This window comes from Bradyrhizobium diversitatis, assembly GCF_016031635.1.
Classification (GTDB): domain Bacteria; phylum Pseudomonadota; class Alphaproteobacteria; order Rhizobiales; family Xanthobacteraceae; genus Bradyrhizobium; species Bradyrhizobium diversitatis.
The window spans coordinates 1-115343 of sequence record NZ_JACEGD010000017.1 but is presented as its reverse complement, the minus strand read 5'-3'; the positions used below and the strand labels follow the sequence as shown (position 1 = coordinate 115343).

Sequence of the window (115343 nt, the reverse complement as noted above, 5' to 3'; positions counted from 1 at the left end):
GCTTCAGTCGGAGGACGCGATCGCCTTATACTCTTGCCAGAAGACGACCTTCATAGCGTCCTTGAGCTTCCGAAGCTCCAACCCCTCGTAAGCATCGGGCTTAAGCAATCCTGCGACAATCGAGCCATATCGTGATGCACGCTCGTACTCGATGGCGGCGCTTTTCCGCGTGATATCGCTCGGCGACTTCTTAACCCGGCAGCTTTTGTCGACGTCAATGTAGATCGCGTCTTGTTTTTCTCTGTCCCGCTCACCGACAGCGACCGCAAGCACATCCGGCTCATATTCGTTATCATCGAAGAAATTGCCGCGTCGGATCATTTCAAAATAGAGAATATTGAGAGCGCTGCTGATACGCGACGGGAAACGGTCCCCGAGATCGTATTCTGCCCTAAGCTTGGCTTGGAGTTCCTCGATGGTCTCCCAGTCCGGACTGACGTACTCCATGACGATCGCGAGCAAATGCTTGCAAGCATGGCTTCTCATGATGCGCAACAGGTCCGTATCCCACGGCAGAAGCTCTTCACGCACCATGTAAAGAAGGAAAGCCTTTGCGTACTCCTCCTGCGCCAGCATGCAGATGGCAAGGCGGCCACCGCCCCGTTCTTGGAATTCGAGCATCACCGCGTCGTCCATCAAGCGCGATGCATTTGCGAGGCACACATTGATCGTGGCTTCCACGTCCGACTTGCGAGGAGGTTTCAAGAGTTTTGCCTTCCGCATTCGTCACACCTCCGACCCATAAGCCGGGCCAGCTATTGCTTCTCACGATACGTTGGGCTTCCAGCATCGTCGCACAGAACCTAAGCAGATCAACTTGCAGCGCGGCGTTTCAGAATGCAAGGCACCCCGGCAAGCGGGCATCGCCTCCATCACGCAGCTCGCACCCTGACCAGCGGAGCGACGTAGCTCAGGACCTCATGGCGCTGCCCATCTTGGAAGAGAAAGTGATTGGAGCCTCCCTGGCTGAGCTTCTCGCGGAGCGCCTTGCTTACCCGAAGCTGTGTCGGCTCCATCCACGCGTACATCCCAGCATCAATGACCTCGTCTGAGAGGATATCGATGAACTGATTATGCCGACTGCCGACCGCGAGCTCTCCTTTTTGGCTAAGGCCCTCGGCAAGGCTGTCGAACGTCATGATCTTGAAATCATCCGTTTCAGCGGCTCTCACGAGCCGCCGGCGATCCGCGTTGCCTTCGTATTCCGCGCGTCGCCCGAAGACGAGCACGTACTTGTTATAAGTAGGATTGCTGGCCATATGCCGCGGCACCTGGACGGCGCTGACGGACGCCAAAAAGCCCGCCTTGTTCTGGTCCGAGAGAAACCACGCCTTCCACTGATTAATCTGCTGCAACGCGCGCGAAAAATCGCCGTGATACTCGTTCGTGTTGCCCTTGAAAAAGCGCGACCACGGCTTTTCCAGCTCGATAAAGACGGCGTTCCAGTCATCCGTACTCTTCGAGAAGTAGAAGAAATCGGTTTTGTAGTCGGCGCCGAAAGAGAGCTTGCGAAGAACAATGCTAAGTCCGATACCGTGGTTCTGTACGAACTCCCGCGGGATGAAACGTGTGTTCTGCTCAAGGTAAGCTTGGTACGCTTGCTCCTCGCGTTCTTCGTCGAGCAACCGCGCGAATCGCGCTGCTTCTTCATCTAAATTCATCTTGGCTCCAAAGGCTGGGCGCTAGTTTTAACCTACTATTCCGGCGCCCCCCCAACTTGGGCAAGGATTTTGATTAACCGGGAAGCCCTGCGAAAACAGGAACGGTTCGTCCTATTTGTACGCCACAGCTACCCAGCAGCCATACCTGCTCGTTCCATTCCTGTATTGCTGCCGACGCCTGCGATCTTATTGCCTCAAACCGATCAGGATTTGGGGCGGAGGCATGAACGGCGAAGACAAGAAGCCTCCGACCGAGGCAATAGGGTCGCCAAGGAGTGGTGAAATGCAGCCTGCCACAAAGCGGCGCCGCAAGAACCGTGGCTTGCCGCCACCGGCGACGTTCGATATCGATACACTGCCGAGCAGCTCTAATTTGACGGCATTAGAGGCGGCCGCGGTTATCCGGCGCACGCCCGGAGCGCTGGAGCAGTGGCGGCGCGATCCGAACCACCCGCTGAAATGGCGCTACGTCGATGGCCGGCCCCTCTATCGTGTCGATGCGGTGCGCGACTATTTGGCCAAGTGCGATAGGACCACTAAGACGCCTCAGCCGCATAATGCTCACGGAGACGGCCGAGGAGCTCGGCCTTGATCGAGTCAAGCGGATTCGTCCGCTGCAGGCGCACGATTTTGCCGACCCTTTTCCCGCCAACCAACTCCGCAATATAGTCGTGGGCCGCTTCGAACGCCATCTTGCGGATGATCCACTGTTCGTCGTGATTGTAGACCTGATCAATTCCGCTTGGCTTTTGCCCAACACACAGCCGCTGGATTTCGTTGTCGTAGCCACAACGCGACATGATGGTGCGCAAGCTGCGCCTTAAGTCGTGCATGGTGAACTTGGCGACGCTCGCTTCCTTGACCAGGCGATTGACCATCTTGGTGAAGCCGGACATCTGGCCACCGGTCTTTGGTGATGGGAAGACATAGTCGGAGGTTGCCCGCTGGAAATGTTTCGCGGCCGTGAGCACCTCGTCAACCAGGTGAGTGCGCGGCACATCGTGGTGAAGCCCCATCTTGGTCCACGCCGCATCGAAGGTGATCCGGTCGTCCATGATGTGCTTGCGCCACTCGATCATGGTAGGCTCGCTGCGGCGGGGGCCGCCGAGCAGGCACATACGTGCCAGGAGACCGAAAGCGCCGAGCTTGCCGGATGCATCCCAGACCTTGATGATTTCCTCATCGGTCAGCGCGCGGCCCTTCGTTCGGCGTCCGACCCTTTGCGCGCGGGTTTCCTTGGGCGCGCGATAGCCGGCGAGCACGTTGTGCTCGACATAGCCCTCGCCGACGCACCATTCGAGCAAGGTATGCACGTGCTTGCGCAGGTCCTTGGCTGCACCGCGCTTGCCGGTCTTGGCAATCTTGTCGACCGCAGCCATGATCTGTCGTCGCGTCAGGTCCCCTACGCCGCTCTCAGCGTGATCCTTGAGCCCGCGCCTCAGCGCCGACATTGCTGGCTTCCAGTTGACGACTTGACGTTCGGTCAAGGACGTCTGGTAGGGACCATCTTCAACAATGAGGGTCGCGAGCGTGGTGCACTGCTTCTCGGCGGCCTGTTGCCGCCTCGCCTCGCGCTTCGCGTCGTTCGGGTCCAAGCCCTTGACGACCTCGCCTGCGGCAATGGTGGCAGCCTTGCGCGCGGCCTTCTCATTATATTTGGGCCACGCGCCGAGGGTCTTGCGCTGGGTCCCCCTCACCCCCGGCTTGGTGAAGAGGTAGACCCAGGTCCGGCCGCCCGTGGCGCGCATGCGCAAGGCGAGGCCCGGCAGCTTGTCGTCGTGGAGATAATGCTGCGCCTTACCCGGCGGCAACGTTGCGTTGCGGATCACCGCATCGGTGAGTGTCAGCTGGTTGGCCGGCTCCGTCATGATTCCTTCCCTCTCTCTGTGGCCCGGTGTGCCCCGCAAGAAGGGCGGTCAGCCCTCGAACAGAACCGGGCCCCAGACCTTCTCCTTGCCGTGTGCCCGCGCAGGGAGGATCCGCAAACCCAAACAGAACCGGGTCTCAGACCTCCCCCTTTTTTGTGCCCCAAGGGAAAATCCACGGCGGGCACAACGGGGGCACACAAAATGTAGCAAGGTCACCTATGGGCTCTTATAGCCGAACAAGACCATAACCAACGTCAATCAAAGGTGTTTTTACATTTCAACTATGGCCGGATTTGGTTGGCACGGGTCTACGGATTGTGGTTCACACGGGAGAGGTCCAAGGTTCGATCCCTTGTGCGCCCACCATCCATCCTCCGGCCCCCTGTACTATCGAGAACAATTCCGGACAGTTGACGGCTGAGTTGGCGCTTGCCGGGAGCGTTCCATCAAAAAATTCGCAAAACAACCCCATGCACAGTAGACGGCACCAGCGGGATCAAGGGGTTACGATTTTTCCGAAATCGCGTTTGACTTTTCGGGCAAAACAGCGGCAGGATGGCATGGTCGGAAGAGGCGCACGGAGACTCATCGCCTGGAGCGGCCGGACGCATGGATGAGCAGGACGTCGGCTCACGGAGTGCGAACCGGCAATCCTTGTTCCGCAAGCACACGCACAGGCGGAAAAGAAACGCAATCGACGACGTCGAACAGCACGCTGATGCTGCCGTTGAATGACTGCGCGAAGGCGATCGCGTCATCACGCTCTGCGTCGGCGATTTGTGTGCCGAGCGTGCAATGAGGTCGCCAGTTTTCGGGCCGATAGTGCAGCCGACAAAAGGCTGGATCGATTGCAGCGCTGATCGAAGCGTGCCACCTGAGGAGCGTTTCATCGAATTCCGGCTCCGCCCAGAGCACGAGCGGCGGACCTGCGAACCAACGAATTCGCTTGAACGCGACCAGCAATGGCCCTTCGTCCCCGACTGCGCGGAGCATGGCCTCCCACGCGGTCTTCGCGGCAATCTCGGGCGCATCGTAGATCGCGAATGTAAAATGCGGCTGATAGCCGAGAGCCCTCATCGAAGGCTGGCTCTCAAACGCTGCAACTTCATCCCACAAGGCTTCAATCCGCTTTGCCGAGGAATCGTCAGACCGAATGTTGATAGCCAAAGCCATGCGGTTGGTCGCTCAATGAGCCAATGGTTTTCCATCTCACCGTTGACGCCAAAACCATGCCTTTTGTGCGCTAGTGAGCCATAAGAACGGGGGTATCCGCGTGCTCCATGATATAGCTGGTCGCCCCACCGAATATCATCTGCCGTAACCGCGTGCGGGTAAAGGCTCCTTTGATCAATAGATCGCAACCGTGTGCCCTGGCGGCATCGAGGACCGCCTCACCAGTTTCGCGCCCGTCCAGCTCAACGCTGATCAACCTGGCCGCAATGCCATTGTATTGGAGTTGCCGAGCGATCTGACCGGCAGACGGTCCTGGCACCGCTTGGCCGCCGACAACAGTTAGGACCGATACTCTTTCGGCCAGACGAAGCAACGGCATGGCAAATGCGTTTGCTCGAGCTTGCTCGGTACTCCCGTTCCAGTGGATCATGATGTTTGTTCCGACGCTTTTTCGTGCATTCGACGGCACCAGTAGAACGGGCCTGCCGCTCTCAAACAGCGCGGACTCAATCGCGCGGCGATGAGGGCCCGCAGCATCAATATCCGACCGCGCCATCACGATCAGATCGAAAGCGCGCCCATAACTTCCGACAAAGTCTTCGCCCTCAGGCGCGTTCTCCATCCAGCCGAAGCATGGCGGGTTCGATCCTGCGGTGGCTCGAGGAACATCATGCTTCAGCATGAATGCCTCGAAAAAGTTGCGCATGTCGTTCAGTTCGGCTTCGCTCTGCACTTGATACGTATCCAGGAGAATGCCGGTGGCCAATTCGGCGGCCGCATATTGAGGGATGCCGAACCGCAGTGGAAAACCTTCGATATAGGCGCCGGAACGTCGCGCGAGGTCTAAGGCCACAGCGAGCGTGGATGTCATCATCGGAATATTCTGAAGTGGGACCAAGAGCGTCTTCATTTGAATCTCCGATTTTTCTGACGAAGATTGACGGAGGAAGCCTGGCTTTCAAATTGGAGCAGCGCCTCCGATAGCTTTACCTTGCGAGCCGTTCCGTTTGCCACCGGCAATGGTTGCCATCATGCGGCCTGCTCGAGCCTCGTATCGATCTCCTGGCGTAGCGCCGCGAAGTCGATTGGTTTGGTCAACAGGTCGGCGGCGCCCTTCTCCAGCGCCTTGCGCTTGGTCTCGGCATCACCGTAGGCCGTGATCATGATGACAGGTACATCGGGGCGGGCCGAGCGCACGATAGGCAGCATCTCCAGTCCGCTCATTCCGGGCATGTTGATGTCGGACAGGATCAGAATCAGGGCGGCATCCCGAATCTCGGCCGCGCGCTGCAACGCCAGGGGTGCCGAGGATACGAACTCCATCAGAAAACGACCGGCGCGCAGATCGCGCCGAAACTGCTGACGGAACAGCGCCTCGACATCGGGCTCGTCGTCGACCACCATGATATAGACGCTCAACTTCTGCCTCCGCTCTGCAACGGTGCTGCCCGCGTACGCGGCAGCGTAATGATGAACTCGGTGTATTCGCCCGGCTCGGTATCGACCTCGATGCTGCCGCCGTGCTGTTTCACAATAATGTCGTGGCAGATTGAAAGCCCAAGGCCGGTTCCTTCGCCGGCCGGCTTGGTCGTGAAGAATGGATTGAATATCTTCTCTCTGACATCGGCCGGGATGCCGGTGCCATTGTCGCGAATGCGAATTTCGACGGCGCCGCCGAGGTCTGTGGTCGTCGCACGCAGCCTTGGCTCGAAGCCGTCACCGACGGCGTCCTTTTGTTTGTTGGCCGCGTAGAAACCGTTTGAAACCAGATTGAGGAACACCCGCGTGATTTCCTGCGGATACAGCTCGAGCGCTCCCGCAGACGGGTCCAGTTTTCTTTCAAGCGTGATATTGAAGCCGGCTCTTTCAGCGCGGGCTCCGTGATAAGCGAGGTTGAGGCTTTCTTCGAGGATGGCGTTGATGTCCGCCGCGCGGCGTTCGCCAGACCCTTCGCGGGAGTGCAGAAGCATATTCTTGACAATGGAATCGGCGCGCGTTCCGTGCTGCACGATCTTTTCCAGGTTACCTTGCAGCATGTGGATCAGCGCATCGATGTCCTGCCTTTCCGCCTCGCCCAGGCTGGCTGAGCGCAGCGCTTCGCCGAGCTCGTCGGTGAGTTCGGAGGACAGCGCAGCAAAATTGTTGACGAAATTGAGCGGGTTCTTGATCTCGTGCGCAATGCCGGCGGTGAGTTGCCCGAGCGAGGCAAGTTTCTCGGTCTGGATCAGCCGATCCTGCGCATTTCGCAATTCTTCGAGCGATTGCGACAATTCCATGGTGCGCTCGCGCAGTTCATTCAGCAGGCGTGCATTCTCGATCGCGATTACGCCCTGATGTGCGAAGTTGGACACGAGCTCGATCTGCTTGTCTGTGAAGGATTTCACTTCCTGGCGGAAGATCGTGATGGTGCCAATCAGCTCATCTTCCTTGAGCATGGGCACGATGACGAGGGTCCTTGCGCCGGCGAGGTCAGCGAGCGCGCGAACATTGGAGTTGCCTTCGATATAGGGCGGCTGCGTCCTGATGTCGTCGATATGAACCGTCTGATGAGTCTTCTCGACGGTGCCGAGCCCGCTCGCGGGATGTGGGCGAATGTTCTGGTAGAGCCGGGTATCGACATAAGCTTGCGGCGCGTTGTGCAATGCGACCGTGCGAAAGCCGCCCTCCTCGTAGAGATTCATGGTGCCAAAACCGGCGCCGCAAATTCGCGTCGCATTCTCCAGCATTTTGTGAAAGACTGGGGTGAGTGCGCCCGATGAAGCGCTGATGATTTCCAGCACCTCCGACGTTGCCGTCTGCCGCTCCAGCGATTCATTCAATTGCTCGAACAGACGCACATTGCCGATGGCGATAACAGCCTGATCGGCAAAGGTCTGCAGCAAGGCGATCTGCTTGTCGTCGAATGGGCGCACCTCCATACGACGCAGCACGATCGCCCCCATGCTCTCGCCTTCGCGCAAGAGCGGCACACTCAAAACAGTCCGAACGTTTGAGCGAGCCGCATATTCGCGTCCTATCGGGTATTCCTCTCCATCGGGCCCAAGCAAGTCGTGCACTTGAACGGTGCGACGATCGACAATCGCCCGGCCGGTGGGCGATTTGACGCTGATCGCCCGCCGGCTCCACACCACGGGAACTTGTCCATGGTGCGCCTCGATGACGATATCGTCGCCATCCCTCAGAACGACCAAAGCATCATATGCCTCGCAAAGCCCACATGCGCTTTCCACGATCGCCTTGAGCACCGGTCCGACTTCGGTCGGAGAGGAGGCGATGACCCTCAAGATATTGGCGCTTCCGGTCTGGTACGTCAGCGCCTCGGATAGATCTCGCGTCCTGGTCTGCAATTGTTCGAAGAGCCGGACATTCTCGATGGCGATCACCGCCTGATCGGCAAACGTCGCGACGAGCTCGATCTGCTTCTCGGTGAAGGGCTGCACGCGCTTGCGGGCGATCACGATCGCGCCGATCGGCTCATTCTCGCGCAGGAGGGGAACACCGAGCGCGGTGCGCTGACCAGCCATGTTGATCGACGCCTGCAGGCCGTATTCGGGATCGGCAGCGACGTCGAGGATCTGCACCGGACGGCGTTCGAGGACGGCCCGACCTGTGACCGTGCTCCGGTCGGAGGCGATCGGGTGAGCCTGCAGAAAGGCGATGTATTCCTCGGAGAACCCGACCGCTGCTCCGGCCTGATATTCATCGCCCTCGCGGCGCATGATGAATGCCATCTCCGCCTCGCACAGCCGAGCCGCCGATTCGACCAGCGTGTCGAGCACGGTTTGCAGATCGAAGGTCGAGCGGCTGATCACCTTCAGCACATCGGCAGTCGCGGTTTGCTGCTGGAGCGACTCGGCGAGATCGCGCGTCTTCGCCTGGACCTCATCGAACAGCCGCACATTCTCGATCGCGATCACGGCCTGATCAGCGAAAGTGGAGACCAGGTCGATCTGCTTGTCCGTGAACGAGTTCGCGGTCTTGCGTCCCAGGAATAGCACGCCGATCGCTTCTCCGGACCGAAGCAGGGGTACGCCCAAAAGAGTGCGGTAACCGCCGGCCCTCTGTTGCTCGGGATAGGCATAGTCGCGATCGACCAGGACATCCGGGATCTGAACAGCCTTGCCGCACAGCAGGACGCGCCCGACCAGGCTACCGCGTCCAGCACTGAGCCGAACGCCCGCCGAGACCTTGGCCCATTCGGGCGAGAAATTGTACCGAGTTGCATGATAGTACGAACCATCGGTGTCCTGCCGGACGATTGCCGCCATGTCGGCCCCACACAGCGACGCCGCCGATTCCGTCAGCGTGTCGAGAACCGTTTGCAAATCGAACGCGGAGCGACTGATGACTTTCAACACATCGGCGGTCGCGGTCTGCTGCTGCAGCGATTCCCGCAAGTCGTCGGTACGCGCCTGCACCTCGTCGAACAGCCGCGCGTTTTCTATGGCGATGACAGCCTGGTCGGCGAAGGTCTGCAGAAGCTGCACATGATGCGGAGCGAAGGCGCCCGGCTCGGCCCGCGTGACGCTGATCATGCCGATCACCGTGCCGCCGGTCGCGAGCGGAACGAACAACATGCTGCGAAAGCCGCGGGCACGCGCGATGAATTTGATGTCGTTCGTCAGCGCTTCAGTATCGGGGGTCGGCACCACCTTGCCGGCCTGTGTCCTCGCCATACTCTCGAAATCGGCGATCGCACGCGGAAACATCTTCTTCAAAGCTTCATCGGCGGCAGAATTCGTCGGCGTGAACGCCGCCAAGTGGGCATTGCCGTCGATGAAGCGGAATACGGTCGTCGAAAAGCCGCCGAGCAAGGCATTTGCGCGCCTTGCGATAGCATCGAATACCGGTTTCACCTCCGATGGCGAACTGGCGATGATCTTGAGAATGTCCGCGGTGGCGGTCTCGCGATCCTGTGCGGCGCGCAATTCGGCCAGGAGCCGCGCGTTCTCCTGCTGCAAATCCGCCACAACGTCCTGAGGAAGCGCGGCCATGATGAAAATCCACGTCGCCAGCCGGTTCGCGGCCGACGTCAAAATCTAATCAAGAAAGCGTCGGGAATTATTCCACCATCAGGTGCTTCCGGCCAGACATATCGTGAGTTGATTTTCAATCGACTACGCGTCAATTCGCGTTTCGCGATCGACCGAAGGGCGGTTTCACACGATGCCGCTGGAGGCCGATTTGCCCTGCGGATCCGCATGGTTCAGGCCCCCAAGGGGAATCGCGGGACCAAGTGCCGCGAGCGCCGTAGGTTGCGTCGCGAAACACCATTATCTCGAGCAGCAAGAGCCGGCCCGTGAGGCGACCGATCCGAGATTTCAGGACCAACTCATCGGCAAATTGACCGAACTGACGAGCGTCGAGCTGCCGGAGGCGTGACGCACGACAAGATGAAGACGAAACGCTGCAACGAGAGAGGTGCACTCCCTCTCCCGCTTGCGGGCAGGGCTATCGCATATGAATTGCACGGGGACTGTCTGCAGGCTTGCTCCGCCTCTCCCGCTTGCGGGAGAGGTGAACGAACCTCGCGGCGATCGAGCCTTCATTCGTCGTCATTGCAAGTGCGCCGAAGCAATGACGGGGTAGGTTTCAGGCCGCCTTCGGCCGCCAGGCCGTGTAGAAACCGATCAGTGTCCCCATGGCGACCAGCGCGGCCGCCAGCAGCACCTGCAATTGGCCATCGTCGGTGGGACCGATGGACGACACCAGCCTGGTCACGATGACGAACAGAATGCCCACGGCGGCCGCGGCACCCACGCAGAGATAAGCGAGCTCGCGCGTCAAGCTGCGGCCGAGCAGTCCGAGCGCCGTGAAATACATCGAACAGGCGTTGGGATGAACGAACAAGGCAATGCGCGCATAGCGGCCATAGGCGTCGAACAGGGACTCGCATCGGCGCAGGGCCGCCTTCGAGGCCACCCGCTGCAGAAACGGCCTGAAGAAACGCGCCTGTCCATAGCTGAGAACGGCGCCCAGGATGATGGCGAGCCACGCCGCGACGAATACGGAGCCATCCACGGCCTTCGGACTGAGCGCCACGGACATCAGGATGAGGGCGGTGCCGGGAAAATAGCCGAAATACGGGAAGATGGCTTCCACCAGCACGCAGGCAAACATGAAGGCTGGAAACCATGCCGATCCGGTCGCGCCATGGACGATGGCGTTCAGGTCGAACAAGCTCGTCCTGTACAGAACGAGGTACATGCACATGGCCAGTCCAGCCAGCGCGTAGAACGGCAAGGCTCCCGACAAAAACCGTCTCATCCAATCATCAACTTCGTTTGGCGGAGACGACGGCCTCGCGCTGTTCCGGATCATACTTTAGGCCAATGGGATTGCTGCTGTCGATGGCGCTCTTTGCCACGCAATCCTCGCCTGGAATTGCGCGTGCTACGCGATCGACAGAATCTCGATCTCCTGCGCGCCTGACACAACGACGTCTCCGACCGCCTTTCCCATCAGCGACCGCGCAACCGGCGCGACGAACGAGATCGACCCCGCTTTCGGATCGGCTTCGTCCTCGCCGACGATGCGGTAGGTCTGCACGCGGCCATCGTTGCGGCTGAACGTTACCGTGCTGCCGAAGGCGACGACGTCGGTCGCGGTCGGATCGGGCATGACCTGCGCCGTGCGCAGCCTTTCGGTGAGATAGCGGACGTCGCGCAAGGGCACGGCCGACTGCCGGCGCTTCTCGTTGACGTCATCGATGCGTTGCGCGGCTTCATAGGCCTCGCGCGCTTCGGCAAGCTGGGTCTGCAACGCCTTGTAGCCCGCTTCGGTCACGAGGTTCGGATGCGGCGAGATCGGGCGATCCGGCAACAGCGTCTCGGACGCGGTTTCGGCGCTCTCTTCCTTGGTAAAGGCGACGCTCAATTGAAGATCCTGTCGAGCTGTTTTGGATGGCGACGCCGCGCGCCGCCGAGTGCACTGAACTATATCTCAAGTTCGACGAAACGGCGCAGCTTGAAAACAAGGTCCGGCATGGCCTGGCGGAACCGCGTTGCATTCTGGAACGTGGTCGAGAACGGCGCGAAGGTGAGCATGGCGTTCCAGTTCCGGAAGCCATAGACCGTGACCGAAACGCCGGAGCTCGGGAAATCCTCCAGCTTGCGCAACTCGCCGAGCACGAGATCGGCGATCGCCTCCGCCGGCAGCAGGCGCTTGCCGTCCCGCGTGGTCGCGATTTGCGCGGGCGGCTCGACCGGTGTCGTGGCAGCCGGCGCGTCATCGGCCGCGTTCCCGGCCGTGGCCGGTGCCGGATCGGAGCTGGACGTCTCGCCCGGCTCGATTCCATCCGCCGGCACAGTCGGCGGACCATCGGCGAGCGGTGCAAAACTGTCTGCGCGCCTGTTGCCTCCCAGGATGCCGCTGATCATCGCCACAAGGCCCGCGTCCTTCACCTCGTCATTCATTACTCCCCCGGGGCATCGGTCTACTCTAGCACCGCTCCCGCAGACCGCCACCGACGATGGCACCGGCGGCACGATGTTCGGTCGCGTCACGCCGCTTGCGATCCGCTACCGCTTGTCGAACGGAATATACTGCTGGTACCGCTTCGGCACTGAGCTGCGGTAGCGCGCCGGCACGGTGCCGGTGTCGATCGAATGATCGATCTCCTGCTGCCGGGTCATCTTCTTCTTCGCAGGCTTCTTCGACGCGCTCTTCCTGGCGTCGGTCGGCTGGCTGGAGCTGTCGGTGGTTGCGCTTGGCGCTGTCGTCGTCGCGGCAGGCGCAGCGGTTGTCGCGGGAGGCGTAGCAGTTCCGCCGGCGGGCGGGGCACTTTGCGCCAGCGCAAGCGGCGTCTGCATCGTGAGCAGCAGCGCGGCCGTCGCAGCCAGCAAATATGAATTCTGCATCAGAACCTCCAAAATGCCTGATCCGAAGAAGGCAAGCCTAGTCCCGCGGGATCGAGGCGTGCAAGTTCGTCGAATAGCTCGGAACCCGCGCGCGAACTGTGGTGGAGATCACATTGCCCGCCACCGGCTGCGGTCACGATGATTTCACCTCGAACGCATCCGGCGTCGCGGACACCAATATAGGCATGACCGTGCATCAGACAGTCCAGCGGGAACGCCAAGCACGGCCGTTCCATCCTCGAAGGAGATTGAAATGCGCCGCACCATCCTCACCCTTGCATCGTTCGCGACCTTGATCGCCGCGTCGTTGTCGGCGGCTCCGGCCCAGGCCGCGAACGACAGGTATTGCCTGCAAGGCCGCCACTGGGGTTACCCCGGCAACTGCCAGTTCGCCAGCTACCAGCAATGTGCCGCCAGCGCCTCCGGCACATCGGCTTATTGCGGCATCAACCCGCGCTACGCCTACTCGCAACCCTATTATTATTGACGAGTTGGCGGCGCGCACACCACGCGCGCCGCGCTCGATCATACCGTTCTCGTGCTGACCGTCTGGGGCTGCTTAACCCGGCCGGCAGATCGGGCGAACTTCGGGTAAGGGGTCCAAGCGGGAACGGTCGGCCGCGGAGAGCTGTGCATCGCGCACTTCATTGCCGCAGCCAGGAACCTTTTCAGCGCGGCGCGGTTGGCGTCGCGATGGCGACCGAGTACGGCCGCCGCTCACGAAGACCGCGCGGACGAGTGCCCTGAGCGGCCGTCCTCTGCAGTGTCGTCCTGCGCCCTTGCAGCTGACATCGGTGCACGCTCAGCGGACGACGGGACAGGGACAGCAAATGAGGCCTGTAGCGCGACAGCCCTTCAAACCACGCACCACCGAAGAACTGATGGCGCTGCTCAGCGCCGTCGCGACCGCAATTCTGACCGTCATCATCATTTCGATGCTCTATTTCGGCCGGGATATCTTCGTGCCCGTTGCGCTGGCTGTTCTCCTCAGCTTCGTGCTAGCGCCGCTGGTCGGAATGTTGCAGCGCATCCGTGTCCCGCGGGGATTGGCGGTCGTCAGCGTGGTCGTCGTTGCGTTCATGCTGATCTTCGCGATGGGAAGCCTTCTCGCCGCTCAGCTGACGCAACTCGCGGGTGACCTGCCCCGATATCAATCGACGATCAGCGAGAAGATCCAGGCATTTCGGGATACCAAGGCCGGCAGGGGCACGCTGGAGCGTGCATCCGACATGCTGAAGGATCTCAGCAAGGAGCTCGATAAACCGAAAGACGCCCCATCCGCGCGCAGCCCCGGCATGATCGCGGGCTCGAATCCCTCCGCGCCACCGGTCCCGGTCGAAGTACGCCAGCCCGATCCCGGCGCGTTGGAAAGTCTACGAACCTTGATTTCTCCGCTCATTCATCCGCTCGCGACCACCGGCATCATCATCATCTTCGTCGTCTTCATTCTCATTCAACGCGAGGATCTGCGCAACCGTTTCATCCGGCTGGCGGGCTCGTCGGATCTGCAGCGTACGACCGCTGCGCTGGACGATGCAGCGAGCCGCCTCAGCAAGCTGTTTCTGACCCAGCTCATCCTGAACGGCGCATTCGGCGTGGTGATCGGCACCGGCCTCTGGTTCATCGGAATTCCAAGCGCGATTCTCTGGGGCATCCTTGCGGCTGCGCTTCGCTTCGTGCCCTATGTGGGCGCTGTCATCGCGGCCGCATTCCCGCTGGCGCTGGCGGTCGCCATCGATCCCGGCTGGTCGATGCTGCTTTGGACGCTCGCTCTATTTCTCGTCGTCGAACCGCTCGTGGGCCACGTCGTCGAGCCGATGGTCTACGGCCGCAGTACGGGGCTCTCCCCCGTCGCCGTGGTCGCGTCGGCAACGTTCTGGACAGCGCTTTGGGGACCGATCGGGTTCGTCCTCGCCACTCCCCTCACGATTTGCCTCGTGGTCCTCGGGCGGCATGTGGAGCGACTGGAATTTCTCGACGTCATGTTCGGAGACCGACCGGCGCTCTCTCCTCCGGAAATATTCTACCAGCGGATGCTGGCGGGGGATCCCACGGAAGCGGCCGAAAAGGCCGAGGAGTTCCTGAAGGAGCGTTCGCTGGCTTCGTACTATGATGAGGTCGCCCTGAAGGGTTTGCAGCTGGCGCAAGCCGACGCCGAGCGTAATACGCTCGACCAGGAACGTCTCACGAAGATCCGGGACGCCGTCAGCGAATTCGCCGCCGATCTTGCCGATCAGGACGACCGGCCGCCGGCGAAGAGCAGTTCAACCACCGATGCCGAGGCATCGTCCGCGGTGGAAGGCGTTGCGGAGAATACCGCCAATGAACACTTGCCTTACCTCCGCAGGGAAACTCTCCCGCCGGATTGGCAGGGTGAACACCCCGTCCTGTGCGTGGCCGGACGCACCCTGATCGATGAGGCGGCCGCGATCATGCTGGCTCAGCTCTCGACTGAGCACGGCCTCGCTGCGCGGGTCGAAGCGGCAGCATCGCTTTCCACGACGAACGTCTTTCGCCTGGATACGACGGGCGTTGCGATCGTCTGCCTGGTCTATCTCGATGCCCGCGCCGCGGCACACATGCGGTACTCCGTCCGGCGTCTGAGACGGAAATTGCCGAAGGCAACCATCATCCTGGGCTGCTGGGTCAAAGACATGGACCCGGCGGCCCTGGAATTGCTGCGCGAAGGCGCCAAGGCTGACCTCGTTGCGACGAGCATCGGCGAGGCCGTCAGACTGTGCATCGAAGCGACGGGCGCAAGGGAACACGGTCACGAGGCAGGGACGGATAAATCCACAACGGCTGCAGCGTGAGACTGCCATCGATGTCGGCTCCGGCCGACAAGGGGCGACGCTGCCAGACGGGGCGACCTCCGCCTCATCCTCGAAAGCTGACCTTGTGTGAGTACGCGTGCTACGGCGCGGCGCCGAGCCCGACCTCAGCGAGCCGCGCCGCGAACCAGCGCGACAGCGGCTGATCGACGATGCTGCTGACATACACTTCCGAGATCTTGACGCCTTGCATGTCCAGCACCAGCAGCAGACCGATCCAAAAGGGAAACCAGACATGCACGTCGGTCAGCGCCTGCAGCTTGTGCTCGTCGTGCTCCAGCGGCGTGTGATTGTTGGCCTTGCGGATCTCGATCGCGAGCAGATTATTCGGGATCTCGCGCTGATGCACGACGACATCGGGGTAGATCGACTTGCCGAGATGGTCGTCGGTCGAGATGATGGTGCCGTGCGGCAGATGCAGCGTGCGCTCGCCGAGCCGGTCGTAGTTGCAGTCGACTGACCAGCCCGGAAACTGCTTCTCCAGATGCACGGCGAAGCGGTGGGTGACCGCCCGCTCGCCGACGTCCTTCTCGAACAGGAAACCCTCGTGGGCGTAGAAGTCCTGGAGCGCCGCGATCACCTTGTTCAGCTCGGTCTGCATCGTGCCTCCGGGCTCGCGGCGCTCTGTCTGGTGCCGTCCTACATCTGGACTTCGATCAGCCGCGGTCCGGGCTCGGCGACCGCTTCGGCCAGCGCCTTGTTGAACTCGTCGGCATTGGTGACGGCGCGGCCGGGCACGCCCATGCCCTTGGCCAGCGCCACGAAATCCAGCGTCGGACGGTCGAGCCTGAGCATGTCGTTGGCGCGCTGGCCGGGCTCGCCCGCGCCGACATTGTCGAACTCGCCGCGCAGGATCTGGTAGATACGGTTCGCGAACACGATGGTGACGATGTCGAGGTTCTCGCGCGCCTGCGTCCACAGCGACTGGATCGTGTACATCGCGCTGCCGTCGCCGACCATGGTGATCACCTTGCGATCCGGACAGGCGATCGCAGCGCCGATCGACAGCGGCGTGGAGAAGCCGATCGAGCCGCCCATGTTCTGGAGCCAGTCGTGCGGGGCGGCGGCCGCCGTCGGCGGGAAGAAGCCGCGGCCGGTGGTCAGGGATTCGTCGACCATGATCGCGTTCTCGGGGATCGCACAGGCGATCGCCTGCGCGATCGTGGCGAAGGTGAGCGCGCCGGTCGGCTTGACCAGTTCGGCCAAAGCCTGCGGCTTGACGTCCCTGGCGCTGGCCTTCACCGCGCCGGCGAGCGCCTCCAGCGCCGCGACCGAGTTTTCGCCCCAGGAGGTCATGCGATGGACCTCGCAGCCTTGCGGCTTGAGCATGCTCGGCTTGTTCGGATAGGCGAAGAAGGCCACGGGATCGTCGGACTCGACCAGCACGATGTGACGGAACTTCGCCAGCATCGGCAGGGCCTGATCGATCACGTAGTGGATGCGATCGATCGAGAAACGGCCGCGGCCGCGCGCCATCTTGGGGCGGAAGGTCGGGCCCATCACGGTGCAGCCGGTCTTGCCGGCGATGCGCTCGGCCAGCGCCAGGCCCTGCTCGCTCAGGGCGCTTCCGGTCATCAGGAGCAGCGTGCCCTCGCCGTCGCCATGCAGGATTCTTGCGGCCTGCTCGACCGCCTGCGGCGAATAGCTCGCACGTTGCTGCTCGGCCGGAACCTCGGCGATGCCGTCGGCCTCGTTCCAGGCGGTGTCGGCGGGCAGGATCAGGGTCGCGATCTGCGGCGGCGCGCTTTTGGCGGCGGCAATCGCCGCGGCACCGTCGGCGGCGACCGATTTGGCGTCCGGCGAGGTGCGGACCCAGGACGACATCGGCCGGGCCAGACCCTCGATATCGGAGGTCAGCGGCGCGTTGTAGCCGATATGGTAGACGGCGTGCTGGCCGACGATGTTGACGATGCCGGAGTTCGCCTTCTTGGCATTGTGCAGATTGGCAAGCCCGTTGGCGAGGCCGGGGCCGAGATGCAGCAGCGTCGAGGCCGGCGTTCCCTTCATGCGGAAATAGCCGTCGGCAGCGCCCGTCACCACGCCCTCGAACAGGCCGAGCACGCAGCGCATGCCCGGCACGCGGTCGAGCGCTGCGACAAAATGCATCTCGGAGGTACCGGGGTTGGTGAAGCAGACGTCCACCCCACCCTTAACCATCGTCCGCACCAGGCTTTCCGCACCGTTCATCCCAAAGCTCCCGCAACCGGCCATGTCCAGATATCCGTCCGATCAATCATTGTTCGCGCGTCCCGTCAAAGCAATAGCCGGCATCGCCGCCCTGCCCCGCGCGACGATGCGCCGGTTTGGCTAATGGTTTTCGGCAAATTGTGGTTGCCGATTTGGTAACGCCAATGGTCAAGCATGGCATCCCTCACGGGCCCGTGGCTTGCGGAATGCCTGCAAATATGGCCTGTGGCATTCATTGAATCGATTTCTTTCTGGGGGAGACAATGATCCGGTTTTTTGCCGCGCCGATTGCCGCCATCGTACTGCTGTCGGCCACGGCGGGCGGCGCGTTCGCCGAAGAGTTCGACACGCGCGACATCATGGGTGGCGGCCCGAACTTCTTCCGTTCCGGCGCAAATCCCGTTCCCCGCACCACCGTCATGTACAACGGCAACTACGCCCCCGGCACGGTCGTGGTGAACACCAGCGAGCGCCGGCTCTACCTGGTTCTCCCCAACGGCCAGGCCCTGCGCTACGGCATCGGCGTCGGCCGCGACGGCTTCCGCTGGGGCGGGGTGCACAAGATCACCGCCAAGAGGGAATGGCCGGACTGGACGCCGCCGTCGCAGATGCTGGCCCGCCGGCCCGACCTGCCACGCCACATGAAGGGCGGCGTCGACAATCCGCTCGGCGCCCGCGCGATGTATCTGGGCTCGACGCTGTACCGCATCCATGGTTCCAACGAGCCGGAGACGATCGGCCAGGCCGTCTCCTCAGGCTGCTTCCGCATGACCAACGACGACGTCACTGACCTCTACAGCCGCGTCGCCGTCGGCACCACCGTGGTGGTGCTGAACAACTAGCCGAACGGCCGCAGCGGGAACCCGCAAGGCGCATGAATTTGCGGACTTGTGTGCGCGAGGCGAATGCGGCAGCGTCGGGCAACAATGAGCGCATTGACTCCGTCCTCGCCCGCCCTTCGCTTCGCCCTATTGGCGCTCGCCGCGTTCATATTGGTGCCTGACGCCGCCTCCATGGCTGCCGCGGGCGAATTGCCCGCGGTCTCCTCGCGCCAGCGCGCCGAGAAGAAAAGCTTCACCGACGGCGAGATCATCGAAGGCTTCCTGAAGACGGCCTTCGGCGCCGAATATCACCTCGCCGGCCGCGTCGACCGCATCCGCAAGTTCGACGGGCCGGTGCGCGTGTTCGCTGAGAGCGACCGCGCCGACCGCAAGACGCAGCTCGCAAGAGTCGTGGCCGACATCGCCCACCGGGTGCAGCATCTCGACATCGCCATGATCGACAGCAACGAAGCGGCGAATGTGCGGGTCAAGCTGGTGCGCGACCGCGACCTCTACCGCACCCTCACCAGCTTCTACGGCGCCGAGAAGGCGCGCGAGATCCGCACCTCGCTCGACCCGCAATGCCTGTCCGGCTTTCGCAAGAACGACGATTTCGAGATCGAGCATTCCGACGTCATTCTCACCGTCGACAACGGCGATTTCACCTTCCTCGACTGCGCCTATGAGGAGCTCCTGCAATCGCTCGGGCCCATCAACGACACCGCAAGCGTGCCGTGGACCATGTTCAACGACAACGTCTCGATGGGCTATTTCGACGTCTACGACCAGTACATCCTCAACCTGCTCTACGATCCCCGCATCAAGGCGGGCATGACCGTGGCGGAGGTCAAGGCGGTGCTGCCCGCCGTGCTCAAGGACGTGCGCGCCTGGGTGAAGCGGGTGAATGATCTGAAGGAGTGAGTCCGGTCGTCATTGAGAGCACGGCGACCCCGCACTCGTGCCCCGGACGCATCGCAGCGCCTCTTCGGCGATGCGCTGCAGAGCCGGGGCCCATCTCGCTAAGCTCTCCCGTACCGCCTTCTGGGTCCCGGCTCGGCGTTGCAACGCCAAGGCGTTGCAACGCGTCCGGGACACCCGCCCAACGAACTACTGCACCAGATCGGCCACCGTCGTTGCGGCCTTCAGGCCCGTGCCGGTGAGAACGGAGACCGTGGTCTCGTTCGTCTTGATCGATCCAACGGCTGCGAGCTTGTCCAGTGCGGCCGCCGCGCTGGCACTGGTCGGCTCGGCGAACCAGGCCCTGGCGCGCGAGACGCCGCAAGGCTGCGACGATCTCGTCCTCGGTAAGCGCGACGGTGCCGCCCCCGCTTTCGCGCAAGGCGGCGATGATCTCGCGCAGGCGCAACGGATTCTTGATCGCGGTGCCTTCGGCGATAGTCTTGTGCACCTCGCGCGCGACGGGCGTATCGACGCCGGCCTTGAAGCTCGCATCGATCGGCGAGCAATTCTGCGGCTGCGCCGCGAACAGGCGCGGCAGCTTCGATATCTGCCCGGCTTTCTTGAGCTCGCGGAAACCGAAGGCGCAGCCCAGGAGGCTGCTGCCGGCGCCGACGGGGACGATGACGTTGTCGGGCGCGCGAAAGCCGAGATCCTCCCAGATCTCATAGGCGAGCGATTTGGTGCCTTCGAGGAAGAACGGCTGCCAATTGTGGCTGGCGTAGAAGGTCTGGCTCGACTGGCGGATGGCCTCGGCTTCCGACTCCTCGCGTGGCCCTTCGACGAGTTGCACCTCGGCGCCATAGGCCCTCACCTGCGCGATCTTGGCCGGCGACGTAGACGCGGGCGCGAGGATCTTCACGCGCATGCCGCCGGCGGCGCCAAGCCCTGCCATCGACGAGCCGCCATTGCCCGACGAGTCCTCCAGAATGGCATCGACACCGATCTGCCGCAGGAAGGACAGCATCACGGAAGAGCCGCGGTCCTTGAAGCTGCCGGTCGGGTTGAACCATTCGAGCTTGAAGAAGGGCCGCAGGTTACCCCAACCTTGCTGGATCAGCGGCGTACAGCCCTCTCCGAGCGAGATCGGATTTGCGATCTCGACCGGCAATGCCGCCCGGTAGCGCCAAAGCGACCGCGTCCGGCCATCGATGTCCTTGCGCGAGATGCCGGCACCCGGCGTCACCAGCAGCGGCGTGCGCTCGTCCGTGCACCAGCGCGGCTGGTCGAGCGGATAGAGCTGTCCGTTGCGGGGGTCGATGTAGCTGGCGGCGGGCATTGGGGTCTCCAAGACAAGGACGATCTGCGATCGGACGGATGACACGTTTAGTCCGGGATTCGACGCTGGCCGAGCGAAAGGATACACAACCCCTTGAAAACATGAAAAATATAAATACTTCAAGTCCTTAAGCAGATCCCGCCGGCAGGGCGGCTGGCTTGGCCCGCGCGAGGACCCGGCGCTGAAGGCGCCCCCTGCAAGCCCGCCAATGACGGGAATGTGGTCGCAAACGGCCCTGCCCGCCTGGCACGATTAACTTGTCTGTCGTCGCCGGCCGCTACAATATGTTGGATTGAGCTTGCGCCACCGCTGTTCTTCGGCAGGCAACGCAAGCGAGCCAGGCCCGTCCGAGCGGCGGGCCGTTGGCTTTTTGGGAGCCTGGACATGAGCCGTGCCAACCGTACCGACCACATCCGCCTGACCTCCCATCCGGAGCCGGGCAGGAAGGCCGCCTTTCCGATCCACTGGGGCGCCACTGACGCGCGCGCCCGCGGGCCGGTCATCGGCACGGTGTCGCGCGCCGGGGATCGCAACGTGATCGGCAGCCATGGCGGGTCCTACGCGATGTACCGCGCGCTCGCCGTCTCCGCCGGCGCACTCGATCCGATTCGCAGGCCCGATCTCACCAACACCTTTCCCGCCGCGACCATCGGGCCGTTCGAGCAATGGCGCGATCCGACAAAAATCGTCGCGCTCGATCCCTGGGGGCATCTCGTCGCCGAGAACTTCCGCCAGGAGATTGCCGAAGGCGCCGATATCCGCCCGAGCATCGCGGTGACGCGGGCGCGGCTCGACCTGCCGGAGATCCGCGAGGCGCTGGCCGCAAAGCGGCTGCGCGCCGACGGCGAGGTCGTGCATGCCAATGGCAGCGTCTCCGTGGTGAAGATCGCGATCGATCCGGTCTGGTATCTGCCGGGCCTTGCCGCGCGCTTCGGCACCGGCGAGACCGAATTGCGGCGCACGCTGTTCGAGCAGACCGCCGGCATGTTCCCGGAACTGGTGACGCGGCCGGACATGAAAGTGTTCCTGCCGCCGATCGGCGGCACCACGGTCTATCTGTTCGGCGACGTCACCAAGCTGCCGGACCATCGCACGAAAATCACCTGCCGCGTCCATGACGAGTGCAACGGCTCCGATGTGTTCGGCTCCGACATATGCACCTGCCGGCCCTATCTGATCCACGGCATCGAGGAATCCGCGCGCGGCGCTCAGGAAGGCGGGCTCGGGCTCGTCGTCTATAACCGGAAGGAGGGCCGCGCACTCGGCGAGGTCACCAAATTCCTGGTCTACAACGCCCGCAAGCGCCAGGAGGACGGCGATGCGGCCGCCGCCTACTTCGAGCGCACCGAATGCGTCGCCGGCGTCCAGGATGCACGCTTCCAGCAATTGATGCCGGATACGATCCACTGGCTCGGCCTCAAGCGCATCGACCGCTTCCTGTCGATGAGCGACATGAAACACGACGCGCTGACCTCGCAGGGCATCGACATCGTCGAGCGCGTGCCGATCCCGCCGGAGCTGATCCCGGCCGACGCCTATGTCGAGATCGCCGCGAAGAAGGCGGCCGGCTATTACTCGACCGACATCGCGCCGGAGCAGGACGTGAACGGCGTGGTCGGGCGCTCGCTGGAAAAATACTGATCGCGTGATGGCGGACGCATTGGAAATGCAGGCACGCTCGCTGCTCACCGCAAAGGCGGTGCGCGCGCGCGCCGGGCAGATGCTCGAGCTCGGCCTTGCCGGCAAGCTCTCACATTTCACGATCGATCTCGACCGCATGGATGGGGTCGCGGAGGCGGTGCTTACGGTCACGCGCAAAGCCTATCCGACGCTGGATATCCCCTTCCACGCGCGGTGGCGGCATTTTGTGCATGGCGGCGTCGACCGTTGGGCACGGCTTGCCGATCTTGCGTCCTGGCCGGATCGCGCTGCGCGGGCGCGCGCGGAATTCGACCTCGCCATCGTCAGCGTGCTGCTCGATGCCGGCGCGGGCGCCGCGTGGCGCTATCGCGACGCCGTGACGGGGCAAGGCATCGGCCGCTCCGAGGGGCTTGCGATCGCAAGCCTCGACATGTTCGCGGGCGGCCTCTTCTCACGCGATGCGCGTGCGCCATTCAGCGCCGATGCGGATGTGCTCGCAATGCTGCCGCCCACCGCACTCACATCCGCCTTTCAGGCGAGCGACGCCAATCCGCTGCTCGGCCTCGAAGGGCGCACCGATCTGCTGCAGCGTCTGGGGAACCTGGTGGCCCAGCGCGCAGACGTCTTCGGCCTGCACGACACGCCGCGGCCGGGCGGCCTGTTCGATCACATCGCGGCGCAGGCGGATGGCGGTGCCATCGCCGCGCCCGCAATCCTGTCGGCGGTGCTGAACCAGCTCGGACCGATCTGGCCGTCACGGCTCGAACTCGCCGGCATCCCGCTCGGCGATTGCTGGCGTCATCCGGCGATCAACGCCGATGACGCGACCGCGGGCCTCGTGCCGCTGCACAAGCTGTCGCAATGGCTGAGCTACTCGCTGATCGAGCCGCTCCAGCGCGCCGGCATCAAAGTGACCGACATCGACGGCCTGACTGGGCTGGCCGAATATCGCAATGGCGGGCTGTTCGTCGATCACGAGGTGCTGCGTCTGTGCGACGCCGCCGACGCCGGACGCGCGCATGCGGTGGATTCGCTGCTCGTCGTGGAGTGGCGCGCGCTGACGGTCGCGCTGCTCGATCGGCTGGCCGACCTGGTTCGCACCAAGCTCGGCCGCACGGCCGAGACATTGCCGCTCGCCAGCATCCTCGAAGGCGGCACCTGGGCCGCAGGCCGCACGATTGCCTTTTCGCGCCGTCCCGATGGTTCACCGCCGCTCAAGGTGATCAGCGACGGTACGGTTTTCTAGACCCTCTCCCCCTGTGGGAGAGGGTGGCTTCGCGAAAGCGGAGCCGGGTGAGGGGTTCTCTCCGCGGGAGCATCTCTCACTGGAGTTCGCGGAGAGTACCCCTCATCCGGCGCTTCGCGCCACCTTCTCCCACAAGGGGAGAAGGAAGAAAGGCATCCCATCATGGAAGGCGTCACGATCGTCGATCATCCCCTGGTGCAGCACAAGCTGACGCTGGTGCGGGACAAATCCATCTCGACCAAATCGTTTCGGGAGCTGATCAAGGAGATCGGCATGCTGCTCTGCTACGAGGTGACGCGCGACCTGCCGCTCACTGATACCGTCATCGAGACGCCGCTGGCGACGATGCACTCGGCCAAGATCGCCGGCAAGAAGCTCGTGTTCGTGCCGATGCTGCGCGCCGGCACCACCTTCGTCGACGGCATGATGGACCTGGTGCCGACCGCACGCGTTGCCCATATCGGGATCTACCGCGAGCCGCACAGCTTTGCCGCGGTGGAGTATTTCTTCAAATCGCCGTCCGATCTCAGCGAGCGTCTGGCGATCGTGGTGACGCCGGTGGTCGCCACCGCCAACACCGCGGTCGCCGCCATCGACCGGCTGAAGGAGCGCGGCGCCAGGGACATCCGCCTCGCCTGCCTGATCGCCGCGCCGGAAGGCCTCGAACGGCTGCGCGGATTCCACCCGGACGTGCCGATCTGGACCGCGGCGGTGGACGAAGGTCTCGACGAGAACGGGTTCATAGTGCCGGGCCTCGGCGATGCCGGCGACCGCGCTTACGGGACGCGGTAGGCAGGAGCATGATGGTGTCAGGTTCGGTCGGCTGGCCGTGAGTCACCTCTCCCCAGCGGGGAGAGGTGATTTGCGTGCTGGGCTCGCACCAATTTTAACCACTCATCCTGCTCACACCTTCCCGCTGCCGCAGATCAGCTTCAGCGACTGCCATTCCTTGTCGGTCAGCAGCGGCGGGCCGCTGGCGGGACGATCCTCCTTTGTCATGCGCGCGAGGCGGTCCTCGGTCAGCGGGTGGCTGGCGAGGATCGTGGTGAGACCGGAACCGCCCTCCTTGCCGGTGATGCGGAACATCAATTCGGCCGCGGGTTTTGGCGAGCGGCCGAGCTTGTGCATGATCTCGATGGCGAAGGTGTCGGCGCCGGTCTCGGCCTCGCGCGAATAGGAGGCCTCGACCAGGCTGCGCGAAGCGAAGATCACGGCCGAGGAGCCGGTGACGTCGCCGAACAAGAGGCCGATCAGGAACGAGGTGCCGCCGTTGTAGATCAGGCCGCGCATGTTGTCGTAATGCTTGAGATGGCCGAGCTCGTGGGCGAGGATGCCGGCGAGCTCGTCGGGACTTTCGGCCTTGTCGAGCAGGCCCTTCAGCACGAACACCTTGCCGCCAGGCAGCGCGAAGGCGTTCGGCACCGAGGTCGGCAGCACGCCCGCCGTCATGGTGTCGTCGAGGCCGGCCGCATCGCGCAGACGGTTGACGAGCTTGGTGAACGCGGCCTTGCCAGCGGGGTCTTCACAGACGCTGCGGCCGAAGATCGTTTTCATCTGCACTTCGGCGGCATCGCCGATACGCCGTTCGACCGGCTTCGGCACCAGCGGCGCGAGACGATCGGCGGCAAGCGGCACGCCGAACAAGACGACGCAGACGATGGAGACGGCGGCAGCCACCGACCAGCCCACGATCTTTGCAGTGCCGCGTCGTGTGGTCTGGTGCTCGTCGAGATGCAGGCAGCGCGCGGTCACATCTGCAGCCACTGCCGCGTCGCGGATCTCGAGCCGCGCCAGGGGCGGGGCCGACGTGCAGGCCAGACGCAAAACGCCGGCCGGGCCGTCGGCGCGGCGGATATCGGCATAGGCCCAGCGGACGGGTGCTTCGCCGTCCTCGGCGATTTCGAGCGCATCACCGAGCCTCAGCATCACCTGACGCCTGCGGCTCGAGACGCCGTCGAAGAAGATGGTCGGCTTTGAGGACCCCGCCGGGACCCCGCTGGACACGTCACTCACGGTTCAGAATCCTGCAACATCCAGTCCATCGGCAAACCCTTCGCCGAGCGCGCCGGCGAGTTCGCCGCGCCCCTGCACATTCGCCGCGGCCGCGATGTCGTGCACCTCGACCGTCTCCAGCACCTTCGCCCAGAGATCGCGCTGGAGATAGACGCGCATGACGATGTTGATGGCCAGCGCTACGGCGAAATAGCCGATCACCATCATTGCCACCACCGGGATGCTGTTCGCGCCGTCGCCAGACTCGAATACCTGATCGACCGGCACGCCGGTGAGCTGGACGACGAGCAAGGTACCGCCGACCATGTAAGCACCGAACGCGGCCGAGAGCAGCGTCCACCAGCCGACCACCTTCCAATACAGGCCGTAGAAGGCGTCGTGCGGCAGATCCGAGGACAGGCTGACGCCGCCGATGCGGATGCCGTCGAGCCACCAGCGCCATTCGCGGGCCTTGAATTCGGCGTAGAGGAACGGCGCCAGCGGGAAGATCACGAGCGCGACCGGGCTGAGCAGCCACAGCCACCAGCCGCGCTTGAAGAAGGTCCAGCCGTCGCCCTCGAAGTCGCCGGAGAGCTCGCCATAATGGGTGTGCTGCATCTTGTAGCGCTCGAGCGCAGCTGCGCGCCACGGCAGCGCCAGGCCGAGCGTCAGAAACACGAGCAAGCCCCACAGCATGGCGCGGAGCGAATAGGCCCAACCCGAGCCGTCCATCCAGAACCGCACGCCGCGCCAGACCGTGCGCGTCAGCCGGTAGCGCCGCGCGCGAAAGATCGCGAACTGACCGAAGGCGTAGAAGCCGATGAACAGCGGCAACGAGGCGAATCCCTGCCAGCGTTCGAACTCGATGCCGATCAGAAAGTAGGCGAGATAGATCGGCACCAGGATCGCGAGCGCGACCAGGAAGCCGATCAAAAGCTCCTTGGCCCGCCCGGTATATTCGGCCGCATCGCCGTCGATCGCGGTGTTGGCCCACAGATGGCGGCGAATGTCGGTGACCAGCCAGAACCGGTAGAAACCGAAGGTGACGAGCTCCAGCATGGCACCCCTGGTGACCATTCTGCGGAACTCGGAGCGGTTGCCGGAGAAATCGACTCGCGTGGGCGGCAGCGGCGGCGGTAAGGGTTCGGACCCAACGGGGGTCCATTGCATGTCGTTCACGGCAGCAACCTCGGGATGCGGATCTGTTGCGGTCAAACTATAGATCAGAGGTTAGTCAATCCCCAAGCTGGACCGGTTCGATTTACCTCGATTCCGATAGGGTTCTTGCATGATTCTCCACCGCGCGGCGTGCGGGAGGTCACGTTCGCGTGGCGGCGTGACGGCCATCCGACGCTCTCGTGAAGGTTGGATGTGGCAAAACTCTCCCTTGCCCCGACGCAGACAACCGGCTGTAATTGCAAATCAAATACCGCAGCGCAGAATTCAACGAGAACGCGCGGTTCAGGTTAGGGAGAATGGTCATGCACGGGACCATCGAGAGCGCGACCAAGCTCGACGCACTTCGCGCGCGCGCCACGTCACTGCCGCTGGAGCGGTTCGATCCGGGCGACCCGGAGTTGTTCAGGACGGATACGTTCTGGCCCTATTTCGATCGCCTGCGCCGGGACGATCCGGTGCATTACTGCAAGGACTCGATGTTCGGGCCGTATTGGTCGGTAACGCGCTACAACGACATCATGGAGATCGAGACCAACCATGCCGTGTTCTCCTCGGCCTCCGCGCTCGGCGGCATCACCATCCGCGACATCGATCCGGATTTGCGCCGCGAGAGCTTCATCTCGATGGACCCGCCGCGCCATGCGGCCCAGCGCAAGACCGTGGCGCCGATGTTCACGCCGACGCATCTGGACAATCTCGCGATCAACATCCGCAAGCGCTCGGCCGAGTGCCTGGACAACCTGCCCCGCGGCGAGGTGTTCGACTGGGTCGACCGCGTCTCGATCGAGCTGACGACGCAGATGCTGGCGGTGCTGTTCGACTTCCCCTGGGAGGACCGCCGCAAGCTGACGCGCTGGTCGGACATCGCCACCACCATTCCCGGCCCCGACGGCCTCGTCGCCACCGAGGACGAACGGATGGCCGAGCTGACGGAATGCGCGGCCTATTTCTCCCGCCTCTGGAAGGAGCGCATCGAGCAGCCGCCGAAGAGCGACCTGTTGTCGATGATGGCGCACAGTGCCGCCACGCGCGACATGGACGCCAGGAACTTCCTCGGCAATCTCATCCTTTTGATCGTCGGCGGCAACGACACCACCCGCAACACCATGTCGGGCTCGATCTACGCGCTGAGCCAGCATCCGGAGCAGTATCGCAAGCTGCGCGAGAACCCTGATCTGCTCGACAGCTTCGTGCCCGAGGTGATCCGCTGGCAGACGCCGCTCGCGCATATGCGGCGCACGGCGCTCTCCGACTTCGAATTCCGCGGCAAGCAGATCAAGAAGGGTGACAAGGTCGTAATGTGGTACGTCTCGGGCAACCGCGACGAGGAGGTGATCGAAAAGCCCTACGAGTTCATCATCGATCGCGCCCGCCCGCGCACGCACCTCTCCTTCGGCTTCGGCATCCACCGTTGCGTCGGCCTCAGGCTCGCCGAACTCCAGCTCAAGATTATTTGGGAGGAAATCCTTAGGCGATTCGACCATATTGATGTGGTCGGCGAGCCCAGGCGAGTCTATTCGAGCTTCGTGAAGGGGCTCGAGACGTTGCCGGTGAAGATTGCGGCGTGAACGAAGAACTCCCCCTCTCCCCGCTTGCGGGGAGAGGGTTGGGGTGAGGGGGAGTCTCCACGGGGACGGAGAGAATTGGACTCGCGGAGAGTCCCCCTCACCCGGATTGCATCTTCGATGCAATCCGGCCTCTCCCCGCAAGCGGGGAGAGGCGAAAACAGAGACAAACTGGAGCTAACACCATGAACATCCAAGCGCCGGTTAAAGTGGACAAGGCCGAACGCATGCGCAGGGCGCGCGAGGAGGCCTATGCGACGCCGCTTTCGCAATTCCACCCCGGCGCGCCCCGGCTGTTCCAGGACGACACGCTGTGGCCGTGGTTCGAGCGGCTGCGCAAGGAAGAGCCGGTGCATTACTGCACCAACGCGCCGATCGAGCCGTACTGGTCGGTGGTGAAGTACGACGACATCATGCATGTCGACACCAATCACGGCATCTTCTCTTCGGATTCGAAGCTCGGCGGCATCTCGATCCGCGACGTGCCGGAAGGCTACGACTATCCAAGCTTCATCGCGATGGACCAGCCGAAGCATTCGGCGCAGCGCAAGACGGTCTCGCCGATGTTCACCCCTCAGCATCTGGACGAGCTGGCGAGATTGATCCGGCAGCGCTCGCAGACCGTGCTGGACAATCTGCCGCGCAACGAGACCTTCAATTTCGTCGAGCGCGTCTCGATCGAGCTGACGACGCAGATGCTGGCGACGCTGTTCGACTTCCCCTGGGAAGAGCGGCGCAAGCTGACGCGCTGGTCCGACGTCTCGACCGCGCTGCCCAAGAGCGGCATCGTCGCCTCCGCCGAGGAGCGCCGCCGCGAGATGGACGAGTGCTACGCCTACATGTCGAAGCTGTGGAACGAGCGCGTCAACTCCGCGCCGCGCAACGACCTGCTGTCGCTGATGGCGCACAACGAGGCCACGCGCCACATGGACCCCGACAACCTCATGGGCAACATCATCCTGCTCATCGTCGGCGGCAACGACACCACGCGCAACACCATGACCGGCTCGGTGCTGGCACTGAACGAGAACCCGGAGCAGTATGACAAGCTCCGCGCCAATCCGGAGCTGATCGATTCCATGGTGCCGGAAGTGATCCGCTGGCAGACGCCGCTGGCGCATATGCGGCGCACCGCATTGCAGGACACCGAGATCGGCGGCAAGCCGATCCGCAAGGGCGACCGCGTCGTGATGTGGTACGTCTCGGGCAACCGCGACGAGGAGATGTTCGAGAAGCCGAACGAGTTCATCATCGACCGCCCGCGCCCGCGCACCCACCTCTCCTTCGGCTTCGGCATCCACCGCTGCGTCGGCATGCGCCTCGCCGAATTGCAGCTGCGGATCGTCTGGGAGGAGATGCTGAAGCGGTTCGAGCGCATTGAGGTGGTCGGCGAGCCGAAGCGGATCTATTCCAGCTTCATCAAGGGATACGAGACGCTGCCGGTAAGGATTCCGGGATAGGCTCGCTCTATCCTCCGTCATTGCGAGCGCAGCGAAGCAATCCAGACTGCCGCCGCGGAGGGTTTCCTGGATTGCTTCGCTGCGCTCGCAATGACGAGGCCACATCTGCGTGTCACAAGGGCCGCGGCAAGCGCTGCGACCGGTCCAGCTATAAAATTCCGGCATGACAGCTCGCGCCAGATGCGAAGGCAAAGCTGGGCCCTGGTGTCCTAAACCACAGCCGAGACATCGGTGTGCTCCCTCGCCCCGCTTGCGGGGAGAGGCGAAGAAAGCACCGGCGCTCAACTCAACTTGATGTCCCACACGCCTTCCTTGCGGCAGGCGGCGACTTCCTCGCGCAGGAGGGCGGTGATGGCGAGCGAGGCCGTCGAGGCCGGGCGGTCGATCGGAGAGGCAAAGATGAGCTCGCGCGTCATCGGCCTGGATACAGGCGCGGTTTCAAGCCGACCGTCCGCGACCTCGCCATGGACCGACGAGGGCGGCAGCAGTGCGAAGCCGAGGCCCTCCTCGACCAGGCTCGTCAGCACGCGGAAGGAATCCGCCTCGAGCTGGACGTCGAGCTTGATCTTGCGCTGGGCCGCCGCATGCTCGATCAGCGCGCGGAGACCGTGGGAATGAGAGGGCAGCACCAGGCGCTGGCGCAGCAGCCAGCCGACGTCGACGCTCTTCCTGCGGGCCAGCCCACAGCCGCGCGGGCCGACCGCGACGATGTTGTCGCGTCCCAGGCTCTGGACATTGAGATGCAGATCGGCCGAGCGGCCGTAGAGGATGGCGAGGTCCATCTCGCCGCGATGCAGCCATTCGACCAGATGGCCGCTGTAGCTCTCGACGATGCGCAGCGAGATGCCGGGAAATTTTTCGACGCAGCGCCGTGCAAAGCGCGCCGACAGCACGCAGCTCACGGTGGGAACGAGACCAAGCACCACCTGGCCCGAGGGCGGCCCCTTGGCCGACTGGATGTCGTCCCGGATCTGGTCGATCTGCCGCACGATGCCGGAGGTGCGAGCGAGCAGAAGCCGCCCGGCCTCGGTCAGCACCATGCCGCGGCCGTTGCGGGTGAACAGATCGGTGCGCAGCTCGTGTTCCAGCAGCTTGATCTGCCTGGAGAGCGCCGGCTGCGCCACGCGCAGCGTGTCGGACGCCTTGGAGAGGCTGCCGAGCTCCGCCACGCAACTGAAGGTCCTGAGCTGCCGGAAATCCATGCTTGCCAATCCTGGAAGGCTACTCCATACGCTATAGCAAATGAGCATAGGGGGCTGGCGTTGTTTTCACAACGCCAGGGGATTGGCCGGCGTTATCTTAACTGCCGCTGAGAATGGAAACGCCATGAGTCAAGAACACCACACCGAAGATCACGCCGACATTCGCGAGGCCGTCGCCAAGCTGTGTGCGCAGTTTCCCGGCGAATACTGGCGCAAGCTCGATCGCGAGATGGCCTATCCCAAGGCGTTCGTCGATGCGCTGACCGAGGCCGGTTATCTCTCGGTGCTGATCCCCGAGGAATACGGCGGCGCGGGGCTGAAGCTGTCGGCTGCGGCCGCGATCCTGGAAGAGATCCAGCGCGCGGGCTGCAATGGCGGCGGCTGCCATGCCCAGATGTACACGATGGGCACGGTGCTCAGGCACGGCAATGCCGACCAGAAGGCGAAATACCTGCCGAAGATCGCGAGCGGCGAGCTGCGCCTGCAGGCCTTCGGCGTCACCGAGCCGACCAGTGGCACCGACACCTCCTCGCTGAAGACCTTCGCGCGCAAGGACGGCAACGACAGCTATATCGTCAACGGCCAGAAGATCTGGACTAGCCGCGCCGAGCATTCCGATCTGATGGTGCTACTGGCGCGCACCACGCCGAAGGATCAGGTCAAGAAGCGCACCGATGGTCTCTCCGTGTTCATCGTCGACATGCGCGAGGCCAAGAACAACGGTCTCGAGATCCGCCCGATCCGCACCATGATGAACCACGCCACCACGGAAGTGTTCTTCACCGACATGAGGGTGCCGGCGGAGAACCTGATCGGCGAGGAAGGCAAGGGCTTTCGCTACATCCTCTCCGGCATGAATGCCGAGCGCATCCTGATCGCGGCCGAATGCGTCGGCGACGCCAAATGGTTCATCGCCAAGGCCACGAACTACGCCAAGGAGCGCAGCGTTTTCGGCCGGCCGATCGGCCAGAACCAGGGCATTCAGTTCCCGATCGCCAAGGCCTACGCCTCGATGCGGGCGGCCGAGCTGATGGTGAAGGAAGCCACGCGCAAATACGAGGCCGGGCTCGACTGCGGCGCCGAGGCCAACATGGCCAAGATGCTGGCGGCGGATGCGTCCTGGGAAGCGGCGAATGCCTGCATCCAGACCCATGGCGGCTTCGGCTTTGCCGAGGAATACGACGTCGAGCGCAAGTTCCGCGAGACGCGGCTCTACCAGGTGGCGCCGATCTCGACCAACCTCGTCCTGTCCTTCGTCGCCGAGCACGTGCTCGGCATGCCGCGCTCGTACTGAGGTTGCGGCCATGGGAGCATTGGACGGGATCAGGGTGATTGCGGTCGAGCAGGCGGTCGCGGCGCCGTTCTGCTCCTCGCGCCTGGCCGATGCCGGCGCGGAGGTGATCAAGATCGAGCGGCCCGAGGGCGATTTCGCCCGCGGCTATGACGCGGCGGCCAAGGGCCAGAGCAGCTATTTCGTCTGGCTCAACCGCGGCAAGCAATCCGCGGTGGTTGACCTCACGACAAGGGAAGGCCGCGACGAGCTGGAGAAGCTGATCGCCGGCGCCGACGTGCTGATCCAGAACCTCAAGCCCGGCTCGATGGACAAGCTCGGCTTCTCGCGCGAGCGGCTGTTGAAGGACTATCCGAAGCTGATCTCGTGCACGATCACCGGCTATGGCGACGAGGGTCCCTACGCGCACCGCAAGGCCTACGATCTGCTGATCCAGGCCGAGAGCGGGCTCGCTTCGATCACGGGCAATCCCGACGGCGCCTCGCGCGTCGGCATGTCGATCGTCGACGTCGCGACCGGCGCCACCGCCCATGCGGCGATCCTGGAGGCGCTGATCGCGCGTGGGCGCACCGGCAAGGGCGCCGATATCCGCATCTCCATGTTCGACGTGATGGCGGACTGGTGCACCGTGCCGTTGCTCAATGCCGAAGCCGGCAACCCGCCCAAGCGCATGGGCCTGCGCCATCCCTCGATCGCTCCTTACGGCGTGTTCACCTCGAAGGACGGCAAGGACATCCTGATCTCGATCCAGAGCGAGCGCGAGTGGAAGACGCTGTGCGCGAAGGTGCTGGATCAGCCGGACCTGCCGGCCGATCCGCGCGTTGCCAACATGGTCGAGCGCGTGCGCAACCGCGACTTCACCGACCAGACGGTGGCGGATGCCTTCGGCAGGATGACGCGCGATGAGCTGCTGAAGCGGCTGTCGGATGCCGACATTGCGTTTGCCGAGGTCAACACCATGGCCGACCTCGCCAACCATCCGCATCTGCGCCGCATCGAGGTCGACACGCCGAACGGCCGCGTCAGCTATCCCGCGCCGGCGCCGATCATCGTCGGCGAGACCCGCAGCTATGGTGCCGTGCCGGCGATCGGCGAAAAGCTGCAGAAGAAGTCACAGAGCGAGGCGTCATGACCGAGAAGCTCGACATCGATCATTTGCGGCAATGGATCGGCCGCAGCCAGGATGCCACCGACATCGTCACCGCGCAGCTCGTGATGGGCTTGCGTGCAACGCTGTTCCAGGAGGTCGGCGAACCCAAGAAAGGCGACGCCGCGCCGTTCACGGTGCATTGGTGCCTGGCGCAGCCGGTGTTTCCGATGTCGATGCTCGGCCCCGACGGTCACCCGACCCGTGGCGGCTTCCTGCCGCCGGTGCCGCTGCCGCGCCGGATGTGGGCCGGCGGCGAGATCGAATTCCTGCAGCCGCTGCAGGTTGGCGATGAATCGACGCGGACCTCGCGCATCGCCGATGTGCAGGTCAAGTCAGGCTCGACCGGCACGCTGTGCTTCGTCTCGGTCGAGCACAGCATCTCCTCGCCGAGGGGCACGGCGATCCGCGAGCGGCAGGACATCGTCTACCGCGAGATGACCGGCAGCACGCCGGCTGGCGGCAAGGCGCCGCCTCCGCCGCCGAAGGCGCAGCACCGCGAGACGCATGTGTCCGATCCCGTGCTGCTGTTTCGCTACTCCGCGCTGACATTCAACGGCCACCGCATCCATTACGACCGTGACTACGTCACCAAGGTCGAGGGTTATCCGGGCCTGATCTTCCACGGACCACTGCAGGCGGCGCTGATCGTCGAAATGGCGGCCAAGCTTCGCGGCGGCAAGGCGCCGAAGAAGTTTACCTATCGCGGCCTGCAGCCGCTGTTCGAGGGCAGCGAGTTCTCGGTCAATGCCAATGAGATCGAGGCGGGCATGGAGCTGTGGACCGCGAACGCGGAGGGACAGCCGACGATGAAGGGCATGGCGGTGTGGTGACAGTCTCTCCCCGTCATTGCGAGGAGCTCTTGCGACGAAGCAATCCAGACTGTCACCTTTGAGGCAGTCTGGATTGCTTCGCTTCGCTCGCAATGACGAGTGGGGCTGATAGCGGCGAGAAGCAACAGGGACGGAAACCATGGCCAAGAACGGCAAGAGCTTTGGCAAGAGCGGCAGCAAGTCCGTCACCGTGAAGCAGGCAACGCTCGACCTGCTGCGGGCCTTCGGCATCACAAAAGTGTTCGGCAACCCCGGCTCGACCGAACTGCCGTTCCTTAGCGACTGGCCTGACGATATCGACTATGTGCTGGCGCTGCAGGAGGCGTCCGCGGTCGGCATGGCCGACGGCTATGCGCAGGCGACGCGCAATGCCGGCTTCGTCAACCTGCATTCGGCGGCCGGCGTCGGCAACGCGCTCGGCAACATCTATACCGCGCATCGCAACCAGACGCCGCTGGTGATCACCGCGGGCCAGCAGGCGCGATCGATCCTGCCCTTGCAGGCGTTCCTCTATGCCGAGCGCGCCTCGGAATTCCCGCGGCCTTACGTCAAATACAGCGTCGAGCCGGCCCGGCCCGAGGACGTGCCGGCCGCGATCGCGCGGGCCTATTACACCGCGATGCAGCCGCCATGCGGGCCGGCCTTCGTGTCGATCCCGATAGACGACTGGGCGCATGCGGCTGCTCCGATCGAAGCGCGCAAGGTCAGCCGGGAGATCGGTCCGGAGGCTGACGCGATGAAGGCGCTGGTTGCCGCACTCGGCTCCGCAAAACACCCCGCCCTCGTCGTCGGCCCCGGCGTCGACCGCGCCGGCGCGGTCGACCTGATGATGCGCGTCGCCGAGAAAGCGAAAGCCAGCGTCTGGGTGAGCCCGTTCTCTGCGCGCTGCTCGTTCCCCGAGCGGCATCCGCAATTCGCGGGCTTCCTGCATGCTTCGCCCGCGCAGCTCTCCGATGCGCTACGCGCGCACGATCTCGTCGTGGTCGTCGGCGCGCCCGTGTTCACGTTCCATGTCGAGGGCCATGCCGCGATCTTCGATGGCGCGGCGACCATTTTTCAGATCACCGATGATCCGGATGCCGCCGCGGTGACGCCGGTCGGCACCAGCATCATCGCGACGATGAAGCCGGCGCTCGCCATGCTGCTCGAGTTGCTGCCGGAGAGCAAGCGCGCGGCGCCGAAGGGCCGGACGCTGCCGCCGGCACCGCAAGCCGCCGATCCGTTGCCGGTCGAATTCCTGCTGCACTCGCTGTCGCAAGCGATGCCGGACGGGGCGTCACTGGTCGAGGAAGTGCCCTCGCACCGGCCGGCGATGCAGAAGTTCATGCCGATGCGCGGCCAGGACAGCTTCTACACCATGTCGAGCGGCGGTCTCGGCTACTCCCTGCCCGCCGCCGTCGGCATGGCGCTCGGCAAGCCGAGCAGCCGCACCGTCTGCCTGATCGGCGACGGCTCGGCGATGTATTCGATCCAGGCGCTGTGGACCGCGGCGCAGCGCAAGCTGCCGCTCACCGTCGTCGTCATCAACAATTCCGGCTACGGCGCGATGCGCTCGTTCAGCCAGGTGATGCAGGTGCGCAACGTGCCCGGGCTGGAGCTGCCGGGAATCGATTTCGTGCAACTCGCCGAAGGCATGGGCTGCCATGCGGTGCGGGTGACCAAGGCGGCGGAGCTGGGCGAAGCGCTGAAACGCGGGATGGCCTATGCAGGCACGAGCCTCGTCGAGGTCATCGTCGATTCAGCGGTGCCGGTGTTGTACGGGCAGAAGCATTGAGGATGTCGTCCCTGCGAACGCAGGGATCCATACCGCGTGATCTGTCAGTCAAGCGCAGGTGTCAGTACCGCGGGCAGAAACACTACCAGTCTTCGCCAAACTTCTCCCTGGGGATATGGGTCCCTACGTTCGCAGGGACGACACTGAATTTGTCGCGCCACCTCGACATCACGACGCCAGAAATCCGCCGTCCGCCGCCAGCACATGCCCGACGACATAGGATGACGCGTCGGACGACAGCCACACCACGGCTTCCGCCACTTCTTCTGGGCTTCCCATCCGCCGCAGCGGCAGGCCGGCGCTGACGGTTGCGACATCGCCGACGCCGGCACGCAGCATCATGTCGGTGACGACGCGGCCGGGGGCGATGGCGTTGATGCGGATACCGCGAGGCGCGTTCTCCATCGCGGCCGAGCGCGTCAGCGAGATCGCGGCGGCTTTCGAGGCCGAATAAAGCGAGAAGCCGGGATTGGGATTGCGCACGCCGCTGACGGAGGCGTTGACGACGATGCTGCCGCGCCCCTGCGCCAGCATTGCCGGCAGTTGGTGGCGCAGGCACAGGAACAGCGCGCGGACATTGGTATTGAACACGTTATCGTAGATCTCCGTGCCCTGCTCCTCCAGCGGCGCGCGGCGCTCCTGGAATCCGGCATTGTTGAAGGCAACGTCGAGCCGGCCGCAGCGCTCGACCGCCGCGCGCACCATGCGCGCGACGTCGTCCTCCTCAGTGATATCGGTCTTGACCGGCACGGCCTCCGCACCGAGCTCACGGCACGCCGAGGCGGCGGCGTCGATCTCGGCTTCGCGCCGGCCGGCGACGAAAATCGCTTCGGCGCCTTCGGACGCCATCCTCATCGCCGTGGCGCGGCCGATGCCGCTGCCGCCGCCCGTGACGAGGCAGACCTTGCCCCTCATCCGCATCCCGGTTGGCAAAGTTCCGCTCATCGTCCACTCCAAAACGCTTGCGCGCGGCGTTGCGCCCATTTAGTTGTATGATACAACTATATGCCGGGAGTCAAGATGGCCGAGCTTTCGCTGATCGACGACATCCGCGCCGCGTCGCGCCTGATGGTGCGCGAGCTCGGCTTCATGGACGCGACGGTGGCGGCATCGGACTATCCGCCCTCGGCGGTCCACACCATCCTGGAAATCGGCATCCGCGGCCCGATGACATCAGGCGAGCTCGGTGATTTCCTGCGTCTGGAGAAATCGAGCGTCAGCCGCCTGGTGCGCAAGCTGATCGACTGCGGCGAGGTCAGGGAGACGCCGGACGAGCTTGATGCACGCAGCAAGCTGTTGTCGCTGACGGCGAAGGGCCGCCGCACGCTGGAAGCGCTGCATGCATTCGGGCGGCGGCAGGTGCGTGGTGCGCTGGCGGCGTTGACGCCGGCCGAGCAGCGCATCGTGCGCGAGGGCATGATGGTCTATGCGCGGGCGCTGAGGGCGAGCCGGGAGGAGCATGAGGCTGCAGCCTAGTCACCGGTGTCGTCCCTGCGAACGCAGGGACCCATACCGCGTGATCTATCGAGGAAGTGGGGCGTCAGTACCGCGGCAACGGCAACTAGCAGCCTCCGCCAAACTTCTCCCTGTGGTTATGGGTCCCTGCGTTCGCAGGGACGACAGCGAGGAGTTGGCGCGAGCTAGCCTCAATTGGACCGCCCCTAACGGTCACTTCCCGAACTCTTCCCGCATCTTCGCCTGGATCTTGGCCATGCCGCCGATCCAGCGGTCGTAATTCTCGGTCTTCTTGCGCATGTAGCCGAGCACCTGCGGGTGCGGCAGGATCAGGAACGTTTCCTGTTCGAGGCCGGCGAGCACGTCTTTCGCCACCTGCTCCGGCGTCAGGTCGCCGTCGCCGGATTGCGGGCCCTTGGGGATCGAGCGCAGCATGTTGGTGTCGACGCCCTGCGGGCAGAGGATCGAGACCTTGATGTTGTGGGCCTTGTGCGAGATCGCGAGATTCTCGGCAAAGCCGACTGCAGCGTGCTTGGTCGTCGAATAAGCGGGGCTGCCGACCTGCGACAGCAGGCCCGCGGCCGAGATGGTGTTGAGGAAATAGCCGCCGCCGCGCGCCCTCATGCGGGGGACGAGATGCCGCGCCGCGTAGACGTGGGCCATGACGTGGATCGCCCAGCTGCGCTGCCAGGGTTCATCCGAGGCGCCGCCGGCATTTTCCGACATCGGATCGAAACCGCCGCCGATGCCGGCATTGGAGCAGAACAGCTCGATCGGCCCGAACTGACGTTCGGTCTCCTCGATGACGTGAGCGATGTCCTTTTCCTGAGCGACGTCGCATTTGAAGGCGGCGCCATCAACCATGGCTGCGACCGCCCGCGCATTGGCGGCGTCCATGTCCGCGACCACAACCTTGGCTGCGCCCACATGGTGAAAGGCCTCGCACAGCGCCTTGCCGATGCCGTTTGCGCCGCCCGTGACGACCACGACCTTGCCGGTCACCTGCATGCGACGTCTCCTCTTGCCTTACCGCGTTTCTTATCCCGCTTCGCGGGAAACCTGCTCAGCTCAACACGAGGTCGAGCACCGCGGTATAATGGCATGCCGCGCCGGCCAAGACAAAGCCGTGCCAGATCGCATTCTGGAATCGCAGACGCCGCCAGGCGTGGAAGATCACGCCGAAGCTGTAGAGCAGGCCGCCCGCAACGATGAAGCCCAGCACCAGCGCGGGCAACGCCCTGACCACGGCGTCGTAGAGCATCATGCCGCTCCAGCCCATCGCGAGGTAGATGCCGACCGAGACCCGGTCGAACCGGCCGGGATAGAGAAGCTTCAACACGATGCCGAGGATTGCCACGCACCAGACCCCGGCGAGCAGCACCAACGCGAACACGCTGTCCTTCACCTCCAGGATGAACGGCGTGTAGGTCGCCGCGATCAGCAGATAGATCGCGGAATGGTCGAACCGGCGCAGCAGCCATTTGGCCGGCGAGACCGGCCAGAGATTATAGGTCGCCGACAGCACCAGCATCGAGAGCAGGCCGGCGACGTAGATCGAGACGCCGACGACGTCGGTCGCATCCGCATAGATCGCCGTCAGCACCACCAGCACGGTCGCGGCGACGATACCGGCGAAGACGCCGACCGCGTGGATGACACCGTCGGCGATCAGCTCGGCACGGTCGTAATGCCAGCCGACCATGTCGGCTGCGGCGTGGACGGAGCTGGATGCGAACTCTTTCAATTGGAAGACGGTCATGGGCAATCCGCTAACGTGAGGCAATCGTCCTCTTGTATGGGTGCTTCGGGATCGGCACATCGTTCAAACGGCTGACTGGCCGACAAAGGCGGTGGAAGTATGGAGCTTGATTTTCCTCACGCAATTGCCACTTTTGTGATCGGCCGCACATTCCTCCCGCCCCGGATCCTCTTACGTTCATATGGCATTCAGTTTCCAGGATATGGTCGAAGAGGCGCGGCTGTCGGCAAGGGCGCTGATCGACTATGGCGAGCACTTCTTCAACCCCACGGTGCGGCTCGGCGTCACCGGGCTGTCACGGGCGGGTAAGACCGTATTCATCACCGCCCTGATCCACGGCCTGACGCGCGGCGGCCGGTTTCCGGTGTTCGAAGCCTATGCCTCCGGCCGCATCGCGCGGGCGCATCTGGCGCCACAGCCGGACGACGCCGTGCCGCGCTTTGCCTATGAGAACCACCTGCGCGCGCTGATCGAGGAACGGCGCTGGCCGAACTCGACGGTCGACATCAGCGAGCTCAGGCTCGTGATCGAGTACCAGCGCCCGAACGGCGCGGACCGCAATTTGACGCTCGATATCGTCGACTATCCCGGCGAATGGCTGCTCGATCTGCCGCTGCTGCAGAAAAGCTATGAGCAATGGTCGGGGGAAAGCCTGGCGCTGTCGCGCGAGGCACCGCGGGCGCATCTCGCGGCGGACTGGCACGCGCATCTCGCAACGCTCAAGCCCGAAGCGCGCGAGGACGAGCAGGCGACGCTGACGGAAGCAAAGCTTTTCACCGATTATCTGCGCGCGTGCCGCGAGGAGCGCTTCGCGATGAGCCTGTTGCCGCCGGGCCGCTTCCTGATGCCCGGCAATCTCGCAGGCTCCCCCGCACTGACCTTTGCGCCGCTCGATCTGCCCGCTGGCGGACAAGCGCCCGACGGCTCGCTCTGGGCGATGATGGTGCGCCGTTTCGAGGCCTACAAGGATGTCGTGGTGCGGCCGTTCTTCCGCGATCATTTCGCGCGGCTCGATCGCCAGATCGTGCTGGCGGATGCACTCGCCGCATTCAACTCGGGCCCCGAGGCGCTGCACGATCTCGAAGCCGCGCTTGCCGGCATTCTCGGCTGCTTCAACATCGGCCGCAGCACCTTGCTCTCCAGCCTGTTCCGGCCGCGCATCGACCGCATCCTGTTTGCGGCGACCAAGGCGGACCATCTGCATCATTCCAGCCATGACCGGCTCGAGGCCGTGCTGCGCCGCGCCGTATCGGGCGCGGTTGCGCGCGCGGAAAATACCGGTGCGGCGATCGACGTCGTTGCACTCGCCGCCGTCCGCGCCACGCGCGAGGCGCAGGTGTCCCGTGGCCGCGACAAATTGCCGTCGATCCTGGGAACACCGGCCGCGGGCGAAAGCGCCGGCGGCGAGTTCTTCGACGGCAACACGGAAGTCGCGACCTTTCCGGGGGATCTACCCGTCGATCCCGAGCCGCTGTTCAACGACACCGATGCATTCCGCGGGCTCTCGACGGAGGCGGCCGAGACAAGCGACTTCCGCTTCCTGCGCTTCCGCCCGCCCAAGCTCGAACGCGAGGGCAACGACGAGCCCACACTGCCACACATCCGCCTTGACCGTGCCCTGCAGTTCCTGATCGGAGACAAGCTGTCATGACGGAGCGATCCCAGCAGCGGCGGCCGGCGACGTTCCGGCTCGACGATCCCGGCGTCGTCGTCACCGAGGCCGACGAGACGGGACGGCTCGGTCGCGGCACGATCCAGATCACGCCGGAGAACGATCCATCGACGCTGCCGGTGCCGATTCAGGCCACACTTCCCGCGCGGCGCCGCTTTCCCTGGGGCGCGCTGTTCTGGTCCGGCCTCGCCGGGTTGACGCTGCTCGGGGTCGGGCTCGGCGTCGTCCATCTGATCGAGGATTTGTTCGCGCGCAGCGAGAGCCTCGGCTACGTCGGGCTTGCCTTTGCGCTCGTCACTGCGTCGGCGCTTGCCGTCGTGATCGGACGCGAGGCGTTTGGACTGGCGCGCCTCGCAACAATCGAGAAGCTGCATCAGCGCGCCGCCGACGTGCTCGCCAGTGACGATCGCGCCGAGAGCCGCGTCATCGTGCAGGACCTGCTGAAGATCGCGCACCAGAACCCGCAGCTCGCGCGGGCCCGCGCCACGCTGGAAAGCCATGCCGGCGAGATCATCGACGGCGCCGACATGATCCGGCTCGCCGAGCGCGAACTGATGTCCCCGCTGGATGCGGAAGCGCGGCGGCTGGTGTCGTCAGCCGCGCAAAAGGTCTCGATCGTCACAGCGGTCTCGCCCCGCGCGGCGATCGACGTGCTGTTCGTGTTCGTCGCCGCGCTGCGCCTGATCCGCCAGCTCGCCTATCTCTATGGCGGCCGCCCTGGCGCGCTCGGCATGATCCGCCTGCTCCGTCACGTCATCGCCCATCTCGCCATCACCGGCGGCATGGCCGCGAGCGACAGCCTGGTGCAGCAGATGCTCGGCCATGGCATCGCGGCGAAGCTGTCGCAGCGGCTGGGTGAAGGCGTGCTGAATGGATTGCTGACGGCCCGATTGGGCCTTGCCGCGATCGACGTGACGAGGCCATTGCCGTTCGCGGCACTACCGCCGCCGAAACTGTCGGATTTGGCGACGGATTTGATACGGAAGAAGGATGAGGAAGAGTAGCCTCTCGCCACGCGCTCTCTGTCACCTCTCCCCTTGTGCGAGACGGGTGAGGGGTATCTCTCCGCGTACGCAGCTTTTGCCGTGTGGATAGATACCCCTCATCCGGCGCCATAGCCGAGCTCCGCTTCGGCGTTCTTGAGAACGGCGGCCGAAGGCCGCCTATGCCACCTTCTCCCACAAGGGGAGAAGGGAAAGAGGTCTGCCGCTCTATCCGAGCGAACGCTCTTCAAACTCCCCCGCCAACACCCGCCACTGGAACAGCGGCGAGTCCTTCGGCGGTGACAGCTCCGGGGTCCAGCCGGTGAGCTTTTCAAGCACATAGGTGTCCATCACGAGGCCGCGCCAGCGGCGCTCGGCGTCGCCGAGCTGCTCGCGCCTGGCCGGGATGTTCTGCCACAGCGACGAACGATCGTCCGGCGCGCGCCCGACATAGACGCCCGCATGGTCCTTGATCCTGTCCATGCCGGGATCGCGGAAATCCTGGAAGCGGCCGCGCTCGTTGATCTCGATCACGGGCACGCGGCCCCTGAACAGCCAGCGCATCATGGCGTAGGTGCGGTAGTCCGACGTTGCGATCCAGGTCGCGCCGGTCTCATCCAGCGCGGCCTGCACGCGCGCGGCGACCTGCTCATAGCCGGCCTCGGCGCCGATCGGATCGATCCTGCCGAGGAAGTTCCATGGCGCGGCGACGTAATAGAGAAACACGACGACGACGAAGGCGATGCCCGAGACGATTGCAGTCCTGGCCCAGAACAGTGACGATTTGAGCATCCGGGCCGACCATCCCTCTTTCGTCATCGTTGCGAGGTTCACCCCGGTGGCCGCGAAGCCGACCGGCCACATGAACATTGGCCAGGTGTCGCCGACCCGGAGCGTCATCGACTTCGCAAGGAAATAGAGGAACGGCACCAGCACGGCGGTCGACAGCAGGATTGCGACCGGCTCGCGCGTGCGATAGCCGCGCCAGGCCGTCAGCACCAGGCCCGTCAGAACCACCGGCAGCATGACGAAGCCGACCAGGCCGAATTGCAGACCAATGTAATCGCCGATCGTCCGCAGCGAGATGCCGTAATTGGCCGTGGCGCGCACGCCCTGGAAGCGGAACGAGGCCCAGTCGTGCTGCGCATTCCAGATCAGGACCGGCGAGAACACGGCGATCGCAACCAGCACGGCAAGGTAAGGATAAGGGCTCCGCAGCCAGCGCCAGCGCCAATCCGGCACCAGCAGGAAGGCGGCAACCGCCGGCGCGAACATGATCGCGGTGAATTTCGACAGCATCGAAAGGCCTGCGAACAGGCCCGCCGCGAGCCACCAGCGGCCGTCGCCGCCCTGTGCGAGCCGCACAAGCGACCACACCATCGCCATCGCACACGGAATCATCGCGACATCGGGCGCGACCTTGGCCATCAGCAGGCCGTAATAGAGCGCGGCCTCCGGCATCAGCACCGCGAACATGATCGCGCGCGCATCATGGGTGAGGCGACGGACGATCTCGGCGAGCAGCAGCTGTGTCACCAGCATGGCGACGATGCCGCCGAAGCGGACGCCGAGCGCAGTGTCGCCGAAGATCGCGGTACTGAGGCGGATCATCCAGGCGACGCCGGGGGGATGATCGAGAAAGCTGAGCGCCGTTTCCTTCGACCAGGTCCAGTAATAGGCCTCGTCCGTGCGCAGTTCGATGGCGGAGGCGTAGACGATGCGCATCACCGTCATCGCGGCGATGATCGCTGCGGCAACGAGGATGAGACGACGTTCGGCGCCGTCCGGCTTCGCAGAAATGTCGGGAGCGATCGTCACGGCCGCGCTTTTCCCCGACTTGAGAGGGGGAGTCAATGTGGGGCAAGCTCGCTCCCCGAGTCGTCCCGGACAAGCGCAGCTCCCGACAACGCGTAGCGTTGTCTAGAGCGGAGCGCAGATCCGGGACCCATAGCCACAGGAGGGGGTTTGGCGAGGACTCGGAGTTACCAGCCTGCCCTCAACTACTCCCTGTGATTATGGGTCCCGGATCGGCGCGCGCTTTGGGCGCGCTTGTCCGGGACGACAGCGGAGGTTAGACGCGCCCACCCTACGATTTCGTAACCCTGCCGCGCATGTGATTGGCGAGCCTGTCCACATCGGGAATTAAACGCTACGCTGGCTGTTCTCCTTGGTGAACTGATACAAGCGAATCATGGCCACCGCTCCCGTACACATGCCCGAGCTCGTCCGCGCCACCGGCGTCCGGCAACTGCGGCTCATCTGCGGAATCATCCTGTTCGCCTATGTGGTCAGCCATTTCCTCAACCATGCGCTCGGCAACATCTCGGTGGATGCCATGGAGGTCGGGGTCTACTATCATACCCTGTTCTGGCAGTTCAGCGCCGGCAGTTCCGCTGGCGGACGATCGAGCCGCTCCAGCTGGTGCTGGGCCTGAGCATCCCCGCTCTGGTCATGGGGCACGTGGTCGGGGTGCGGCTCGGTTACACGCTGTACGATCATCAGAAGCTCTATCCGCAGGAGCTCTATCTGTTCTTCGTCGCAGCGCCGGGCCGGCTTTGGCAGATGACGATCCTGCTCCTCATTGCATGGGTGCACGGCTGCATCGGCATTTTCTTCTGGCTTCGCCTGAAGCCGTTCTTCACGCGCGCGGCGCCCTATCTGCTCGCGGCCGCCGTGCTGATCCCGACGCTGTCGCTGCTCGGCATCTATCAGGGCGGCCGCAGCGTCGCCGTCGAGAGCGAAGATCGAGAGTGGCGTAGCCAGAACCTTACCCGCGATCAGGTCGGCACGGTCGCTGAAGGCAATGCACTCGACCGCATCGCGGGCGGCCTCACCATCGGCTATTTCGGATTGCTCGCCTTGGCGCTGGCGGCACGCGGCGCGCGGGCCTTGCGCGAGCGGCGCGGCGGCATGATCGCGCTGTCCTACGGCAACGGCAAGACGGTGCGCGTGCCAAAAGGCCTCTCCGTGCTGGAAGCGAGCCTGCGCCACAACGTGCCGCATGCCAGCGTCTGCGGCGGCCGCGCCCGCTGCTCGACCTGCCGCATCCGCATCATCGGTGATCATGAGGCCCTGCCCGAGCCATCGCCGCGCGAGGCCTTCGTGCTCACCCGCGTCGGCACCTCCGATCCCTCGATCAGGCTCGCCTGCCAGCTGCGGCCGACCTCCGACCTCTCCTTCTTCCAGCTCTTCACACCGCACACGGTCTCCGCGAATGCGCAGGCTTCGACGCCTGCCAGCATCGGCCAGGAGCGCTATCTCGTCAGCCTGTTCGTGGACATGCGCGGCTCGACGCAGCTTGCCGAGAAGCGGCTGCCGTTCGACACGGTCTTCATCGTCAACCGCTTCCTCGGCGCGGTCTCGCAGGCCGTCATCGAGAATGGCGGCCTGCCGAACCAGTTCGTCGGCGACGGCATGCTGGCGCTGTTCGGGCTGTCGGCCGACCCGCAAACCGCGTGCCGGCAGGCGCTGAAGGCCGCCGGCGGAATCGCCACCCATATCGACGAGCTCAACGAGCTCCTGAGCCACGATCTTCGCCAGCCGATCCGCTTCGGCATCGGCATCCACGGCGGCGAGGTCATCATTGGCGACATCGGCTATCGCGACCACATCGTCTTCACGGCGCTGGGCGATGCCGTCAACGTCGCCGCCCGCCTGCAGGACATGACCAAGACCCTGGCCTGCGAGGCGATCGTCTCGGAGGAAATCCTCCGCACCGCGGACCTCGCCGACGACGCCCTGCCGCAGCAGGAGGCCGCAATCCGCGGCCGCGACGAACCGATGGCGGTGCGCGTCGTGGCGGATGCAAGGACGTTGACGGCGCTGGTCGATCGAAGCGAGCGCGTCGCGGCGTAAGGCGAAGCCACTGAGGCGGTGCGCTCCCTCCCCCCGCTTGCGAGGGAGGGTTGGGGAGAGGGTGTCTCCGCAACGGGACAGCCCCCTAGAGGAGAGAGCCCTCACCCGTCACTTCGTGCCGACCTCTCCCGCAAGCGGGGAGAGGTGCACCACCGTCGCGGCTACAGCTTGGGCCCAATCTCATCGCCGCGTAAACACCGGCCCGCTGCAACACAGCGGCATGGGCTTGCTGCGAAAGCACCAATTGACATCATCCAGATCGTTGCGACAGATGAGCGCAGGATCGCGGTGATGACCGCTGGTCCAACAAAAGCTCCGGGAGGAGACCAGAATGTTCGACCGACGCGACCTGCTCAAAGGAGCGGGCCTTGCCGCCGTTGCGGCTACATTGAACTCCACCAAGGCGCTGGCGCTCGACACCGTCACCCTGCCCTTCGCCAATGGCGAACGACCGCTGGTGAAATATCCGCAGAAGCGACCGATGATCGGCCTGACCAGCCGGCCGCCTCAGCTCGAGACGCCGTTTGCCGTGTTCAACGACGGCCCGATCACGCCGAACAACGCGTTCTTCGTGCGCTATCACCTCTCCGACCTGCCTTACGATCTCGACCCCGACAAGTTCACGCTCGAGGTCAAGGGCAAGGTCGACAAGCCGCTGAAACTTTCGCTGAAGGACATCAGGAAGATGAAGGCGACCGAGATCGTCGCCGTCAACCAGTGCTCCGGCAACAGCCGCGGTTTCTTCGAGCCGCGCGTCGCCGGCGGCCAGCTCGCCAACGGCGCGATGGGCTGTGCGCGCTGGCGCGGCATACCGCTGAAATCCGTGCTGGCGATGGCCGGCGTTCAGAGTGGCGCCAAGCAGGTGACGTTTGGCGGCATGGACGGACCGGTCAGCGACAAGACGCCCGACTTCATCAAGGCGCTCGATCTCGATCACGCCACCGACGGCGAGGTGATGCTGGCCTATGGCATGAACGGCGAGGACCTGCCGTTCCTCAACGGCTTCCCGCTGCGCCTGATCGTGCCTGGCTATTTCGGCACCTACTGGGTCAAGCACCTCAACGAGATCACCGTCATCGACAACATCTATGACGGCTTCTGGATGAAGTCGGCCTATCGCATTCCCGATACGCCCAACAACGCGGTCGAGCCGGGCACCGCGCCGAAGGCGACGATCCCGATCAACCGCTTCACCATCCGTTCCTTCATCACCAGCGTCCCCGATGGCGCCAGGCTGAAGGCGGGAGCTGTGACCCTGCGCGGCATCGCCTTCGACGGCGGCAAGGGTATCAAGGAAGTCGAGGTCTCCACCGATGGCGGCAAGACCTGGACCCGCGCAAGGCTCGGCAAGGACCTCGGCAAATACGCCTTCCGCGAATGGAAGCTGCCGGTGAAGCTCGCCGCCGGCAGCCATGAGCTCAAGGTGCGCGCCACCGGCAATGGCGGTGAGACGCAGCCGGACACGCCACGCTGGAATCCGGCGGGTTATCTGCGCAACGTCGTCGAAACCGTCCGCGTGACGGTCGCCTGAAGGAGAATGATCATGCAGCGCACCGTTCTCCTCGCAGTGATGCTCGCCCTCGCCGCCGTGGCGGGTTCGGCACTTGCCGCGCCGGTCAATTACAAGACTCCCGACGAGGTCGCCGCCTTCAAGCCCGGTCCCAATCTGGAGGTCGTGCAGGGCAATTGCAGCGCCTGCCACTCGTCCGACTACATCGCCACGCAGCCGCCGATGAAGGACAAGAAGAGCTTCTGGCAGGCCGAGGTGACGAAGATGATCAAGGTCTATGGCGCGCCGATCGACGATGCCGATGTCGGCAAGATCGTCGACTATCTGGCTGCGACGTATTGACGAATGCGGGGACGCGTACGGGCATTTGACCGCGAAACGGGCAAAACCGGCAAAAACGCCGCGAAGTTGAGCGGAATTCAGCGAAATGCCGATGTGGTTTGAGCTACCAAGCCTGCCACATTCCGCGTATCCTGTAGGACCGAACCGGCCGGTTGGCGGGGACTGGCGGTTCGCGATCTCGGAGGAAGACCCGCGGAGAAGTCGTGATGGCTAAAGGTACGGTCAAGTGGTTCAACCCGACGAAGGGTTATGGATTTATCCAGCCTGCGTCGGGGGGCAAGGATGTGTTCGTGCATATCTCGGCAGTGCAGAAAGCCGGTCTGTCGACCCTCAACGAGGGACAGACGGTGGAATACGAAGAGATCGCAAACCGGGGCAAGACCTCCGCAGAAAACCTCAAAGTATAAGCCCGCCAGCATTTGCTGCCTCCTGGACTAATCCGGGAGCCGGGCCAAGAAATTTAGAAGACGGCCAGTGCAGTCGACGACAGGCGTTGCGATTGCACGGGGATAGTTATTTTTCCTTGGAAGACCGCTTGTCCACGCCACAGCAATGACAATCGCGACGGCATGTCGTCAGCCTACCGGCAACGGTGCGTCGCGCTTGATCTCCTCCATCACCGCATAGGTCCGCGTCTCGCGCACCCCCGGCATCGACAGCAGGGTCTCGCCGAGAAAGCGTCGATAGGCGGCCATGTCCGCAAGCCGCGCCTTCACAAGATAGTCGAAGCCGCCGGCAACCATGTGACACTCCAGCACCTCGGGCGCGAGCTTCACCGCGCGTGCAAAGCGCTCGAAATTGTCGGGCGTGGTCTTGTCGAGCAGAACTTCTACGAACACCAACAGGCCGAGTCCGAGCCGGTGCGGGTTGAGCCGCGCACCATAGCCCTCGACAAAACCCTCGCGCTGCAAGCGCTTCAGCCGTTCGCCAATCGACGTTGGCGACAGCCCAATGCGCTCGGCGAGCTCGACATTGGCGATGCGCCCATCTTCCTGGAGAATCGAGAGGATCTTCCGGTCTGTTCGATCTAGTTCCATATCTTTTGTGGCTGGATGACCAAGATCCTTCATTTTCTAAGGCAAAGAAGCTAAATTGTCTATCGAACTACGGTAATGTGGGCCTTATCCTGGATTCCAGCCACAGGAGACGCCATGCCGAACAGCCCGCCGCCCTTCTCCGCGCCTTACGCCCCCGATGACGCCGAGATCGCCGCACAGCTCCTGCCGGCCTCGCATCTGAGCCCGCCACAGGAGGCGCGGATCGACCGCACCGCGACGCGGCTGATCGAGGCGATCCGCAAGCGCGACGACCGCCTCGGGGGCGTCGAGGACATGCTGCGGGAGTTCGCGCTCTCGACCAAAGAGGGGCTCGCGCTGATGGTGCTGGCCGAGGCGCTGCTGCGCGTGCCGGACGCGCGCACCGCCGACCAGTTCATCGAGGACAAGCTCGGCGAAGGCGACTTCATCCATCACGAGACCAAGTCCACCGCGTTCCTGGTTAACGCCTCGGCCTGGGCGCTCGGCCTCTCCGCGCGCGTGATCCAGCCCGGCGACACGCCCGACGGCACCATCGGCCGGCTCGTGAAGCGGCTCGGCGCACCGGCCGTGCGTACCGCCACGCGCCAGGCGATGCGGCTGATGGGCAATCATTTCGTGCTGGGCGAGACCATCGAGCAGGCACTGGAGCGGGGCCGCCCGCGCTCCGGCCAGAAGACGCGCTATTCCTTCGACATGCTCGGCGAAGGCGCGCGCACGGCGGCGGATGCGAAGCGCTACTTCGACGCCTATGCCAGCGCCATTGAAACGATCGGCAAGGCGGCAGGCAACCATCCTCTGCCCGACCGGCCCGGCATCTCGGTCAAGCTCTCGGCGCTGCATCCGCGCTTCGAGGCGATCAGCCGCGAGCGCGTGATGGCCGAACTGGTGCCGCTGCTGCTGGACCTCGCCCAGCGCGCCAAGGCCCATGACCTCAACTTCACCGTCGACGCCGAAGAGGCCGACCGTCTGGAGCTGTCGCTCGACGTGATCGCGGCGACGCTCGCCGACCCCTCGCTCGGAGGCTGGGACGGATTTGGCCTGGCCATCCAGGCCTATCAGAAGCGCGCCGGCGCGGTGATCGATTATGTCGATGCGCTTGCCCGCGCACATGATCGCAAGCTGATGGTGCGGCTGGTCAAGGGGGCCTATTGGGACACCGAGATCAAGCGCGCGCAGGAGCGTGGGCTCGGCGGCTATCCCGTGTTCACGCGCAAGGCGATGACGGATCTGAACTACGTCGCCTGCGCGACGAAGCTGCTGGCCTTGCGGCCCCGCATCTTCCCGCAATTCGCCACCCATAACGCGCTGACGGTCGCGACCGTGCTGGAGCTTGCCGCCGGGAGCGGCGGCTTCGAATTCCAGCGCCTGCATGGCATGGGCGAAGCGCTGTACGAGCAGCTGGCAAAAGATCACCCGGACATCGCCTACCGCACCTACGCGCCGGTCGGCAGCCATCGTGATCTGCTCGCCTATCTGGTGCGGCGGCTGCTCGAGAACGGCGCGAACTCGTCCTTCGTGGCGCAGGCCGCCGACTATCGCGTGCCGGTGTCGGCGCTGTTGCAGCGTCCGGCAGATGCCATCGTCCGGCCGCAGGCGGCGGCCCATCCAAAAATCCCATTGCCCTGCGATCTCTTCGCGCCGGACCGGCGTAATTCGCGCGGCATCGAATTCGGCGAACGTGCCGCGCTCGACCGGTTGCTGACCGACGTCAGGGCCGAGACGGCCCGCCTCGAGGTGATCGCCGATGCCTCGCCGGATCAGGCCAGTGCGGCGGTCGCCGCGGCACGCGCCGGCTTTGCCGCCTGGAGCCGCACGCCGGCAGGTGGGCGCGCGGCGGCGTTGGAGCAGGCCGCGCATCTGCTGGAGAGCCGCGGCGCTCACTTCATCGCGCTGCTGCAAGCCGAGGGCGGCAAGACGCTTGACGACGCGCTGTCGGAGCTGCGCGAGGCCGCCGACTTCTGCCGCTACTATGCCGCGCAGGGCCGCAAGCTGTTCGGGGGCGAGGCTGCCATGCCGGGCCCGACCGGCGAGAGCAACGCGCTCGCCCTGCGCGGCCGCGGCGTGTTCGTCGCGATCTCGCCCTGGAATTTTCCGCTGGCGATTTTCCTGGGACAGGTCACGGCCGCGCTGATGGCCGGCAACAGCGTCGTCGCAAAACCCGCCGAGCAGACGCCGCGCATCGCGCGCGAGGCCGTGGCCCTGCTGCACGAGGCGGGCATCCCCAAGAGCGCGCTGCACCTCGTCACCGGCGATGGCCGCATCGGGGCCGTGCTGGCCGCGCACGCTGACATTGCGGGCGTGGTCTTCACCGGCTCGACCGAGGTGGCACGCTTGATCAACCGGACTCTCGCCGCCAAGGACGGGCCGATCGTGCCGCTGATCGCGGAGACCGGCGGCATCAACGCGATGATCGCGGATGCCACCGCGCTGCCCGAGCAGGTCACTGATGACGTCGTCACCTCCGCGTTCCGTTCCGCCGGCCAGCGCTGCTCGGCGCTGCGGCTGCTGTTCGTGCAGGAGGACGTCGCCGACCGCATGATCGAGATGATCGCGGGCGCCGCGCGCGAGTTGATAATCGGCGATCCCTCTGACGTCGCAACCCATGTCGGGCCGGTCATCGACGAGGAGGCCAAGCAGCGCCTCGACGCGCATATCGCGCGGATGAAGCACGAGGCACGGCTGCACTTTGCAGGCCACGCACCGGAAGGCTGCTTCGTTGCGCCGCACATCTTCGAGCTCAGGGAGCCCGGCCAGCTCACCGAGGAGGTGTTTGGCCCGATCCTCCATGCCGTACGCTATCGCGCCGAGAACCTCGAACGCGTCCTGCAGGGCATCGAGCGCACCGGCTACGGGCTGACCCTCGGCGTTCACTCGCGCATCGACGACACGATCGAGGCGATCATCGACCGCGCCCAGGTCGGCAACATCTACGTCAATCGCAACATGATCGGCGCCGTGGTCGGCGTGCAGCCCTTCGGCGGCAACGGCCTATCCGGAACCGGCCCGAAGGCCGGCGGCCCGCACTATTTGTCGCGCTTCGCGACCGAGCAGACCGTGACGATCAACACCGCCGCGGCCGGTGGCAACGCTGCCCTGCTTGCGGGGGAGGAGTGAGGCCCTGCGCCAGGCGCCGTTGCATCCCGCGGAAACATCGGTCTAATGCTGCCACGACTTGGCCCGCGCCAATTCCAGCGCGCGGGAAACGACAAGAGCGAGGGAGCAACGCCGCGATGGACAAGGGCATTTTTGCGGGGCTGAAGGTTCTGGACTGCGCGAGCTTCATCGCAGCGCCCGCAGCCGCCACCGTGCTGTCGGATTTCGGCGCCGACGTCATCAAGATCGAGCCGCCCGGCACCGGGGACCCCTACCGCAATCTGCCGAACCTGCCGGGCTATCCGACCGGCGAGCACAATTTCGCCTGGCTGCTGGAGGCCCGCAACAAGAAGAGCATCGCGCTCGACCTCTCCAAGAGCGAAGCGCAGGCCGTGCTCTACAAGCTGGTGGCGGAGGCCGACGTCTTCATCACCAACATGCCGCCGCCGGTGCGTGCCAAGCTCGGCATCACCTACGACCATCTCGCCCATCTGAACGACCGGCTGATCTACGCCTCCTTCACCGGCTATGGCGAGAAGGGCGAGGAAGCCAACAAGCCCGGTTTCGACAGCAATGCCTATTGGGCGCGATCGGGCCTGATGGACCTCGTCCGCGCCGACACCGACACCACCCCGGCGCGTTCGGTCGCCGGCATGGGCGATCATCCCTGCGCCATGGCGTTCTACGGCGCCATCGTCACCGCGCTCTATCAGCGCGAGAAGACCGGCAAGGGCTCGCACGTCGCCTCCAATTTGATGGCGAACGGGGTGTGGGCGGCGAGCGTGCTGGCACAGGCAAAGCTCTGCGGCTCCAAGTTCGGCGAGCGGCGGCCGCGCGAGCGCGCGCTGAACGCGGTCGCCAATCATTATCAGTGCAAGGACGGCCGCTGGCTGATCCTGTCGCTGCTGAGCGAGGAGAAGCAGTTTCCGACGCTGGCCCGCTGCCTCGGACGCGAGGATTTGATCAACGATCCCCGCTTCGCCACCAAGGCCGACCGTCACGCCCGCTCGGTCGAGCTGATCAAGATCCTGGACGACACTTTCGCCACCAGGAATCTCGCCGAATGGCGGGAGATCCTCGACGGCAACGGCCTCGTGTTCGGCGTCGTTGCCATTCTCGACGACATCCCGAACGACAAGCAGATGCTCGACAACGAGGTGCTGGTGCCGTTCGAGAACGACACTATGCTCACCATCAACAGCCCGATATGGATCGACGGCGCGAAGAAGGTGCAGCCGCGCAAGCCGCCCGCCGTCGGCGAGCACAGTGACGAAATTTTGCGCGGCGCGGGATATGACGAAGCGGCGATCAAGGCGCTGCGGGGGTCGGGAGCGGTGGGGTAAGGCGGCGCCTCGCGCCCCACTGTCGTCCCGGGGCGCGCATAGCGCGAACCCGGGACCCATAACCACAGGGAGTGGTTATCGGGCACGACTGGTCACTCCGAGTCTTCGCCAAACACTTCCCTGTGATTATGGGTCCCGGATCTGCGCTCCGCCCTGGACAACGCTACGCGTTGCCAAGAGCTGCGCTTGTCCGGGACGACGATAGCGAAATAGCTCGCGCGCGGATGCATGGCTGGATTGCTTCGCTGCGCTCGCAATGACGATGCCGGACGATCCCGCTACAAACCTAGGGCAACATCACGCCTCGCGAGGTCCCATGCCGAGCTACCGCCTGCACTACTTCCCGGAATCCGGCAACAGCTACAAGCTGGCGCTGATGCTGACGCTCTGCGGCGAGACGTTCGAGCCCGTCTGGACCGATTTCGCCGGCGGCGTCACGCGCACGGCGGAGTGGCGCAATTCCGTGAACGAGATGGGCGAGATTCCCGTGCTCGAGATCGACGGCATGAAGATGACGCAGACCGCGCCTCTCCTGCTCAAGCTTGCCGAGCAGTACGGGCGCTTCGGCGCCGAGACGGAGGATGAGAAGTTCGAGCTGTTGCGCTGGCTGTTCTGGGACAACCACAAGCTCACCGGCTACATGGCGACGTATCGCTTCATGCGCGCCTTCACCGAGAAAAACGATCCGCAGGTGCTGAAGCATTTTCGCCGCCGGCTCGAGGATTTCCTCGGGATCCTCGACGGGCACCTCCAGCACAACGCCTTCGCGATCGGCGCAAGGCCGACGGTCGCCGACATCTCGATGATGGCCTATCTGCACTATCCGAGCGACGAGCACGGCTTCGATTTCGCGGCGAGCCATCCCGCCATCCACGCCTGGCTCGGCCGCATGGCCGCGTTGCCCGGCTGGAAGCCGGCCTATGAGCTGCTGCCGGGCAAGCGGATGACGAATTACGCCAAATGAGAGAGCCAAAGCCTCGGTGCCATAATGGCCGGGCTTGTCCGGGTATCACGAAGGAAAGCGGAGGCTACCGCAGCGACAGCCAGCCGAGCGTGAACAGGATCCCGCCCATGATGACAGCCGCCGCGACCGCCCAGGTGCTGACGCGGACGCTGCCGGTGACCTGCTTGGCTTCCTCATTGCGCGCGATCTCGCGATTGCGCTCCTTCGTGGACTCGCTGGTATCTGTCATGGGTCATCCAAATCGCTTGTTGGTGCTATCTTGCGCGTGATCTTTTCGGAAAACCGCTACACACTTTTCCGGATCACGCGCTAACGCGTCTTGATGAAGCACATGCCGATGCGGCGCGAGGCCGCGGCAGCCTGACAGGTGAGACCGTTAGCACAGCTCCATGACGTAAAACTCCTGTCCGGCGTTCCCGATCCCGCATCCTGCAGGGAACAATGCGCGCCCCAGCCGTCCTGATATTCGGTGCCGGCGAGTTCCTTACCGCCGCGGGTCTGCGGCCGGCTGGCAAATCCGCGTGAGAAATCAGGCCGCTTGCCGGAGGCGAACGCGGTCAGAATGTCGCGGCGGCGGAGCTGGTCGCCGAAGAAATGCGGCGAGGCCGGCACGATGGCGGAATTGGACGGGTTGTCCGCGAGCCAGTCGACGCCCGGAAAATGAAAGCCGCCGATGCCGCGGGTCTGATGGCAGCCGGCGCAGGTGACGTCGTTGAGACGGCGCTGGAAACCGGCGACCGAGCGGACGTTCTGCATGTCGGCGCCGCGCGCGGCTGCCTGCTTCAGCGCGCTGACCACGTCACTATCAGTGAAGACGGGATCGCCTTTGCTTTCCGCTTGTCCCTCTCCTTGCATCATGCCGAACTCGGGCTGCAGCGCCGAGGCATCGAGGCCGGCGGGGGTCGGCACCACCGCGGCCCTGGCGAGGAATTTCTCCGGGATCAGCACGGTGCCGCGATCGAACTCGCGAAGATGATCGGGCGCGAGCAGCCAGGCCTTGAAGTCGCGCCGGAGCGCATCGTCGGCGAGGATCCTGTCGCGGTCGATCTGGTTCTCCAGCGTCGATTCCTCGAACGTCTTCGTGGCAGCGTCGTACCTGAACACCTTGAGCAGATAGTCGGAGCGGAAATCGTGCAGCGCCGATTTCGGCGCGACCGAGACCTGGATGTTGGTCTCGATGCGGTCGAGCATGGCGTCGTAAGGGGGAATACGACTGCCGATCAGGCCTTGCCAGTCGCCATTGTCGAGCCAGCGCCGGGCGACCTCGGCACAGGTGACCGGTTTGCCGTTCGCATCCGTCTGGCGCGGATCGCGCGCCTTCATCACCAGATTGAACGTCATCGGCAAGCGCGTTGCGGTCTTGCCGCCATCCGGCCTGCCGTCGAAACGTGCGAGACGGTAGATCAGCCGGATCTCGCCGCAGGACTCGTCCGACACATAGGCGCGGTCCATGCGGTTCACTATCCCGGCCAGCACGAATCGCGTATCGCGCGATTTCAGGTTGGCGAGGTCGAACAGTTGCACGTCGAAGCCCTCGCCGACGCCGATGGTCTCGGTCGGATATGTCGCCTTGTACCGCGCGATGTAGCGGTCGAATTCCGCATCGATCGCCGGCGGAATCGCTTTCAGCTGCGGCAGCGACGCGAACATCAGGTCGGTCGTGAGCGGGACGTCCGTGTTCCGCTCCGGCGAGAGCAGACGCGAGATCGTCAGCGTATTGTTCTGGTCGAGCTTGCGCAGGAGATCGGGATCGGTGATCGCAGTGCCGCGCGTCAGCGCAGTAGTCTCCGCCGCGAATAGCGAAGCGACGCCGCCGAACAATGCGGCGGCAGCAATGAGAATTCGCAACGCGCGGCTCATGCCTCAGGTAACACCGCGCAGGGACGCCTATTCAAGTAAAAAGGCGCCTCACATGGTGGTGAAGCGCCTTTTTGAAAGTCGGTAGCGAACGCTCAGCGCGACACGATGAGGCCCCTGCTGGTGACGACCACCCAGCGGCCGTCCTGACGACGGATCGCATCGACGCGGCCGACGCCGGGGATGGGATCGCCGGGATAGACCTCGTAGAGCCCGTCGCGGCCCTCGATCAGCGCGCCGCCATTGCTGGCATTGCGCAGCCTCCAGCCTTCGATCGTCGGCAGACGCCCGACCTCGGTCTTGGGCGCGGCAGGCGCCGGTGCCGCGGCGGCGGTCGCAACCTGGGTCGGCGCGATCGAGCCGGTGGTCTCCCTGGCAGGAGCTGCTGCAGCCTGCGCGGACGCTGCGGGCGGCGTGGCGCGGAGCTTATCGACGGTCTCGGACAGTTTTGCGATCTTGGCCAGCGGCTCGGCCTGCGCCTTCTCGAGCTTGTCGAGGCGGTCGTTGGTCCGGTTGAACTGGCTGACGCCGGTTTTCGAGCTCTGCTCGACATTGGCCTTCAGCGCGACAAGGTCGGCATCGATCCGGGCGACCGAAGCATCCAGCGCGCTGGTGTCGGCGACCTGCACCGGCGCCTGGGCCGGGGCGGCGAAACGCATCATGCCGGCGGTCGCAAGCGCCCCGCTGATTGCGCCGACGCTGGCGGCGATCGCCACCACCGCGGCCATCGCAGACAAGCGGCGCTTGCCGCCGGTCTCGCGCGGCTCGTCCGCCTTCACATGGGGGGCGAAGTCCTCGCGGTCCCAGTACCGGTCCGAGGGCGCCATGACGATCAGCTTGCCCGGCTTTGCCTCGGGCTCGGGTTCGGCTTTCGCTTCGAGTTTCGGCACGTCGATCCGCGGCGGCTCGACTTTGGGAGCATCCGCCTTGACCGGATCCGGCTTGGGCGGCGCCTCGTGGTCGGGGGCGATCGAGGGGGCGTCGATACCGGCGGCAGCCGCGAGGGCCTGCGGCGCTGCGTCGGCAGCACCGGAATCCTGGGCGGCCTGGTCGGGCATTGGTTCGCTCACGGCTCAAATACTCCAGTCTGGATTGACCTTTTGGTAACTTTCATTGCTTGCGAAATCCTTACCTTCGGACCCGCTTACCGAAACTTTAGGAATTGATCCGGGGCCGAATTGGGCCGGGAAAATGGAACCGGCGTGGCGGGTGTGAAACAATTTGTAACCGGGGGAAGATGAACGGCGGCGCAACGCCCGGGCCGTCGCCCTTCGAGCCTCGTCGCGCTCGAGCCTCAGGGTAACCGCGATGGAGCGAATGCCCGCTGCCTCCACATCGTCACTACGACGGAGGGGCCACCACCTGCAGTCCCAGATCACAGTCCGTCACATCACCACCGGCGCGTCCGGCAGCTCGTTCGATTGCGGGCCCTGCGGCGGGAAATGCCGCGCCAGCTCGCGCGACACCGCCTCGATGCCGCCGACCACGCCGCGCTCGAACCGGCCCGACCTGAACTCGGCCTCCATTGCGCGGCAGATGCTCTCCCACCCTTCGGCACCGACCTTCGCATCAATGCCGCGATCAGCGACGATCTCGACGTCACGGTCGGCGAGCAGCAGATAGATCAGGACGCCGTTGTTGTGCGCGGTATCCCAGATACGCAAATGCGAGAACACGTCGAGTGCGCGCTCGCGCGCCGGCTGGTTTCGGAACAGCGGCGCGCCGTCAAGCGCGCCTTCGACGACGAAGCGGACCTGACCGGAATGGGCGGCCTCGCCGCGCTTGATCGCCTGCTCGACGCGATCGAGCACGGCTTGCGGGAAAATCTGCTTCGCCCGCCAATGATGCTGCACGAGATGCCTGGCAATGCGCTTGATGCTCATGATCGCTACCAGCTCCCCGAGGCGCCGCCGCCGCCGAAACTGCCCCCTCCGCCGCTGAAGCCGCCGCTGCTCGACGATCCACTGCTCCAGCCGCCTCCCGACGAGCCGCTCGACCAGGAGCCGCCGCGCGAGCGCCCGGTGCCCGGCGCCATCGCCGAAAACAGGTCGGCGACGAAGCCGATGACGAAGCCGAGAGCGCCGAGCGCCATGGCGAGTGCGAAGGAGCCGAGAATGAGCCAAGTCAGCGCCGCGACGATGCCGCCGACCGCCAGCGAGCCGAGCAGCCGCCCGAACACGGCCCGGAAGAATCCGCCAACCCCGATCGAGGCGAACAACGTCACGATGAAGAGCGGCGCGAGATCGTCCAGATTGTGGGCGAAGTTGACGCTGCGCGAGGGAACCGGCAGCGGCTCGCCGTCGATCACCCGGATCATTCGATCGACGCCGTCGGAGATGCCGCCGGCAAAATCGCCGGTCCTGAATTTCGGTGTGATGACCTCGTCGATGATGCGCCTTGACGTGACGTCGGTCAGCGCGCCCTCGAGGCCATAGCCGACCTCGATGCGCAAATGCCGGTCGTTCTTGGCGACGACGAGGATCGCGCCGTCGTCGATCTTCTTGCGGCCGATCTTCCAGGCCTCCGCGACCCGGATCGAGAATTGCTCGATCGTCTCCGGCTGCGTGGTCGGGACGATCAGGACCGCGATCTGACTGCCCTTGCGGCTCTCGAAGTCCTGCAGCTTCTGCGACAGCGTAGCGACGTCGCTGCCAGAAAGCGTGCCGGTTTGATCGACCACGCGGCCGGTGAGCTGGGGGACGGCGACGTCGGCGTGGGTGGGGAGCGTGAAGGCAAGGAAGAGCGCGATAGCGAGCACAAGCGCAGCGAGCGTCGAACAAGCCCGCCACAGCATCGCTGTCATCGCCCGGCTTGACCGGGCGATCCAGTATTCCAGAGACACCAGCGGAATACGGAGAAGCCGCGGCGTACTGGATTCCCCGCCTGCGCGGGGAATGACAGCGGTGTGTGGGATGCGCATCGGGGCCGAACGCGCTTACTTCGATGGAGCCGGAGCCGGGTTGAAGTCCACCTTCGGCGCGGTCGAGATCGCCTTCTCATTCTCGACCGAGAAGTTCGGCTTCTCCTTGTAGCCGAACATCATGGCGGTGAGGTTGCTCGGGAACGAGCGGATGGTGACGTTATAGTCCTGCACCGACTTGATGTAGCGGTTGCGCGCCACCGTGATGCGGTTCTCCGTCCCCTCGAGCTGCGACATCAGGTCCTTGAACAAGGCATCGGACTTCAGCTGCGGATAGTTCTCGGTGACGACCAGCAGTCGCGACAGCGCGCTGGAGAGTTCGCCCTGGGCGGCCTGGAATTTCTGGAAGGCGGCGGGATCGTTCAGCACCTCGGGCGTCGCCTGGATGCTGCCGACCTTGGCCCGGGCGTTGGTGACGCCGAGCAACACGTCCTTTTCCTGCTGGGCAAAGCCCTTCACCGAGTTGACGAGGTTGGGCACGAGATCGGCGCGGCGCTGATACTGGTTCACGACCTCGGACCAGGCAGACTTGATCTGCTCGTCCTCACTCTGGATCGCATTGTAGCCGCAATTGGTCAGGCTCAGCGAGGCCAGCGCCGCCAGCACGGTCAGGATCTTGCGCATCAAATTTCTCCCGGTGGAATCCGGCGCAAACTACCAGATCGAGCACGCGAGACGCCAGAGCGCTTGAAAAGCAGCCGCCTGACGCAAGCCTCTTGCCTATCGCAGGCCGACATAGTCAACTCCGGCAAAACAAAAGCGGAAATGCCAGGGGAAACGCGATGAGCTCGTTCGAGACCATCCTCGTGGAACGGCCGGAGCCGGCGATCGTCCGGGTCGTGATGAACCGGCCCGAGGCGCGCAATGCGCAGAACCTGCAAATGACATACGACCTCAATGCCGCTTTCGACGCGGCGGTGCAGGACAATGCGGTCAAGGTCATCATCCTCGCCGGCAATGGGCCGCACTTCTCGTCCGGCCATGACCTGCGCGCGGGCGGCAAGAATGCCGCAGGCGTCGATTTTCCGCCGATCGGACATTGGGGCGGTTTCGCCGAAGCCGGCGCCCATGGCCGCTTCGCGCGCGAGCAGGAAATATATCTCCAGATCACGCGGCGCTGGCGCAACCTCGCCAAGCCTGTCATCGCCGAGGTGCATGGCAAGTGCATCGCCGGCGGACTGATGCTGGCCTGGGCCTGCGACCTCATCGTCGCCAGCGACGATGCGCAGTTCTGCGACCCCGTCGTCACCATGGGCGTCTGCGGCGTCGAATGGTTCGTGCACCCCTGGGAGCTCGGCCCGCGCAAGGCCAAGGAATTCCTGTTCACGGCCGACAGCTGGAGTGCGCAGGAGGCGCACCAGCTCGGCATGGTCAACCAGGTCGTGCCGCGCGCGGAATTGTCTTCGCGCGTGCTAGAGCTTGCGCGCCGGATCGCGACAAAACCGTCCTTCGCTCTGAAGCTGACCAAGGAAGCGGTGAGCCGCCGGCGGTCGCGGAGTAGACGCGATGGACCTCAATCTGAGTGACGAACAAAGATTGCTGCGCGAAAGCGCGGACCGCTTCGTGGCCGAGAGCTACGATGCCGATCACCGCCGCAAGATGGCGAACGACCCGCTCGGCTTCAGCCCGTCGGTGTGGAAACAATTCGCCGAGCTCGGCTGGCTGGCGCTGCCGCTTCCCGAGGAGTTCGGCGGGCTCGGCGGCGGCGCGGTCGAGATCGGCATCTTGATGGAAGCCTTCGGTCGCGGGCTGGTGTCGGAGCCCTATGTCGCAACCGCGGTGCTAGGCGCGGCGCTGATCGCGAGATGCGGCACCATCGAGCAGAATCAGGCGAGCCTGCCCAAGGTGGCGGACGGATCACTGAAGCTGGCCTTTGCGCATTCCGAGCGCGCGGCCCGGTTCGATCTTGCCAAGGTCACGACCAGCGCCAACAAGACGGCGCAAGGCTGGCGCCTCGCCGGCAGCAAGGTCGCCGTGCTCGACGGACACGCCGCCGACCAGATCATCGTCTCCGCGCATATACATGACCATCGGGGACCGTCGGGGCGGATCGGCCTGTTCCTCGTGCAGGCGACGACGCCAGGCCTCGTCATCAGCGACTATCCGCGTCTTGGCGGCGGACGTGCCTGCAACATCGAGCTGTTCGACGTGCATCTGCCGGAAGACGTGCTGCTCGGTGACGGCAGCGATGCTCTGCCGGCGATCGAATGGGCCGTCGACCGCGCCATGGCAGCATTGGGTGCGGAAGCCGTCGGCATCATGCAGACGCTGCTGGACACGACGCTGGAATACACCAAGATCCGAAAGCAATTCGGCCGGCCGCTTTCCGCCAACCAGGTGATCCGCCACCGCCTCGCCGACATGGCGATGCAGGTCGACGAGGCCCGCTCGATGGCGCTGCGGGCCGCGTTGCAGGTGGATGCTGCACCGATCGAGCGTGCCCGCGCGGCATCGGGCGCGAAAGCGAAGATCGGCAGATGCGCGCGCTTCATCGGCGAGCAGTCGATCCAGCTCCATGGCGGCATGGGCGTCACCGAGGAGCTCGAGGTCGGCGCCTATTTCAAGCGGCTCGTCGCCTTCGACACGCTGTTCGGCGGCAGCGCCCATCACTACGGCCGCCACGCCGAGCTGAGCCGCAGGGCCGTCCCGGCCTGACACAAGGAGCGCATCATGGATCTCTCGTTCAATGCCGAGGAGCGTGCCTTCCAGGACGAGGTGCGCGGCTTCATTGCCAAGAACCTCACCGACGAGATGAAGCGCGCGACGGCGCTGACGCCGTCGGTGTTCTCCGACCCTGACATCGGCATGGCCTGGCAGCGCGCGTTGCACCGCCAGGGCTGGGGGGCTCCTGGCTGGCCTGTCGAACATGGCGGGCCGGACTGGACGCCGGCACAGCGCTGGATTTTCGAGACCGAATGCGCGCGCGCCGGCGTGCCCAATGTCAACGTGATGGGCGTGAAGATGGTCGGTCCCGTCATCATCGGCTTCGGCAGCCCCGAGCAGAAGAACTTCTACCTGCCTCGCATCCTCTCCGGCGAGGACTATTGGTGCCAGGGCTATTCCGAGCCGGGCTCCGGTTCCGATCTCGCCTCGCTGAAGACCCGCGCGGTGCGCGACGGCGACGACTACATCATCAACGGCACCAAGATCTGGACCACGCATGCCCACCACGCCAACCGCATGTTCGCGCTGGTGCGCACCAGCGATGGGCCGCGGCAGCAGGACGGCATCAGCTTCATCCTGATCGACATGAAGACGTCGGGCATCACCACGCGCCCGATCCTGACAATCGGCGGCGACCACGAGGTCAACCAGGTGTTCTTCGACGACGTGCGCGTGCCGGTCGCCAACCGCGTCGGCGAGGAAGGCAAGGGCTGGACCTACGGCAAATATCTGCTCGAGTTCGAACGCGGCGCGGGCATCGCCTCGGCCAAGCTGCGCGAGGGGCTGAAGGCGATCGCGGATCTCGCCGAGTCCGACCTCACGGGCCGCGCCATCGACAGCCCCGACATCGCAACGCGCATCTCCGAGGTCGAGGTCGACATCGACGCGCTGGAGATGACCGAGCTGCGCGTGCTCTCGGCGCTGCAGACCGGGCAGAATCCCGGCGCGGTGTCGTCGATCCTGAAGCTGCGCAATAGCGAGATCCGCCAGGCCGTGACGCGGCTGGGCGCCGACGTGATCGGCCACGACGCCCTCGCCGTCGAGCCGATGCGCCCGCTCTACAAGCTCAACCACGAGCCGGCGATGCCCGAGGAGATGCTGACGGTGATGCCGGAATATCTCAACGGCCGCGCCTATACGATCTTCGGCGGCACGTCGGAGATCCAGCGCGACATCATCGCGAAGATGATGCTGGGGATTTAGCCGGGCTGACGCTACACACTCGGCGTCGTCCCGGACAAGCGCAGCTCTTGGCAACGCGTAGCGTTGTCCAGGGCGGAGCGCAGATCCGGGACCCATAACCACAGGAAGATGTGGTTACGGGGACTCGGACTGATCACTCCGCGCGACAACCACTCCCTGTGGTTATGGATCCCGGATCGGCGCGCGCTTATGGCGCGCTTGTCCGGGACGACAGCGGAGTGTGTGGCAGCAGCCAGCGCGATAACTCGACACTAACCCGCCGCCTTGGCCTCCCGGATCGCCTGCCAGATCTTCTGCGGCGTCAGCGGCGTATTCAGCTGGGTGATGCCGAGCTCGGCGAGCGCGTCCATGACGCCGTTGGTGACGCAGGGCGGGCCGCCGATGGCGCCGGATTCGCCGCAGCCCTTGGCGCCGAGCGGATTGGTTCGGCAGGGCGCGGTGTCGTCGAGCGTCACCACAATCGGCGGGACGTCGTCGGCGCGCGGGATGCAGTAGTCCTGATAGCTGGCGGTGAGGAGCTGGCCGTCGGCATCGTAGGACACGCCTTCATACAGCGCCTGGCCGATGCCCTGCGCCACGCCGCCATGGATTTGGCCGGTGACCAGCATCGGGTTCACGGCGACGCCGACGTCGTCGACCGTGGTGTAGCGCACGACCTTGGAGACGCCGGTCTCGGGATCGATCTCGACCTCGCAGATATGCGTGCCGTTCGGCCAGCTCGGCCCGTCGACCTCGCCTTCGGAATCGACGCTGAGCCTGGCGCCGTTCTCCTTCTCGGCGAGATCGAACAGGCTGATGCGGCGATCGGTGCCGACCACGGTGAGCATGCCGCCCTGATACTCGATGTCCTCGACCGAGGTCTCCAGCACGTTCGCGGCCTTCTCGCGCGCCTTCTGGATCAGATCATTGGAGGAAACCGCGACCGCCGTCCCGCCGACGAACAGCGAGCGCGAGCCGACGCTGCCGAAGCCCATGGCGAGATCGGTGTCGCCCTGGACCACGTCGATCTTGTCCATGGGAATGCCGAGCGTGTCGGAGATCATCTGCGTGTAGGTGGTCTGCAAGCCCTGCCCCATCGCCATGGTGCCGGAATGCAGCACGACGCGCCCTTGCGAGGTCGCGTGCAGGCTGACCTTCTCGGTGTGCGCGCGGCCGCCGGTCCACTCGATGTAAGAGGTCAGTCCGCGGCCGTAGAGCAGGCCCTTCTTCTTCGCCGCCTTCTTGCGCGCGGCAAAGCCGTCCCAGTCGGCGAGCGTCACGGCCCGATCGAGCATGTGCGCGAAGGCGCCGGAGTCGTAAACCTGGCCCGCCGCATTCGTGTATGGCAGCTGCGCCGGCTTGATGTAGTTGGCCTTGCGGATCGCGCGCGGATCCATGCCGATTTTTCGCGCAGCCGCGTCGAACAGGCGCTCGACGATGAAGACAGCCTCGGGCCGCCCCGCGCCGCGATAGGCGCCGACCGGCGCGGTATGGGTCATCACCGACTTCACCTCGAAATGCACCAGCGGCAGATCGTAGACGCCGGTCTGCACGAAGGGCCCGAGCACCAGCGGGATGATGTTCGCCGCACCCGAGGAGTACGCGCCGGTGCAGCCGATCGACTTGACGCGATAGGCCAGCACCTTGCCCTTCTCGTCCAGCGCGAAGGACGCCGTGGAGGTGAGATCGCGGCCATGGGTGCCGCCGACGAATTCGTCGGTGCGGTCGCCGCGCCAGCGGATCTTCTTGTTCAGCTTGGTCGCGGCGTAGGCCACGATGCCGTCCTCCGGATAGAGATTGGTCTTCTGGCCAAAACCGCCGCCGATGTCGCCGACCAGCACGCGGACGCTGTCCTTCGGACGCTTCAGCACGGCTTCCGCCAGCACGTCGCGGGTCGACGCCGGCGTCTGCGATTGCACATGCAGCAGGAGACGGCCGGACTTCTTGTCGATCTCGGCAATGGTCGATCGCGGCTCCATCGCGGACGGCACGAGGCGTTGACTGACGAGATCGAGCTCGACGGTGTGCGCGGCCTTGGCGAAGGCCTCGTCCACCTTGGCCGCATCGCCATAGCTCATGGCGCCGACGATGTTGTCGGGCGCCTCCGGCCACACCACGGGCGCGCCGGGCTTTACGGCCTCGACGGGATCGACCACCGCGGGCTGAACGTCGTATTCGACGACGATCGCTTCGGCGGCGCTCTGCGCCTCGACCCGCGACGAGGCCACCACTGCGGCCACGGCCTCGCCGGCATGGCGCACGACCTCGTGGGCGAGCAGCCGGCGCGGCGGCACCGTCATCGGCTTGCCGTCGGGGCGCTTGAAGATGTTCAGCGTCGGGATGGTGCCGACGTCGTCCTTGACGAGGTCGGCGCCGGTGTAGATTGCGGTGACGCCGGGCATTCCGGCCGCGGCGCTGGTGTCGATCGAGACGATCTTCGCGTGGGCGTGCGGCGAGCGCAGCACGTGCAGCCACAGCGCGCCGTCCTCCGGCTTGTCGTCGATGAATTGCCCCTTCCCGGTGAGCAGCCTCTGGTCTTCCAAACGCTTGACGGGCTGGCCCGCTCCGAAACGCAAATTGCCGGGAAGAATGTTCATTCCGTTATGTCCTCGAAATCCGGAAAACGACCGCGGCGGTTTTAACCGATTTTGCGGGCCAGACAACCGAGCCCTGGCACATCTGCAATGCGCGTCAGAGCCCTTTGCTGGCGCGGATCGGCCGGCTAGGACCTATCGATGTCGATGATGCCTATATTCACGTCACGGATGTCCGAGCCCCGCTTGACAGTGAGGCGAACGGTCTTCCCGGCGCCGGCCTGCTCGAGCGCATCGGTCAGGTCGGAGAGGCGCCGCACCGGCTTGCCCTCGACCGCGGTGATGATGTCTCCGACCGCTCCGGTCGAAAAATTGACACCGCGGATCCCCGCGCGCTCGGCAGGGCTGCCGGGGGCCGTCCGCACCACGATCACCCCTTCGACGCCAAGCCGGGTCGAAACATCCTCGCCGGCGGCCACGATGCCGATGCCGGGTGTCGGCACGCGACCGTTGCGAATGAGCTCGGGCACAATCCGGTTCACGACGTCGACCGGGACCGCAAAGCCGATGCCGGCGTTCGAACCGGACGGCGATATGATCGCCGTGGTGACGCCGATCAGCCGGCCGGCGGAGTCGAGCAACGGTCCGCCCGAATTGCCGGGGTTGATCGCGGCATCGGTCTGAATGACGTTGGCAATCTCCCGACCGCCATGGGTCGGAAGCCTGCGCTTGAGCGCGCTGATAATGCCGCTCGTCATCGATTGATCCAGTCCGAAGGGATTGCCGATCGCGAAGGCGGATTGCCCGACCTTCAGGTCGCTCGAACTGCCGAGAGCCACCGGCGGCGGAAGCTCGCGCACGCTGCGAATCCGCAGCACGGCGAGATCGTAATTGGGAGCCGTGCCGACGAGGTCGACCTCGGCCACCTCTCCCGAGGCAAAGCGCACGGCGATCTCGCCGCCACTGGCGACGACGTGATTGTTCGTCACGAGATGCCCGTCGCGATCCCATACGAATCCCGTGCCGGAAGAGCCGCCCTGGCCTTCCTCACCCATGAGAGGATTGGCTGCGGATTTTACCGCCACCTGGACGACCGAAGGAGACACGCGCTCGAAGATCTCGATGGTCGCCTTCTCGCCATCGGACAGCGGACCGCGCTGCTCGACCGCGCGCGCGGAGGGCGCCGCCCATGGGACATGCAGCATCGGGACATGCAGGATCTTCGCGGCAGTGACGGCAAGCAGCAGGGCGGCCAAGGCTGCCGCGGCAATCGCGTAGCGACGATTCATCGGTGATCACCGTCTTCAGTGCTGAATACGGCCTTGGGATACATATGCATGGGGCGACAGATCCGGCTTACGCAGCAACGTCGCAAACGAACGGAAGTTTCCCGGTTGGGCAGGTAAGGGCTTTTCTGGCTGATACACGGGTGCCGGGGCATATTGCCGCGTGCCAAACAGCTAGGTGAGCTCGCGCAGCGCCATTTCCACGACCTTCCTTGCCTCGGCCGTGAGCGGCGCCTGCGGCGGGACGGGATCGCCGACGTCGTAGCCCTGGATCGAAAGCCCAGCCTTGATGCAAGCGGCGAGGTTGTAGCGGGCGAAGGCTTCGTTGATGCGCCACAGCCGGCGCTGCAGCGCCATGGCCTCGTCCCAGCGGCCGGCCCTGCAGAGGTCGTACAGCGCGACGCTCTGGCGCGGGATGATGCAGGCCGGGCCCGCCATCCAGCCGCGGCCGCCGATCAGCATCACTGCGGCGGGGATATGAGCCGAGGCGGAGAAGACCTGCAAGGCATCGCCGCAGCGGTTCATGATCGAGAGCAGCCGGCCGGTGTTGGTCGAAGCATCCTTGATGTAGCCGATGCGCGGATGTTCGGCGAGGCGCGCAATGACGTCGAGGGTGAGATCGGAACGCTGAAATTGCGGATTGGTGTAGATGACGACGGGGATGTCCACGGCTTCAGCGATGGCGCGGAAGTAGGATTCGACCTGGGCGTCAGTGAGCGGGAAATAGGCTTCCAGGATTGCCAGGATGCCAGCGGCGCCGAGCCTCTGGCAGGCCCTTGCCTGCGCCACCGCATCCGCCGTCGAGGTGGAGGCGACGCCGGCAACGACGGGCACGCGGCCCTGCGCGGCCTCGATCGTGGTCTGCACGATCGCCGTGCGTTGCTCGGCGTTGAGGTAGGCGAATTCTCCGGTCGAGCCCAGCGGCGTCAGGCCGTGCACGCCGGCGCCGATCAGGTCGTCGCAGAGTTTTGCCAGCACATTGGTCCGCACCGTGCCGTCGGCATCGATGGGCGAGACGAGATAGGGAAAGACACCGTGGAATTCGGACATGTCAGGTGCATTCGGGACATCAGGCCGCCATGGCGCGCCTCGATCGCTGCTAACACGGGGCAAAATCGCCAGCAAGCCTGTGCATTGACCACTTCTTAAGGACGATGCGCACCAACATCGTCTCGCGCCCCTTCCCCTACCCCTTGTTAGGAACAAGCAGAGATGGTGCCGGCCATGACTCTGACAATGTTGTCCAGATTCCTGCATCCCGATCCGCGCATCCGGCGCGAACTCGTGGATCTCCTGTACACGTCGCTTCCGCAGGTGTCCGCCATTGGCGTCACGTCGGTGACCGGTGCAGCCACGCTGACGCTCATGAGCGGCGATACCGGCTATGCGGTGATCTCGGTCTTCATCTCCATCACGGCCGCAGTCCGGATCGCATCCCTGTTCCGCTACAAGTCGCGCGCGACGCAATTCTCCGATGCCGACGTGATCCGCTGGGAAGGGCTTTACGGCGCCGGCGCGACCGCCTTCGGCCTTGCGCTGGGCATGTTGTCGTATCGCGCGCTCGAGCTCGACGACGGACCCGGCGCCTGGATCGCGTTCGGCCTTTCGATGTCCTTCTGCGTCGGCATGGTCTCGCGCGCGGCGATCCGCCCCTGGATCATCCTGACCACTGCCGCGGTGCTGTTGACGCCGACCATCCTGGCCGGCCTGCTACGTCCCGAGTTCGCCTACAAGCTCGGCGCGATCATGCTGGTGTTCTTCTGGCTCACATTGCGCGAGGCGTCCAAGCATCTCAGCGCCGCCTTCGTCGAGCGGCTCGAAGCAAAGCACCGGCTGGCGCGCCAGGCGACCCACGATTTCCTGACGGGATTGCCGAACCGCGCCGCGTTCTTCCAGGCGCTGGCGGAGACCCGCGGAAACTTCGCCATCATCGCCATCGATCTCGACGGCTTCAAGCCGGTCAACGATCGCCACGGCCATCACGTCGGCGACGATCTGTTGCGGCAGGTGGCGGAGCGGCTGTCGGTCTGCATCGGCAATCCAGGCATAGCCGCACGGTTCGGCGGCGACGAGTTCATGATGCTCAAACCGGTTGCTTCAGGCGATGCCGGCTGTAACCAAGCGCTCGCGCTGGCCCGCCAGGCCATTCGCGATCTCTCGATGCCGTTCTTGCTTACGGACATTCCGGTCCGCATCGGCGCAAGCGCCGGCATTCTGGTCAGCGCTGATGCGGCCACCGCCGGCTCAACGTCGCAGCTCATGGAGAGGGTCGATCGTGCGCTCTATACGGCGAAACGTGCCGGAGGCGGCCGTTGCGCTTGGTCGGATGAGGGCGCCGAGCTGGAACGCGCAGCGGGCTGAAGCTGCCGCTTTCGATCACGCCTTGAGCAGCCGCACCCGCGTGCCCCATGGATCGATCGCCTCCACGCCATTCGCAAGCGTGGTGAGCTGCGCACCGCCCTTGCGCAGGCGTTCCTCCTGTGCGGCGAGAATGTCCTGCTTCGCCGTCACCAGCGAGAACCATGCAAGGCCCGTGGTGGCATCGTCGCGCCGTCCGGCGCCCTGACTCTGCCAGACATTCAAGCCGAGGTGATGGTGATAACGGCCCGACGACAGGAACGCGGCGCCGCTGCGCTTGCGCGTCGGATCAAGGCCGATCGTGCCGTGATAGAAGCTCTCGGCCTGCGCGAGGTCGCCGACGCGCAGATGCATGTGGCCGACGCGCAAGCCGTCCGGCGCCCTGGCATAGTCGGCGACGCGAGGATTGGTCAGCGACAGCAGGTCGGGGATGTTGAGCTCGTCGGTCGCCATCTTGACGCTGCCCTCGCTCCATTGCCATTGCGAGGGATCGCGGTCGGCATAGATCTCGATGCCGTTGCCCTCGGGGTCGTCGAGATAGACGGACTCGCTGACGAGGTGATCGGCAAAACCCGACAGCGGCACGCGATGCGAGGCGGCATGCACCAGCCAGCGCGCGAGGTCTTTTCGCGTCGGCATCAGGAACGCCGTGTGGTAGAGGCCGGCGGCATTGCGCGGCTCGATTTCCGCATCGGGACGGGCCTCCAGCACCAGCAGCGCTATGCCGGCCGTGCCGAGCTTTGCGGCGGTCGCCGAACGCTCCATCACGGCAAGCCCGATCACGTCGCGGTAGTAGTCCGCAACCTTGTCGAGATTCTTCACCCGCAGCGTCACCATGCCGACCCGCATCGGCGTGCGGCTGGCAAAGGTCGGCCCGGCACCTTGAGGAACGCCCTCGGCGCGCGCCGCGGCTCCGGCCGCCATCGCGAGCGAGGTTGCGCCGGCGAGTTGCAGCAGGGTGCGGCGGGTGAGATCGATGGTCATCGGTCAGGGCTCGGTCAAAATGGTTGAGGGCCATGCGGCGCAATGTCGGCCGATTGCTACACGTTCCCGTGAGCGGGTCCCAATCACATGTTCGTCGGTCGCGCGGAGGGAAGTCCTGGCCACCCGGCCAGTTTCGCAGGCGCCCGCAATATCCCAGATTGAGGACAGCTTACAGGAGCCTGCCATGACCGCCCCTACTCCCCTGTCTTCGCTGTCGTCCGCCCTCGCGGACATGGCGGCGCGCACGGCGCCGTCCGTCGTCTCCGTGCATTCGCACCGCTCCCGCGCCACCGGCTTCGCCTGGAAACCCGGCCTGATCGTCACGGCCGACGAGGCACTGGCGGACGAGGGCGCGGTCGAGATCGGCCTTGCCGACGGAAGCACCGCGGCCGCCACGATCGCCGGCCGCGACCATACGACCGACATCGCGCTGCTGCGCGTCGATGCCGCCGTCGCGCCGGTCAAGCTCGCCGCGACGGTCCCGCCGCTCGGCGCCTTGTCGGTGGTGGTCGCCACCAATCGCGAGACGCCGAGCGCCGCGCTCGGGATGGTGTCGACATCCGGCAAGAGCTGGCGCTCCCTGCGCGGCGGCGACATCGATGCCCGGATCGAGCTCGACGTCCGTCTGCGCGGCAGCCAGCAGGGCGGCCTCGCGCTCGATGCATCGGGCGAAGCCTTCGGCATGGCCGTGCTCCGACCGCGGCGCGTGCTGGTGATCCCGGCGGCGACGATCGAGCGCGTCGCGGCGCAACTGGAGGCGCGCGGCCGCATCGCGCGGGGATATCTCGGCCTCGGGCTCCAGCCGGTGCGGCTCGACGACGGCATCGGCGCCATGGTGATGAATGTCGACAAGGCCGGCCCTTCGGCCGCGGCCGGCATCCGTCAGGGCGACGTGATCGTCGCAGTCAACGACCAGAAACTGTCCGGCGTGCGTGCGCTGTCGCGGACGCTGGGACCTTCGAGCGTCGGCACGGTGGTCGATGTCGCGGTGCGTCGCGGCGACGAGCCGGCCAGCTTCAAGGTCACGGTCGGCGAGAGGCCGGAGACGTGAGCGAGGACAAGACGGCCGAGATCGTGCTCGCGCTGGAGATCGACGCCCCCGCCCTCGCCGATCGCCTGACGGCGCTGCTCAGCAATATCCCGGGGCTTCGTCTTGCTGCGCCTGGCGAGCAGGCGGCCGCGGCGATCGTCGCGCGCGATCCGCGCATCATGCCCGAGGACATCGCGCTGACGCAGCGCGAGCTCGACGTGCTGGCGTTAATGGCGGAAGGTGCCTCGAACAAGATGATCGCGCGTCAGCTCGGCATCTCCGTCCACACCGTGAAGTTCCATGTCGGCTCGCTGCTCGACAAGCTGGACGCGACCGGCCGCACCGATGCAGTCGCGCACGCCGCGCGTCGCGGCGTGATCGAGCTTTGACGCCGCCCAGGCCTCACGGCGCTGACGCCGCCGGGAAGCTGAGCCTGACCGTCAGGCCCGGCGCATTGTCATGCAGCGCGATCTCGGCGCCATGAAGGTGCGCGACCGCGGCGACGAGGCTGAGGCCGAGGCCATTGCCCGGCGTGTAGCGGCTCCGTTCGAGCCGGTAGAAGCGCTTGAAGACGTGATCGCGCTGCTCGGTGGGAATGCCCGGACCGTCGTCGGCAATCGCGATCACCGCAGCGCCATCGGCTCTGCGGCAAGTCACGGTCACCCGCCCGCCCTTGCAGCCGTGCTTGATCGCGTTGTCGACGAGATTGGCAATGGCGTCGAACAGCAAGTCGCGATCGCCCGTGATCGCCACGTCGCGTTCTCCGGCAAGGCTGAGCCTTGTGGCAACCTGCTCGGCGGCGGCATCGTAGAGCTCGACGACCTCGCCGGCGATCTCGGCGAGATCAAGCGCGCGGAAGGCGCCGGTGCGGGCGCGGGTCTCGATCTCGGAGATCCGGGTGATGGAGGCGAACATGCCGAGCACGGCATCGAGATCGGCGATGGTGTCCCCGATCAGCGCGGCGTCGGCCTCGCTGTTGCGCTCGTGGTGATAGGCCTTTTCCAGCCGGCCGCGCATGCGCGTCAGCGGCGTCCGCAGATCGTGCGCAACGTTGTCGCTGACCTGCTTGACCTCGCCCATCAGCGTCTCGATGCGGTCGAGCATCTGGTTGAGGTTTTCGGCGACGCGATCCCACTCGTCGTTGCTGCCGCGCAAGGGGATACGCTGATCGAGGCCGGAGAGCATGATGGCGCGGCTGGTGGCGTTGATCTGTTCGATCCGCCCCACGGTGCGCCGCGTCACCAGCACGGCCGCGAGCCCGGCGAGCACCAGCAGCAGCATGGCGACCGCGACCATCGCGAGCTCGATCATGCCGGTGAAGCCGTCATGATCGACGGCCCCGCCGAGCCGGCGCTCGACGTAAGCGAGCGTCCCGAAATAGACGTAGGCCATGATCGCCGCGACGATCAACCCGAACGCCGCGATCGCGATCAGCGCGAGGCGGAAGGTCGAGGAGCGAAGGGTCTTAGCCAGGAGCACGGAGGCAATATCCGATGCCGCGGATGGTGTGGATCAGCGGATAGTCCTGGGCATCGTCGACCTTGCGACGAACACGCCCCACATAGACGTCGATGATATTGGTCGACGGATCGAAATGCAGGTCCCAGACGTGCTGAAGCAGCATCGCGCGAGATACGACGCGGCCCTCGTTGCGGACGAGATATTCGAGCAGCTGGAATTCGCGCGGCAGCAGCGGAATCTTGCGGCCGCGGCGGGAGGCAGCCCGCGCGATCAGGTCGATCGCGAGATCGCCGACGCGCAGAAGCGTCTCCTTGGCGATGGTCTCGCTGCGGCGGCCGAGCGCTTCGAGGCGCGCCAGCAATTCGGTGAAGGAGAACGGTTTGACGAGATAATCGTCGCCGCCGGCGCGCAGGCCGCGCACGCGGTCGTCGACTTCGCCGAGCGCGGAGATGATCAGGAACGGCGCGGCGATGCCCTCGTCGCGCAACTGGCGCATCACGCTGATGCCGTCGATATCGGGCAGCATGCGGTCGATGGTAATCACGGCATAGTCGCGCGCACCGCCGTGGCTCAGGGCTTCGCGGCCATTGGTTGCGAGGTCGACGTCGTAGCCCGAAACAGTCAGCTCCTCGACGAGCTGACCTGCGGTTTCCGGATCGTCCTCGACGACCAGGATGCGACGGTGACCTCCGCTCATGACAAGCTCCGCGCGACGATCGCCACCAGACTATCCCGTTCCGGGGCTGAGCGGAACCGCCCGGTGGCGATCGCGACAATGGTGCGGTACGGCGATGCGATTACCAGTAGTCTCCGCACACATTGACCCATTGCCATCCATAGGGCGTCCAGCTCCTGCTCCAGCAGCCGTCATTGTAGCCGCCGTAGAAATAGGGCGCGCCGAAGACGGCGAAACGACGGAAATGGTGGTGACGGAAGCCGTGGCGGCCGTGCCAGCCTGCGCCGGCGAAGCGCGGACCGATCGCCGCGTGCGCGAAACGCGGGCCGCCAGCAAAGCGTGCGCGACCCATGCCGCCGAAACCACCGGCGCGCATGCCGCCGAAGCCGCCGGCGTGCATGCCACCGCCGAAATGGCCGCCGCCACCGAAATGGCCGCCACCGCCAAAGCCGCCATGACCGCCACCGCCAAAGCCACCACCGCCATGGCCTCCGCCACCGCCGCCGCCACGGGCGAGCACCGGTGAAGCGAGCGCCATCGCGGCGACGACCGTCACCGCGGTGAAGCCTTTGAGAAGCCTGTTGTTCATCGAAGCATCCTCCTTGCAGTGCGGCGATCACCGCGCCGCACGAGGATGGTCAGATGAAAGGAACGGACCGGCACCTTCAACTTACAAACACGCCAGATTCTGACGCGGGTGTCAGGAAGGCACCGCCCTCCCCACGACGTGGAGAGAGCTTGATCTGATCTCTCGCCGCAACGAGCGGGGAGAGGTCAAGGACTCACACCCGCTTGCCGCCACTCTTCTCGGCCGCGCGTCGCAGCGCCTCCGCAAGCGCACCGCCGCCCGAAGACTCCTGCTTGCGCGGAGCCGACGAGGTCATGCGGGCGGGGTTGCGTGAGCTGTTGTCGCGCTGCATGCCGGGTGCGTCCTTCTTGGGCCCGACCTCGTCGTCGAGGCGCAGCGTCAGCGAGATGCGCTTGCGGGCGACCTCGAAGTCCAGCACCTTCACCTTGACGATATCGCCCGGCTTCACCACCTCGCGCGGATCCTTGATATAGGTCTTGGACATCGCCGAGATGTGCACGAGACCGTCCTGGTGCACCCCGATGTCGACGAAGGCGCCGAAGGCGGCGACGTTGGTGACGGTGCCCTCGAGGATCATGCCCTTCTTGAGATCCTTGATCTCCTCGACGCCCTCCTTGAACACCGCGGCCTTGAACGCGGGGCGCGGGTCGCGGCCCGGTTTTTCCAGCTCGCGCAGGATGTCGGTGACGGTCGGCAGGCCGAAAGTCTCATCGACGAAATCCTTCGGCTTGAGGGTACGCACGATCTCGCTGCTGCCGATCAGCGCCTTGATGTCGCTCTTGGTCGCCGCGAGAATCCGGCGCACCACCGGATAGGCTTCCGGATGCACGCCGGAGGCATCGAGCGGGTCCTCGCCGCCGAGGATGCGCAAGAAGCCCGCGCATTGCTCGAACGCCTTCGGCCCGAGCCGCGGCACGTCCTTCAGCGCCTTGCGCGACTTGAACGGACCATTGGCGTCGCGGTGCGCGACGATGCTCTGCGCCAGGCCAGAACCGACGCCTGACACGCGGGCGAGCAGCGGCGCCGAGGCGGTGTTGACGTCGACGCCGACGGCGTTCACGCAGTCTTCGACCACCGCATCGAGCGACTTGGCGAGCTTGGCCTGGCCGAGGTCGTGCTGGTACTGGCCGACGCCGATCGCCTTCGGCTCGATCTTGACGAGCTCGGCGAGCGGATCTTGGAGCCGTCGCGCGATCGAGACCGCGCCGCGCAGGGTGACGTCGAGGCCCGGCAGCTCCTCGGACGCGAAGGCCGAGGCCGAATAGACCGAGGCGCCGGCTTCCGACACCACGATCTTGTTCATCTTCAGCTCGGGCAGGCCCTTGACCAGCTCGGTCGCGAGCTTGTCGGTCTCGCGCGAGGCAGTGCCGTTGCCGATCGCAATCAGCTCGACGCGATGCTTGATCGCGAGCCGGCCGAGCGTTGCCAGCGATTCGTTCCACTGCCGCTGCGGCTCGTGCGGATAGATCGCGATGGTGTCGACCACCTTGCCGGTCGCATCGACGACGGCGACCTTGACGCCGGTACGGTAGCCGGGATCGAGCCCCATGGTGACGCGGGTGCCGGCGGGCGCAGCCAGCAGCAGGTCGCGCAAATTCGAGGCGAACACGCGCACGGCCTCGGTCTCGGCCGAATTCCACAGCCGCATGCGCAGGTCGATGTTGAGATGCACCTGGATCTTGGTGCGCCAGGCCCAGCGCACGGTGTCGACCAGCCAGCGGTCGCCGGGTCGCTTGAGGTCGGCGATGCCGAACCGCTTCATGATCTTCAATTCATACGCGCTCGGCACGCCCGGCGGCGGCGCCTCCGCCTCGGCCTGGATCTGGAGATCGAGAATCTCTTCCTTCTCGCCACGGAACATCGCGAGAATACGGTGCGATGGCAGCTTGGCCAGCGGCTCGGAGAAATCGAAATAGTCGGCGAACTTCTCGCCCTCGGTCTTCTTGCCGTCGCGCACCTTGGAGGCCATGCGCGCGTTGGTCCACATCTCTTCGCGCAATGCGCCGATGAGGTCGGCGTCCTCGTCGAAGCGCTCGACCAGGATGGCGCGGGCGCCGTCGAGCGCGGCAGCGGCATCCGCAACGCCCTTCTCGGCGTTGACGAAGCCCTCTGCAACGACCTTCGGATCGTTGCCGGGTTCGACCAGCAACTGATTGGCGAGCGGCTCGAGTCCGGCTTCCTTGGCAACTTCCGCCTTGGTGCGGCGCTTCGGCTTGAACGGCAGGTAAATGTCTTCGAGGCGCGCCTTGCTGTCGGCGGCCATGATCGTGGCTTCGAGGGCTGCATCGAGCTTGCCCTGCTCGCGGACCGATTCGAGGATGGCCTTGCGGCGGTCCTCGAGCTCGCGCAGGTAAACCAGGCGCTCCTCCAGGGTGCGCAACTGCGCGTCGTCGAGCGCACCGGTCGCTTCCTTGCGGTAGCGGGCGATGAAGGGAACCGTGGCGCCGCCGTCGAGCAGCGTCACCGCCGCCTCGACCTGCTCGGCGCGAACCCCAAGCTCCTGCGCAATTTTGTGGTTGATATTTGCCACGCGAGATTCCCTCTATCAAAGCACGCGACGCAGGGCGAAAAGCACCGGACGCGGGACGCCGCTTATGGACCAACCGAGGTTGATTCATCAAGGTGCGGCGCGCAACCGTCGACAGAGGATTTTTTTGCCGGATCGATGCGATCTCGCCACATTCGTGGGGACGCGCGGCTTCCCTCTTGCGTCGCGGCAGACCAGGATAGCCGGCCCGTCATCCCGCTTGACAGGAGCCGCCGTTCAGCGGCTGTTTGCGCCGCCGGGCCCTGAACTCCACAAGGACAGTCATGCGTACAACATCGGTCGGCGTCTTCAGGATCGCCACCACGGGCCCCGGCGACGTCTCCGGTCTCATGGCCATGATCGGTTCGGGCGCGATCGACCCGCGCGAGATCCTGGCGATCCTCGGGAAGACCGAGGGTAATGGCGGCGTCAACGATTTCACGCGGGAATACGCCGTCAGCGCGCTGTGCGCGGCGCTGGCACCCCACCTCGACCTGCCGCCACACGAGGTCGAGCAGCGCATCGCCTTCGTGATGTCCGGCGGCACCGAGGGCGTGCTCAGTCCGCACATCACGGTGTTCACGCGCCGAAATGTCGACGCCCGTCCGGCAGGCCCCACCGGCAAGCGGCTGAGCATCGGCATGGCGCAGACGCGGGATTTCCTGCCCGAGGAGCTCGGCCGCTCCGCGCAGATCACGGAGACGGCGAAAGCCGTGAAGGCCGCCATGGCGGATGCCGGCATCAGCGATCCCGCCGACATCCATTTCGTGCAGATCAAGTGCCCGCTGCTCACCGGCGATCGCGTCGCGGCGGCAGCGGCGCGCGGCAACAAGACAGCGACGACCAGCGCCTACGCCTCGATGGCCTATTCCCGCGGCGCCTCCGCGCTCGGCGTCGCCGTCGCGCTCGGCGAGATCGCAGCCGATCTCCGCGATGAGGACGTGCTGCGGCGCTATGATCTGTTCTCGTCCGTGGCCTCCACCTCGTCAGGCATTGAGCTGATGCACAACGTCGTCATCGTGCTCGGCAACTCGGCGGCATCGGTAAGCGAATTCGAGATTGGTCATGCCGTGATGCGCGACGCCATCGACGCCGTCGCGGTGACCGCGGCGCTGGAAAACGTCGGACTCCGCATCGCGTCGCAGGCAACGAAGGGCCGCGAGCTCGTCAACGTCTTCGCCAAGGCGGAGGCCTCGCCTGATGGCAGCGTGCGCGGCTTTCGCCACACCATGCTGGAAGACACCGACATCAGCTCGACACGCCACGCCCGCGCAGCGGTCGGCGGCCTGATCGCTGGCCTTGCCGGCACCGGGGCGGTCTACGTGTCCGGCGGCGCCGAGCACCAGGGTCCGCCGGGCGGCGGGCCGGTTGCAGCGATTGCACGACTGTCGGATTGATACGAGCCGGCATCTCCGGGACTTGCGACCTGTCCGCCCCACGCAACCCTGCCCCTCGCGCCGGCTCGCTTGATTCGGACCGTTCCTTGCGAAAGGAAGATAGCCGCTTTCCAAGAGGATTTTGACGTCATGACTTTGCCGATGAGCTGGAATGAATGGGCGCAGCACGATGGAGTCGCGCTGGCAGGGCGTGTCCGCAAGGGCGAGCTGACGGCGAAGGAATTGGCGCGGCAGGCCGCGGCCGGCGTTGCCAAGGTCAATCCGGCACTGTCGGGCGTGGTCGAGCTGTTCGAGGACGTGATCGTCGATCCCGCCAAGGACGGTACCAATCTCGCAGGTCCCTTCGCCGGCCTGCCCTTCCTGATGAAGGACCTCGGGCCGACCATGAAGGGACGGCTCCAGGAGATGGGTTCGCTGCTGATGCGCGGCAATCGCGCCGGCGCGGACACGTTCCTGACCGGAAAATTCCGCCAGGCCGGACTGAACCTGATCGGACGCACCACGACGCCGGAATTCGGCGTGTGCAGTTCCGCCGACAATCCCGCCGTCTACGTCACGCGCAATCCCTGGAATACCGACTACACCACCTGCGGCTCGTCCGCAGGCAGCGCGGCGATGGTCGCCGCGGGCGTGGTGCCGATCGCGCATGCGACCGACGGTGGCGGCTCGATCCGCATTCCCGCCGGCGTCAATGGCAATATCGGGCTGAAGGTCTCGCGCGGCGTGTTCTCGCTCGCGCCGCACATGTCCGATCTCACCGGCCTCGTCTCGATCCAGGGCTGCCAGTCGCGCTCGGTGCGCGACACCGCCGCCTTCGTCGACCATGCCCGCGGACCGGCACCCGGCGAATTCATGCCGTTCTGGACCACGGCGCAGCCCTATTGCGAGATGATCAAGCGCGACCCGTCAAAGCTTCGCATCGCGGTGTCGCACACATGGGGCGACTATAGCGCCACGCCGGAAATCGCCGCCGAGTTGGAGAAGGCCGGCCGCTTCCTCGAAGGCCTCGGCCATCACGTCGACTACGCGTTGCCCGAGGTCGATTTCCGTGCCGCGTTCGCGGCGCAGACCACCTGCTACATCTCGAACTTCGCGGTGGTGATCTCCAATATGCTCGCTGCGCGCGGGCTGGAAAAACCGCCGGAAGATCTGATCGAACCCATGAACATCCGCATCTGGGAAGCCGGCCGGCACACGAGCTTCGCCGAGCGGGCGAAGATGCAGGGCGTGTTCAACACGACCTCGCGCGGCTTCGGCGCCTTCTTCGAGCAGTGGGACGTGATCCTGACGCCGATCACGGCGCTGCCGACGCCGAAGGTCGGCACCAGGGAATACCTCACCATCTCCGACAATCCCGACGTGCTCGACTGGTTCGGCAATCTCTGGCGCAACTTCGCCTTCACGCCGCTCGCCAATCTCTGCGGCATGCCGGCGATCTCAATGCCGATGGCAACCCAGGAGCACGGCCTGCCGCTCGGCATCCAGGCCATCGCCAAGCAGGCCAATGACGGCCTCTTGCTGCAACTCGCAGCCCAGATCGAGCGCGCGCTCGATGGCAAGTGGAACGGCGGCAAGAAGCCGAAGGTGCATGTCTGCTGAAGCAGGCCTATTTCTCGTAGACCCCGCGCTTGGGGCCATCCTTCGAGACGCCCGCCGTTGGCGGGCCCTCAGGATGAGGTCTGATTTCTTGGCCATCTCTTAGACCCTCATGGTGAGGAGCGCCGCCTTGCGGCGCATCTCGAACCATGCAGGCCGTACGGCGATCTCAGTTCTTCACCGCCGGAATTTCCTCCGGTCGCGGCTGCTGCTGGCCCTGCTGGTACATCGCGAGCGCCTTGTCGAGCGCTTCGCGCAGCGCCAGCGCCGCGGCCACGCTGCAACGCAGGTGCGCGGTCTGGACCACGTCGACCCTGACGGCGGCGCCGACCGGCATCAACAGGTTCGCGGCGAGCTCGATCTGGATCGCGCCGTTGTGGTGACCGAAGCAGGATGCACCGTCGAAATAGATGATCGGCGCCCGCTCCGAGCTCGAGGTGGAAATCGTGACGGGCCCCTGATTGGTGCCGGGTGTCTCGGGGTCGGTCATGGGCGCTCCTTGCGGGCATGGGACGAACGAAGCGCCCACCATCCTTGCTTTGGCCCGGCCTGTCGAGGCCAAACCGCCCCCGGCAGGGCGTCCCGGACAAGGCACGTTTGGGGGTTTTGCGCGGCGCTCGGCACTGGTTTAGAACATCGCCATGTCCACTGTACCTGTCACGCTCCCATTCGAGGAACTCGCCGAAGCCATCAAGGGCCGCCGCTCCGATTACGGCCATATCAGCGGGCTCCAGCTCGACCGCTTCGCGCCAGCCGAGGCCTGGTCCAGCCTGCCCTACCGGCCCGTCTTCGTCGGCGACACCGAGACCGGCATGCTGCACGGCGGTGTCGTCACGGCAATGCTGGACGAGAGCTGCGGCATGGCCGTGCAGCTTGCGCTCGACGGCACGCGCGCGATCGCAACCTTGGACTTGCGCATCGACTATCAGAAGCCGGCGACGCCGGGCCTCGACATCAAGGCGCATTCGGTCTGCTACCGCACCACACGCTCGATTGCCTTCGTGCGCTCCACCGCCTATCAGGAGTCGGAGGACGATCCGGTCGCGACCGCCACCGCCTGCTTCATGATCGGCGCCAACCGCACCAACATGCTTGCCGACCGCCGTATGGATACGCGCAGCATCCCATCGCTGGAGGCTCCTGAGGTTCCGGATGGGCCGTTTGCGCGCAGCCCGTTCGCGCGGTGTCTCGGCATCCGCGTCAACGACGACGGCACGCTGACGATGCCGTTCTCGCCGAAGATCATCGGCAATCCGATCCTGCCCGCGATCCATGGCGGCATGACCGGCGCCTTCCTGGAGACCACCGCGATCGTCGGCGTGGCGCGCGAGCTCGGCGCTGCCGCGCCGCCCAAGCCGATCGGCCTTACCGTCAACTATCTGCGCTCCGGCCGTGCCCTCGACACGTTCGCCGACGTCTCGATCGTGAAGCAGGGCCGGCGAATCGTGGCCTTCGAGGCGCGGGCCTGGCAGGATGATGCCACCAAGCCGATCGCCACCGCCTTCGGTCACTTCATGCTGCGCCCGACGCCGGGAAGTGACGAGGAATAAGCGCATTTTGACTTGACGGCCGAAGTTTCGGCCACAACGATAGCACACGTCCCCGCGAGAGGTATTAGATTGCGGCATCCGCTCGATATCGTCGCCATGTTCGCCGCGCTCTGGCTGCTGGCATCGATGGTGCTCGACGCGCTGACGCCGAAGGAGCTGACGGCGATCATATTCGCGATCGCCATCGGTCCTGCCATCGTTATCACTGCCGTGCTCTATTACCTGCGCTGCCCGCGCACGGACTTTGCGGTCATATTCGCAGCGCTGTGGCTGATCTCGGATATTGCGATTGCCTTCGTCTCAGCGAAGGCGCTGCCGCATTTCCTGATCGGGCTCGGCTTTGTGCCGGCGCTGCTGGTCGGCATCGCGCTGCACTGGCAACGCTTCCAACGCCGCCATGAGCAGATGCCCGTGCCATCGGTGAAGCGGGGCTGAGGCCCGCGCAGTCCGTGGTTCACCTCGCCCGGTGGGAGAGGTGAACCGAACCGCCTCGGCTGAAATCAGCGCGGCAAGAGATTGGTCTTGGCGAGGTCCAGCACCTCGTCGCCGCGGCCATTCATCACCGCGCGCAGGACCCAGAGGCTGAAACCCTTGACCTGCTCGGCCGTGATGGTCGGCGGCATCGACAGCTCCTGCTTGGCGGTGACGACGTCGAGCAATGCCGGCCCATTGTGCGCCAGCATCTCCTTCATCGCGCCCGGGAGTTCGCCGGGATCCTCGACGCGTTTCGCGAAGATACCCATCGCGCGCGCCATCGCGGCGAAATCGGGGTTCTCCAGATCGACACCGGTGTCGACGAAGCCCGCCGCCTTCATCTCCAGCGCGACGAAGCCTAGCACGCCGTTGTTGAACACGACGACTTTCACCGGCAGCTTCTCTTGCGTCAGCGTGATCAGATCGCCCATCAGCATGGTGAAGCCGCCGTCGCCGGAGAGCGAGATGACCTGGCGGCCGGGCTGTGCGGCCTGCGCGCCGATCGCCTGCGGCATCGCGTTGGCCATCGAGCCGTGCGCGAAGGAGCCGATCAGCCGGCGGCGGCCGTTCATGTCGAGATAGCGCGCGGCCCACACGGTCGGCGTGCCGACATCGGCAGTGAACACGGCATCCTCGGACGCATGGTCGCTGATGACCTTGGCGAGATATTGCGGATGGATCGGCTTGCTTCCCGGCGTGCCCCTGGCGAGCGAATCGAGCCCTTCGCGAGCCTTCTTGTAGTGCGCGACAGCATCGTCGAGATGCTTGCGCTGCGTCTTGGTCTTGAGCAGCGGCAGCAGCGCCTCGATGGTGAGTTTGACGTCGCCGACGAGGCCGAGATCGATCTTGCAACGCCGGCCGAGATTTTCCGGGCGGATGTCGATCTGCGCGACCTGGCAGTTGGTCGGGAAGAACTGCTTGTACGGAAAATCGGTACCGAGCATCACCAGCGCGTCGCAGGCGTGCATGGCGGCATAGCCCGAGGAGAAGCCGATGAATCCGGTCATGCCGACGTCGTAAGGGTTGTCGTACTCGACATGCTCCTTGCCGCCGAGCGCATGCACGATCGGGCTCTTCAGAGCTTCCGCCAGCTGCATCAGCGGCGCATGCGCGCCGGCGCAGCCTCGGCCGCAGAAGAGAGTGATACGCTCGGCGGCGTTGAGGAGGTCCGCCAGCGCCTTCAGCTCATCGGCCTCCGGCACGACCTTCGGCGCCGACAAGGCAAGGCCGCGCGCCGTCGACAGCTCACGCTTCGGGGGACTGCGGAAGGCGACGTCACCGGGCATGGCAACGACGGCAACGCCGCGCAGGCCGACGGCGGCGCGAATCGCGTTCTCCAGCACGTAGGGAAGCTGGCTCGAATCCGACACCAGCTCACAATAGTGGCTGCATTCGCGGAACAGGTTCTGCGGATGGGTCTCCTGGAAATAGCCGCCACCGATCTCGGCGGTCGGGATCTGCGCCGCAATCGCGAGCACCGGAACGCGGCTGCGGTGAGCATCGAACAGCCCGTTGATCAGATGCAGATTGCCCGGGCCGCAGGAGCCGGCGCAGACTGCGAGGCTCCCGGTCATCTCGGCTTCGCCGGCCGCTGCAAACGCTGCAACCTCCTCGTGCCGGACGTGGATCCACTCGATGGTGCCGCGACGGCGCAGCGCCTCGGTGAGCGCATTAAGACTGTCGCCGACGATGCCGTAGATGCGCTTGACACCCGCTTGTTCGAGCGTTGCCACGAACAGATCGGCTACGTTGTTGATCGCCATTGTCGGTCTCCTGCTTCAGCCAGTCACATGTGCACGATGCGCAAACATCGGTTGCGACACCGCGAGGGACAATAAGCTATGACACGATCACCGCTTGTCTGTTCCTGCTCAATTTTACGCAATCGCCCGATCGTAGGCCGCGACCGTCACCTTCGCGCGAGCTGCGACGTCCGCTGCCGTCATGCCGGGCTTGTAGAGGCTAGAGCCGAGCCCGAACGCGGTCACACCGACCTTGATGTACTCCGCGAAGTTCTGGTCGGAGACGCCGCCGACGGCGGCGATCATCACGCCTGATGGCAGCACGGCCCTGATCGCGGCGATGCCGGAGGCGCCGAGCGCGCTCGCCGGGAAGAATTTCAGGCTCGACGCACCCGAGCGCGCGGCAAGCAGCGCCTCGGTCGGCGAGAACACACCGGGCATCGTCACCATGCCATGCTGATGCGCGCGCGCGAGCACCTCGGTGTCGACATTGGGCGAGACCATGAGCTTGCCGCCGACGTCATCGAGACGATCGACATCTGCCGCGGTCAGCACCGTGCCCGCGCCGATCAATACGCCTGATGGCGCCTGCTTCACCGCCATCGCAATGGAGCGGAACGGATCGGGCGAGTTCAGGGGAATCTCGATCGCCGTCATGCCGGCCTCGATCAGCACGCCGACAATGGCCTCCGTCTCCTCGGGCTTGACGCCGCGCAGGATCGCGACCAGCGGCCGCTTCATCGGCGGAAAAGCAACGCTCATCTCAAGAATCCTTCTGCTTCGTCCAGATCGCGGCAGCCGCCATCGACAAACCGCGGCGGACCGCTTCATCCGCATCGATCGGCCTTGCGGTCATCGACAGCGCCTCGAAAGCCAGCCGGTACAACCGCGCGAGCCGTCCCGAGGCGATCAGCATGACACCCGACTGCGGCACGGTGCCGGAGAGCCCTGCCGCCAGCTCGACACCGATCAACGTGCCCGACAGCGTCTCGCGCGCCGCGGCCGGCGTGCCGCCGAACAGAAGCTGTCGCGACCGCGCGCCGAACAGAAGATTGGCGGCGAAGGCCGGTGCCTCGTACGCAGCCTTCACTGCCGCCCTGAAGCTCGCGACATCCTCGGCGTCGTCTGCGCCGGCGACCGCGAGCGACAGGATCGTCTCGCGCGAGACAGCACTGAACAGCTCGCCGGTCATGAAAGTGGAGAAATGCGCGACCGTGCCATCCTTCACGCGAACCCATTTCGAATGCGTACCGGGCATGCAGACCAGCGCCTCGCCCGCGGCATCGAGGCCGAGGGCGCCGAGCAGTTGCGTCTCCTCGCCGCGCATGACGTCCGGCGCCTCGGCGTCGCGCTGCGCGATGCCCGGCAGGATCCGGATATCGCGCGCCTCGCCCGGCACACGCACGGCCTGCTTCAGAACGGCAGAGAGCGGCGCCGGCGCGTCGACATAGCCGGCCTCGACCCAGCCGGTGCGAGCACCGGCCATGCCGCAGACGAGCACCGGCAGATGATCCGGCGCTTCGACCGCCGCGAGATGCGATCGCAGCACCGCCGGGAACCCGACCTTCGCCGCGGCCAGCATGCCCTCGCCGCTGCGGCGCTCGGCCAGCACCTGGCCGGCGCCATCGATCTGCCAGAGCCGGAAGCTGCTGGTGCCCCAGTCCACCGCGACATAAGCGGGTTCGGTCATGTCAGGTCTCGTCCTCGTCTCACGGCTGAGACGCCGTCTCGCGACAAACGAGACGATGTCTTGCAGGCTCCCGTCGAGATACCGGCTATTGCGCAGGCAAACCAGCGCTTTCTCTTCGATTCGAAGTCCCGCCGCGCTGGCACACCGCTTGCTGAAGACTGGTCGTTCAACGCCGTCAACGCGCGACAAGACGCGTCAACATCAGATGAGGAAACCCATGGAGATCGGCTATTTCACGATGCCTTCGCATCCGCCGGAGTGCGGCCTGAAGGAAGGGAACGACTGGGACCTGCAAGTCATGCGCTGGCTCGACGAGCTCGGCTACCAGGAAGCCTGGGTCGGCGAGCACCACACCGCGCCCTGGGAACCCAATCCTACACCCGACCTCCTGATCGCACAGGCGCTGATGCAGACGAAAAAGCTTCGCATCGGGCCGGGCGGCTTTCTCTTGCCCTATCATCATCCGGCCGAGCTCGCCAACCGCGTCGCCATGCTGGACCATCTCTCCGAGGGCCGGCTCAATTTCGGCGTCGCCGCATCCGGCCTGCCGAGCGACTGGGCGATGTTCAACGTCGACGGCATGAGCGGGCAGAACCGCGACATGACCCGCGAGGCGCTGGAGATCATCCTGAAGCTGTGGTCCGATCCCGCGCCCTTCACCTACAAGGGCAAGTTCTGGACGGTGACCAAGCCGGACACGATGTTCGACTTCCTGAAACCCCATATCAAACCGTTGCAGGCGCCACATCCGCCGATCGGCGTCGCCGGGCTGTCGAAGAACTCGGACACGCTGAAGCTCGCCGGCGAGCGCGGCTTCATCCCGATGAGCCTCAACCTCAACCCGGCCTATGTCTCCAGCCACTGGGACTCCGTCGAGCTCGGTGCTGCCAAGACCGGCCGCAAGCCGAACCGGCAGGACTGGCGGCTGGTGCGCGAGGTGTTCGTTGCCGACACCGATGAAGAGGCCTGGAGGCTCTCGACCGGCGACATGATGGGCCGGATGATGAGCGAGTACTTCCTGCCGCTGCTCGGCCATTTCGGCTTCAAGGACTATCTGAAGCACGCGCCCGACGTGCCCGACAGCGACGTCACGGTCGAATATTGCGCCAAGCGGAACTGGATCGTCGGCTCGCCCGCGACGGTCGCCGAGAAGATCGAGAAGATCTACGAGGAGGTCGGCGGCTTCGGCGTGCTCCTGGTGTTCGGCTTCGACTACAAGCACAAGGCCGAAGCCTGGCACCATTCGCTCTCGCTGCTGAAGAACGAGGTGATGCCGCGCCTTGCGCATCTCGGCTCGGCGAAGAAGGCGGCTTGACGCTCAGCGGGTGCGGCGCGATCGTGCCGCACCCGCATTCATTTCGGAGATTTCCGCGTGACGGTCGATGCCAAGGACTTCAAGCAGGCGATGCGCCAATGCGCCGGCGCCGTCGCGTTGGTGACGGTGGGTGCCGAGCACGGCAAGCGCACCGGGCTGACGGTGACCTCGGCCTGCTCGCTGTCGGACTCACCGCCCTCGCTGATCGTCTGCGTCAACCGCAACGCCAGCGCCCACGCGCGCATCCGCGAGGAAGGCGCGTTTGCGATCAACTTCCTGCACGAGGATCATGCGCTGCTCGCGCTCACCTTCAGCGGCCAGAAGGGCGTCAATGGCGACGACCGCTTCGCATTCGGGCAGTGGACGCGTGGAGCTACCGGCGCGCCGGTGCTGAGCGACGCGGTTGCCGCGTTCGACTGCGTGCTGGCGCAGGAATTCGAAACCAGGACGCATTCGATCTTCGTAGGCGAGGTGCGTGACGTCTCGCATTCGGCCATGGCGACGCCGCTCGTGTACTTGCGCAGCAACTTCCATACGCCGCGGGAGATGCGCGAGGGCGTGACGATCGGCGACCTCGACGCGCGGCATCTGAGCTGGACGGATTTCTCCTGACGATGCCGTGGCCGATGCCGGATCCGGCGATCTAGAACAGCTCATAGCCCGGAGTGAGATGGCCAGCGGGATCATGCCTCTCCTTGGCTTCGCGCAAGAGCGACCATCGCACACCGAAATGATCAGCCCAATCGTTGGGCGACATCGGAAACGCGCTCACTGGATACAACACCCCACCCGCGCTGCGAAGACGCTCATAGAGCTCGCGGTTTCGCATGACCAGCCGCTCCGCATTCGCCCTGTCCGCCGACGCCGGGATACGGATGAGATTGAACGGAAACACAACGCGTTCGTCAGGAAGCCGAAGCAGGGGCGTGCGGCATACGTCGGTGAACATCGGATAGTAGGTGATGCGCCCGAACGGGCCCAGATCATCGCTGCTCAGTTCGGCAATGACATCGCTCGCGATCTTCAGCGCGTTGCTGCCCGGCAGATAGGTCAGGAGCCAGGGATGCGGATTGAGCCACTGGCCGTTCGCCCGCAGGATCTTCTCAAGCTTGGCGAATGCGTTCGCGTCCTCGCCAAACGTCAGGTCGGAGACGGTCTCGCGCTTGTCCACCAGGCCCGCGAGCAAGGCCCCGTCGTCAGGAGGCATCTTGCCGTCGTAGAAGACACCCGCCTCCAGTTGATAGCGCCAGCCACCGGTGCCGTCGGGCACGACAGCCCCCTGCAACTGATCGAAGCGCGCCTCTTCCAGAACGCGCCGTTGATCTGCCGTGAGCGAGGCAAGATCGGGATAGGACAGCTGAAATCGGCGAACCCGCTCGGGTGCGCGCATCAAGCGAAGCGTCGCTCTGACGATGATCGCGCATTGCGCAAGGCCGGCTCGAACCGCATCGAAGAGCTCGGGATGCGAGGTCGGCGAACAGGTCAGTTCCACGCCTTCGCCGGTGACGACGTCGAGTTCCAGAACCTGATCGGTCTGGAAACCGTGCCGGGATGAGGATCCCCCGATTCCCCCGACGGCAAGCGTGCCGCCGACGGACAAATCGAGGTAATTGGTCAAGACCAGCGGAACGAGCCCTTTGGCCAAGGTCGCATCCAACACCTTGTGCCAGGTCGCACCGGCATCGACCACGACGCGATCTGGCTCGATCCGATGGATGGTGGCCAACATGCCAAGATCCATCACGATGCCGTCTTCGGCCATAGCCCGGCCATAGATTGCGTGCCCCTGTCCGCGCGCCGCAACCTTCAGCCCTTGGGCTTTTGCCCAGCGCACGATGTCGGCGACCTCGCCGCCCGTCGCAGGCTTGCAGACGGCCCGAGGCCGTCTATCCACGATGTGGCCGAAATCCTGCGCGGCTGCCGCGCGAGATTCTGCGTCGTTGGCGAGCAAGGGCTCGGGCGATCGCGAATCGTGGGCGCCGGACGACTGTCCGGAAAGAGTAGCGGAGGCCAGCGTCGCGGTGACGCCGACGCCCGCATGGAGGAGTGTCCGTCGATTGGGAGTCATGGCGCAGTCCTTCTCGCGGGGCGAAAGTGCCCTTGCGCTTCAAGCTGCGATGGCCCCTGCGCCGGGACAACCGGCGTGGCGCGAGATAGACATTCCCGCCAGCCGGTAGAATGAGTTCCCGAAACGTCGCTCAAAGCCGCTCGAGCTTCAGCCTCTCCGCCAGGAGATCGACGAAGAGATGCGTCTTGGCCGGCGGTATCGCGCTGGGTGGAAACACTGCACGCACGGGCGTTCGCGGTGCCTCGAAATGCTCGAGCACGATCTCGAGAGCCTCCTGGTCGACGAGATCGCGGATCTGCCAGAACGGACCATATCCGACGCCGATGCCATGACGAGCGGCAGCATGCGCCGCCGTCGTGCTGTCGGTGCGAAAACGGCCATTCACCTGCACGGTGGTCAAGCGGCCGTCGATCCGAAACCGCCATGCATCGGCTTCGCCCTGGGCCGTCCTGCGCAGGATGCATTGGTGATCGGCGAGATCACTGGGCTGACGCGGGCGGCCGTGGCGCTTGAAATAATCGGGCGCACCGTAGACGACGGTGCGCAGCTCTCCCAGCCGCCGAGTCTTGAGCGAAGAGTCCGGCAATTCCCTGATCCGGACTGCGAGATCGAAGCCGTCTCCGACGACGTCGACGGGCCGGTCGGACATGTTGACGTCGGCCTCGATCTGCGGAAAGCGCGCCATGAACTCGGCAATGGCCGGCACGACATGGGTGGCCCCGAACAGGATTGGCGCGGCGACCCTGAGCAGCCCGGAGGGCTCGACGCGCCGGTTTGCCGCCTCGAGGCGCGCTTCACTGATTTCGGCAAAGGCTGGCTTGACGCGACGATAGAACGCAAGCCCCGCCTCCGTCGCCACCGACTGCCGCGTGGTCCGCCGCACCAACTCGACCCCGACGCTACGTTCCAGCGCAGACAGCGCCCGGTTGACCGACTGGAGCGAGCGCCCCAACCGCCGCGCAGCCGCGGTCTGGCTGCCGGCTTCGACGACAGCCAGAAAGACTTCGATCTCCTCCATCGAGCCTCCTCCTCTCTCGCAAATTTGCGGCAATGCCCGTTCGCGACGGCCCATCCGGCGGGGCGTTCCTAGCGCCGCCACGTTCCGAGCCTGTTTCGGCGGAAGTGGGACGTCGCGCCGGGCCAAGGGTCAGACGGACTCGATCTTCAATTGCTTGATCTTCCGATACAGCGTCGCGCGGCTGAGCTTCAGGGCGCGAGCCGCTTCGGCGACGCGGCCGCCATGCGCGCGCAGGGCGCCGACGATCGTCCCGCGTTCGGCGGCCGCGAGATCAGGCTCCGCCGCCCGTCCACCGAACGGCGGCAGATCGAGATCGGCATCCGTGATGACACCGTCTTCCGCGGTGCAGCCGGCGAGCCGCAGCACGTGGCGGAGCTGGCGCATGTTGCCGGGGAACGGATAGGCCGCGAGCTGCGACCAGGCCTCGTCCGACAGACGACAATTCGGCGCCTCCTCGCGCGCGATCTGGCGAATGACATCGTCGCGGTCGGCGCGCTCGCGCAGCGCCGGCAGCCGCACCTCGATGCCGCGCAGGCGGAAATAGAGATCGGCGCGGAAGGCGCCCTGCTCCGCCATGCGGCCGAGGTCGCGATGTGTGGCGCTGATCAGGCGGATGTCGACGGCGACGGGCTTGAGCGCGCCGAGCGGCCAGACCTCGCGGTTTTCCAACACACGGAGCAGGCGGGTCTGCAAGCCGATGGGCATGTCGCCGATCTCGTCGAGGAACAGCGTGCCGCCGTCCGCCTGCACGATCAGGCCCTTCGAGCCGTCGCGGCGCGCACCGGTGAAGGCGCCGGCCTCGTAGCCGAACAGTTCGGCGTCGATCAGGCTCTCCGGCATCGCCGCGCAATTGAGCGCGACATAGTTGTGACGCGCCCGGTTGCTGGCGGCGTGAATGGCGCGCGCGAACACGTCCTTGCCGACACCGGTCTCGCCATGCAGCAGCACCGGCAGATTGTGATCCCCGATGCGCCTGAGCCGGTTCACGCTCTTGATCAGGCCGGGATCGCGGCCGGCGAGCCGATGCAGCGCATCGAAGCGATCGACTGGCGCATCGCGACGCGGCGCGAGCGGACGCACCCTCCTGCGCAGTGGCGGCGCGACATGGCCCTGACCCAGGGCGCTGCCGTCGGCACGGCGCAGCCGAACGACATCCTCCGCGCCACCCTCGGCCTGATGGTCGAACTCGATGTAGCGCGACAGATCAATGCCGGAGGCGATCATGCCGTCGGTGAGGCCCAGCAGTGCACGCGCGGAACGGCAGGCGCCGATGATGCGACGGTCGTCATCATAGGCGATGAGGCCACTGCCGCCGTCGCCGGGCACGGTGGCGATCCAGGCGTTGTGGAAATGGCCACGGAAGATCGCGCCCTCCATCCGCCGCGTCGCCTCCATGGTCACAGCCAGCGCAAGCTGGTGCGCGGCACGTTCGAGATCCTCCCGGCAGGAAGTGATGTTCACCGCACCTGCGAGACGTCCGGCCTGGTCGAACAGCGGCGCCACGGCACAGGAGAACATGTGCCACTGCGCGCGAAAATGCTCGTCGCGATGCACCAGGATCGGCTTCTCCTCCGCGAGCGCGGTCCCCAGCCCATTGGTGCCCTCGAAGGTCTCGGCGAAGTTCGAGCCGGTGTAGATCTTCCAGTCCAGAAACATCTTGGCATCGGCTTCGCCCGGCAGGCGGCTGAACAGCATGGTCGCGTTCGCATCCGCGAGATTGACGCAGTAACCGGCATCGCGCAGCACACGGGCGAGATCGTCGAGCTCGGGCATTGCGAGCCTGATCATCTGCTCCATCGGCTCGGCGGCGTGCCGGATCTCGGCTTCGGTCAGCGTCTGTGGCGGCCCTTGGCGGGCCGGATCGAGCTTGTGATTGACCAGGCAGCGCCGCCAGGAACTGGCGATCCGCGACGAGGCATCGACGTCGGCCAAGCGGTCCGTGACCTGATTGGCGACGGACAAGACACGGGCGACATGGTTCGAGGCCGAAAGGCTGGCCATCGCGGACGTCTCCACCCTGTATTATTGTGCAAAGTCTGGCACCACGGGGCGGGATGTCAATTGGGAACCGGGAACGGGGACTCGGTGTGCTGTCTCTTCTCGTCATTCCGGGGCGATGCGAAGCATCGAACCCGGAATCTCGAGATTCCGGGTTCGGCTCTTCGAGCCGCCCCGGAATGACGGGGAGTGAATCATCAAAATTGCTGCACCGCCCTCACCACGTGTCGATGCACGGCCGCTTCTTCGCCGTCCTCGGCTCGGGCTTCGGCACCGATCGCAGGCCCGCCATGATCCATCGCCGGGTCTCGGCGGGGTCGATGACGTTGTCGATCTCGAACACGGAGGCGATCGAGACCGCCTTGCCGTTGGCGTAGAGCTCGGTGACCTTGTTGCGGTAGTAAGTCTCGCGCTCCGCGGGATCGGCGATCGCCTCCATCTCCTTGCGGAAGCCGAGGCGGACATAGCCTTCCAGACCCATGCCACCGAACTCGCCGGTCGGCCAGGCCGCGGTGAAGAACGAGGCGTGGAAGCCACCGCCGATCATGGACTGCGCCCCGAGCCCATAGCCCTTGCGCAGCACGATGCCGAACAGCGGCACGGTGAGGCTCGCGCCCGTGACGAACATGCGCGAGACGTGGCGCACGATCGCGGTCTTCTCGGCCTCCGGGCCGACCATGAAGCCCGGCGTGTCGCATAGCGAGACGATCGGCAGATCGAAGGCATCGCAGAGCTGGAGGAAGCGCGCGGCCTTATCGCCGGCATCGGCATCGATCGCGCCGCCGAGATGCCGCGGATTGTTGGCGATCAGGCCGAACGGCTTGCCCTCGATGCGGATCAGCGCGGTGATCATGCCGACGCCGTAGTCGCGGCGCAGCTCCAGCACGGAGTCCTTGTCGGCGACGAGGTCGATCACGCTGCGGATATCGTAGACGCGCAGCCGGTTCTCGGGGATGGCGCGGCGGAGCAGGCGCTGGTCGGCGGCTTCCCAATCCGTAAACGCGCCCTGGAAATAGGACAGGTATTTCTGCGCGACGGACGTCGCTTCCTCCTCGTCCTCGACCAGGATGTCGATGACGCCGTTCGGCGCCTGGAACGAGACGGGGCCGACCTCGGCCGGGTGATAGACGCCGAGCCCGCCGCCCTCGATCATGGCCGGACCGCCCATGCCGATCGAGGCGTTCTTGGTGGCGATGATGACGTCGCAGCAGCCGAGCATCGCGGCGTTGCCGGCGAAGCAATAGCCGGAGACCACGCCAACCACCGGCACGAGGCCCGAGAGCCTCGCGAACTGCACGAAGGACGGACCGTCGAGCCCGGTCATGCCGAGCCGGTCGGTGTCTCCGGGCCGGCCGCCGCCGCCCTCGGCGTAGAACACCAGCGGCACGCGCCAATCCTCCGCGAGCGTCAGCATGCGGTCGATCTTCTTGTGGTTCATGTGGCCCTGCGTGCCCGCGAGCACGGTGTAATCATAGGCCACGACGATGCAGCGCGCGCCCTCGGGGCCGAATTTCCCGGCATTCACGGTGGCGACACCCATGACGAGGCCGTCGGCCGGCGTGTTCTTGATGAGATCGTCGAGCTTGCGCCGGCGGCGCTGCGCGGCGATCGCGAGACTGCCGTACTCCATGAACGAGCCGTCGTCGACGAGCTGGGCAACGTTCTCGCGCGCGGTGCGCTGGTTGGTGTTGCGGCGGCGCTCGACCGAGGCCGGACGGTTCTCGTCGAGCGTATTGGCCTGGCGCGCGATCAGCTCGGCGAGATCGGGGCGGATGTGGTCGAGATCGATGTCGGCTTCCGCCGCCGTGCTGTCAGCCGCAACATCAAGCGGCTCGAGATAGAGGATCGGCTCGCCATGCATCAGCGTGGCCCCGTCACCGGCAAGAAGCTTCGTGACCCGGCCGCCCTGCTCGGCCATGACCAGATGCTCCATCTTCATGGACTCGATCACGGCGAGCTGCTGGCCAGGGCGGACGATCTCGCCTTCCGTCACCTGGATAGTGACGATGGTTCCTTGCAGGGGCGCTGCCACCATCACCGCACCTTCAGGCACGGCCTGCGCGACGTGGGACTCCGCGGAGTGCGCGCCGCTTCGCTCGGTCGCAGCGAAATAGAGCGGCTTTGCCGCGCCTTCGGCCGCCCCGACGAGCTTGCCGATGTTGCGGTCGATGAAATCGGTCGCGATGCGGTTGATCCTGAAATCGGGATGCGCGAGCACCGCCTGGAGGAAAGCGATGTTGGTGACGACGCCGTCGATCCGGAATTCGCGCAGGGCCCGCGAGGCTTTCGCGACCACGTCATGCCAGGCCTCGCCCGGGGTATGGACGATGACCTTGGCCAGCAGCGAATCGAAGGCGGCGCTGGTCTTGTAGCCGGCATAGCCAAAACTATCGACGCGCACGCCCGGGCCCGACGGTGGTTCGAACACAGCAAGCACGCCGCCAGTCGGATGGGTCGCCCCCGTCTCGTCCAGCGTTTCCATGTTGACGCGAAGCTGCATGGCATAGCCGCGCGGCTTCGGGATCGATCCCTGCGCAAGGCCAAGCGCGGCCAGCGTGCTGCCTGCAGCGACCGCGAGCTGGGCGCGGACGAGGTCCAGCCCGAGCACCTCTTCGGTCACGGTGTGCTCGACCTGGAGCCGCGGGTTGGCCTCGATGAAGGCAAAGCTGTCCTCGGCCGTGCCGTCGACCAGGAACTCGAAGGTGCCGAGATTGTCGTAAGAAGCCGCCGCCGCAAGCTGCTTCGCCGCTTCGATGATGCGGCCGCGCAAGGCGTCGCTCAGCGAGGGGCTCGGCGCCACCTCGATCAGCTTCTGGTGACGGCGCTGGATGGTGCATTCGCGCTCCCAGAGATGGGAGATCGCACCATGGCGGTCGCCGATGATCTGCACCTCGATGTGGCGCGCTTGCCGGATCAGCCGCTCGGCATAGACGCCGTCGAAGCCGAACGCCGCCCTGGCCTCGGACTGGCAGCGCGCATAGGCTTCCGCGAGATCGGGCGCGTTCTCCACCACGCGCATGCCGCGCCCGCCGCCGCCGGCCATCGCCTTGATGACGATCGCCGCGTTGCTGCCCAGCGACGCGAAGAAGGCCGTGATCTCCTCGAGGCTCGACGGGCCGCTGGTGCCGGCGATGATCGGCACGCCGCAGCGCTTGGCCAGTTGCCGCGCCGCGACCTTGTCGCCGAACAGTTCGAGCGCTGTCGCCTTGGGACCGACAAAAGTGATCCCTGCGTCGGAGCAGGCCCTTGCGAAGGCCGCGTTCTCGCTGAGAAAGCCATAGCCGGGGTGCACGGCGTCACAACCCACCGCTTTGGCCGCCTTCACCACGGCGTCGATGTCGAGATAGGCCCGCGCCCCCCGGCCGAGAATTTCGATCGCCTCGTCCGCAACGCGCACATGCAGCGACAGCGCATCGTCCGCAGGATGGATCGCGACCGTCGCGATGCCGGCATCGGCTGCCGCGCGAGCGATGCGAATGGCGATCTCGCCGCGATTGGCGATCAGGAGCTTCTTGAACGACATGATCTCTCTCACTCAGACAGCAGCAGGCAGGCTTGGATTGAGGTCCTGCTTCTTCACTTTGCCCGTGGCCGTCAGCGGCAGGGCTTCGATGATGCGGATCTCCGGGACCTTGTAGACGGCCATGCGCTCGGCGCACCAGCTGCGCAGGTCGTCCGCAGAGAGGGTGCCGACCGCCTCCGGCTTGAGCTGGACAAAGGCAACCGGCACCTGCCCCTTGTCGGGATCGTCGCGCCCGACCACGCCCGAGCCCAGCACCTTCGGATGCTGCCCGAGCAGTGCCTCGATCTCCGGCGGAAAGACACTCATGCCCTTGACCTTCAGCATCTCCTTGCGGCGGCCGAGGAAGTGCAGGAAACCGTCCTTGTCGATGGTGCCGATGTCGCCGGTGCGCAGCCAGCCATCGATCAGAGACTCCGCGGTCGCCTCCGGCTTGTTCCAGTAGCTCTTGAGCAGCGACGGCGTACGTACGCGGATCTCACCTTCCGCACCCAGAGGCAACAGCGCACCGGTCTCGAAATCGGTGATCTTGAACTCGGCACTGGGGACCGGCAGCCCGACGAAGATCGGCTGGTTGTTGAGATCGAAATCATCGTCCTGGAAGCCGGCCGTGAAGGTGTTGGAGGTATGGGTCTCCGTCATGCCCCAAGCCGCCTCCATCAGGATCGTGCCGGTCAGATCCTTCCAGCGCTTGCGATAGTCGGCATTGAGCTTCTTGACGAAGGAGACCACGCGCACCTGCTTCAAGGACGACAGGTCGAACTCACTCCAGCGCGGATGATCCATCAACTCGACCGCGCCGTCGACCGGCATCGCGATAATCGAGACCTTGTATTTGTCGATCGCGGCCATCGCGCCGACGACATCCCACCGGGCGAGCAGGACCAGCGTCGCGCCGGAGAACAGCGGGAAGATCAGGCCGAAATTCTCGCCCGCGATCCAGAATTCCGGAAAGAACGACAGGAACACGCTGCTCTCGTCCGACAGGACCGAGATGCCGTAATTGGCGGCGGCCGTGTAGACCATGTCGCGATGGGTGTGCACGCAGCCCTTGGGCATGCCGGTCGTGCCGCCCGTGTAGTTGAGCGCCGCGACATCATCGAGGCCGGGCGGCGGCAGCGGCACAGGTGTCTGCAGCGCAGCGAGCGCCGGCAGCAGATCGGTCGCGCCTGCGATCGCGACGCGCGGCGCGCGGATCGAGTCCGGCGCCGGAAATGCCGGCGTTGGCGGCACGACATCGGCAAAGCTAGTGACGATGATCTCGCGCAGTCGCACCTCGCCCCTGACCTGCTCGACGACCGGCATGAGCTGGTCCAGCGCGACGATCACCTCGGCCTGGGTATCGTTCAGCTCGTAGGACAGCTCGAACGCGCGCGACAGCGGGCTGACGGGAACGTGAACCGCGCCGAGCTTCAGGATGCCGAAAAACACGATGTGGAATTGCGGGCAGTTCGGCAGGAAGACGGCGACGCGGTCGCCCTTGCGCACGCCCTTAGCCAGCAACAACGCCGCAAAGCGGTCGCTCTGCCGGTCGAGCTCCGCGTAGCTGGTGACGTGTCCGTAGAAGATCACCGCTGGACGCTCTGGACTCCGCTTCGCCCAGGCGCGCAGATATTCCGTCAGGGGAACTTCACCGTGCAGATAGTTCGGCGAGCGCGGCATGCCCTTCGGCCAGGCCTTGTCCCACAACCCGCGCAAGGCAACGAGGTAGTCGCTTTCGTCGAGGCCTGCACTCATGGCGTCTTTCCCGTGCTGCTTTTTCTTGTCGCGAGAGACGCAACGTGCCGTCACGCGACCTCGTTACACGTCGAGCACGGCAGAGTTCATGTCAAGGAAAACAGTTTTCCGCAGCACGGCCGATGCCGCGGCGCGGAAAAACCAGACGTTACGCCGCGACGAGGCGAATGATCCGCCGCACGGCTGACGGGATCGGCGCGATGACAGGCACGGTGAAAATCGGCTGAAGCGCGCCTGCTGCTTCACCTAGCGGACCGCCGCCGATGATCACCGCCTCCGCGCCGTCCTGCGCAATGCAAGCCTCGACCGCGCCGGCCAGAGCGGTGCGCAACAGCGATGGATCACGCATCAACTCATGCGGATCGCCTTCGGCAAAGCGTGTGCCGGTGTAGTGCGACCGCAATACCAACGCGTCCGGCAGCGCATCGATCTTCGCCTTCAGCAGCGGCGTCGTGGTCGCCACGCCGAAGCGTCGGCCGTTCTCCGCGGCCTCCAGCATCGAGGACTCGCCGATGCCGACGGCGGGCAATTTCGTCGTCACCTTGATCCCGGCGAGACCGGGATCGCCGAATGCCGCGACGATCATGCCGTCGCACTCGCCGCTGCGGGCGCGCGCGATCTCCTCGACCTCCGGCGCTGCTGCCTCCAGTTCATCCGCCGAGACGATCATCGTGGGCGCACGCGTTGCCGTGGCACCGGCAATGTCGAAGCCGTCCGCGGCTGCAGACCTGGCAATCGCCACCATCATCGCGGTGGTCGCCTCATTGCTGTTCGGATTGATCAGGAGGATGCGGCGGCCGGTCATGCTATCCGCCCGCCCGCGCCCGCGCGCCGATCTCCTGGAAGATCGCGGTGAGCTCGTCAACCTCGTCTTTGCCTTCCTTCGGCCGGATGCGCTGCTCCATCTCCTCGATGTGATGACGCATGGCATGGACCGCGCCGGCCTTGTCGCGGGCGAGGATCAACGCGCCGATGTCGGGATGGGCATCGGGCGAGCAATCCGGCTCTCCCGGCTGCTCGAAGGTCGCGATCGCCAGCGATGTCCGCAGCATCAGCTCGCGCGACATTTCCAGCAACACGCGGTTGCCGGCGAGCTTGGCGACTAGGATGTGGAACTCGGCCGTCAACGACAGCGAGGCCCAGCGGTCATTGCGATCGTGACGCGCCTCGCGCTCCATATGCGCCTTCAGCTCCGCCTTGCCGGCTTTGTCCAGCCGGTCGACCGCGGCGCTGACCGCTGCGGTCTCGATGATCCGGCGCGCCGCAAAGATGTCCTGCGCCTCCGCCCAGCTCGGCCGGTACACGAAGGCGCCGCGGTTGGGGATCTGCATCACCACCTTGCGCGAGGCGAGATGGGACAACGCCTGGCGAATGTGAATCCGCGTGGTACCGAAGGCCGCGGCGAGCTTGTCCTCGCCGAGCTTGGCGCCCGGCTTAAGCCGCTTCTGGCTGATCGCGGTCAGGATGCCCTGGACCACCGGATCGTCGTCGATGCTGCGCGGATCCGCGGCCTCCGGCTCCCTGAGCTTCGGCTCGGTGCGCTTCGGCTTGCGCTTGAGGGGACGGGTTCGCTTCATGCGTCGCTTTTACAGGATTCTGGAGTGCCGCCGGAGCCCATTTTTTATACAAACTGGCGGCTATACTGTTTACAATATGTCCAATAAATTGGCGCCAATATTTGGCGCCTAAGAACTATCGCAACGCTGGCAAGGCCTTAGCGAACGAGGCGCGCTGGCACGGCGATTGCTAACTCCCCTCGCGCAGGACAACGCGAAGGATGGAGCTGGCGTTGAGCGATGTACGCGGACTCTCGCTGGATTTGAAAGGCATCGGCCACGCCTTCGGCGCGACCGTTGCGCTGGACGAGATCGATCTCACCGTTGCAGCCGGTGAGTTGATCGCCCTCCTCGGTCCGTCCGGCTGCGGCAAGACCACGATGCTCCAGATCATCGCGGGCTTCCTGCGCCCGTCCCGGGGCGAGGTGCGTTTCGACGGCGCGCGGGTCGAGCATATTCCGGCCAATCGACGCCGCATCGGGATGGTGTTTCAGAACTATGCGCTGTTTCCGCATCTGACCGTGTTCGAAAACGTCGCCTACGGCCTGCGGGCGCGCAAGACGGCGAAGGACGTGGTGGCGGCGAAGGTCGAACAGATGCTCGGCCTCGCCCAGATGGCGTCGTTCGCGCGAAGGCTGCCCGGAGAGCTCTCCGGCGGACAGCAGCAGCGCGTCGCGCTGGCGCGGGCGCTTGCGATCGATCCCGGTCTCGTGCTGCTCGACGAGCCGTTCTCGGCGCTCGACAAGAATCTGCGCCTCGACATGCAGATCGAGATCAAGAGCCTGCTGAAGACTTTTGGCGTCACCTCCATCATCGTCACGCACGACCAGGAGGAGGCGCTGTCGATGGCCGACCGCATCGTCGTGCTGAACAAGGGACGCATCGAGCAGATCGACAGCCCGGACGCGCTCTACGACCGCCCGGCGAGCCTGTTCATCTCGAGCTTCATCGGCCACACCAATCTCCTGCGCGGCACCGTCACCGACGCCGATCGCGTGCAGCTGGACGCCGGGCCCGAGATCGATCTCGGCCGTTCGGCTCAGCGCAGGCGCGGCACGCCGGTGACGATCTCGGTCCGGCCTGAAAACATCACGTTCGGCGCCGAATGGCCCGGCGCCATCCTCGTCACGATCCGCGCCACCGTGCCGCTCGGCGCCGTCAGCGTCACCGAGGGCGTCACCGCGAGCGGCGAAGCCGTGAAGGTCAGCCAGGCCCGCGCCGCCGGCCTCGCGAAAGCGCAGGTCGGGGAGACGGCCTGGCTCGCGATCTCAGATGTCTCGCGCGTCAGCATCTTCAGCACGCCAGTCGACGACGTTTCCAAGCATCAGCAAAGGAGTGTTTGACATGAGCCTATCCCGGAGATCGCTGCTCACCACAGGCTCGGCCGCACTTGCGGCAGCTGGTCTCGGATGGCCGACATCATCACGCGCGGCCCCCTCGATCGTGGCGACGACCTATCCCGGCAGTTTCGACGAAGCCTTCCGCGCGGTGGTCGGGCCGGCCTTCAAGAAGTCCAGCGACGGCGGTGTCACCTTTACGCCCCTGCTCGGCGTCGACCAGATCGGCAAGATCCAGGCATCGCGCAACACGCCCCCCTTCGACGTCGTGCTGTTCGACGAGGGACCGCTGATCCCGGCAATCGCGAGCGGCGTGCTGGAGAAATTTCCGGTCGAGCGGTCGAAGTCATATGCGGATATCCCCGGCGTATTCCGCCATCCCGACGGCTACGCCCCTGTCATCACCGCGCAATTGATCGGCATCGCCTACAATCCGAAGAAGATCACGACGCCGCCGACCTCGTGGGAGGATCTGTGGAGACCGGAATACAAGGGCCGCGTCGGCATCACCGGTCTGGGGTCGAGCCTCGGCACCGCCTTCATGGTCGAGATCGCGAAGCTCAACGGCGGTTCCGAGACCAATATCGAGCCGGCCTTCGAGGCCATGAAGAAGCTGCTGCCCAACGTCGGTGCGATCGCGGCGTCGCCCGGCGCGCTGGCTGCGCTGTTCCAGCAGGGCGAGATCGATATCGCCTTCAATTTCTGGAACAACGTGGCGCTGCTCGCCGCCAAGGGCGTCGACATCGCCTTCGCCAAGCCGAAATCCGGAGCCGTCGTGATCCGCACCAGCGCCCAGATCGTCAAGAACAACCAGGATCCGAAGGCGGTGCTGGACTATCTCGACACCGTGATGTCGGTCGAAACGCAGAAAGGCCTCGAGGCGGCGCCCTGGATGATGATGCCGACCAACGGCAAGGTGGCGCTGACCGGCGCCAATCTCACGGTCGCCAAGAGCCTCGACGACCTCATTGCCAACAATGTGCTGCTCGATTGGACCAAGTTCCAGCCGCTGCGCGGCGAATGGATCACCCGCTTCAGCAAGGAGGTGAAGATCTAGATGACGCCGGCAAGCACGACCGCATCACGACAAATGCTGCCGGTGATCCCACTGGCGGCGTTGTTCCTGGCCGCCTTCGTGCTGCCACTGATCGCGCTTGTCGCGATCAGTCTGTTCCGCACACCACAGTTCGCAGAGCTGTCGCTGGCGCAATATCTGCGCTTCTTCTCGGACCCGTTCAGCATCAAGGTGCTGACGGACACGGTTTGGCTGGGGACGGAGGTCGCACTGGCGACGCTGATCCTCGCCTACCCTCTCGCACTGGTTTACGCCGCGAGCGGCCAGCTCATGCGTACCCTGATCACGTTCCTGATCATGCTGCCGCTCCTGACCAGCACGGTGGTGCGCACCTTCGCCTGGATCGTGCTCCTCGGCCGCGACGGCATCATCAACACGACGATGCTGTCGCTCGGGCTGTGGCAGACCCCGGCTCGCTTGCTTTATACCTGGGAGGGCATGGTTCTGGCGCTGACCCAGATCCAGCTCCCCCTGATGGCGTTGCCAGTCATCAACAGCCTGCTGCGGCTCGACGGCAATCTGACGCGCGCGGCTGAAGGTTTGGGCGCGAGCCGCGCCCGCATCTTCATCACCATCATCCTGCCGCTGACGCTGCCGGGCGCCATCGCCGGCTGGCTGCTCGTCTTCGCTGCCGCTGCGACCGCCTTCATCACCCAGACGTTGGTCGGCGGCGGGCGCATCATCCTGATGCCATCCTATATCTACCAACAGGCGGTCGGCGTGCAGGACTGGCCGTTCTCGGCGGCACTGTCGCTGATCTTCACGCTGGCCGTGACCGGCATTGTGTTTGCCGTCGGTGCGCTGTCGCGCCGCTATGTGCGAGGCGTCGATGCAGCGTAGCCTCATCGATCGCGTCTACTCCGGCATCATTGGCGCCATCACCGGCTTCGGGATGCTGCTGCTGCTGGCACCGACGCTCGTCGTGCTGATCATTTCCTTCACCGGCGGCATCACGCTGAAATTCCCGCCGCCGAGCTGGTCGCTGCGCTGGTATGTCGAGCTGCTGCAATCGCAGGACATCATCGAGCCCGCGTTGACGAGTCTCAAGGTCGCAGCGGCGGCGACGATTCTTTCCGCACTTCTGGGCGGCGCCGCGGCACTCGGACTGGCACGAAGCCGGTTGAAGATCGCGCGCGTCCTTGACGCTCTGTTCATGTCACCGATGGTGCTGCCGGCGATGGCGTTCGGCCTGTCGCTGCTGCTGGTCTTCAACCTGCTCGGCGTCCGCCTGTCGGCGGCGACGCTGGTGCTCGGCCATACCATCATCTGCGTGCCATTCGTCATCCGGATGGTCAGCGCCTCGGTGCAGCAGCTCAATCCGGTGCTGATCACCTGCTCGCTCAGCCTGGGCGCCAGCCGCTGGTACACCTTCCGGCGCATCACGCTGCCGCTGATCCGCCGTGGCATGGTCGCGAGCTGCTTCGTCGCGTTCCTCACCTCCTTCGACAATGTTCCGGTGTCGCTGTTCCTCGCCGATGCCCGCACCGAAGTCCTTCCGATCAAGCTGTGGGCGATCCTCGAAGGCAGCCTGGACGTGCGCGTCGCCGCCGTCTCCGGGGTGATCGTGCTGCTGACCCTTGCCGGCCTCGTCTGCGCCGAGATCTTCGGCGGCGTCAGCCGCCAGATCGGGAGCCGCTGATCATGCCGATCGAACGCGATCTTCGCGGGTATGGAAGGGCCCGTCCCGATATCGTCTGGCCGAACGGCGCCCGCGTCGCGGTGTCGCTGGTGGTGAATTTCGAGGAGGGCGCCGAGCTCGCTGTCGAGCAAGGCGATGCGGAGACGGAGCACTATGGCGAGGTCGCCTCGACATCGCCGCCGGGCGTGCGCGATCTCGTGCAGGAACAGGTGTTCGACTATGGCATGCGCGCCGGCCTGTGGCGATTCCTCGACGCCTTTACCGAGGCCGGAATCCGTTCCACCTTCATGATGTGCGGCCGCGCCGTCGAGCGTGTGCCGGACCTTGCCCGCGCCGTGGTCGAGGCCGGCCACGAACCGGCGGTGCATGGCTGGCGCTGGCTGCCGCACGCGCTTTATCGGCATGCCGAGACGGAACGCCGTGACATTGAGAAGACGCGCGACGTCATCGCCCGCGCGACCGGTCTCACGCCGGTCGGCTTCATGTCGCGCGGCGGCCAGAGCGCATGGACGCGCGATATCCTGATCGGGCTCGGCTTCGCATACGATTCCAACGCACTCGACGACGATTTGCCCTATTGGAGCCCGTCGCCACAGGGAGCGATGCTGATCCTGCCCTATGGCTTCGACACCAACGACATGAAGTTCTTCCATCCGAACGGCTTTGTGCAGCCGGAGGATTTTTCAAACTATGTCAGCGCCGCACTCGCCACATTGGTCGAGGAGGCGGAGCGTGGCCGCTCCGCGATGCTGTCGATCGGATTTCATCTGCGCATTTGCGGTCGGCCCGCGCGCTTCCGCGCGGTGAAGGCCATTCTGGCCGAGCTGGCGCGGCTGGAGGGCCGGGTCTGGGTCGCAACACGCGCCGACATCGCGGCGCATTTTCGCAAAGTCGCGCGCTAGGCCGCCCGCACGCCCGCAGCGAGGGTGCTGACCTCGTCCTGCAGCGATCGCTCCTTCCGAGATACGAGTGCTTCCAATCTAGAACACCTCGACATCGCCTTTCCGAGCGTTGACTTGGAAGGGTCTCTGGCGGAACCATCGGCGCAGATCATCCGCGCCAGCTCTGCCGCGCGCGCAGTCAAAGGCCAGAGGCTCAATGCATCAATCGACACATACCAGGCCGCTCGATCTTCCTGCGCTGAGCGCAGCGGAGCGGCTCTTCATCTGGGGTTTCAGGGCGAAGGCACGCCGCGGAGGTGCCGTTCCGACCGCGGCCGACATCAAGGAGGTGTACGACCATTTCCGCGTGGGCGACGCCGTGCCCTCGCTGGAGTCCATCATCGAGATCTTCGCCTGCACGGCCCACACGGCCATCGAAGTGCATTGCCCGACGTGTCCGCGCATGTCGGACAGCGAGCACGGACTTCTGCGTGCCATCGCCGCTGCGCAGCAGGAACGTATCGAGGTCGCCCGCGAGCAGTTCGAGTGCTGGCTGCCGCCCGTCGGCGCCGATTGGGCGCTTGCGCCGGTTCAGGGGCTTGCAACGATCTTCCGCATGGCCGGTCTCATCCTGCCCGACCGGCAGGTGCGGTCTTTCGACCAAGACCGGATGATGGCGATGAAGACCTGGCTGGTCGGTAGCCCGACGCTGCACTGACGGGAACATTCATGATGCAGGATGCGTGCGAGTCCCTTGCAGTACCGGACGCCGGCCGGTCGCAGCTCTGTCCGCTTCAGGCTGCGCTTGCGGCGCCACGAAGCGTCGAAGGCTACGATGACTTCTGCCGTATCGCGCTGTCGCTGTGCCGGTTCATCGGAGCGGCCTACACCACCGGCGCTTCCGATTGCTGGGAAGCAGCCTATCGCTTCGCGGACGAGACCCCCGGCGTTGCCGACAGCCCGCTGCTGGTCGCACGGGCTGCCGCACTCGTCAGGATCCTCCGCAGCGGCCGGCCGTGCGAGCTGTGCTTCATGCCGCCGTCCTGCCGGCGCCTGTCGAAGGACGAAACCGAGTTGATGCGGCTGCTGGCGGCGGCCCGCCGCAAGCAGCCGGGCGAACTCGAATCCGTCGTCTGCCAGTTCGTCGGCAATGAGAACGAGATTGCGACCACGCGGGCGGTCAACGCGCTGGCGTTCTGCTGACGTTTGGACGGGTTCCAGTCGCATCTGGAGCGGCCTTGCGCTATCATGTCGCGATGGAGGCGCAGTGCTCGATGCCCTCCATGAAACCTCCAGACGATCCCAGCGCAACCACCGCTGCGATCGTCGTTCTGGATGGCACCGCACGATTGGGGCGGTCCCCTCTTGAGAATTGACCGCCGGAAAGGTCTGATGGGGTGGTGCGGGAGAGGACTCCCGCCAATGCAACCCAGGACCTGAGCGGCATGACTATGTCGGTCGAGCAATTGTGGAGCCTGCCGGAGACCGCGCTGATCGGCGCCTATGCCGAGGCGCGGCGCCGCTACGCCGAGAAGAAGTTCGAGCGCGACACCCAGCGGGCGCGGCTGGAATGGATGCGTGCCAATGTTCGTCAACACGCAGGGAAACGTGACCGAGCGCAAGATGGCGGTCGACGTGTCGGAAGAACTGGCGCGCAAGGGGCAGGAGGTACGCGAGATGACGCGCGATCTCGACATGCTGAAGATCGACGTCGACGTGATCGACACCATGATCCGGCTGCGCGGCGCGCACGGTGCTCCGCCGGTCCACGAAGAGGCCGCCGAGAAGCCGGTCGAGCCGGAGGGGGAGTGACATGGCCGCATTCCGCGGGAGCCGGTATGCGCATGGGGATGCGCTGCCGGTCGAGGATTGAGGCGGCGCCCGATTTGAGCTGATGCGCGTGCGATCGGTGCGGATCGCGCTACCCGCCCGCAACGCACGCCTCCATGATGCCGTCGAGCTCCCCCTTCGAGAGCACCCCAAGCTCGGCGATGAAGACGATCCGCGTCCGTGCCGCGCCCGCTGCCGGCGCATCGCCCGGTGCGAGCGTGGCGCGACCGCCGGCGAACTGGAAGACCATCGGGCGTCCGGGCTGCTCGATCGTCTCGAACAAGCCTTTTGCGCGCGCGAGCTTCGGCGCCAAGCGGTTGATGGCCTGCTGCAGGCGGGGCAGCGAGATCGGCTTGTCCGAGGTCCAGCTCAACGTCTCGAAGCGCTCCTCTGCCGGTCGCCGCGAGCCCACGTCACGCGGCGCGGCCGGGCGATCGATTTCCGCGGGAAACAGCAGCGTGGCAGGAATCTCGCCATGCTGCGCATCGACTACGACGGCGGGAACACGCAGCGCGCGGATCGCCGCGCGCATGCGTGTTCCCGCGCCCGCGTCGGCCAGATCCAGCTTGCTGAGCGCCACGATATCGGCGACGCGCAGCTGTGATCGATGCAGCGCATCTTCAAGTGCGGCGGGCGGCGCCGTCGCGTCCATCACGCAGAGCACCGTCTCCAGCCGCGCCTCGCGCAGGATCACCGGATCCATCAGATTGCGGACGATGTCGGCGGGATCGGCGACGCCGCTGGTCTCGATGACGATATACTCAGGTTTGGGATCACGCCGCAGCAGCGTCGAGAGCGTGCGCAACAGATCGCCTTCGAGCGAGCAACAGATGCAGCCATTGGCAAGGCTGACCACGCCGTCGCTAGCGCCCGCGATCAGCTCAGCATCGATGTTGATCGCGCCGAAATCGTTGACCACGGCGGCGATGCGCCGCCCCTCCGCACGCGCCAGCAGATGGTTGACGACCGTGGTCTTACCCGCCCCCAAAAAGCCCGTCACCAGGAGAATGGGGACCGGCATGGGTCAGCCCTCGACGACGGGGCGGCGCACCGGCTTACCGGGCCGCGCCGCCACGTCCAGCACGCCGTCGGAGATCAGCGGTTGGCCGCTAACGACCAAGTGCCGCACGCCCTCCGAGGGACGGTTCATCGCAGTGAAGGTCGCCCGATCCGAGAGCTTCTCATAGTCGAACACGACGATGTCGGCATCCGCATCTTTCGCGAGCCGGCCCTTGGCGCGCATCGCGGGCGTGCTCCGCGACAGGATCTCCGCCGGGATCAGCGCGCATTTGCGCACGCCTTCCAGCAGCGACACGGTCTTGCGCTCGCGCACCCATTCGCGGATGAATTTCGTGAAGCAGCCGGCCGAGCGCGGATGCGAGGTGGCATCATCCGGCAGCGGCCAGGCTTCGCCGGTATAGGTGCTGCCGTCGGACAGTGTCCACGGCATCGCGTCGGAGGCGATGGCGCCGCCGGGATACAGCACCGACATGTCGAGCAGGTCGCGGTGATGCGCATTGTTCTCGGTGTCGAGGATGTGCCAGAGCACCAGCGACGACGGCTCCTCGGCCTGCGCCTTGAGCAGCTCCTCGCGGTCGTGGAAGCGATAGCCGTCGGTGACGCGCTGCACGGAATCATAACCGGTGCCGTTGCGCTCGACAAACTCGGGATCGCTGAAGAAGGCGGCGGCCAGCACGGTGGAGCCGGTGCCGTAGGGATAGGCCTCGACCGTGATCGGCAGACCCTGCGCCTGCGCCTTCTCGATCAGCACGCGGCAGCGTTCGACGTCGGTCTTGCTCGACGAGTTGAAATGGCAGATGTGCATGTGCGCACCGGTGGCGCCGGCATAGCCGATCAGGCGGATATAGGCTTCCGCCGCGCTCTCGGGGTCGATGCGCGACATGAAGGCGACGTGGGTGAAGGTCGGCACGTCCTTGGCCGCAGCCAGCTGGCAGACCGCCGTCAGCTCCTGCACGCCGGCGCCCGGCGCATAGGCGTTCAGGATGCCGATACCGATGCCGCCCTCGTTCAGGCCGCGGGTGAGGCGATCGAGAATGCCTGATACCTCCGCATCGGTCGCGACGTTGTCCATCCAGCGCCGATCGCGCATGGCATTGCCGAATGCCTCCAGCGAGCTCTCCGCATTGGAGCCCGTCATCGCGCCGATGCGGGCAAAGGCCCAGTTGGTGGCCGCGCCATAGTTCAGCACGCGGCCTTTCCGCGCCTGGCGCTCGTACCAGGATGCGACCGGCAGCACGCCGGCCTCGAGATCCAGCGTCGTCGTGATGCCGTCGAACGCCTGCATCCGGTCGGCCGGGATTGACTGGCCATGCGCGTGCAGGTCGATGAAACCTGGCGCCACCACAAGCCCGGTCGCGTCGATCACCCGCTCGGCGCCGCCGAGACCCGTGCCGACAGCGGCGATCTTGCCATCCACCACCGCGACGTCACCAGCGGCGTCCATCCCGCTCGCGGGATCCACCACCCGGCCGCCGCTGATCACCAATCCGCTCATATCACCACTCCGAAAAGCTATTGCCAGAACCTCCAAAGGCCCGGCGGCCGCTTCGGAGGCGAAAGACCGGCCGCGTCGCGGGACCGTTCCGGCGCGCATGATGCAGATTCTGGAGGGAACGACCACCGCTGCGGATGCCGATGCTGCATGCGTATTGCCGCGCAGCGATCGCGAAAGCGTGCAGGCAGGATGCAGTCTCGGGTTGCATCTTCGCCAATGCCAAGCTATGGGATGCACGCAATTTCAATTTCTGGAGGCGACCGTGTCTACGACTGCACGCTTCCCGGGTTCGCCGCGCGATACCTAGCGCGTCCCCCGGGATTGATTCCCGGGTGAGATCACAAAACCCCATATCAGATCGAATTTTCCGCGGCCTGTCGGCGCGCGATTGTGAACTTGTGTCATGACACTCAATGTCCTGCCGGCCCCTTCAGGTGGCCGGACGTTCCGAGCTGCTCGAACGGCGGCTTCGGCGATATCATCCGCGCTTCCAGGACGCCGTACGTGCCCTGGCCGCGCGGCACCCGCGCTTGGCCGGCCTCGCCGCGAGCTTTCCCGCGCTCCTCTTCGCGCTGGCTGTTCCGCGGACACGGCTCGATCCAGCACGCGCGATAGCATGCGTGGTCGACGGCGCTCCCCTCGCGCAAGCCGCCGCACCTGCCGATCTGCCCCTGTGGCTGCGCAAGCTGCCGCCGGAGGCATTCGTGCGTCCGATCCCGCGCTTGCCTGACGGCGAGCTGTTTCGCCGACAAATCGCGAACCACCTTCCGCGCTCGCTCAAGCTCGCGCCGTGCTGGCTTCAACTCGTCGCCGAAGCCGCCGAGCTTGCGCATGAGCCGATGGCTGCGTGGATCGCGCGTGAGTTCGTCCGAGAGCCGCGGCGTGTAACGACTGCGCGGGTGCGGCTCATCTGTCTCTGGGCGTGGTTCTCCTCTCAGCCCACGACATTGGGGCACGATCTGATCGAGAAGCCATGGACGCCGGACATGCGCATCGATGCCGCATGTTCGGCCGCGCGCGAGTGGCGAACGGTCGTTGCCTTGCATGCCAATCTCGGCCGCATGCCGATCGCCGACATGTGGCTGCGGCCCGGCCGGATGGCCGGCTACGAATTCATGCCGCTGGATTCGATTGCCACCGTCGTCGAAGAGGCTAAAGCGATGCGGAATTGCCTCAGAACCCTTGGCAGCAGCCTCGCACACAATCATTCGCGACTCTGGAGCATCCGGAAAGACGGCGAGCGGATCGCGACGTTGCGGATTTCCCGCCGATATCGCGATCCGCTGCCGAACCTCATCGAGCTCCAAGGCCCCGGCAACATTGAAGTATCGCGCGAATTGTGGTGGGTCGCTCGCCAATGGCTGCACAAACACGATCTGTCGCAGATCGACATGAGGCAATTTGACTGGGGTACAGCACCGATCGACCGCGAAAGTTGGCCATCGCTTTGGCGGCCGTACTGGCTCGCCAAGCGGCGCATCCCGCATTGGCTGCCGGTCGCGCCGTCGCGCACGGCGCTTGAGTTGCTGTGAGCCGGAAATGACGCTCTCCGAAATTGATTGCGGTAACTCGCAGACACGCGCTCGCGTCCTCGCGGCATGATCTGCCCGAGCTGTGCTTCGCTTCGCCCCCTTTCAAGGAAAGGGCGCAGGGAAGGCCGGGCGCCGGCTGGCACCCATAAGACCCCTGCGCTGAACGAATGCACACGCAATTGCACAGGGGAGACACAGGGCAGCCGAAACCAAGCCTTCCCTGCGCGATGGTCTGACGGCCTATGCCGCGCTCTCCCCGGAGCCGAATTCCTTCTGGCCTCCGTCACCTCCGCGAAATTTACGCGACCCGCGCCGGTTGACGCGAGTGACGCCTTCGCCGAGGCTTGACCGTAGCAACGACGGCCAGGACCACACGGTTTCGCCGTACGCAGGCGATCCTGCGTCGCCAAGAGGCTTCGCAAGACATTGAGCGCCGTTCGTCTTCGCAGGAAGCGACATGCTCACGAGGTTCATCTCGCCCTGCACGCGCAAGCTCCGCCTTTAACGCCGCCCGCGTCCACCGCAACTCCCAGCCCGCGCTCGAAACGACGTACGACCGCCCCTTAGGTGGGCTGAGATGGCCGAGACATACGACAAATCCGAATTTCGGTAAAGTGGAATATTTTCGCGGAGAGGGGTTGACAGCCGGTTGGGGTGTTTCGCTTAAATGGGCAATGGACCTGTTTGCATCGATCATATTGCAAAATGCGCTACAAAGTATATTGGCGCCTGTGGAGGTGTTCATCATGTCGCGAGCAGAACGCAAGGAGCATCCGCTTTCGATGCGGATGCCGGAGACCGACATTGCCATCATCGACCGGGCCGCGGCGCTGCGCGGGCGCTCGCGTACGGACTTCGTGCGGGATGCAGCCGTGCGCGCCGCCAAGGACGTGCTGATGGAGACGGCACCCATTCGCATGAGTCCGGCCGGCTTCAAGGCGTTCATGGCGACACTATCAGGACCGGCGGCCCCGGTGCCGGAAATGGTCGAGCTCTTCAAGCGCGCTGCGCCATGGGAGAGCAAAGCGTCTCTGGGTGACGTTGACGCCGGTCCGCCTGCAGCAGCTGCGTCCAAACGAAAGTCCCGTGCAGGCAAGAGGCGCTGAAGCTTGGCGATTTCAGCCCCAGAACCGCTGACGCCGGTTCACCATCTCGACGAGTTCTCCTGCGGCAAGCCGTCCCTCGACCGATGGCTCAAAACGCGCGCACTGTCCAAGCAGCAGAAGGGCTTCACGGCGGTCATGGTCGTTCTTGAGGTGAATCGTGTCGTCGGCTATTGCGGTCTTGCGCCGACGGCGATCATCTCCTCCTCCCTGCCGCGTTCCATCCGGACCGGCCAGCCGCCTGATCCTGTGCTCTGTCTGCTGCTGGGGCAGCTTGCGACCGACCAGAGTTGGATTGGCAAAGGTATCGGCACTGGCTTGGTCAAGCATGCGCTCCAGCGCTGCGTCACGGCAGCGGGCCTGATTGGAGGCCGCGCGCTGATCGTCAATGCGGTCGATGCCGAGGCTGCTGCCTTCTGGACGCGGCGAGGGTTCATTGCCTCGAAGGATGATCCTCTTGTACTCTTCAGGTCGATCGCAGACATTGCGGCGTCGTTTCGCTAGCGGGGTATCCAATGCCCGTAAAATTCGGAGACATTATCCAGGCTTTCGAGTTCGCCGACGTCAGCGGCGGCATGGGGAGTGCCACACCTTCGTCTGCAGGCAGAAAGATCTACTACCAGTTCGACGATGACACCCTGCAGGAGCTCGAGGACGACCAACTGCCTGACGATATCGACGACGAGACCAAATACCTGCGGATCCCGAATACACGAGACCTCGACCTCGGCAAGCCTCTTGTGATCGCCTTTGTCCGCGAGTTCCTGCCTGATGATTTGGACGAGGTTCGCTATTTCTTCAGCAAGCGAGGCGCCTATCAGAAGTTCAAGGCCCTGCTCTCCCGACGGGGAGCGATCGATGCTTGGCATGACTACCGGAACCAGGCGACAGAGCGGGCATTGCGCGATTGGTGCGAGGTCCATACCATCGAGATCGTCGACTGACCTTGGCATTCACCTGAATGCCACGAGGTCCGCGACGCGGCTCCGCCGCTATCTCGCCCCCATTGTCATTCAGAGAGCAGATGGGGCGGCGCCGTCGGGGGCAAAGTTCCCATGGGTTCCTTGTGATACGTCGACGTCCTCTACAAACAAATCATTCCATTTCGCGCCGCGCTTTCCTCGGCGGATTCATGTCGGCAGGCAGTGCCCTCGCGCTCGGGGGATGCGCCGGCCTGGGCGCGACCGGCGCGCGCTTCGATGCCTCGTCGCTCTCGGTCGACTCCACATTGCTTGTCGCCACCACGCGCAAGCCCGTGAATGGGGCTCGCGCCAAGCCGTGGTTCGGTCCGGAGCGCGCGACGAGCATGACGGTCGCGCGGGCCAAGCTGGTGGCGCCCGACGAGAGCCGCCTGTCGCTCGCCTCGGTCGGGCTTGGCGGCTGGCGCCTTGATCGGATCGAACCGGTGCCGGCCGACGCCGGCGACCTCGCCGCGCAGGCCGGCGGAGGCGACGTGCTGATCTATGTGCACGGCTTCAAGCAGACGTTCGAGACGGCGGTGCTGGATGGCGCCTATCTCTCCGATGCGATCAAGTTCCGCGGCCGCACCATGGTATTCGCCTGGCCCTCCAAGGCCGGGCTGTTCGACTACGCCTATGACCGCGACAGCGCGATGTGGTCGCGCGACGATTTCGAGCGCGTGCTCTCTGCGCTGGTGTCGGCGCCGGGGACGGGCCGCGTGCACATCGTTGCGCACAGCATGGGAACCATGCTGACGCTCGAAAGCCTGCGCCAGCTCCATGCGCGATACGGCGAGACGGTCACGAGCAAAATCGGCGCGGTGGTGTTTGCCGCGCCCGACATCGACATGGACGTGTTCTCGTCGGCGATCCAGCGCATCGGCCCGCTGGCCGGCAAGATCACCGTCATTGCCTCGACGAACGATCGCGCGCTGGCGCTGTCCGGACAGATCGCAGGTGGAATGACCAGGGTCGGCGCCGCCGAGAAAGCCGCCATCGCGCGGCTCGGCGTGCGCGTGATCGATGCGTCAGCGGAAGGCTGGGGCATCGTCAACCACGATCTGTTCCTGTCGAATGGGGAGGTGCAGCAGGTGATCCGCCGCTCGATCGACGGCACGACGGCGTGAGTGGCGCACGATACAGATCTTCGCCATCACGACGTTCGTGTCGTTCGGTCCCCTGAAGTACGAAATTGTGTACACACATCTTTTCGGACCGAGAGAACGACTTCCTTGGGCTCTCCGCCTACGGACCTGAGATATGGCTCGGGCGTCAAACGGTCGCTATCCGCGACGAGACGCGAAATGGCCATGCGGCTCGTGCCCTGCGTCAAATCAACGAGCGCGGCCGATGACGACGTATTTCGCAGTACGAGAACGAGCAGGCAGGTGATCCGAAATGCGGCCCTGCGAAGAAGCCGTCCCCTCGTGGCGTCGCCATCATCGTTCCCGACCGTTGAGCCTTTCGGGATTGCCCGAACTACTCCGTGAGAAACGGCGTCCATCGCGCACATGCAGCGCTCCTGCTCGGTTGAACATGCGCACGATGGAATCCGGTTGTCGCAGAACTTTGCCGACGGCTACCGGGAATTGTCGCGATCTGTCTCAGGCATGCTGCATTGCATAGTTCGCGACAACTTGGCCCTCTTGACCTCCCGGCTCCCTCATCTGTCCTTCGTCGATCACGTTGCTTTCAGTGCGGCTTTTCGAGATCGCATCGGAACCTGATGGACATGCGAGCTTGCGACAATTTGCGACAGAAACGGGCTGCCGGGACAAAGTTTTGCGACAGCTTGTGGCCAAGATGCTTCGGCCAACGCTTGGAAATCGTTGCAGATGAGGGCAGTTCCCCGGAACAAGCCGGCCCCCCGCGATCGCGATTTGACGCCACGTTCCTTTCAGGGATGCCATCCCGCAAGGATGTGATTTCAGCCGATCGTACCCGGCCGGTACATTCTTTTGTGCTCTTCCGATGGGCTGGCTACTGGAATTCATTTTGATGCGGAACGGAGCAATCGGATGGACTCGGCACCGCACATCGCCGTCGTGGACGACCACCGTGACATCCGCGATCTGGTCGGCAAATACTTGATGCAGCATGGCTACCGGATCAGCCTCGCGGAGAGCGCTATCGCACTGCGCCGCTTGCTCGAACGAAGTGCTCCGGACCTGATCGTTCTCGACATCATGATGCCGGGCGAGGACGGATTGTCCCTCTGTCGCCATCTGCGCAGCACCACCGAGCTTCCCGTTATCCTGTTGACCGCCATGGCGGAGGAGACCGACCGCATCGTCGGCCTGGAAGTGGGCGCCGACGACTATCTGTCCAAGCCATTCAATCCCCGCGAGCTGCTCGCCCGCATCAAGGCGGTGCTTCGGCGAGTGCAAAGCCTGCCGCCGCAAAGAGGCCGTCTAGCGAGCAAGATCGTACGCTTCGACCGGTGGACCTTCGACGTCAACCGGCGCGAATTGCTGGGAAACGACGGTGTTGCCGTGCCGCTCAGCACGGCCGAGTTTCGTCTCCTGTGCGCATTTCTCGATCATCCGGGCCTGGTGCTCAGCCGCAACCAGCTCCTCGACCTGACAGTCGGCCGAGATGCTGATCCGTTCGACCGGAGCATCGACAATCAGGTCAGCCGCTTGCGGAAGAAGATCGAGGCCGACCCGAAAGTACCAGCCTTGATCAAGACTCACTGGGGTGGCGGATACAGCCTCGTCGCGGAGATCGGGCAACCATGACGAGCTTGTGGACGCGCAGCCTTGCGGCCCGTTTCATCTGCTTCACGCTGCTGTCTCTCGTGCTGTCGCAGGCAATCGTATTCTTCATTTCCTGGGACGAGCACGGACAATCGATCCGGAAGGCCGCCAAGGGCGAGATACTCAGCAGGTGTGCCTCGCTGGCCCGGGTCCTGGAAGCGACGCCTCAATCGCTGCAGACCGACATCCTCAATGCCAGCAACACGAGCTCGGCGAGATATTGGATATCGACCAACGGCCTGAAGGATGCTTCGGAGTGGCGAGAGGAGGCATGGGAGCGCCTGGCGCAGCCATTGCCGCGCGTCTCCTTTCCCGGTCACAACGTGCCCGCCGAGGTGAGGCCGGACTTCACCCGAAACACAGCCGAGAGCAGCGGCGCCACCTCCTCCCAGTGGGTCGACCTGAAGCCGGAAGCCTGGCCACTCTCGCGGCCGGCGAAGTTCCTTTATCTCGATGATACCACCGGCATGGGGCTGGCCGTTCAGTTGGCGAATGGGACATGGCTGAACACTGCCTTTGCCAAGCCCGCACAAGACGGCTTCTGGACCTCCAAATCCACCCTGGCGCTCGGCCTTTCGGCGTTGTCGTTGTCCATTATCGCCGTGTTTGCCGCACGCGGCATTGCGCAACCCTTGCGCCGCCTCGCCGTAGCGGCCGAGGCGCTCGGCCGTGGCCAAGAGGTCGTGCCGCTGCCGGAAACCGGCCCCGACGACATCCGACGCACCGCCGAGGCATTCAATCGCATGCAGGCGCGCCTACATCGTTTCGTCGACGACCGCACCAAGATGCTGGCCGCCATCGGTCATGACCTGCGCACACCTCTGACCTCGCTCCGTTTGCGTGCGGAATTCGTCCGCGACGAGGAGGTCCGCGAGAAGATGCTGTCCACCATTGCCGAAATACAGACGATGACAGAGGCGACCCTCGCATTCGCCCGCGAAGACGCAACCGCGGAGAATACGCGAACCCTGGATCTCTCGGCTCTCGTGGAAAGTCTCTGCGACGATCTCGCAGAACTCGGTCATGACGTTTCCTTCTCGAACGGACAGAAGTTCGGCTACAGCTGCCGGCCAGACGCACTCCGCCGCGCGTGCCGTAACCTCATTGAGAATGCCATCCGTTATGGCGAGCGGGCGCGCGTTACCATGGAGCGAGGCGCAGACAATATCGAAATCATCGTCTCGGATGATGGACCCGGCATTCCCGACAGCGCCCGCGAGCAGGTTTTTGCACCGTTCTTCCGGATTGAGAATTCGCGAAATCGCGAAACAGGAGGCGTGGGCCTCGGTCTTTCCATTGCCCGGACCATTGTCCGCCACCACGGCGGAGACATCGTCCTGACCAACGGGCCGAAGGGACTGCACGCGGTCATCAGCCTGCCGGCGCAGGAGGGCGCGCCGCCTCTCGACAGCCGCCCGATCACGGCCGCTGCAGCGAAGGACGTCATCAACGATCTCGAACCGGCATCGCGCGGCATGTCTGTTTGAAACCCGGCCCGCGCCGCTCTCGCCACCGGTAACGCGCCATGCTTTTGCCGGAGCGCGCGACATCGGAGAACTCACCCTCGAAGGTCGCGGCGAGCGAGAGGCGCATGGCAAAAACCAGGCGGAATCGCTGGCGACCGCGATGGATCAAGCTGCAACAAAGGCGAGCCAAGTGCACAAGCCTCGATCCTATCCCCGGAAATTACATCAGGGCTTCAACCGCATGCGCGGTCGCCGGCGTAAGAATGGTGCGCCACTCAGCACAAAACTGCGAACTCGTATGTGATTGACGTTCCAGTGGTATTCGACAAAGCGCATCGATCGAGATTCGATCACCGCGCGTCCGCAAGGGCCCGCGGCTCGACGAGCAGGCCCTGTCGTTCGTAACGGCGGCGCGTTCTGCTGAAGCGTACGACGACGGCATATCGGGTGCTGTTCGCCTTCACGCGCCGCGTGAGCAGGGCATCGCCTGCCGGCCGAAATTCGAGATCATCGAGGCCAACGCAGTGCAGACACGCCGGGCC

96 protein-coding genes and 4 pseudogenes are annotated in these 115343 nt (G+C 65.0%); 50 read left to right on the top strand and 50 right to left on the bottom strand.

The features are described 5' to 3' along the window. Positions 1–3: 3 nt before the first annotated feature. The 11 genes from H1B27_RS19840 to H1B27_RS19790 form a co-directional block, all read right to left on the bottom strand. A complete protein-coding gene (locus tag H1B27_RS19840) occupies positions 4–723 on the bottom strand; it encodes an AbiV family abortive infection protein (RefSeq protein WP_197967205.1) in 720 nt (239 codons plus the stop codon). 149 nt (positions 724–872) lie between these two features. Further along, positions 873–1661, bottom strand: a complete 789-nt coding sequence (locus H1B27_RS19835; RefSeq protein WP_197967204.1) for a Shedu anti-phage system protein SduA domain-containing protein — start codon at positions 1659–1661, stop codon at positions 873–875. 536 nt (positions 1662–2197) lie between these two features. After that, complete coding sequence (locus H1B27_RS19830) at positions 2198–3529, bottom strand: tyrosine-type recombinase/integrase (protein ID WP_197967203.1); 1332 nt, start codon at positions 3527–3529, stop codon at positions 2198–2200. 630 nt (positions 3530–4159) lie between these two features. Continuing rightward, the gene (locus H1B27_RS19825) at positions 4160–4702 is read right to left on the bottom strand and encodes a 2'-5' RNA ligase family protein (protein ID WP_197967202.1); all 543 of its coding nucleotides are present in this window, start codon (positions 4700–4702) and stop codon (positions 4160–4162) included. 70 nt (positions 4703–4772) lie between these two features. Then, positions 4773–5612, bottom strand: a complete 840-nt coding sequence (locus H1B27_RS19820; protein ID WP_061878988.1) for a universal stress protein — start codon at positions 5610–5612, stop codon at positions 4773–4775. Between the two features lie 119 nt (positions 5613–5731). After that, complete coding sequence (locus tag H1B27_RS19815) at positions 5732–6121, bottom strand: response regulator (protein ID WP_197967201.1); 390 nt, start codon at positions 6119–6121, stop codon at positions 5732–5734. Beyond that, the gene (locus H1B27_RS19810; RefSeq protein ID WP_246515530.1) at positions 6118–9696 is read right to left on the bottom strand and encodes a GAF domain-containing protein; all 3579 of its coding nucleotides are present in this window, start codon (positions 9694–9696) and stop codon (positions 6118–6120) included. Before H1B27_RS19810 ends, H1B27_RS19815 begins: the two co-directional genes overlap by 4 nt. Positions 9697–10294: 598 nt before the next feature. Next, positions 10295–10969: a hypothetical protein gene (locus H1B27_RS19805; protein ID WP_061878985.1), complete on the bottom strand. Its 675-nt coding sequence runs from the start codon at positions 10967–10969 to the stop codon at positions 10295–10297. Positions 10970–11095: 126 nt separating this feature from the next. Further along, positions 11096–11578: a transcription elongation factor GreA gene (gene greA, locus H1B27_RS19800; RefSeq protein ID WP_197967199.1), complete on the bottom strand. Its 483-nt coding sequence runs from the start codon at positions 11576–11578 to the stop codon at positions 11096–11098. Between the two features lie 59 nt (positions 11579–11637). Beyond that, entirely contained in the window at positions 11638–12117 is a 480-nt protein-coding gene (locus H1B27_RS19795; protein ID WP_197967198.1) for a hypothetical protein, read from the bottom strand. 105 nt (positions 12118–12222) lie between these two features. Continuing rightward, positions 12223–12561, bottom strand: coding sequence for a hypothetical protein (locus H1B27_RS19790; protein ID WP_197967197.1), 339 nt, complete (start codon positions 12559–12561; stop codon positions 12223–12225). 253 nt (positions 12562–12814) lie between these two features. On the opposite strand from H1B27_RS19790, the gene H1B27_RS19785 reads away from it, so the two are divergent. Next, positions 12815–13048 (top strand): DUF3551 domain-containing protein, encoded by a 234-nt coding sequence (locus H1B27_RS19785; RefSeq protein ID WP_061878981.1) that lies wholly within the window; start codon positions 12815–12817, stop codon positions 13046–13048. Between the two features lie 394 nt (positions 13049–13442). Then, on the top strand, positions 13443–15374 hold the full coding sequence (locus tag H1B27_RS19780) for an AI-2E family transporter (RefSeq protein WP_197967276.1): 1932 nt from the start codon (positions 13443–13445) through the stop codon (positions 15372–15374). A gap of 100 nt (positions 15375–15474) precedes the next feature. Here H1B27_RS19780 and H1B27_RS19775 read toward each other — a convergent pair whose 3' ends face one another. Together H1B27_RS19775 and H1B27_RS19770 are read right to left on the bottom strand one after the other, a co-directional pair. Further along, positions 15475–15993, bottom strand: a complete 519-nt coding sequence (locus H1B27_RS19775; protein WP_061878979.1) for a hypothetical protein — start codon at positions 15991–15993, stop codon at positions 15475–15477. Positions 15994–16031: 38 nt separating this feature from the next. Further along, positions 16032–17579 carry an acetolactate synthase large subunit gene (locus H1B27_RS19770; RefSeq protein ID WP_061878978.1) on the bottom strand — a complete coding sequence of 516 codons (1548 nt, stop codon included), beginning with the start codon at positions 17577–17579 and terminating at the stop codon, positions 16032–16034. Positions 17580–17842: 263 nt separating this feature from the next. On the opposite strand from H1B27_RS19770, the gene H1B27_RS19765 reads away from it, so the two are divergent. Together H1B27_RS19765 and H1B27_RS19760 are read left to right on the top strand one after the other, a co-directional pair. Then, positions 17843–18421, top strand: coding sequence for a L,D-transpeptidase (locus tag H1B27_RS19765; protein WP_197967196.1), 579 nt, complete (start codon positions 17843–17845; stop codon positions 18419–18421). An 84-nt stretch (positions 18422–18505) separates the two neighbouring features. Further along, positions 18506–19321 carry a DUF2927 domain-containing protein gene (locus tag H1B27_RS19760; protein ID WP_197967195.1) on the top strand — a complete coding sequence of 272 codons (816 nt, stop codon included), beginning with the start codon at positions 18506–18508 and terminating at the stop codon, positions 19319–19321. A 186-nt stretch (positions 19322–19507) separates the two neighbouring features. Here the strand turns inward: H1B27_RS19760 and H1B27_RS19755 are convergent. Further along, positions 19508–20636: pseudogene (locus H1B27_RS19755) on the bottom strand (threonine synthase). Between the two features lie 384 nt (positions 20637–21020). Between H1B27_RS19755 and H1B27_RS19750 the strand changes: the two are divergent. From H1B27_RS19750 to upp, 3 genes are all read left to right on the top strand, one after another. Further along, positions 21021–22277, top strand: a complete 1257-nt coding sequence (locus tag H1B27_RS19750; RefSeq protein ID WP_197967194.1) for a GTP cyclohydrolase II — start codon at positions 21021–21023, stop codon at positions 22275–22277. Positions 22278–22284: 7 nt separating this feature from the next. Further along, positions 22285–23523: a URC4/urg3 family protein gene (locus H1B27_RS19745; protein ID WP_197967193.1), complete on the top strand. Its 1239-nt coding sequence runs from the start codon at positions 22285–22287 to the stop codon at positions 23521–23523. 162 nt (positions 23524–23685) lie between these two features. After that, positions 23686–24315: a uracil phosphoribosyltransferase gene (gene upp, locus H1B27_RS19740; RefSeq protein WP_061878972.1), complete on the top strand. Its 630-nt coding sequence runs from the start codon at positions 23686–23688 to the stop codon at positions 24313–24315. 111 nt (positions 24316–24426) lie between these two features. On the opposite strand, the gene H1B27_RS19735 is transcribed toward upp, so the two are convergent. Next, positions 24427–25536 (bottom strand): M48 family metallopeptidase, encoded by a 1110-nt coding sequence (locus tag H1B27_RS19735; RefSeq protein ID WP_197967192.1) that lies wholly within the window; start codon positions 25534–25536, stop codon positions 24427–24429. A gap of 3 nt (positions 25537–25539) precedes the next feature. After that, positions 25540–26685 carry a YjgN family protein gene (locus tag H1B27_RS19730; protein WP_197488690.1) on the bottom strand — a complete coding sequence of 382 codons (1146 nt, stop codon included), beginning with the start codon at positions 26683–26685 and terminating at the stop codon, positions 25540–25542. A gap of 311 nt (positions 26686–26996) precedes the next feature. Between H1B27_RS19730 and H1B27_RS19725 the strand changes: the two genes are divergently transcribed. Both H1B27_RS19725 and H1B27_RS19720 read left to right on the top strand, forming a co-directional pair. Further along, positions 26997–28262, top strand: a complete 1266-nt coding sequence (locus H1B27_RS19725) for a cytochrome P450 (protein ID WP_197967191.1) — start codon at positions 26997–26999, stop codon at positions 28260–28262. Positions 28263–28444: 182 nt separating this feature from the next. Then, entirely contained in the window at positions 28445–29719 is a 1275-nt protein-coding gene (locus tag H1B27_RS19720; RefSeq protein ID WP_197967190.1) for a cytochrome P450, read from the top strand. A 281-nt stretch (positions 29720–30000) separates the two neighbouring features. Here H1B27_RS19720 and H1B27_RS19715 read toward each other — a convergent pair whose 3' ends face one another. Beyond that, the gene (locus tag H1B27_RS19715; RefSeq protein ID WP_061878967.1) at positions 30001–30921 is read right to left on the bottom strand and encodes a LysR substrate-binding domain-containing protein; all 921 of its coding nucleotides are present in this window, start codon (positions 30919–30921) and stop codon (positions 30001–30003) included. A gap of 124 nt (positions 30922–31045) precedes the next feature. Between H1B27_RS19715 and H1B27_RS19710 the strand changes: the two genes are divergently transcribed. The 4 genes from H1B27_RS19710 (at position 31046) to mdlC (ending at position 35966) form a co-directional block, all read left to right on the top strand. Further along, positions 31046–32215, top strand: a complete 1170-nt coding sequence (locus H1B27_RS19710) for an acyl-CoA dehydrogenase family protein (protein WP_197967189.1) — start codon at positions 31046–31048, stop codon at positions 32213–32215. Between the two features lie 10 nt (positions 32216–32225). Then, positions 32226–33344, top strand: coding sequence for a CaiB/BaiF CoA transferase family protein (locus tag H1B27_RS19705; RefSeq protein ID WP_197967188.1), 1119 nt, complete (start codon positions 32226–32228; stop codon positions 33342–33344). Next, positions 33341–34192: an HTD2 family dehydratase gene (locus tag H1B27_RS19700; protein ID WP_197967187.1), complete on the top strand. Its 852-nt coding sequence runs from the start codon at positions 33341–33343 to the stop codon at positions 34190–34192. Before H1B27_RS19705 ends, H1B27_RS19700 begins: the two co-directional genes overlap by 4 nt. A 139-nt stretch (positions 34193–34331) precedes the next feature. After that, a complete protein-coding gene (gene mdlC, locus H1B27_RS19695) occupies positions 34332–35966 on the top strand; it encodes a benzoylformate decarboxylase (RefSeq protein ID WP_197967186.1) in 1635 nt (544 codons plus the stop codon). 168 nt (positions 35967–36134) lie between these two features. On the opposite strand, the gene H1B27_RS19690 is transcribed toward mdlC, so the two are convergent. Continuing rightward, positions 36135–36911: an SDR family NAD(P)-dependent oxidoreductase gene (locus H1B27_RS19690; protein WP_197967185.1), complete on the bottom strand. Its 777-nt coding sequence runs from the start codon at positions 36909–36911 to the stop codon at positions 36135–36137. Positions 36912–36986: 75 nt separating this feature from the next. On the opposite strand from H1B27_RS19690, the gene H1B27_RS19685 reads away from it, so the two are divergent. After that, positions 36987–37442, top strand: a complete 456-nt coding sequence (locus H1B27_RS19685) for a MarR family winged helix-turn-helix transcriptional regulator (RefSeq protein ID WP_197967184.1) — start codon at positions 36987–36989, stop codon at positions 37440–37442. A 192-nt stretch (positions 37443–37634) separates the two neighbouring features. Here the strand turns inward: H1B27_RS19685 and H1B27_RS19680 are convergent, their stop codons facing one another. Continuing rightward, entirely contained in the window at positions 37635–38429 is a 795-nt protein-coding gene (locus H1B27_RS19680; RefSeq protein WP_197967183.1) for an SDR family oxidoreductase, read from the bottom strand. Positions 38430–38484: 55 nt separating this feature from the next. After that, on the bottom strand, positions 38485–39180 hold the full coding sequence (gene trhA / locus H1B27_RS19675; RefSeq protein WP_061878960.1) for a PAQR family membrane homeostasis protein TrhA: 696 nt from the start codon (positions 39178–39180) through the stop codon (positions 38485–38487). A 181-nt stretch (positions 39181–39361) separates the two neighbouring features. Between trhA and H1B27_RS19670 the strand changes: the two genes are divergently transcribed. Both H1B27_RS19670 and H1B27_RS19665 read left to right on the top strand, forming a co-directional pair. Further along, on the top strand, positions 39362–40831 hold the full coding sequence (locus tag H1B27_RS19670; protein ID WP_197967182.1) for a YcjX family GTP-binding protein: 1470 nt from the start codon (positions 39362–39364) through the stop codon (positions 40829–40831). Beyond that, positions 40828–41856: a YcjF family protein gene (locus tag H1B27_RS19665; RefSeq protein ID WP_197967181.1), complete on the top strand. Its 1029-nt coding sequence runs from the start codon at positions 40828–40830 to the stop codon at positions 41854–41856. Before H1B27_RS19670 ends, H1B27_RS19665 begins: the two co-directional genes overlap by 4 nt. 207 nt (positions 41857–42063) lie before the next feature. On the opposite strand, the gene H1B27_RS19660 is transcribed toward H1B27_RS19665, so the two are convergent. After that, the gene (locus H1B27_RS19660; RefSeq protein WP_197967275.1) at positions 42064–43569 is read right to left on the bottom strand and encodes a glycosyltransferase family 39 protein; all 1506 of its coding nucleotides are present in this window, start codon (positions 43567–43569) and stop codon (positions 42064–42066) included. A gap of 457 nt (positions 43570–44026) precedes the next feature. Here H1B27_RS19660 and H1B27_RS19655 point away from each other — a divergent pair. The 4 genes and pseudogenes from H1B27_RS19655 to H1B27_RS19640 all read left to right on the top strand — a co-directional run bounded on the left by H1B27_RS19655 (position 44027) and on the right by H1B27_RS19640 (position 47949). Next, positions 44027–45690, top strand: a pseudogene (locus tag H1B27_RS19655) (adenylate/guanylate cyclase domain-containing protein). Between the two features lie 331 nt (positions 45691–46021). Continuing rightward, a complete protein-coding gene (gene sorA, locus H1B27_RS19650) occupies positions 46022–47221 on the top strand; it encodes a SorA family sulfite dehydrogenase catalytic subunit (protein WP_197967180.1) in 1200 nt (399 codons plus the stop codon). Positions 47222–47233: 12 nt separating this feature from the next. Beyond that, complete coding sequence (sorB, locus tag H1B27_RS19645) at positions 47234–47542, top strand: SorB family sulfite dehydrogenase c-type cytochrome subunit (RefSeq protein WP_061878995.1); 309 nt, start codon at positions 47234–47236, stop codon at positions 47540–47542. Between the two features lie 206 nt (positions 47543–47748). Next, the gene (locus H1B27_RS19640; RefSeq protein WP_008563500.1) at positions 47749–47949 is read left to right on the top strand and encodes a cold-shock protein; all 201 of its coding nucleotides are present in this window, start codon (positions 47749–47751) and stop codon (positions 47947–47949) included. A gap of 168 nt (positions 47950–48117) precedes the next feature. On the opposite strand, the gene H1B27_RS19635 is transcribed toward H1B27_RS19640, so the two are convergent. After that, entirely contained in the window at positions 48118–48579 is a 462-nt protein-coding gene (locus H1B27_RS19635) for an Lrp/AsnC ligand binding domain-containing protein (RefSeq protein ID WP_061878955.1), read from the bottom strand. 114 nt (positions 48580–48693) lie between these two features. On the opposite strand from H1B27_RS19635, the gene putA reads away from it, so the two are divergent. The 3 genes from putA to H1B27_RS19620 all read left to right on the top strand — a co-directional run bounded on the left by putA (position 48694) and on the right by H1B27_RS19620 (position 53979). Beyond that, positions 48694–51693, top strand: a complete 3000-nt coding sequence (gene putA, locus H1B27_RS19630) for a bifunctional proline dehydrogenase/L-glutamate gamma-semialdehyde dehydrogenase PutA (protein ID WP_197967179.1) — start codon at positions 48694–48696, stop codon at positions 51691–51693. Between the two features lie 116 nt (positions 51694–51809). Further along, on the top strand, positions 51810–53015 hold the full coding sequence (locus tag H1B27_RS19625) for a CaiB/BaiF CoA transferase family protein (protein WP_061878953.1): 1206 nt from the start codon (positions 51810–51812) through the stop codon (positions 53013–53015). A 316-nt stretch (positions 53016–53331) separates the two neighbouring features. Beyond that, positions 53332–53979 (top strand): glutathione S-transferase family protein, encoded by a 648-nt coding sequence (locus H1B27_RS19620; RefSeq protein WP_061878952.1) that lies wholly within the window; start codon positions 53332–53334, stop codon positions 53977–53979. Positions 53980–54043: 64 nt separating this feature from the next. Here H1B27_RS19620 and H1B27_RS19615 read toward each other — a convergent pair whose 3' ends face one another. The 6 genes from H1B27_RS19615 to H1B27_RS19590 all read right to left on the bottom strand — a co-directional run bounded on the left by H1B27_RS19615 (position 54044) and on the right by H1B27_RS19590 (position 59380). Beyond that, a complete protein-coding gene (locus H1B27_RS19615) occupies positions 54044–54208 on the bottom strand; it encodes a hypothetical protein (RefSeq protein WP_197967178.1) in 165 nt (54 codons plus the stop codon). Between the two features lie 80 nt (positions 54209–54288). Continuing rightward, entirely contained in the window at positions 54289–55839 is a 1551-nt protein-coding gene (locus tag H1B27_RS19610) for a hypothetical protein (RefSeq protein WP_197967177.1), read from the bottom strand. Positions 55840–55931: 92 nt separating this feature from the next. Next, positions 55932–56894: a hypothetical protein gene (locus H1B27_RS19605; protein ID WP_061878950.1), complete on the bottom strand. Its 963-nt coding sequence runs from the start codon at positions 56892–56894 to the stop codon at positions 55932–55934. A 327-nt stretch (positions 56895–57221) separates the two neighbouring features. Continuing rightward, positions 57222–57719 carry a TPM domain-containing protein gene (locus tag H1B27_RS19600; protein WP_061878949.1) on the bottom strand — a complete coding sequence of 166 codons (498 nt, stop codon included), beginning with the start codon at positions 57717–57719 and terminating at the stop codon, positions 57222–57224. 5 nt (positions 57720–57724) lie between these two features. Continuing rightward, positions 57725–58639 (bottom strand): TPM domain-containing protein, encoded by a 915-nt coding sequence (locus H1B27_RS19595; RefSeq protein ID WP_061878948.1) that lies wholly within the window; start codon positions 58637–58639, stop codon positions 57725–57727. A 132-nt stretch (positions 58640–58771) separates the two neighbouring features. Further along, complete coding sequence (locus tag H1B27_RS19590) at positions 58772–59380, bottom strand: LemA family protein (protein ID WP_061878947.1); 609 nt, start codon at positions 59378–59380, stop codon at positions 58772–58774. 158 nt (positions 59381–59538) lie between these two features. Here H1B27_RS19590 and H1B27_RS19585 point away from each other — a divergent pair. From H1B27_RS19585 to H1B27_RS19575, 3 genes and pseudogenes are all read left to right on the top strand, one after another. Then, a pseudogene (locus tag H1B27_RS19585) lies at positions 59539–60240 on the top strand (enoyl-CoA hydratase); the annotation flags it as partial. Positions 60241–60262: 22 nt separating this feature from the next. Next, entirely contained in the window at positions 60263–61411 is a 1149-nt protein-coding gene (locus H1B27_RS19580) for an acyl-CoA dehydrogenase family protein (RefSeq protein WP_061878945.1), read from the top strand. A gap of 15 nt (positions 61412–61426) precedes the next feature. Next, positions 61427–62623: an acyl-CoA dehydrogenase family protein gene (locus H1B27_RS19575; protein ID WP_197967176.1), complete on the top strand. Its 1197-nt coding sequence runs from the start codon at positions 61427–61429 to the stop codon at positions 62621–62623. A 251-nt stretch (positions 62624–62874) separates the two neighbouring features. On the opposite strand, the gene H1B27_RS19570 is transcribed toward H1B27_RS19575, so the two are convergent. The 3 genes from H1B27_RS19570 to H1B27_RS19560 all read right to left on the bottom strand — a co-directional run bounded on the left by H1B27_RS19570 (position 62875) and on the right by H1B27_RS19560 (position 67472). Continuing rightward, positions 62875–65199 (bottom strand): xanthine dehydrogenase family protein molybdopterin-binding subunit, encoded by a 2325-nt coding sequence (locus H1B27_RS19570; RefSeq protein WP_061878943.1) that lies wholly within the window; start codon positions 65197–65199, stop codon positions 62875–62877. A 125-nt stretch (positions 65200–65324) separates the two neighbouring features. Beyond that, positions 65325–66425, bottom strand: a complete 1101-nt coding sequence (locus H1B27_RS19565; protein WP_197967175.1) for a S1C family serine protease — start codon at positions 66423–66425, stop codon at positions 65325–65327. 171 nt (positions 66426–66596) lie between these two features. Continuing rightward, on the bottom strand, positions 66597–67472 hold the full coding sequence (locus H1B27_RS19560) for a dihydrodipicolinate synthase family protein (RefSeq protein WP_197967174.1): 876 nt from the start codon (positions 67470–67472) through the stop codon (positions 66597–66599). Positions 67473–67646: 174 nt separating this feature from the next. Here H1B27_RS19560 and H1B27_RS19555 point away from each other — a divergent pair, with 174 nt between their 5' ends. After that, positions 67647–68783 carry a GGDEF domain-containing protein gene (locus H1B27_RS19555; RefSeq protein WP_197967173.1) on the top strand — a complete coding sequence of 379 codons (1137 nt, stop codon included), beginning with the start codon at positions 67647–67649 and terminating at the stop codon, positions 68781–68783. A gap of 15 nt (positions 68784–68798) precedes the next feature. On the opposite strand, the gene H1B27_RS19550 is transcribed toward H1B27_RS19555, so the two are convergent. After that, positions 68799–69764: a VOC family protein gene (locus tag H1B27_RS19550; protein WP_061878940.1), complete on the bottom strand. Its 966-nt coding sequence runs from the start codon at positions 69762–69764 to the stop codon at positions 68799–68801. A 184-nt stretch (positions 69765–69948) separates the two neighbouring features. On the opposite strand from H1B27_RS19550, the gene H1B27_RS19545 reads away from it, so the two are divergent. Together H1B27_RS19545 and H1B27_RS19540 are read left to right on the top strand one after the other, a co-directional pair. Next, the gene (locus H1B27_RS19545; protein ID WP_197967172.1) at positions 69949–70815 is read left to right on the top strand and encodes a S1C family serine protease; all 867 of its coding nucleotides are present in this window, start codon (positions 69949–69951) and stop codon (positions 70813–70815) included. Continuing rightward, the gene (locus tag H1B27_RS19540) at positions 70812–71183 is read left to right on the top strand and encodes a response regulator transcription factor (RefSeq protein ID WP_197967171.1); all 372 of its coding nucleotides are present in this window, start codon (positions 70812–70814) and stop codon (positions 71181–71183) included. Before H1B27_RS19545 ends, H1B27_RS19540 begins: the two co-directional genes overlap by 4 nt. Positions 71184–71196: 13 nt before the next feature. On the opposite strand, the gene H1B27_RS19535 is transcribed toward H1B27_RS19540, so the two are convergent. The 4 genes from H1B27_RS19535 to H1B27_RS19520 all read right to left on the bottom strand — a co-directional run bounded on the left by H1B27_RS19535 (position 71197) and on the right by H1B27_RS19520 (position 76050). Further along, positions 71197–72273 carry a sensor histidine kinase gene (locus H1B27_RS19535; protein WP_197967170.1) on the bottom strand — a complete coding sequence of 359 codons (1077 nt, stop codon included), beginning with the start codon at positions 72271–72273 and terminating at the stop codon, positions 71197–71199. Next, positions 72260–72952 carry a winged helix-turn-helix domain-containing protein gene (locus H1B27_RS19530; RefSeq protein WP_197967169.1) on the bottom strand — a complete coding sequence of 231 codons (693 nt, stop codon included), beginning with the start codon at positions 72950–72952 and terminating at the stop codon, positions 72260–72262. Before H1B27_RS19530 ends, H1B27_RS19535 begins: the two co-directional genes overlap by 14 nt. 100 nt (positions 72953–73052) lie before the next feature. Beyond that, on the bottom strand, positions 73053–73520 hold the full coding sequence (locus tag H1B27_RS19525) for a hypothetical protein (RefSeq protein ID WP_197967168.1): 468 nt from the start codon (positions 73518–73520) through the stop codon (positions 73053–73055). A 193-nt stretch (positions 73521–73713) separates the two neighbouring features. After that, positions 73714–76050 (bottom strand): Tex family protein, encoded by a 2337-nt coding sequence (locus H1B27_RS19520; RefSeq protein ID WP_197967167.1) that lies wholly within the window; start codon positions 76048–76050, stop codon positions 73714–73716. Positions 76051–76331: 281 nt separating this feature from the next. Between H1B27_RS19520 and atzD the strand changes: the two genes are divergently transcribed. Both atzD and H1B27_RS19510 read left to right on the top strand, forming a co-directional pair. After that, positions 76332–77444, top strand: coding sequence for a cyanuric acid amidohydrolase (gene atzD / locus H1B27_RS19515; RefSeq protein WP_197967166.1), 1113 nt, complete (start codon positions 76332–76334; stop codon positions 77442–77444). A gap of 129 nt (positions 77445–77573) precedes the next feature. Further along, complete coding sequence (locus tag H1B27_RS19510) at positions 77574–79043, top strand: amidase (protein WP_197967165.1); 1470 nt, start codon at positions 77574–77576, stop codon at positions 79041–79043. A 166-nt stretch (positions 79044–79209) separates the two neighbouring features. Here the strand turns inward: H1B27_RS19510 and H1B27_RS19505 are convergent, their stop codons facing one another. Then, positions 79210–79530 carry a hypothetical protein gene (locus H1B27_RS19505; RefSeq protein ID WP_061878930.1) on the bottom strand — a complete coding sequence of 107 codons (321 nt, stop codon included), beginning with the start codon at positions 79528–79530 and terminating at the stop codon, positions 79210–79212. Between the two features lie 151 nt (positions 79531–79681). Between H1B27_RS19505 and H1B27_RS19500 the strand changes: the two genes are divergently transcribed. Together H1B27_RS19500 and H1B27_RS19495 are read left to right on the top strand one after the other, a co-directional pair. Then, positions 79682–80590: a PaaI family thioesterase gene (locus H1B27_RS19500; protein WP_061878929.1), complete on the top strand. Its 909-nt coding sequence runs from the start codon at positions 79682–79684 to the stop codon at positions 80588–80590. Positions 80591–80659: 69 nt separating this feature from the next. After that, entirely contained in the window at positions 80660–81025 is a 366-nt protein-coding gene (locus tag H1B27_RS19495; RefSeq protein WP_061878928.1) for a hypothetical protein, read from the top strand. A gap of 65 nt (positions 81026–81090) precedes the next feature. Here the strand turns inward: H1B27_RS19495 and poxB are convergent, their stop codons facing one another. From poxB to H1B27_RS19480, 3 genes are all read right to left on the bottom strand, one after another. Further along, positions 81091–82827, bottom strand: a complete 1737-nt coding sequence (gene poxB, locus H1B27_RS19490; protein ID WP_061878927.1) for a ubiquinone-dependent pyruvate dehydrogenase — start codon at positions 82825–82827, stop codon at positions 81091–81093. A 114-nt stretch (positions 82828–82941) separates the two neighbouring features. Then, the gene (locus tag H1B27_RS19485) at positions 82942–83568 is read right to left on the bottom strand and encodes a 2-dehydro-3-deoxy-6-phosphogalactonate aldolase (RefSeq protein ID WP_197967164.1); all 627 of its coding nucleotides are present in this window, start codon (positions 83566–83568) and stop codon (positions 82942–82944) included. A 1-nt stretch (position 83569) separates the two neighbouring features. Then, positions 83570–84496, bottom strand: coding sequence for a 2-dehydro-3-deoxygalactonokinase (locus H1B27_RS19480; RefSeq protein ID WP_197967163.1), 927 nt, complete (start codon positions 84494–84496; stop codon positions 83570–83572). 217 nt (positions 84497–84713) lie between these two features. Between H1B27_RS19480 and H1B27_RS19475 the strand changes: the two genes are divergently transcribed. Both H1B27_RS19475 and H1B27_RS19470 read left to right on the top strand, forming a co-directional pair. Then, the gene (locus H1B27_RS19475; RefSeq protein ID WP_197967274.1) at positions 84714–85811 is read left to right on the top strand and encodes an LLM class flavin-dependent oxidoreductase; all 1098 of its coding nucleotides are present in this window, start codon (positions 84714–84716) and stop codon (positions 85809–85811) included. Positions 85812–85868: 57 nt separating this feature from the next. Then, positions 85869–86423, top strand: a complete 555-nt coding sequence (locus H1B27_RS19470; RefSeq protein WP_197967162.1) for a flavin reductase family protein — start codon at positions 85869–85871, stop codon at positions 86421–86423. Between the two features lie 31 nt (positions 86424–86454). Here the strand turns inward: H1B27_RS19470 and H1B27_RS19465 are convergent, their stop codons facing one another. The 7 genes from H1B27_RS19465 to H1B27_RS19435 form a co-directional block, all read right to left on the bottom strand. Then, positions 86455–87879 carry an FAD-binding protein gene (locus tag H1B27_RS19465; protein WP_197967161.1) on the bottom strand — a complete coding sequence of 475 codons (1425 nt, stop codon included), beginning with the start codon at positions 87877–87879 and terminating at the stop codon, positions 86455–86457. A gap of 130 nt (positions 87880–88009) precedes the next feature. Continuing rightward, positions 88010–88897: a LysR family transcriptional regulator gene (locus H1B27_RS19460; protein WP_197967160.1), complete on the bottom strand. Its 888-nt coding sequence runs from the start codon at positions 88895–88897 to the stop codon at positions 88010–88012. A gap of 129 nt (positions 88898–89026) precedes the next feature. Continuing rightward, the gene (locus H1B27_RS19455; RefSeq protein ID WP_197967159.1) at positions 89027–90898 is read right to left on the bottom strand and encodes a sigma-54-dependent Fis family transcriptional regulator; all 1872 of its coding nucleotides are present in this window, start codon (positions 90896–90898) and stop codon (positions 89027–89029) included. 214 nt (positions 90899–91112) lie between these two features. Next, entirely contained in the window at positions 91113–94418 is a 3306-nt protein-coding gene (locus H1B27_RS19450; protein ID WP_197967158.1) for an acetyl-CoA carboxylase family protein, read from the bottom strand. Positions 94419–94430: 12 nt separating this feature from the next. After that, a complete protein-coding gene (locus H1B27_RS19445; RefSeq protein WP_197967157.1) occupies positions 94431–96152 on the bottom strand; it encodes an AMP-binding protein in 1722 nt (573 codons plus the stop codon). Between the two features lie 148 nt (positions 96153–96300). After that, complete coding sequence (locus H1B27_RS19440) at positions 96301–96957, bottom strand: aspartate/glutamate racemase family protein (RefSeq protein ID WP_197967156.1); 657 nt, start codon at positions 96955–96957, stop codon at positions 96301–96303. Position 96958: 1 nt separating this feature from the next. Next, a complete protein-coding gene (locus H1B27_RS19435; RefSeq protein ID WP_197967155.1) occupies positions 96959–97729 on the bottom strand; it encodes a GntR family transcriptional regulator in 771 nt (256 codons plus the stop codon). 200 nt (positions 97730–97929) lie between these two features. Here H1B27_RS19435 and H1B27_RS19430 point away from each other — a divergent pair, with 200 nt between their 5' ends. The 8 genes from H1B27_RS19430 to H1B27_RS40190 all read left to right on the top strand — a co-directional run bounded on the left by H1B27_RS19430 (position 97930) and on the right by H1B27_RS40190 (position 104452). Beyond that, complete coding sequence (locus tag H1B27_RS19430; protein ID WP_197967154.1) at positions 97930–99051, top strand: ABC transporter ATP-binding protein; 1122 nt, start codon at positions 97930–97932, stop codon at positions 99049–99051. A gap of 1 nt (position 99052) precedes the next feature. After that, positions 99053–100102, top strand: a complete 1050-nt coding sequence (locus tag H1B27_RS19425; RefSeq protein WP_061880643.1) for an ABC transporter substrate-binding protein — start codon at positions 99053–99055, stop codon at positions 100100–100102. Beyond that, positions 100103–100960: an ABC transporter permease gene (locus H1B27_RS19420; protein WP_061880642.1), complete on the top strand. Its 858-nt coding sequence runs from the start codon at positions 100103–100105 to the stop codon at positions 100958–100960. Further along, on the top strand, positions 100950–101759 hold the full coding sequence (locus H1B27_RS19415) for an ABC transporter permease (protein ID WP_061880648.1): 810 nt from the start codon (positions 100950–100952) through the stop codon (positions 101757–101759). Before H1B27_RS19420 ends, H1B27_RS19415 begins: the two co-directional genes overlap by 11 nt. Positions 101760–101761: 2 nt before the next feature. After that, positions 101762–102661, top strand: a complete 900-nt coding sequence (locus H1B27_RS19410; protein ID WP_082822091.1) for a polysaccharide deacetylase family protein — start codon at positions 101762–101764, stop codon at positions 102659–102661. 196 nt (positions 102662–102857) lie between these two features. Continuing rightward, the gene (locus H1B27_RS19405) at positions 102858–103358 is read left to right on the top strand and encodes a hypothetical protein (protein ID WP_197967153.1); all 501 of its coding nucleotides are present in this window, start codon (positions 102858–102860) and stop codon (positions 103356–103358) included. An 11-nt stretch (positions 103359–103369) separates the two neighbouring features. Beyond that, a complete protein-coding gene (locus H1B27_RS19400; RefSeq protein ID WP_061880639.1) occupies positions 103370–103843 on the top strand; it encodes a hypothetical protein in 474 nt (157 codons plus the stop codon). A gap of 381 nt (positions 103844–104224) precedes the next feature. After that, positions 104225–104452 (top strand): hypothetical protein, encoded by a 228-nt coding sequence (locus tag H1B27_RS40190; RefSeq protein ID WP_061880638.1) that lies wholly within the window; start codon positions 104225–104227, stop codon positions 104450–104452. Positions 104453–104561: 109 nt separating this feature from the next. On the opposite strand, the gene H1B27_RS19390 is transcribed toward H1B27_RS40190, so the two are convergent. Next, the gene (locus H1B27_RS19390; RefSeq protein ID WP_197967152.1) at positions 104562–105491 is read right to left on the bottom strand and encodes a CobW family GTP-binding protein; all 930 of its coding nucleotides are present in this window, start codon (positions 105489–105491) and stop codon (positions 104562–104564) included. Between the two features lie 3 nt (positions 105492–105494). Beyond that, positions 105495–107006 carry an amidohydrolase family protein gene (locus tag H1B27_RS19385; protein ID WP_197967273.1) on the bottom strand — a complete coding sequence of 504 codons (1512 nt, stop codon included), beginning with the start codon at positions 107004–107006 and terminating at the stop codon, positions 105495–105497. A gap of 509 nt (positions 107007–107515) precedes the next feature. Between H1B27_RS19385 and H1B27_RS19380 the strand changes: the two genes are divergently transcribed. From H1B27_RS19380 to H1B27_RS19350, 7 genes are all read left to right on the top strand, one after another. Beyond that, complete coding sequence (locus tag H1B27_RS19380; protein WP_246515526.1) at positions 107516–108517, top strand: hypothetical protein; 1002 nt, start codon at positions 107516–107518, stop codon at positions 108515–108517. A gap of 674 nt (positions 108518–109191) precedes the next feature. After that, the gene (locus H1B27_RS19375) at positions 109192–109623 is read left to right on the top strand and encodes a type II toxin-antitoxin system TacA family antitoxin (RefSeq protein ID WP_446479874.1); all 432 of its coding nucleotides are present in this window, start codon (positions 109192–109194) and stop codon (positions 109621–109623) included. A 3-nt stretch (positions 109624–109626) separates the two neighbouring features. Beyond that, positions 109627–110124: a GNAT family N-acetyltransferase gene (locus H1B27_RS19370; protein ID WP_197967150.1), complete on the top strand. Its 498-nt coding sequence runs from the start codon at positions 109627–109629 to the stop codon at positions 110122–110124. 11 nt (positions 110125–110135) lie between these two features. Next, positions 110136–110564 (top strand): hypothetical protein, encoded by a 429-nt coding sequence (locus H1B27_RS19365; protein WP_197967149.1) that lies wholly within the window; start codon positions 110136–110138, stop codon positions 110562–110564. A gap of 188 nt (positions 110565–110752) precedes the next feature. Next, positions 110753–111706, top strand: a complete 954-nt coding sequence (locus H1B27_RS19360; RefSeq protein ID WP_061880633.1) for an alpha/beta hydrolase — start codon at positions 110753–110755, stop codon at positions 111704–111706. An 891-nt stretch (positions 111707–112597) separates the two neighbouring features. After that, positions 112598–113317, top strand: coding sequence for a response regulator (locus tag H1B27_RS19355; protein ID WP_131869289.1), 720 nt, complete (start codon positions 112598–112600; stop codon positions 113315–113317). Continuing rightward, on the top strand, positions 113314–114822 hold the full coding sequence (locus tag H1B27_RS19350; RefSeq protein ID WP_197967148.1) for a sensor histidine kinase: 1509 nt from the start codon (positions 113314–113316) through the stop codon (positions 114820–114822). The genes H1B27_RS19355 and H1B27_RS19350 overlap by 4 nt, the downstream gene beginning before the upstream one ends. A 329-nt stretch (positions 114823–115151) precedes the next feature. On the opposite strand, the pseudogene H1B27_RS39815 reads toward H1B27_RS19350, so the two are convergent. Continuing rightward, a pseudogene (locus tag H1B27_RS39815) lies at positions 115152–115343 on the bottom strand (hypothetical protein); the annotation flags it as partial.

What these genes read in the sequence shown, in the direction of transcription:
- H1B27_RS19840 (WP_197967205.1), bottom strand. Translation starts at nt 723, where the DNA reads ATGCGGAAGGCAAAACTCTTGAAACCTCCTCGCAAGTCGGACGTGGAA.
- H1B27_RS19835 (WP_197967204.1), bottom strand. Translation starts at nt 1,661, where the DNA reads ATGAATTTAGATGAAGAAGCAGCGCGATTCGCGCGGTTGCTCGACGAA.
- H1B27_RS19830 (WP_197967203.1), bottom strand. Translation starts at nt 3,529, where the DNA reads ATGACGGAGCCGGCCAACCAGCTGACACTCACCGATGCGGTGATCCGC.
- H1B27_RS19825 (WP_197967202.1), bottom strand. Translation starts at nt 4,702, where the DNA reads ATGGCTTTGGCTATCAACATTCGGTCTGACGATTCCTCGGCAAAGCGG.
- H1B27_RS19820 (WP_061878988.1), bottom strand. Translation starts at nt 5,612, where the DNA reads ATGAAGACGCTCTTGGTCCCACTTCAGAATATTCCGATGATGACATCC.
- H1B27_RS19810 (WP_246515530.1), bottom strand. Translation starts at nt 9,696, where the DNA reads ATGGCCGCGCTTCCTCAGGACGTTGTGGCGGATTTGCAGCAGGAGAAC.
- H1B27_RS19805 (WP_061878985.1), bottom strand. Translation starts at nt 10,969, where the DNA reads ATGAGACGGTTTTTGTCGGGAGCCTTGCCGTTCTACGCGCTGGCTGGA.
- H1B27_RS19795 (WP_197967198.1), bottom strand. Translation starts at nt 12,117, where the DNA reads ATGAATGACGAGGTGAAGGACGCGGGCCTTGTGGCGATGATCAGCGGC.
- H1B27_RS19790 (WP_197967197.1), bottom strand. Translation starts at nt 12,561, where the DNA reads ATGCAGAATTCATATTTGCTGGCTGCGACGGCCGCGCTGCTGCTCACG.
- H1B27_RS19785 (WP_061878981.1), top strand. Translation starts at nt 12,815, where the DNA reads ATGCGCCGCACCATCCTCACCCTTGCATCGTTCGCGACCTTGATCGCC.
- H1B27_RS19780 (WP_197967276.1), top strand. Translation starts at nt 13,443, where the DNA reads ATGGCGCTGCTCAGCGCCGTCGCGACCGCAATTCTGACCGTCATCATC.
- H1B27_RS19775 (WP_061878979.1), bottom strand. Translation starts at nt 15,993, where the DNA reads ATGCAGACCGAGCTGAACAAGGTGATCGCGGCGCTCCAGGACTTCTAC.
- H1B27_RS19770 (WP_061878978.1), bottom strand. Translation starts at nt 17,579, where the DNA reads ATGAACGGTGCGGAAAGCCTGGTGCGGACGATGGTTAAGGGTGGGGTG.
- H1B27_RS19765 (WP_197967196.1), top strand. Translation starts at nt 17,843, where the DNA reads ATGATCCGGTTTTTTGCCGCGCCGATTGCCGCCATCGTACTGCTGTCG.
- H1B27_RS19760 (WP_197967195.1), top strand. Translation starts at nt 18,506, where the DNA reads ATGAGCGCATTGACTCCGTCCTCGCCCGCCCTTCGCTTCGCCCTATTG.
- H1B27_RS19750 (WP_197967194.1), top strand. Translation starts at nt 21,021, where the DNA reads ATGAGCCGTGCCAACCGTACCGACCACATCCGCCTGACCTCCCATCCG.
- H1B27_RS19745 (WP_197967193.1), top strand. Translation starts at nt 22,285, where the DNA reads ATGGCGGACGCATTGGAAATGCAGGCACGCTCGCTGCTCACCGCAAAG.
- upp (WP_061878972.1), top strand. Translation starts at nt 23,686, where the DNA reads ATGGAAGGCGTCACGATCGTCGATCATCCCCTGGTGCAGCACAAGCTG.
- H1B27_RS19730 (WP_197488690.1), bottom strand. Translation starts at nt 26,685, where the DNA reads ATGCAATGGACCCCCGTTGGGTCCGAACCCTTACCGCCGCCGCTGCCG.
- H1B27_RS19725 (WP_197967191.1), top strand. Translation starts at nt 26,997, where the DNA reads ATGCACGGGACCATCGAGAGCGCGACCAAGCTCGACGCACTTCGCGCG.
- H1B27_RS19720 (WP_197967190.1), top strand. Translation starts at nt 28,445, where the DNA reads ATGAACATCCAAGCGCCGGTTAAAGTGGACAAGGCCGAACGCATGCGC.
- H1B27_RS19715 (WP_061878967.1), bottom strand. Translation starts at nt 30,921, where the DNA reads ATGGATTTCCGGCAGCTCAGGACCTTCAGTTGCGTGGCGGAGCTCGGC.
- H1B27_RS19710 (WP_197967189.1), top strand. Translation starts at nt 31,046, where the DNA reads ATGAGTCAAGAACACCACACCGAAGATCACGCCGACATTCGCGAGGCC.
- H1B27_RS19705 (WP_197967188.1), top strand. Translation starts at nt 32,226, where the DNA reads ATGGGAGCATTGGACGGGATCAGGGTGATTGCGGTCGAGCAGGCGGTC.
- H1B27_RS19700 (WP_197967187.1), top strand. Translation starts at nt 33,341, where the DNA reads ATGACCGAGAAGCTCGACATCGATCATTTGCGGCAATGGATCGGCCGC.
- mdlC (WP_197967186.1), top strand. Translation starts at nt 34,332, where the DNA reads ATGGCCAAGAACGGCAAGAGCTTTGGCAAGAGCGGCAGCAAGTCCGTC.
- H1B27_RS19690 (WP_197967185.1), bottom strand. Translation starts at nt 36,911, where the DNA reads ATGAGCGGAACTTTGCCAACCGGGATGCGGATGAGGGGCAAGGTCTGC.
- H1B27_RS19685 (WP_197967184.1), top strand. Translation starts at nt 36,987, where the DNA reads ATGGCCGAGCTTTCGCTGATCGACGACATCCGCGCCGCGTCGCGCCTG.
- H1B27_RS19680 (WP_197967183.1), bottom strand. Translation starts at nt 38,429, where the DNA reads ATGCAGGTGACCGGCAAGGTCGTGGTCGTCACGGGCGGCGCAAACGGC.
- trhA (WP_061878960.1), bottom strand. Translation starts at nt 39,180, where the DNA reads ATGACCGTCTTCCAATTGAAAGAGTTCGCATCCAGCTCCGTCCACGCC.
- H1B27_RS19670 (WP_197967182.1), top strand. Translation starts at nt 39,362, where the DNA reads ATGGCATTCAGTTTCCAGGATATGGTCGAAGAGGCGCGGCTGTCGGCA.
- H1B27_RS19665 (WP_197967181.1), top strand. Translation starts at nt 40,828, where the DNA reads ATGACGGAGCGATCCCAGCAGCGGCGGCCGGCGACGTTCCGGCTCGAC.
- H1B27_RS19660 (WP_197967275.1), bottom strand. Translation starts at nt 43,569, where the DNA reads ATGACGGTGATGCGCATCGTCTACGCCTCCGCCATCGAACTGCGCACG.
- sorA (WP_197967180.1), top strand. Translation starts at nt 46,022, where the DNA reads ATGTTCGACCGACGCGACCTGCTCAAAGGAGCGGGCCTTGCCGCCGTT.
- sorB (WP_061878995.1), top strand. Translation starts at nt 47,234, where the DNA reads ATGCAGCGCACCGTTCTCCTCGCAGTGATGCTCGCCCTCGCCGCCGTG.
- H1B27_RS19640 (WP_008563500.1), top strand. Translation starts at nt 47,749, where the DNA reads ATGGCTAAAGGTACGGTCAAGTGGTTCAACCCGACGAAGGGTTATGGA.
- H1B27_RS19635 (WP_061878955.1), bottom strand. Translation starts at nt 48,579, where the DNA reads ATGGAACTAGATCGAACAGACCGGAAGATCCTCTCGATTCTCCAGGAA.
- putA (WP_197967179.1), top strand. Translation starts at nt 48,694, where the DNA reads ATGCCGAACAGCCCGCCGCCCTTCTCCGCGCCTTACGCCCCCGATGAC.
- H1B27_RS19625 (WP_061878953.1), top strand. Translation starts at nt 51,810, where the DNA reads ATGGACAAGGGCATTTTTGCGGGGCTGAAGGTTCTGGACTGCGCGAGC.
- H1B27_RS19620 (WP_061878952.1), top strand. Translation starts at nt 53,332, where the DNA reads ATGCCGAGCTACCGCCTGCACTACTTCCCGGAATCCGGCAACAGCTAC.
- H1B27_RS19615 (WP_197967178.1), bottom strand. Translation starts at nt 54,208, where the DNA reads ATGACAGATACCAGCGAGTCCACGAAGGAGCGCAATCGCGAGATCGCG.
- H1B27_RS19610 (WP_197967177.1), bottom strand. Translation starts at nt 55,839, where the DNA reads ATGAGCCGCGCGTTGCGAATTCTCATTGCTGCCGCCGCATTGTTCGGC.
- H1B27_RS19605 (WP_061878950.1), bottom strand. Translation starts at nt 56,894, where the DNA reads ATGCCCGACCAGGCCGCCCAGGATTCCGGTGCTGCCGACGCAGCGCCG.
- H1B27_RS19600 (WP_061878949.1), bottom strand. Translation starts at nt 57,719, where the DNA reads ATGAGCATCAAGCGCATTGCCAGGCATCTCGTGCAGCATCATTGGCGG.
- H1B27_RS19595 (WP_061878948.1), bottom strand. Translation starts at nt 58,639, where the DNA reads ATGACAGCGATGCTGTGGCGGGCTTGTTCGACGCTCGCTGCGCTTGTG.
- H1B27_RS19590 (WP_061878947.1), bottom strand. Translation starts at nt 59,380, where the DNA reads ATGCGCAAGATCCTGACCGTGCTGGCGGCGCTGGCCTCGCTGAGCCTG.
- H1B27_RS19580 (WP_061878945.1), top strand. Translation starts at nt 60,263, where the DNA reads ATGGACCTCAATCTGAGTGACGAACAAAGATTGCTGCGCGAAAGCGCG.
- H1B27_RS19575 (WP_197967176.1), top strand. Translation starts at nt 61,427, where the DNA reads ATGGATCTCTCGTTCAATGCCGAGGAGCGTGCCTTCCAGGACGAGGTG.
- H1B27_RS19570 (WP_061878943.1), bottom strand. Translation starts at nt 65,199, where the DNA reads ATGAACATTCTTCCCGGCAATTTGCGTTTCGGAGCGGGCCAGCCCGTC.
- H1B27_RS19565 (WP_197967175.1), bottom strand. Translation starts at nt 66,425, where the DNA reads ATGAATCGTCGCTACGCGATTGCCGCGGCAGCCTTGGCCGCCCTGCTG.
- H1B27_RS19560 (WP_197967174.1), bottom strand. Translation starts at nt 67,472, where the DNA reads ATGTCCGAATTCCACGGTGTCTTTCCCTATCTCGTCTCGCCCATCGAT.
- H1B27_RS19555 (WP_197967173.1), top strand. Translation starts at nt 67,647, where the DNA reads ATGACTCTGACAATGTTGTCCAGATTCCTGCATCCCGATCCGCGCATC.
- H1B27_RS19550 (WP_061878940.1), bottom strand. Translation starts at nt 69,764, where the DNA reads ATGACCATCGATCTCACCCGCCGCACCCTGCTGCAACTCGCCGGCGCA.
- H1B27_RS19545 (WP_197967172.1), top strand. Translation starts at nt 69,949, where the DNA reads ATGACCGCCCCTACTCCCCTGTCTTCGCTGTCGTCCGCCCTCGCGGAC.
- H1B27_RS19530 (WP_197967169.1), bottom strand. Translation starts at nt 72,952, where the DNA reads ATGAGCGGAGGTCACCGTCGCATCCTGGTCGTCGAGGACGATCCGGAA.
- H1B27_RS19525 (WP_197967168.1), bottom strand. Translation starts at nt 73,520, where the DNA reads ATGAACAACAGGCTTCTCAAAGGCTTCACCGCGGTGACGGTCGTCGCC.
- atzD (WP_197967166.1), top strand. Translation starts at nt 76,332, where the DNA reads ATGCGTACAACATCGGTCGGCGTCTTCAGGATCGCCACCACGGGCCCC.
- H1B27_RS19510 (WP_197967165.1), top strand. Translation starts at nt 77,574, where the DNA reads ATGACTTTGCCGATGAGCTGGAATGAATGGGCGCAGCACGATGGAGTC.
- H1B27_RS19505 (WP_061878930.1), bottom strand. Translation starts at nt 79,530, where the DNA reads ATGACCGACCCCGAGACACCCGGCACCAATCAGGGGCCCGTCACGATT.
- H1B27_RS19500 (WP_061878929.1), top strand. Translation starts at nt 79,682, where the DNA reads ATGTCCACTGTACCTGTCACGCTCCCATTCGAGGAACTCGCCGAAGCC.
- poxB (WP_061878927.1), bottom strand. Translation starts at nt 82,827, where the DNA reads ATGGCGATCAACAACGTAGCCGATCTGTTCGTGGCAACGCTCGAACAA.
- H1B27_RS19485 (WP_197967164.1), bottom strand. Translation starts at nt 83,568, where the DNA reads ATGAGCGTTGCTTTTCCGCCGATGAAGCGGCCGCTGGTCGCGATCCTG.
- H1B27_RS19480 (WP_197967163.1), bottom strand. Translation starts at nt 84,496, where the DNA reads ATGACCGAACCCGCTTATGTCGCGGTGGACTGGGGCACCAGCAGCTTC.
- H1B27_RS19475 (WP_197967274.1), top strand. Translation starts at nt 84,714, where the DNA reads ATGGAGATCGGCTATTTCACGATGCCTTCGCATCCGCCGGAGTGCGGC.
- H1B27_RS19465 (WP_197967161.1), bottom strand. Translation starts at nt 87,879, where the DNA reads ATGACTCCCAATCGACGGACACTCCTCCATGCGGGCGTCGGCGTCACC.
- H1B27_RS19460 (WP_197967160.1), bottom strand. Translation starts at nt 88,897, where the DNA reads ATGGAGGAGATCGAAGTCTTTCTGGCTGTCGTCGAAGCCGGCAGCCAG.
- H1B27_RS19455 (WP_197967159.1), bottom strand. Translation starts at nt 90,898, where the DNA reads ATGGCCAGCCTTTCGGCCTCGAACCATGTCGCCCGTGTCTTGTCCGTC.
- H1B27_RS19450 (WP_197967158.1), bottom strand. Translation starts at nt 94,418, where the DNA reads ATGTCGTTCAAGAAGCTCCTGATCGCCAATCGCGGCGAGATCGCCATT.
- H1B27_RS19445 (WP_197967157.1), bottom strand. Translation starts at nt 96,152, where the DNA reads ATGAGTGCAGGCCTCGACGAAAGCGACTACCTCGTTGCCTTGCGCGGG.
- H1B27_RS19440 (WP_197967156.1), bottom strand. Translation starts at nt 96,957, where the DNA reads ATGACCGGCCGCCGCATCCTCCTGATCAATCCGAACAGCAATGAGGCG.
- H1B27_RS19435 (WP_197967155.1), bottom strand. Translation starts at nt 97,729, where the DNA reads ATGAAGCGAACCCGTCCCCTCAAGCGCAAGCCGAAGCGCACCGAGCCG.
- H1B27_RS19430 (WP_197967154.1), top strand. Translation starts at nt 97,930, where the DNA reads ATGGAGCTGGCGTTGAGCGATGTACGCGGACTCTCGCTGGATTTGAAA.
- H1B27_RS19425 (WP_061880643.1), top strand. Translation starts at nt 99,053, where the DNA reads ATGAGCCTATCCCGGAGATCGCTGCTCACCACAGGCTCGGCCGCACTT.
- H1B27_RS19420 (WP_061880642.1), top strand. Translation starts at nt 100,103, where the DNA reads ATGACGCCGGCAAGCACGACCGCATCACGACAAATGCTGCCGGTGATC.
- H1B27_RS19415 (WP_061880648.1), top strand. Translation starts at nt 100,950, where the DNA reads ATGCAGCGTAGCCTCATCGATCGCGTCTACTCCGGCATCATTGGCGCC.
- H1B27_RS19410 (WP_082822091.1), top strand. Translation starts at nt 101,762, where the DNA reads ATGCCGATCGAACGCGATCTTCGCGGGTATGGAAGGGCCCGTCCCGAT.
- H1B27_RS19405 (WP_197967153.1), top strand. Translation starts at nt 102,858, where the DNA reads ATGCATCAATCGACACATACCAGGCCGCTCGATCTTCCTGCGCTGAGC.
- H1B27_RS19400 (WP_061880639.1), top strand. Translation starts at nt 103,370, where the DNA reads ATGATGCAGGATGCGTGCGAGTCCCTTGCAGTACCGGACGCCGGCCGG.
- H1B27_RS40190 (WP_061880638.1), top strand. Translation starts at nt 104,225, where the DNA reads ATGTTCGTCAACACGCAGGGAAACGTGACCGAGCGCAAGATGGCGGTC.
- H1B27_RS19390 (WP_197967152.1), bottom strand. Translation starts at nt 105,491, where the DNA reads ATGCCGGTCCCCATTCTCCTGGTGACGGGCTTTTTGGGGGCGGGTAAG.
- H1B27_RS19375 (WP_446479874.1), top strand. Translation starts at nt 109,192, where the DNA reads ATGGACCTGTTTGCATCGATCATATTGCAAAATGCGCTACAAAGTATA.
- H1B27_RS19365 (WP_197967149.1), top strand. Translation starts at nt 110,136, where the DNA reads ATGCCCGTAAAATTCGGAGACATTATCCAGGCTTTCGAGTTCGCCGAC.
- H1B27_RS19360 (WP_061880633.1), top strand. Translation starts at nt 110,753, where the DNA reads ATGTCGGCAGGCAGTGCCCTCGCGCTCGGGGGATGCGCCGGCCTGGGC.
- H1B27_RS19355 (WP_131869289.1), top strand. Translation starts at nt 112,598, where the DNA reads ATGGACTCGGCACCGCACATCGCCGTCGTGGACGACCACCGTGACATC.
- H1B27_RS19350 (WP_197967148.1), top strand. Translation starts at nt 113,314, where the DNA reads ATGACGAGCTTGTGGACGCGCAGCCTTGCGGCCCGTTTCATCTGCTTC.